The 101,032-nt window shown below is 50.2% G+C and carries 87 protein-coding genes and 1 tRNA gene; 48 read left to right on the top strand and 40 right to left on the bottom strand.

Annotated elements, in window-relative coordinates:
* Positions 1–25: 25 nt before the first annotated feature.
* Together dkgA and yqhD are read right to left on the bottom strand one after the other, a co-directional pair.
* Positions 26–853, bottom strand: coding sequence for a 2,5-didehydrogluconate reductase DkgA (dkgA, locus tag GBAG_RS02655; protein ID WP_034493288.1), 828 nt, complete (start codon positions 851–853; stop codon positions 26–28).
* 106 nt (positions 854–959) lie between these two features.
* A complete protein-coding gene (yqhD, locus tag GBAG_RS02660) occupies positions 960–2,123 on the bottom strand; it encodes an alcohol dehydrogenase (protein ID WP_034493290.1) in 1,164 nt (387 codons plus the stop codon).
* A gap of 192 nt (positions 2,124–2,315) precedes the next feature.
* Between yqhD and GBAG_RS02665 the strand changes: the two genes are divergently transcribed.
* On the top strand, positions 2,316–3,206 hold the full coding sequence (locus tag GBAG_RS02665; RefSeq protein ID WP_034493291.1) for an AraC family transcriptional regulator: 891 nt from the start codon (positions 2,316–2,318) through the stop codon (positions 3,204–3,206).
* Between the two features lie 38 nt (positions 3,207–3,244).
* Here the strand turns inward: GBAG_RS02665 and GBAG_RS02670 are convergent, their stop codons facing one another.
* The 3 genes from GBAG_RS02670 to metC form a co-directional block, all read right to left on the bottom strand.
* A complete protein-coding gene (locus GBAG_RS02670; protein WP_034493294.1) occupies positions 3,245–5,848 on the bottom strand; it encodes a hypothetical protein in 2,604 nt (867 codons plus the stop codon).
* Positions 5,849–6,083: 235 nt separating this feature from the next.
* On the bottom strand, positions 6,084–6,743 hold the full coding sequence (locus tag GBAG_RS02675) for a DedA family protein (RefSeq protein ID WP_034493296.1): 660 nt from the start codon (positions 6,741–6,743) through the stop codon (positions 6,084–6,086).
* Positions 6,744–6,953: 210 nt separating this feature from the next.
* Positions 6,954–8,168, bottom strand: coding sequence for a cystathionine beta-lyase (metC, locus tag GBAG_RS02680; protein ID WP_081908369.1), 1,215 nt, complete (start codon positions 8,166–8,168; stop codon positions 6,954–6,956).
* Between the two features lie 164 nt (positions 8,169–8,332).
* Here metC and exbB point away from each other — a divergent pair, with 164 nt between their 5' ends.
* Both exbB and exbD read left to right on the top strand, forming a co-directional pair.
* A complete protein-coding gene (gene exbB, locus GBAG_RS02685) occupies positions 8,333–9,067 on the top strand; it encodes a tol-pal system-associated acyl-CoA thioesterase (RefSeq protein WP_034493297.1) in 735 nt (244 codons plus the stop codon).
* Positions 9,068–9,071: 4 nt separating this feature from the next.
* Positions 9,072–9,503 (top strand): TonB system transport protein ExbD, encoded by a 432-nt coding sequence (gene exbD, locus GBAG_RS02690; RefSeq protein ID WP_034493298.1) that lies wholly within the window; start codon positions 9,072–9,074, stop codon positions 9,501–9,503.
* A gap of 112 nt (positions 9,504–9,615) precedes the next feature.
* On the opposite strand, the gene fucA is transcribed toward exbD, so the two are convergent.
* The 5 genes from fucA to GBAG_RS02715 all read right to left on the bottom strand — a co-directional run bounded on the left by fucA (position 9,616) and on the right by GBAG_RS02715 (position 14,929).
* Complete coding sequence (fucA, locus tag GBAG_RS02695) at positions 9,616–10,263, bottom strand: L-fuculose-phosphate aldolase (protein ID WP_034493300.1); 648 nt, start codon at positions 10,261–10,263, stop codon at positions 9,616–9,618.
* 38 nt (positions 10,264–10,301) lie between these two features.
* A complete protein-coding gene (locus GBAG_RS02700; protein ID WP_034493301.1) occupies positions 10,302–11,300 on the bottom strand; it encodes a LacI family DNA-binding transcriptional regulator in 999 nt (332 codons plus the stop codon).
* A 127-nt stretch (positions 11,301–11,427) separates the two neighbouring features.
* The gene (locus GBAG_RS02705) at positions 11,428–12,378 is read right to left on the bottom strand and encodes an ABC transporter substrate-binding protein (RefSeq protein ID WP_034493302.1); all 951 of its coding nucleotides are present in this window, start codon (positions 12,376–12,378) and stop codon (positions 11,428–11,430) included.
* A 64-nt stretch (positions 12,379–12,442) separates the two neighbouring features.
* Positions 12,443–13,426 (bottom strand): ABC transporter permease, encoded by a 984-nt coding sequence (locus GBAG_RS02710; protein ID WP_034493304.1) that lies wholly within the window; start codon positions 13,424–13,426, stop codon positions 12,443–12,445.
* A gap of 3 nt (positions 13,427–13,429) precedes the next feature.
* Positions 13,430–14,929, bottom strand: a complete 1,500-nt coding sequence (locus GBAG_RS02715; protein WP_034493305.1) for a sugar ABC transporter ATP-binding protein — start codon at positions 14,927–14,929, stop codon at positions 13,430–13,432.
* A 498-nt stretch (positions 14,930–15,427) separates the two neighbouring features.
* Here GBAG_RS02715 and fucI point away from each other — a divergent pair, with 498 nt between their 5' ends.
* Genes fucI through fucR form a run of 4 tightly spaced genes read left to right on the top strand, consistent with a single transcriptional unit; the run spans position 15,428 to position 19,884 of the window.
* Entirely contained in the window at positions 15,428–17,206 is a 1,779-nt protein-coding gene (gene fucI, locus GBAG_RS02720; protein WP_034493307.1) for an L-fucose isomerase, read from the top strand.
* A gap of 54 nt (positions 17,207–17,260) precedes the next feature.
* Complete coding sequence (gene fucK, locus GBAG_RS02725; RefSeq protein WP_034493308.1) at positions 17,261–18,706, top strand: L-fuculokinase; 1,446 nt, start codon at positions 17,261–17,263, stop codon at positions 18,704–18,706.
* Between the two features lies 1 nt (position 18,707).
* Positions 18,708–19,130, top strand: a complete 423-nt coding sequence (gene fucU, locus GBAG_RS02730) for an L-fucose mutarotase (RefSeq protein WP_034493309.1) — start codon at positions 18,708–18,710, stop codon at positions 19,128–19,130.
* Positions 19,131–19,158: 28 nt separating this feature from the next.
* The gene (gene fucR, locus GBAG_RS02735; protein ID WP_034493310.1) at positions 19,159–19,884 is read left to right on the top strand and encodes an L-fucose operon activator; all 726 of its coding nucleotides are present in this window, start codon (positions 19,159–19,161) and stop codon (positions 19,882–19,884) included.
* 20 nt (positions 19,885–19,904) lie between these two features.
* Here fucR and GBAG_RS02740 read toward each other — a convergent pair whose 3' ends face one another.
* On the bottom strand, positions 19,905–20,291 hold the full coding sequence (locus GBAG_RS02740; RefSeq protein ID WP_051873622.1) for a hypothetical protein: 387 nt from the start codon (positions 20,289–20,291) through the stop codon (positions 19,905–19,907).
* 5 nt (positions 20,292–20,296) lie between these two features.
* On the bottom strand, positions 20,297–20,698 hold the full coding sequence (locus GBAG_RS02745) for a hypothetical protein (RefSeq protein WP_034493312.1): 402 nt from the start codon (positions 20,696–20,698) through the stop codon (positions 20,297–20,299).
* 102 nt (positions 20,699–20,800) lie between these two features.
* Between GBAG_RS02745 and GBAG_RS02750 the strand changes: the two genes are divergently transcribed.
* The 4 genes from GBAG_RS02750 to GBAG_RS02765 all read left to right on the top strand — a co-directional run bounded on the left by GBAG_RS02750 (position 20,801) and on the right by GBAG_RS02765 (position 24,341).
* Complete coding sequence (locus GBAG_RS02750) at positions 20,801–21,304, top strand: ESA_00282 family adhesion-associated protein (RefSeq protein WP_034493313.1); 504 nt, start codon at positions 20,801–20,803, stop codon at positions 21,302–21,304.
* Positions 21,305–21,504: 200 nt separating this feature from the next.
* The gene (locus GBAG_RS02755; protein WP_034493315.1) at positions 21,505–22,083 is read left to right on the top strand and encodes an NlpC/P60 family protein; all 579 of its coding nucleotides are present in this window, start codon (positions 21,505–21,507) and stop codon (positions 22,081–22,083) included.
* Between the two features lie 158 nt (positions 22,084–22,241).
* Entirely contained in the window at positions 22,242–22,787 is a 546-nt protein-coding gene (locus GBAG_RS02760; protein WP_156104848.1) for an OmpH family outer membrane protein, read from the top strand.
* Between the two features lie 195 nt (positions 22,788–22,982).
* Positions 22,983–24,341, top strand: a complete 1,359-nt coding sequence (locus tag GBAG_RS02765) for an 8-oxoguanine deaminase (protein ID WP_034493319.1) — start codon at positions 22,983–22,985, stop codon at positions 24,339–24,341.
* Position 24,342: 1 nt separating this feature from the next.
* Here the strand turns inward: GBAG_RS02765 and GBAG_RS02770 are convergent, their stop codons facing one another.
* Complete coding sequence (locus GBAG_RS02770) at positions 24,343–25,698, bottom strand: HdeD family acid-resistance protein (protein WP_034493320.1); 1,356 nt, start codon at positions 25,696–25,698, stop codon at positions 24,343–24,345.
* A gap of 207 nt (positions 25,699–25,905) precedes the next feature.
* Positions 25,906–25,981, bottom strand: a tRNA-Phe gene (locus GBAG_RS02775).
* A 436-nt stretch (positions 25,982–26,417) separates the two neighbouring features.
* Between GBAG_RS02775 and GBAG_RS02780 the strand changes: the two genes are divergently transcribed.
* On the top strand, positions 26,418–28,556 hold the full coding sequence (locus GBAG_RS02780) for an ornithine decarboxylase (RefSeq protein WP_034493321.1): 2,139 nt from the start codon (positions 26,418–26,420) through the stop codon (positions 28,554–28,556).
* Positions 28,557–28,600: 44 nt separating this feature from the next.
* On the opposite strand, the gene GBAG_RS02785 is transcribed toward GBAG_RS02780, so the two are convergent.
* The 4 genes from GBAG_RS02785 to mutY all read right to left on the bottom strand — a co-directional run bounded on the left by GBAG_RS02785 (position 28,601) and on the right by mutY (position 32,599).
* On the bottom strand, positions 28,601–29,854 hold the full coding sequence (locus GBAG_RS02785; protein WP_034493323.1) for a nucleoside permease: 1,254 nt from the start codon (positions 29,852–29,854) through the stop codon (positions 28,601–28,603).
* A gap of 253 nt (positions 29,855–30,107) precedes the next feature.
* On the bottom strand, positions 30,108–31,184 hold the full coding sequence (mltC, locus tag GBAG_RS02790; RefSeq protein ID WP_034493325.1) for a membrane-bound lytic murein transglycosylase MltC: 1,077 nt from the start codon (positions 31,182–31,184) through the stop codon (positions 30,108–30,110).
* 54 nt (positions 31,185–31,238) lie between these two features.
* The gene (locus GBAG_RS02795) at positions 31,239–31,511 is read right to left on the bottom strand and encodes an oxidative damage protection protein (RefSeq protein ID WP_034493327.1); all 273 of its coding nucleotides are present in this window, start codon (positions 31,509–31,511) and stop codon (positions 31,239–31,241) included.
* A gap of 2 nt (positions 31,512–31,513) precedes the next feature.
* Entirely contained in the window at positions 31,514–32,599 is a 1,086-nt protein-coding gene (mutY, locus tag GBAG_RS02800) for an A/G-specific adenine glycosylase (protein ID WP_034493329.1), read from the bottom strand.
* A 152-nt stretch (positions 32,600–32,751) separates the two neighbouring features.
* Between mutY and trmB the strand changes: the two genes are divergently transcribed.
* Genes trmB through GBAG_RS02815 form a run of 3 tightly spaced genes read left to right on the top strand, consistent with a single transcriptional unit; the run spans position 32,752 to position 34,568 of the window.
* On the top strand, positions 32,752–33,471 hold the full coding sequence (trmB, locus tag GBAG_RS02805; protein WP_034493331.1) for a tRNA (guanosine(46)-N7)-methyltransferase TrmB: 720 nt from the start codon (positions 32,752–32,754) through the stop codon (positions 33,469–33,471).
* On the top strand, positions 33,471–33,797 hold the full coding sequence (locus GBAG_RS02810; RefSeq protein WP_034493333.1) for a YggL family protein: 327 nt from the start codon (positions 33,471–33,473) through the stop codon (positions 33,795–33,797). Before trmB ends, GBAG_RS02810 begins: the two co-directional genes overlap by 1 nt.
* A gap of 54 nt (positions 33,798–33,851) precedes the next feature.
* Positions 33,852–34,568, top strand: coding sequence for a YggN family protein (locus tag GBAG_RS02815; RefSeq protein WP_034493335.1), 717 nt, complete (start codon positions 33,852–33,854; stop codon positions 34,566–34,568).
* 139 nt (positions 34,569–34,707) lie between these two features.
* Here GBAG_RS02815 and leuD read toward each other — a convergent pair whose 3' ends face one another.
* From leuD to leuA, 4 genes are read right to left on the bottom strand one after another with little or no spacing between them, the layout of a single operon-like run.
* Positions 34,708–35,313 carry a 3-isopropylmalate dehydratase small subunit gene (leuD, locus tag GBAG_RS02820; protein ID WP_034493337.1) on the bottom strand — a complete coding sequence of 202 codons (606 nt, stop codon included), beginning with the start codon at positions 35,311–35,313 and terminating at the stop codon, positions 34,708–34,710.
* 11 nt (positions 35,314–35,324) lie between these two features.
* Entirely contained in the window at positions 35,325–36,725 is a 1,401-nt protein-coding gene (gene leuC / locus GBAG_RS02825) for a 3-isopropylmalate dehydratase large subunit (protein ID WP_034493339.1), read from the bottom strand.
* A gap of 2 nt (positions 36,726–36,727) precedes the next feature.
* Entirely contained in the window at positions 36,728–37,819 is a 1,092-nt protein-coding gene (gene leuB / locus GBAG_RS02830) for a 3-isopropylmalate dehydrogenase (RefSeq protein ID WP_034493341.1), read from the bottom strand.
* Between the two features lies 1 nt (position 37,820).
* Positions 37,821–39,392, bottom strand: a complete 1,572-nt coding sequence (gene leuA, locus GBAG_RS02835; protein WP_034460961.1) for a 2-isopropylmalate synthase — start codon at positions 39,390–39,392, stop codon at positions 37,821–37,823.
* An 845-nt stretch (positions 39,393–40,237) separates the two neighbouring features.
* On the opposite strand from leuA, the gene leuO reads away from it, so the two are divergent.
* The 20 genes from leuO (at position 40,238) to lpxC (ending at position 63,407) form a co-directional block, all read left to right on the top strand.
* On the top strand, positions 40,238–41,182 hold the full coding sequence (leuO, locus tag GBAG_RS02840; protein WP_034493343.1) for a transcriptional regulator LeuO: 945 nt from the start codon (positions 40,238–40,240) through the stop codon (positions 41,180–41,182).
* Between the two features lie 403 nt (positions 41,183–41,585).
* Entirely contained in the window at positions 41,586–43,310 is a 1,725-nt protein-coding gene (gene ilvI, locus GBAG_RS02845; protein WP_034493344.1) for an acetolactate synthase 3 large subunit, read from the top strand.
* Between the two features lie 2 nt (positions 43,311–43,312).
* On the top strand, positions 43,313–43,804 hold the full coding sequence (ilvN, locus tag GBAG_RS02850) for an acetolactate synthase small subunit (RefSeq protein ID WP_034460956.1): 492 nt from the start codon (positions 43,313–43,315) through the stop codon (positions 43,802–43,804).
* Positions 43,805–43,975: 171 nt separating this feature from the next.
* Positions 43,976–44,980 (top strand): catabolite repressor/activator, encoded by a 1,005-nt coding sequence (gene cra, locus GBAG_RS02855; RefSeq protein WP_034493346.1) that lies wholly within the window; start codon positions 43,976–43,978, stop codon positions 44,978–44,980.
* A 565-nt stretch (positions 44,981–45,545) separates the two neighbouring features.
* Positions 45,546–46,004: a division/cell wall cluster transcriptional repressor MraZ gene (gene mraZ / locus GBAG_RS02860; RefSeq protein ID WP_034493348.1), complete on the top strand. Its 459-nt coding sequence runs from the start codon at positions 45,546–45,548 to the stop codon at positions 46,002–46,004.
* A 3-nt stretch (positions 46,005–46,007) separates the two neighbouring features.
* Positions 46,008–46,949 (top strand): 16S rRNA (cytosine(1402)-N(4))-methyltransferase RsmH, encoded by a 942-nt coding sequence (rsmH, locus tag GBAG_RS02865; protein WP_034493350.1) that lies wholly within the window; start codon positions 46,008–46,010, stop codon positions 46,947–46,949.
* On the top strand, positions 46,946–47,311 hold the full coding sequence (gene ftsL / locus GBAG_RS02870) for a cell division protein FtsL (RefSeq protein WP_034493352.1): 366 nt from the start codon (positions 46,946–46,948) through the stop codon (positions 47,309–47,311). Before rsmH ends, ftsL begins: the two co-directional genes overlap by 4 nt.
* Positions 47,312–47,326: 15 nt before the next feature.
* The gene (locus GBAG_RS02875) at positions 47,327–49,093 is read left to right on the top strand and encodes a peptidoglycan glycosyltransferase FtsI (RefSeq protein WP_034493354.1); all 1,767 of its coding nucleotides are present in this window, start codon (positions 47,327–47,329) and stop codon (positions 49,091–49,093) included.
* Positions 49,080–50,567, top strand: coding sequence for a UDP-N-acetylmuramoyl-L-alanyl-D-glutamate--2,6-diaminopimelate ligase (murE, locus tag GBAG_RS02880; RefSeq protein ID WP_034493356.1), 1,488 nt, complete (start codon positions 49,080–49,082; stop codon positions 50,565–50,567). The genes GBAG_RS02875 and murE overlap by 14 nt, the downstream gene beginning before the upstream one ends.
* Positions 50,564–51,922, top strand: a complete 1,359-nt coding sequence (gene murF / locus GBAG_RS02885) for a UDP-N-acetylmuramoyl-tripeptide--D-alanyl-D-alanine ligase (RefSeq protein WP_034493357.1) — start codon at positions 50,564–50,566, stop codon at positions 51,920–51,922. The genes murE and murF overlap by 4 nt, the downstream gene beginning before the upstream one ends.
* Complete coding sequence (gene mraY / locus GBAG_RS02890) at positions 51,916–52,998, top strand: phospho-N-acetylmuramoyl-pentapeptide-transferase (protein ID WP_034493359.1); 1,083 nt, start codon at positions 51,916–51,918, stop codon at positions 52,996–52,998. The genes murF and mraY overlap by 7 nt, the downstream gene beginning before the upstream one ends.
* 2 nt (positions 52,999–53,000) lie before the next feature.
* A complete protein-coding gene (gene murD, locus GBAG_RS02895; protein ID WP_034493361.1) occupies positions 53,001–54,317 on the top strand; it encodes a UDP-N-acetylmuramoyl-L-alanine--D-glutamate ligase in 1,317 nt (438 codons plus the stop codon).
* Entirely contained in the window at positions 54,317–55,561 is a 1,245-nt protein-coding gene (gene ftsW, locus GBAG_RS02900; protein ID WP_034493362.1) for a cell division protein FtsW, read from the top strand. Before murD ends, ftsW begins: the two co-directional genes overlap by 1 nt.
* The gene (murG, locus tag GBAG_RS02905) at positions 55,558–56,625 is read left to right on the top strand and encodes an undecaprenyldiphospho-muramoylpentapeptide beta-N-acetylglucosaminyltransferase (RefSeq protein ID WP_034493364.1); all 1,068 of its coding nucleotides are present in this window, start codon (positions 55,558–55,560) and stop codon (positions 56,623–56,625) included. The genes ftsW and murG overlap by 4 nt, the downstream gene beginning before the upstream one ends.
* A 66-nt stretch (positions 56,626–56,691) precedes the next feature.
* Positions 56,692–58,167 carry a UDP-N-acetylmuramate--L-alanine ligase gene (murC, locus tag GBAG_RS02910; RefSeq protein ID WP_034493366.1) on the top strand — a complete coding sequence of 492 codons (1,476 nt, stop codon included), beginning with the start codon at positions 56,692–56,694 and terminating at the stop codon, positions 58,165–58,167.
* Complete coding sequence (locus tag GBAG_RS02915; protein WP_034493368.1) at positions 58,160–59,080, top strand: D-alanine--D-alanine ligase; 921 nt, start codon at positions 58,160–58,162, stop codon at positions 59,078–59,080. Before murC ends, GBAG_RS02915 begins: the two co-directional genes overlap by 8 nt.
* A 1-nt stretch (position 59,081) precedes the next feature.
* Positions 59,082–59,915 (top strand): cell division protein FtsQ, encoded by an 834-nt coding sequence (gene ftsQ / locus GBAG_RS02920; RefSeq protein WP_034493369.1) that lies wholly within the window; start codon positions 59,082–59,084, stop codon positions 59,913–59,915.
* Between the two features lie 2 nt (positions 59,916–59,917).
* The gene (gene ftsA, locus GBAG_RS02925) at positions 59,918–61,174 is read left to right on the top strand and encodes a cell division protein FtsA (RefSeq protein ID WP_034493371.1); all 1,257 of its coding nucleotides are present in this window, start codon (positions 59,918–59,920) and stop codon (positions 61,172–61,174) included.
* A 63-nt stretch (positions 61,175–61,237) separates the two neighbouring features.
* Entirely contained in the window at positions 61,238–62,389 is a 1,152-nt protein-coding gene (gene ftsZ / locus GBAG_RS02930; protein WP_034460939.1) for a cell division protein FtsZ, read from the top strand.
* A gap of 100 nt (positions 62,390–62,489) precedes the next feature.
* Positions 62,490–63,407, top strand: coding sequence for a UDP-3-O-acyl-N-acetylglucosamine deacetylase (gene lpxC / locus GBAG_RS02935; RefSeq protein ID WP_034493373.1), 918 nt, complete (start codon positions 62,490–62,492; stop codon positions 63,405–63,407).
* Between the two features lie 8 nt (positions 63,408–63,415).
* On the opposite strand, the gene GBAG_RS02940 is transcribed toward lpxC, so the two are convergent.
* Positions 63,416–63,934, bottom strand: coding sequence for a DUF721 domain-containing protein (locus GBAG_RS02940; protein ID WP_034493375.1), 519 nt, complete (start codon positions 63,932–63,934; stop codon positions 63,416–63,418).
* A gap of 22 nt (positions 63,935–63,956) precedes the next feature.
* Between GBAG_RS02940 and secM the strand changes: the two genes are divergently transcribed.
* From secM to mutT, 3 genes are all read left to right on the top strand, one after another.
* Positions 63,957–64,463 (top strand): secA translation cis-regulator SecM, encoded by a 507-nt coding sequence (gene secM / locus GBAG_RS02945; protein ID WP_034493376.1) that lies wholly within the window; start codon positions 63,957–63,959, stop codon positions 64,461–64,463.
* Positions 64,464–64,529: 66 nt separating this feature from the next.
* The gene (secA, locus tag GBAG_RS02950) at positions 64,530–67,235 is read left to right on the top strand and encodes a preprotein translocase subunit SecA (protein ID WP_034493378.1); all 2,706 of its coding nucleotides are present in this window, start codon (positions 64,530–64,532) and stop codon (positions 67,233–67,235) included.
* A 64-nt stretch (positions 67,236–67,299) separates the two neighbouring features.
* A complete protein-coding gene (gene mutT / locus GBAG_RS02955) occupies positions 67,300–67,704 on the top strand; it encodes an 8-oxo-dGTP diphosphatase MutT (RefSeq protein WP_034493380.1) in 405 nt (134 codons plus the stop codon).
* Here mutT and yacG read toward each other — a convergent pair.
* Genes yacG through coaE form a run of 3 tightly spaced genes read right to left on the bottom strand, consistent with a single transcriptional unit; the run spans position 67,701 to position 69,271 of the window.
* Complete coding sequence (gene yacG / locus GBAG_RS02960) at positions 67,701–67,898, bottom strand: DNA gyrase inhibitor YacG (RefSeq protein ID WP_034493382.1); 198 nt, start codon at positions 67,896–67,898, stop codon at positions 67,701–67,703. The genes mutT and yacG overlap by 4 nt on opposite strands.
* Before the next feature lie 9 nt (positions 67,899–67,907).
* Positions 67,908–68,651: a cell division protein ZapD gene (gene zapD, locus GBAG_RS02965; RefSeq protein ID WP_034493384.1), complete on the bottom strand. Its 744-nt coding sequence runs from the start codon at positions 68,649–68,651 to the stop codon at positions 67,908–67,910.
* Positions 68,651–69,271, bottom strand: a complete 621-nt coding sequence (gene coaE / locus GBAG_RS02970) for a dephospho-CoA kinase (RefSeq protein ID WP_034493386.1) — start codon at positions 69,269–69,271, stop codon at positions 68,651–68,653. Before coaE ends, zapD begins: the two co-directional genes overlap by 1 nt.
* 185 nt (positions 69,272–69,456) lie before the next feature.
* Between coaE and GBAG_RS02975 the strand changes: the two genes are divergently transcribed.
* Complete coding sequence (locus GBAG_RS02975) at positions 69,457–70,500, top strand: GMP reductase (RefSeq protein WP_034493388.1); 1,044 nt, start codon at positions 69,457–69,459, stop codon at positions 70,498–70,500.
* Positions 70,501–70,537: 37 nt separating this feature from the next.
* Here the strand turns inward: GBAG_RS02975 and hofC are convergent, their stop codons facing one another.
* From hofC to nadC, 4 genes are all read right to left on the bottom strand, one after another.
* On the bottom strand, positions 70,538–71,740 hold the full coding sequence (hofC, locus tag GBAG_RS02980; protein WP_034493389.1) for a protein transport protein HofC: 1,203 nt from the start codon (positions 71,738–71,740) through the stop codon (positions 70,538–70,540).
* Entirely contained in the window at positions 71,733–73,112 is a 1,380-nt protein-coding gene (gene gspE / locus GBAG_RS02985) for a type II secretion system protein GspE (RefSeq protein ID WP_034493391.1), read from the bottom strand. Before gspE ends, hofC begins: the two co-directional genes overlap by 8 nt.
* A 3-nt stretch (positions 73,113–73,115) precedes the next feature.
* A complete protein-coding gene (ppdD, locus tag GBAG_RS02990) occupies positions 73,116–73,565 on the bottom strand; it encodes a prepilin peptidase-dependent pilin (RefSeq protein WP_034493393.1) in 450 nt (149 codons plus the stop codon).
* Positions 73,566–73,755: 190 nt separating this feature from the next.
* Entirely contained in the window at positions 73,756–74,646 is an 891-nt protein-coding gene (gene nadC / locus GBAG_RS02995) for a carboxylating nicotinate-nucleotide diphosphorylase (RefSeq protein WP_034493395.1), read from the bottom strand.
* 82 nt (positions 74,647–74,728) lie between these two features.
* Between nadC and ampD the strand changes: the two genes are divergently transcribed.
* Together ampD and ampE are read left to right on the top strand one after the other, a co-directional pair.
* A complete protein-coding gene (gene ampD, locus GBAG_RS03000; RefSeq protein ID WP_034493397.1) occupies positions 74,729–75,292 on the top strand; it encodes a 1,6-anhydro-N-acetylmuramyl-L-alanine amidase AmpD in 564 nt (187 codons plus the stop codon).
* Positions 75,289–76,143 carry a beta-lactamase regulator AmpE gene (ampE, locus tag GBAG_RS03005; RefSeq protein WP_034493399.1) on the top strand — a complete coding sequence of 285 codons (855 nt, stop codon included), beginning with the start codon at positions 75,289–75,291 and terminating at the stop codon, positions 76,141–76,143. Before ampD ends, ampE begins: the two co-directional genes overlap by 4 nt.
* Before the next feature lie 55 nt (positions 76,144–76,198).
* Here the strand turns inward: ampE and GBAG_RS03010 are convergent, their stop codons facing one another.
* From GBAG_RS03010 to aroP, 5 genes are all read right to left on the bottom strand, one after another.
* Positions 76,199–77,746 carry a glycoside hydrolase family 43 protein gene (locus tag GBAG_RS03010; protein WP_034493401.1) on the bottom strand — a complete coding sequence of 516 codons (1,548 nt, stop codon included), beginning with the start codon at positions 77,744–77,746 and terminating at the stop codon, positions 76,199–76,201.
* Entirely contained in the window at positions 77,739–79,172 is a 1,434-nt protein-coding gene (locus tag GBAG_RS03015) for a glycoside-pentoside-hexuronide (GPH):cation symporter (protein WP_051873624.1), read from the bottom strand. The genes GBAG_RS03010 and GBAG_RS03015 overlap by 8 nt, the downstream gene beginning before the upstream one ends.
* 211 nt (positions 79,173–79,383) lie before the next feature.
* Positions 79,384–80,340, bottom strand: a complete 957-nt coding sequence (locus GBAG_RS03020) for a glycoside hydrolase family 43 protein (protein WP_034493402.1) — start codon at positions 80,338–80,340, stop codon at positions 79,384–79,386.
* A gap of 9 nt (positions 80,341–80,349) precedes the next feature.
* Positions 80,350–81,750: a glycoside-pentoside-hexuronide (GPH):cation symporter gene (locus GBAG_RS03025; protein ID WP_034493404.1), complete on the bottom strand. Its 1,401-nt coding sequence runs from the start codon at positions 81,748–81,750 to the stop codon at positions 80,350–80,352.
* A 177-nt stretch (positions 81,751–81,927) separates the two neighbouring features.
* Entirely contained in the window at positions 81,928–83,286 is a 1,359-nt protein-coding gene (gene aroP / locus GBAG_RS03030) for an aromatic amino acid transporter AroP (RefSeq protein ID WP_034493406.1), read from the bottom strand.
* A gap of 582 nt (positions 83,287–83,868) precedes the next feature.
* On the opposite strand from aroP, the gene pdhR reads away from it, so the two are divergent.
* The 4 genes from pdhR to lpdA all read left to right on the top strand — a co-directional run bounded on the left by pdhR (position 83,869) and on the right by lpdA (position 90,629).
* Entirely contained in the window at positions 83,869–84,633 is a 765-nt protein-coding gene (gene pdhR / locus GBAG_RS03035) for a pyruvate dehydrogenase complex transcriptional repressor PdhR (protein ID WP_034493407.1), read from the top strand.
* Between the two features lie 149 nt (positions 84,634–84,782).
* Positions 84,783–87,446, top strand: a complete 2,664-nt coding sequence (gene aceE / locus GBAG_RS03040; protein ID WP_034493408.1) for a pyruvate dehydrogenase (acetyl-transferring), homodimeric type — start codon at positions 84,783–84,785, stop codon at positions 87,444–87,446.
* A gap of 15 nt (positions 87,447–87,461) precedes the next feature.
* Positions 87,462–89,051 (top strand): pyruvate dehydrogenase complex dihydrolipoyllysine-residue acetyltransferase, encoded by a 1,590-nt coding sequence (gene aceF / locus GBAG_RS03045; protein WP_034493409.1) that lies wholly within the window; start codon positions 87,462–87,464, stop codon positions 89,049–89,051.
* Positions 89,052–89,204: 153 nt separating this feature from the next.
* On the top strand, positions 89,205–90,629 hold the full coding sequence (gene lpdA / locus GBAG_RS03050) for a dihydrolipoyl dehydrogenase (protein WP_034493410.1): 1,425 nt from the start codon (positions 89,205–89,207) through the stop codon (positions 90,627–90,629).
* 45 nt (positions 90,630–90,674) lie between these two features.
* Here the strand turns inward: lpdA and GBAG_RS03055 are convergent, their stop codons facing one another.
* Together GBAG_RS03055 and GBAG_RS03060 are read right to left on the bottom strand one after the other, a co-directional pair.
* Positions 90,675–91,523 carry a DUF2950 domain-containing protein gene (locus GBAG_RS03055; protein ID WP_156104850.1) on the bottom strand — a complete coding sequence of 283 codons (849 nt, stop codon included), beginning with the start codon at positions 91,521–91,523 and terminating at the stop codon, positions 90,675–90,677.
* Between the two features lie 11 nt (positions 91,524–91,534).
* Entirely contained in the window at positions 91,535–93,238 is a 1,704-nt protein-coding gene (locus GBAG_RS03060; protein ID WP_034493412.1) for a DUF3300 domain-containing protein, read from the bottom strand.
* A 404-nt stretch (positions 93,239–93,642) separates the two neighbouring features.
* On the opposite strand from GBAG_RS03060, the gene acnB reads away from it, so the two are divergent.
* Together acnB and yacL are read left to right on the top strand one after the other, a co-directional pair.
* Complete coding sequence (gene acnB / locus GBAG_RS03065; RefSeq protein ID WP_156104851.1) at positions 93,643–96,240, top strand: bifunctional aconitate hydratase 2/2-methylisocitrate dehydratase; 2,598 nt, start codon at positions 93,643–93,645, stop codon at positions 96,238–96,240.
* Between the two features lie 152 nt (positions 96,241–96,392).
* Positions 96,393–96,755, top strand: coding sequence for a protein YacL (gene yacL / locus GBAG_RS03070; RefSeq protein WP_034493415.1), 363 nt, complete (start codon positions 96,393–96,395; stop codon positions 96,753–96,755).
* Positions 96,756–96,792: 37 nt separating this feature from the next.
* Here the strand turns inward: yacL and GBAG_RS21810 are convergent, their stop codons facing one another.
* The 3 genes from GBAG_RS21810 to GBAG_RS03085 form a co-directional block, all read right to left on the bottom strand.
* Positions 96,793–98,100, bottom strand: a complete 1,308-nt coding sequence (locus GBAG_RS21810; protein WP_051873625.1) for an FKBP-type peptidyl-prolyl cis-trans isomerase N-terminal domain-containing protein — start codon at positions 98,098–98,100, stop codon at positions 96,793–96,795.
* A complete protein-coding gene (locus tag GBAG_RS03080) occupies positions 98,097–98,546 on the bottom strand; it encodes a hypothetical protein (protein ID WP_246864852.1) in 450 nt (149 codons plus the stop codon). The genes GBAG_RS21810 and GBAG_RS03080 overlap by 4 nt, the downstream gene beginning before the upstream one ends.
* Positions 98,547–98,895: 349 nt before the next feature.
* Positions 98,896–99,243 carry a YacC family pilotin-like protein gene (locus GBAG_RS03085; RefSeq protein ID WP_034493417.1) on the bottom strand — a complete coding sequence of 116 codons (348 nt, stop codon included), beginning with the start codon at positions 99,241–99,243 and terminating at the stop codon, positions 98,896–98,898.
* Positions 99,244–99,399: 156 nt separating this feature from the next.
* Here GBAG_RS03085 and cueO point away from each other — a divergent pair, with 156 nt between their 5' ends.
* Positions 99,400–100,986 (top strand): multicopper oxidase CueO, encoded by a 1,587-nt coding sequence (gene cueO / locus GBAG_RS03090; protein ID WP_034493419.1) that lies wholly within the window; start codon positions 99,400–99,402, stop codon positions 100,984–100,986.
* The last annotated feature ends 46 nt before the right edge of the window (positions 100,987–101,032 follow it).

A 101,032-nucleotide genomic window follows, 5' to 3' on the forward strand; every position in this document is an offset into this window, starting at 1 on the left:
GTCGGGGTGAGGGTTGTTTTAAACCTTAACTACCAAACACATCCGGGTCTGGCCCCAGACGCTTACCTTTATCCAACTTCGCAATTTCGCTCAGTTCGTCTTTATCGAGACGGAAATCAAATACATCAAAGTTCTCAGCGATTCGTGCTGGCGTAACAGACTTCGGAATCACCACCAGGCCGCTATCCAGATGCCAGCGAATGACAATCTGCGCGGGAGTTTTACCATATTTATCCGCAAGATCTCGGATGATTTTCTGGTCAAACACACCTTCGCCACCCTGGGCCAGTGGACTCCAGGATTCAGTCTGAATTTTGTGGGTCGCATTCCAGGAATGAAGCTGGCGTTGTTGCAATAACGGATGCAGCTCAATCTGGTTGATCACGGGTGAAACGCCCGTTTCATCAATCAGACGCTGGAGATGGTTAAGCTGGAAATTACACACGCCAATACTTTTCACCAGTCCCTGTTTTTGCAGCTCAATCATGCCTTTCCAGGCTTCGACATAATGATCTTTGCTGGGAACTGGCCAGTGCATCAGATATAGATCAACGTAATCTAACTGGAGTTTATCGAGGCTATCTTCCAGCGCCTGGCGGGGACGTTGCTGATCGTCATTCCAGAGCTTGGTGGTGATGAACAATTCTTCTCGCGGGACACCGGCATGTTTTAGCGCATTGCCTACACCGTCTTCGTTCTTGTACGCCGCCGCGGTATCAATGGAGCGATAGCCGACTTCCAGCGCTTTTTCGATTGCTATCAGAACCTGATCGTTGCTGGCTTGCCAGACACCGAGGCCCAGTTGCGGCATTACGTTCCCGTCCTGGAGCTTGATTATGGTTGGATTTCCCATGCATTCCTCCTTAATGAATGATTCACTGGGAGGGGGCTCCCAGTGTAACAATTGCGTTTAAGTCTGGACCAAATCCTCAAAAACGAAAACCAAATGGCTAAATTACTTAGCGGGCAGCTTCGTAAATGCGACGGCTGACATCCAGAGTAATGTCCTGGCGCTCGCCCAATTTGGTCATGCCTTTTTCTTCCAGTTTTACAAGCAATGCCGGGATGGTACTGCCGTCCAGACCGTATGCAGACAGGCGGGTTGGAGCACCCATTTGCTCGAAGAAATTGCGTGTTGCGGCAATTGCAGCATCAATACGTTCTTCTTCAGAACCTTCAGTGATATTCCACACGCGCTCAGCGTATTGCAGCAGTTTGCCGCGTTTTTCATTACGCTTTTCATTCAACAGAGAAGGCAGAACCACCGCCAGAGTCTGCGCATGATCCAGACCGTGCATTGCGGTCAGTTCGTGACCCAGCATGTGCGTCGCCCAGTCCTGCGGCACACCAGCACCAATCAAGCCGTTCAGCGCCATGGTCGCCGCCCACATGACATTGGCACGAACGTCATAATTCTCTGGCTCTTTGAGTGCAATTGGGCCGTCTTCAACCAGCGTGAGCAGAATACCTTCGGCAAAACGGTCTTGTACTTTGGCATTCACCGGGTAAGTGATGTATTGCTCAACAGTGTGAACAAACGCATCAACTACCCCATTCGCAACCTGACGCGGTGGCAGGGTGTAGGTGTAAACCGGGTCAAGCACCGCAAACACAGGCTGTACGTGTTCAGACATAAACGCCTGTTTGTCACCGGTTGCGCGGCGGGAAACTACCGCACCTTTGTTTGATTCAGAACCGGTAGCAGGCAGGGTCAGAACAGAACCCATTGGAATCGCGCTTTTCACGTCATTACCGTGCGTCAGCAAAATATTCCACGGGTCGATATCAGCCGGGTAGTTAGCCGCAGCAGCAATGAATTTTGTACCGTCCAGCACAGAACCGCCGCCGACCGCTAACAGGAAAGTGACTTTCTGCTGGCGAACAACCTCGACGGCTTTCATCAGCGTTTCATAAGTTGGGTTTGGCTCAATGCCGCTGAACTCCAGCACATCAAGGCCTTCAAGTGCGGCGTAAACCTGGTCCAGCACGCCGTTTTTCTTCACGCTGCCGCCGCCGTAAGTAATCAGTACGCGAGCATCAGCTGGAATTTGTGCGCGCAGTTCGGAGATAGCGCCTTTACCAAACAGGATGCGGGTTGGAGTATGTAGGTTGAAATTGTTCATTATGGGTTCCTGTGGTGTGGATAACGAGGGACATTGCTTAACTCATTTGATGGTAGCCATTGTCGGCTTCGAGTGGTTATCTCTCAATGCTTATTCCTGCCTTTGTCTTGCCTATTTCTACTGGTAGCTGGAGAAATAGAAAATTTAGTAGCACACTGACAAGGTCACAAAAGCCCTGTTGAGATGAAAAAGATGAAGCGGAAAGCGATTTGCCAGCAATTAGCGAATAAAATTAATTGTTTGATTGAAAAAGAAAATAGTGGCTTGTGTTCAGTGCCAAATGTCACATTGCTCTATGGCACTAAGCCTTATGCCCGCACGCCGGTAATGTATGAGCCGGGGATCATTATTCTCTTTTCAGGCCAAAAAACGGGTTATTTGAACGATCGCGTTTTCCGCTACGACGCCAACGAATATCTGCTGCTGACGGTGCCATTGCCTTTTGAATGTGAAACCTTTGCCACGCCTGAAACACCCTTGGCTGGGGTGCGCATTAACATTGATATTTTGCAGCTTCAGGATTTACTGATGGACATAGGCGAAGATGATTTATCGCATCCGCAAACCAGTTCAACCGGGATTAACTCCGCGGAGCTTTCAGAAGAAATACTTTGTGCCGCCGAACGTTTACTGGACGTGCTGGAACACCCGCTTGATGCGCGTATTTTGGGTAAACAGATAATCCGCGAAATCCTCTACCACATTTTGATCGGGCCGTGCGGCGGCGCGCTACTGGCGCTGGTCAGCCGCCAAACGCATTTCAGCCTGATTAGCCGTGTGCTCAGACGCATCGAAACGCAATACACCGAAAACCTTTCTGTGGACCAACTGGCCGCCGAAGCGAACATGAGTGTGTCAGCGTTCCACCATAACTTTAAGTCGGTCACCAGCACTTCGCCGCTGCAATATCTTAAGAGTTATCGACTGCACAAAGCGCGGATGCTGATTTTGCACGACGGCATGAAAGCCAGCACTGCGGCGATTCGTGTTGGCTATGAAAGTGCCTCGCAGTTTAGCCGCGAGTTTAAGCGCTATTTTGGCGTGACACCGGGGGAAGATGCGGCGCGTATGCGAGTGATATAAAAAAAGTGCCCCTGAATCAGGGGCACCGAGTGAACGTGTTAGCTTTTAAATTTAACCGGATTGTCTCGATACGCTTTGAGTTTTGCACGCATCCATTTACTGCTATCCATGTTTACCGCGCTGACCGCGCCTGTTGTCGCACCGCCGCCTACCTGCACATGGAAAATGCCGCGCGAAGGGAAGTCCAGATACTTCGGCGTCGTCACATCCCACGGGTGGCGGTTGAACAACTCCCTCGGATTACGCCCCATCATTCCGGCATGAACGCTGGGAAACTCAATATTCAGCAGCGTTTCATTTATTGCATCCACCGAGTTGCCGATTTCTGCATGGCCCATCAGATAGCTGCCGCCGGTGCCCCAAAATTCAGTGGCGACATTGTTAACCTGTTCGGATTTTGTCGCCAGGCGGCTGGCCGGGATCTGCCATGGCAGTACCGGCTGGCGCAAATGACGGCTTAACGATGCGCAGTAATCAAAGGTGCGATCCCATTCGTACGGCGAGTAACAGTAGCCGTTCATATAGGCGCGAAGCGTAAAGTCGTCGGCTTCATAGCGGTCGACCGCCATAAAATCGGCACCTTTAGCCACGATGTTTTTGCCTTTCGCATCGGTATAGGCGGTTTCTTCAAACACGCCAACCAGCAGCGCATATTCCGCCGTTAATTTACCCGCAAGCTCCGGACTGATGGTCATTTTCTTTTTCTGACCGTCGACAGGGTCGAACACATCGTCATAGCTGAAATCGTTATAAACCCATTGCGAACCGCCGATGCTCCACAGATTAACCTGCCAGCCGAGCACGACATCCGGGGCGACAACGCGCACCAGCCAGTTTACCCCTTTGATATACCCTTTGAGCGTGTCGGTGATCCCTGCGGGGATCGCCACATTCACACCGTGATGAGCGAGCGCTTCACCCAGCGGTTTGCGTACCGGAATGGCGTAGTCCGGCGTAAAACCATATTTCTGACATTCACCGAGATAATCCGGGTTAACGATAAAACCGGCAGGCACCGGATGGCTGGCGTCTTTGGCTTCCTGCGCCATTTTCAGAGCCTGGATAAAGTTAGCGAAGCTAAATTTATGGCGTACCGGATCGCCGATGATATTCGGCACATCGCCTAACGACAGGTTACAGGTGTAAGAAACCATCACTGGTAATACCGAATCGTTAAGTTTGGCGGAAACGTCGCGGGCCATTTCAATGATTTTGGCCGTCGGTTCTTTGGCCGGATCGAGGAAACCGCCTGCGTCACCCATGCCGTCATCGCCGGAATATTTGAACAGCGACGCCACGCGCGCTTCGGCGAAATCGTTAACGTTGGTCGGCGACATATCTGCACATGCCCCGAAACTGAGGAATTCCGGGAAACCTTTAACGTGCAAGTTTGCCCCTTCGGTGATTGCCACGGACAGTTGCGCTGGGGTGTTGCTTTTTACCGTGAAGGGATTAGGGCCTACGTCGACATAATGCAGCACACCACCATCAATAAAGGTGCTGGATTCAACGGTATAGGTGCCGGGAGCAACCTTAATCGCTTGTTCTAAATTTCCTTGCTGAGCTGGCAGGTTCTCAAAACGATATTCGCGCGGCGGCGTCGCGCCGTCTTTCAAATGCAGGCTGAACGTGGTGCCAGCGGCTTTTGCAGCCGTGACTTTTACCGTCACTTTCGCGGCGTTGGCTGGCGTATCGGCGTTTTGATGAACCTGCCCCTGCCTGAATACCAGGTCGTGATACTGGCCGTTGAGATCGCCTGTGAAGCTGTCGAAGGTGTAATGAATATTGTTCAGTCGGCGTTCGGCAATGCTCAGAATGAATTTGCCGCTGGCGGGCAGCTGATCCAGGCGCTGCTGTTCGCCGGAGCGTAATTCGCCGCTTCCTTCTTCAACACCATTTTCCTGATAAACAAGGTGGAAACTTTCGTTGTGCAGGGCGGGAATGCTATCCACATCGAGAGCAATATCGATGGTGGTGCTGCGTTCTGCCTTGCCGAAAGTGATGTTGAGCGTGGTGGTCTTACCCTGGGCGATCGTCAACTCGGAAGCGCTTAACTGCGCCGGTGCGCGAAGGGTGCCGTCGGCTTTTTTCAGGTCGGCGACTGAAGCCTGATAGTTACCGGCTGCGATATTGTAGGTGGCCGTGCCGAATTTCAGCGTTAAGTGTTCGGTTTTTTCACCGCGAACCAGGTTTAATTCTACTGTTTCATTTTCAAGCCCGGCGGGAGGTGTGGCGCATTTGACCGTCAACTGCCCACTCACGTTCGGATCTTCATCCGCTGCGATAGTAAAAGTATCGCTCAACGTCGACCAGGCGGGGGTGGAATCAGAGGAAGCATTAATGCCCAAATGAATATTATTAATGATATTGCCGATATGGCTTCCATCGGCAGAAGTTATTGTTAGCTTAATATCAAATAATCCACCGCCAATTTCGCTTGCTTCAATTTTGGTATTGAAAGCAAGCCACGGGTCGGAAGAAATATTAATGTCGCCTTCGGTTATTTTGCCTGGGGCAGTAAATGTCACTACGAGTTTTTCTTTAATATCAATGCTGTTTCCGGGTTTGGCTTTGAAGCCACTGATGTCAGCGGTCGGATACCATGTGTCGTCGCTAATATTAAGTGTGAAATCTAATTGCATTATATTTCTCCATTAAGACGAATAGCTAAATAATCAGGTTGGGGTGCCTTTTTATTTATAAGTCATCAGGAAGATCAGTTCTTTCGTCTGAATGGGGAAAAGAGGATTTGTGATTGATTATGAGATTTAACTATATCCATAACATGGATAATTTATGGTGAGGGATAAAGATGAGAGGGTATTCATGAATGGCGTTGGCCGGGAAAACGTCATGTTATCCCGACCGACTCAAAAGTTAAGCAGGATTAAATTTTTTCCTGATAACCACAAACAGTGTCCCCACCAGGCCTGCAACCAGCAGCACCATCGGGAGAATCATCAGGCAAGTCATAACCTGATCTTCATGGCGTTTAACGAAAGGAATCATGCTGAGGGCGTAACCTAGACTGCTCACGCTGCCGACCCATAATAAGCCGCTCAACCAGTTAAACACCTGGAAACGACGATTGCTGAGGCCGGAAATCCCCGCCATGGTGGGTAAAAGCGTGCGTACAAACGCCAAAAAACGTCCGGCTAACAGAGCGAATAAACCGTGTCTGTCAAACATCACCGTTGCCCGCTGGTGATACTGCGGCGGGAGTTGCTTGAGCCAGCTTTTCACGATTTTGGTATTACCGAGCCAGCGACCTTGCGCGTAGCTCAACCAGCAACCGAGGCTTGCTGCCGCGGTCAAAATAATGATTGTCGGGATAAACCCCATCACGCCTTTCGCGACCAGCGCTCCCGCGAGCAATAGCAGACTGTCGCCTGGCAAAAACGAGGCGGGCAGTAATCCATTTTCGAGAAACAGCGTCGCAAACATGACGCAATAAACCACTCCAACAACATGAGGGTCCGCGAGTGCAGCAAAGTCATGTTGCCAAAGCGCCTGAACGATATTGTGTATAACAGCCATGGCAAATCCTGTGGAACTGCTTTAATGAGCACGCGTGAATCTACAGTATGAAGATTAGGCGCACCTTAGTATTTGAGGCCCCGGTTAAAGGGGCCTTAATCTTGTGGTCATAGTGTAACGCTAAAACCCCTTCGACTTCATGATCGCAGACTCAACAAATCATTTCGAAACGGAAAAAACTGTCTTTTATGGCATCCACTTCTGGCAATTTTAGGCAATACGCTGGAAACCTGCGTCGAGATCGGCAATCAGATCGTCAACATTCTCAAGTCCGATATGCACGCGAACTAAGGTTCCGGTGAAGTCAACTCCGCCTGCCGGGCGGATTTCCGCCAGTTCTTCCGGTTGGTTGGCGAGAATAAGCGATTCATAGCCACCCCAGGAATAAGCCATACTAAAATAGTGGAAATTGTCCAGGTAGTGTTGATACTGGTCATTACTCAAGCGCTTTTTAAGCACAAATGAGAATAAACCGCTGCTGCCTGTAAAGTCTCGTTTCCAGAACTCATGCCCTTTGCTGCCGGGCAGTGCAGGGTGATTGACGCGTTCAACCTGCGGATGTTGCGCCAGCCATTCGGCAACTTTTAAACTGCTTTCATGATGTTGGCGCAGGCGCACCGCCAGGGTACGTAGACCACGACTGGTCATATACGCCGTGTCGGCATCCAGCATCTGCCCCATCAAATATGAATTCTCGCGCAACTGGTCCCAGCAACGTGCGTTCGACACCGCCGTACCCACCATCGCATCGGAATGGCCAATCAGATACTTAGTGCCCGCCTGAATCGAAATATCAATGCCGAAATCCAGTGCCTTAAACAGAATGCCCGCAGCCCAGGTGTTATCAATCATAATAATGGCGTCAGGGGCAACGCGACGAATCGCCTTAACAATCGCTGGAACGTCATGTACTTCCATTGTGATAGAGCCTGGCGATTCCAGAAATACGACTTTAGTATTGGGCTGCACCAGTTCGGCAATGCCTTCGCCAATCATCGGGTCGAACCAGGTGGTGGTGACGCCGAGTTTGGCGAGAATTTTGGTGCAAAAATCCTGGCTAGGTTCGTAAGCGCTACCGGTCATCAGCACATTATCGCCTTGCTCGACGAATGCCAGAATCGCATTGGCAACGGCTGCCGCGCCGCAAGGGTAAAGCGCACAACCCACGCCGCCTTCCAGTTCGCACATCGCTTCTTGTAACGAGAAATGAGTGAGGGTGCCGCGGCGGCCATAAAAAAGCTCGCCTTTTGCGCGGTTAGCCGTCGCCTGTTTTTTCGCTTCTACAGTTTCAAAAACCAACGAGGAAGCGCGTTGAATGACGCTGTTAACCGAACCCTGGGTGAATTTTTTATCGCGCCCGGCATTAACCAGCGCCGTTTCGATGTGCTTCTTCGCAGTCATGTTCACTTTACCCTGTTTAACCATCTGGATGTCTAAACTTAACTTATCATCTTTTTGCTGCGTAAGCGCAAGGAATGCATAGACAATTTCAGGCACTCTTTAAATACTAATGAGAACTACTATCAATTCGATACCGTTTTGATATTATTACGACCAGTTTTTGTATTATTTCGTGGTGGAGAGTAAGAGTGACGAATAATTTGATGCAGACAGACCTCTCTGTCTGGGGCATGTATCAGCATGCCGACATCGTGGTAAAAATTGTGATGATCGGCCTGATTCTGGCTTCTGTCGTCACCTGGGCAATCTTCTTTAGCAAAAGTGTTGAGCTGTCTTCGCAGAAGCGCCGTCTTAAGCGCGAGCAGCAGCAACTGGCTAATGCCCGCTCTCTGGATGAAGCCAGTGAAATGGCTGAAACGTTTGATGCGAGAAGCCTTAGCACCATGCTTATCAATGAAGCGCAAAACGAGCTTGAGCTTTCCGCCGGCAGTGAAGATAACGAAGGCATTAAAGAGCGTACCGGTTTCCGTCTTGAGCGCCGTGTTGCGGCGGCAGGTCGTCACATGGGACGCGGTAACGGCTTCCTTGCGACCATCGGTGCAATTTCCCCGTTCGTCGGTCTGTTTGGTACCGTCTGGGGCATCATGAACAGCTTCATTGGTATTGCTCAGTCGCAAACCACCAACCTGGCGGTCGTCGCGCCGGGTATCGCAGAAGCATTGCTGGCAACGGCTATCGGCCTGGTTGCAGCAATCCCAGCGGTTGTTATTTATAACGTGTTTGCCCGTGTGATTGGCGGCTATAAAGCCTCGTTGGGTGATGTTGCCGCTCAGGTTCTGCTGTTGCAAAGTCGTGACCTGGATTTGGCTGCAAGCTCTCAGTCTCGCCCGGTACGTACAGCTCAGAAACTGCGTGTAGGTTGATCCCATGGCAATGAGTTTTAATGAAAACCACGACGATAACGGCGAAATGCATGATATCAACGTGACGCCGTTTATCGATGTCATGTTGGTGTTGCTGATTATCTTCATGGTGGCAGCGCCGCTTGCGACGGTCGATGTGAAGGTTAACCTTCCCGCGTCTTCAAGCCAGCCGCAGCCGCGCCCTGAAAAACCGATCTATCTCTCCGTCAAAGCGGACAAAACTATGTTTATTGGGAACGATGAAGTCACTCAGGAGAACATGGTTAACACGCTGATGGCGGCGACGGAAGGCAAGAAAGACACCACAATCTTCTTCCGCGCAGACAAATCGGTTGATTACGAAACTATGATGAATGTGATGGATACGCTGCATCAGGCAGGGTATTTGAAGATTGGCTTAGTGGGGCAAGAAGTCACTGCTGCAAAAGCCGGTTAAACAGGTTTTGTCGGATGACGCTATCGCTTATCTGACCTACGAAGAACTTTCTAGCGTCATCCACCTTTAGCATAATTTCCAGCGCCGGTTTTTAGGACGCTGGAAATTATAGTTATTCTTCAATCCGCAAGCCGTAGCTTTTGAACTTCTCAAGAACAATGGCAATTTCTTCATCGGGCAGCACCGGCACCGGGTCGACGATGGCAAGCGTGGTGAGATATAACCGCGCCAGCACTTCCACTTCGTGCGCCAGCCACAATGCTTTTTGCAGGTTTTCTTCGCAGGCAATCAGGCCGTGATGTTGCAGCAACGTGGCTTTGCGATCTCTCATCGCCTCATAAACATGTTCTGAGAGTTTTTTAGTGCCAAACGTGGCGTACGGGGCGCAAGGAATCGTGTTCCCGCCACCGACGGCGATCATGTAATGGATTGCAGGAATCGGGCGGTTGAGAATCGACACCGCCGTGCAATGGACGGCATGGTTATGCACTACGGCGTTGGCATCGGGACGGGCCTGATAAACGGCCTGATGAAAACGCCACTCGCTAGAAGGGATTTTGCCCTCTTCAAACTGGCCGTCGGCATCGACAAACACAATATTGGACTCGGTTAAACGCTCGTAGGGTGTGCCCGTCGGGGTGATTAACATGCCACCCTGATAACGCACGCTAATATTCCCAGCGGTTCCCTGATTTAAACCCAGGCGCGTCATTTCAAGGCAGGTGTCTATTATTTCACGTGCCAGTACATCTCTTTCCATTTCTTTTCTCCATATTCTTTGAACGGTGAAAATAATATTCAGTGATTACTCTCACGCTTGATTAGCACCATATTAACCTTTTCTGTTCGCATTGCCGGTTGCCCGTCAATTGCCAGCTGCATTAATTCAAACGCTTTCTCAGCCCAGGTGTCTTCATCCTGGCGCATGGACCAGACATTATTGGATAAAAACCCTAACATTGGGTGTTCATCGAATGTGCCAATATTGATGTGTTGCGGAATAACGCCACAATGTTCGCGAATCGTTTTTATTGCGCCTTCAAGCATTGGCAATGACGACGCAATAAAGGCTTCAGGTACTCCGACGCGCGCGATAAGGTCTTTCATCAGTTGCGCACCGCCTTCCGGCGTATTGTCCTGCGCCTCTGCAACCCAGTGTTCTGCACTTAATTCGTTTTGCCTGAGCGCATCAAGATACCCTTGCAAACGGTCGTGAATACTGGGCAGCGCGGTGTCGCCCACCAAAAACCACAGCGGCTTTTTCCCGGCCTCAAGCATGGACTGAGTGAGCGTTACACCACCGGCAAAGTTATCACTCTCAACCAGCGCGTTATCGGTAAATTTGAAATCACGGTCGAGTAATACCAGTGGTTTTTGTACCTGGCGTAAATGGTGCTGTTGATTCTCAAGCGTCGAAGGGGCAATAAACAGACCGTCGACATTACGCGCAATAAGCGCTTTCACCAGTTTGTTCTCATAATCAACATCGTTATAAGTACAGCTGATCATTAATTGAAAGCCAGATTTACGACAGCGTAATTCTAATTTTTCAGCGAGTGTGGCAAAAAATACGTTGGAGATGCAGGGAATAATTAATCCCAGGGTGTCAGTTTTATTTAACTTCAGACTGCGGGCTGAATGGTTAATAGTGTAACCGTAACGTTCTACATGCTCATTAATGCGGGTCTGGGTTTTCTGACTGATTCGATATTGTTCTGCTTTACCGCTTAATACCAGTCTCACTGTCGTGACCGACAAACTGAGATCCGTTGCGATTTGTTCTACCGTCTTCGGCATGTCCGTTTTCCCCAGTCCGTTATCAAAAAATAGCCGCCATTATAAATCCAAAACTTCAAACACCTACCGCAGTTTGTCATTCTCACCGGACAGCCCCCTTACGTTGGCGCAAAGGGGGGCGTTGGGTTTACTTCTTACCAAACGGATGCAGCAGCTTATCTACTGCCGGATCGTTAATGTTCTTCATGCTGACAAATTTGACCGGGATATCAATCACTTTGGCGACGGCTTTACCATTGATTGCATCATTCAGCGCTTTAATACCCTGATAACCAATCTGATACGCATCCTGCACCACAAAGCCTTGCAGCACGCCCGATTTCAGGAAGCCGATAATCGCTTCGGTGCTGTCGAAGCCAATGACTTTCACTTTGCCTTTAATGCCAAGGCTATCAATGGCGTTGGCAACACCCAGCGTTGAGCCTTCGTTGGTGGCGTAGATCCCTACTAAATCTGGATTTGCCTGAACCATATCGGTGGTTTTATCCATCGCTTTTTGCGGATCGCCATCGCTGTATTGCACCGGCAGCACGGTAATCTGCGGGTACTTCTCTTTCATCTGTTTGGTGAAACCTTCAGAGCGTTCGATGGCGGAGCTGGTTCCGGCAACGTGTGCAATCACCCCCACTTTACCTTTACCGCCTACCTCTGCGGCCAGCGCGTCGGCGGCTTCAGCACCTGCTTTGACGTTGTTAGTGGCAACGAAGCTGGCAGGAATATCTGAATTTACGCCGGAGTCGAAGGTAACGATTTTAATCCCACGGCTGTTGGCGGTTTCAACCAGCGGCGTCAGGGCGTTAGCGTCGAGCGCTGCCAGCAAAATACCATCAGGTTTTTTCGCCATGGTGTTTTCAATAAGCTGAATTTGTTCAGCAATTTGGGTTTCATCTGCCGGGCCAACAAAACTGGTTTCGACGCCTAAATCTTTCGCAGCCGCGACAGTACCCATTTTTACCGTCTGGAAGAATTCATGCTGGTAGCCCTTACTCACCACCGGCAGCGTTAATGTCTTTGCGTAGGCGGTGCTGACCATCAGTGCAGCAAGGGACAGTGCACCTAAAATATGTTTAGTTTTCATCTCACTAGCTCCGTTATGTTCGGGTTTTATGTAGGGTAAAAACGTTCTATTTATAAACAGACTGCTAACGCATTTTCTTGCGTAATGTATCGAGATAAACCGCAGCGATGACCACAATACCCATCGCAACCATCTGCCAGAATTGAGATACCCCCATCAGGTTGAGGCCGTTTTTCAGCACGCTCATAATGAATGCGCCAATAATGGTGCCGCCGATTGTGCCAACGCCGCCCATCAGGCTGGTGCCGCCAATTACCACTGCGGCAATGGCTTCGAGTTCGTAGCCCACGCCCACGGTGGGCTGGCCAGAATTAAGACGTGACGCGAGGATCACCCCGGCGATGCCGGTTAACAGGCCGCAGAAGGCGTAGACAAAGATTTTGACGCGCTGAACCTTAATACCTGAAAGATGTGCCGCCACTTCGTTGCTGCCCACGGCGTAGACATAGCGTCCAATCACCGTTTTTTTCAGGATCCACGCGGCGACCAGCGCAATGATCAGCAGGTAAAAGACCGGGTAGGGCAGCACATCGAACAGGCGGCCCTGAGCCAGCATTTTAAACATCGGGTAATCAGAGAAATAAATTGCGCGCCCGTCGGTCATTACCATGTTGATGCCGCGCACTGACATCATCAGGCCGAGTGTGGCAATGAACGGTGGAATAGTGGCACGCGTGACCAGGAAACCATTAATACAGCCGCATAAGCCGCCCGCGAGCATTCCGGCAACCACACAAACAATCAGCGGCATGCTGTAAGAGGCACACAGCCCGACCACCACGCCGGAAAACGCCACTACGGAACCTAACGACAAGTCGATACCCGAGGTGATAATGACGTAAGTCACGCCTATTGCCATGATGCCAATCACCGACGTTTGCAGCGCAATCGTCATGATATTTTCAGTGTTAAAAAAGAAGGGTGAACTGAAGCTAAAAAATATCACCAGCAAAACCAGGCTGAATAAGGGCGCGAGGCGCATCAGAAGTGCTTTATTCAAACGGCGCGCTTTTACCGGTTGGTTTGTGGGCGTTAATGAATCGGTCATTATTCAGTCCTCTAACGTCGCATATTTCATAATGGATTCCTGAGAGGCGTTGGCTTGGTTTAGCTCACCTGCTATGTGGCCGCTACGCATCACTAATATGCGATCGCACATGCCAAGAATTTCGGGCAATTCAGATGAAATCATGATGATGGATTTCCCTTTAGCGACCAGGCGATTCATCAATTCATAAATTTCCAGCTTTGCTCCTACATCAATACCCCGGGTTGGCTCATCAAAAATTAAAATGTCGGTATCTTTGCAGACCCAGCGGGCGATAATTATTTTCTGTTGATTACCACCGCTAAGATTAAGGGCTGCTTGTTGTAAGTGAGGTGTTTTAATACGTAATGCATTCACTAATTTCTGGCTTGTTTCTTCACACTGTTTCTCTTTTACGATGCCAAACTTATCTGAATACTCAGGGAAGTTTCCTAGCATAATATTGAGTTCGACCGATAATCCTAACGCCAGGCCTTCTTTTTTACGGTCTTCGGTTAAATAGCCAATGCCTTTCTCGATGGCCTGATGTACATCACCTATTTTGGTTAATTCACCATTAAGCCATATTTCGCCACTATCAATCGGGTCCGCACCAAATAATGCGCGCGCAAGCTCAGTTCGCCCGGCCCCCATTAAACCTGAAAGACCTAATACTTCACCCTGATGAAGGCTGAAATTAATATCGTGGAGCACGCCTTTACGCTGAAGGTTTTTAACTTCCAGAACTTTTTTATCCGCGGTAAATGGCGGGCGACGGGGGTAAATATCGCCAAGTTTACGGCCAACCATTTTGGTAATCAGGTCGCTGATTTGCACCGTTTCATAATCCACAGTATCTATGTATTGCCCGTCACGCATCACGGTAGCGCGGTCAGCGATGAGCGCCAGTTCTTCCAGGCGATGCGAGATGTAAACCACGCCAGTGCCTTGTTCTTTGAGCAAACGCGTGACCCGAAACAGGCTATCAATCTCGCTTTCAGTGAGTGCCGCCGTCGGTTCATCCATCACCAGAACTTTGGCATTGACGGAAATGGCCTTGGCGATTTCGACCATCTGTTGCTGTGCAACCGTTAAATCAGAAACGCGTGTTTCGGGTTTAATTTTAAGATTAAGTTTTGCCAGGATTTCCTTTACGGACGCCCGTTGGGCAGGGACATCGAGTCGCCAGCGATTGTTTTTACAAAACTCACGACCAATATAAATATTCTCTTCAACGGTCAGGTCCGGGAATAAATTAAATTCCTGATGAATGATAGTGATACCTAATTTTTGCGCATCAAGAGGGCTATCGAATTTGACCTTATTCCCCTCGAAAATGATTTCACCCTCGTCCGGACGATATACGCCGGAGAGAATTTTCATGAGTGTTGATTTTCCCGCACCATTTTCCCCAAGCAAAGCATGGACTTCGCCACGGCGTAAATTGAAACTGACATTGCTCAGCGCCAGAACCCCGGGAAATCGTTTAGTTATATTATTCATTTGCAAAAAATGGTCTGACATGGCGCTTTCCCTTGAATTGATCAGGTGTTCGCAGTCGGTAATTAACGGGAAAGACAGATACGTGAGAGAGTTATTTTCCCGGGGCTAGGTTATTGTGCATGACCCACACGCCGGTTTCCTCTGTGTATAAAACCCGTTGAATATTCAAATTCGCTAACTCGAGTTAGCATTTCCGTTTTAAAGCTATTCAAACTCGGCGGTTCCGACAAATTATTTGCTATCAAATTGTGACGCAGCTCTGTGTTGATGATGCATCTATATGAAAATAGTAAAGTTATTTATTACTCGAAAAATCCATTATTTTTAACATTTCTCCTGAACGCTAAAACTCGTGAAAAACATCACACTTCAAAGATAATTATATTGTCGATTTTAATCTTCGGTATCTATGCTAATTCGAGTTAGCAATTTTCACTTTTTACACTATTCACATTTTTCGGTGTGTTTAAGTGCCTTTATCTCGTTCACAAAAAACAGATTTTCAACATGAGGTTTCTTATGAACCATATTAATTCCTTACCCAAAATAGGCATCCGCCCGGTTATTGATGGCCGCAGAATGGGCGTGCGCGAATCACTTGAAGAACAAACCATGAATATGGCGAAGGCCACGGCGCAACTGCTTAGTGAGCAATTACGTCATGCCTGCGGCACAACCGTTGAATGTGTGATTGCTGATACCACGATTGCCGGAATGGCAGAGTCCGCCGCCTGCGAAGAAAAATTTAGTTGCCTGAATGTCGGGCTGACCATCACAGTAACGCCATGCTGGTGCTACGGCAGCGAAACCATTGATATGGACCCGATGCGCCCGAAAGCTATTTGGGGATTTAACGGCACCGAGCGTCCTGGCGCGGTTTATCTGGCCGCAGCGCTGGCCGCGCATAATCAAAAAGGGCTGCCCGCGTTTTCAATCTACGGCCATGACGTGCAGGAAGCGGACGACACGTCTATTCCCGCAGATGTGCAGGAAAAACTGTTGCGCTTTGCGCGTGCGGGCCTTGCCGTAGCCAGTATGAAAGGCAAAAGTTATTTGTCGGTGGGTGGCGTTTCGATGGGGATCGCGGGTTCGATTGTTGATCACAACTTCTTTGAATCGTACCTCGGCATGAAAGTACAGGCGGTGGATATGACGGAACTACGCCGTCGCATCGACCATAAAATCTATGATGAACAAGAGCTTGAGTTAGCACTCAGCTGGGCGGATAAAAACTTTAAATACGGCGAAGATAAAAACGCTGAGAAGTACCACCGCACAGAGCAGGAAAACCACGCAATCCTGCGTGAAAGTTTGCTGATGGCGATGTGTATCAGAGACATGATGAAGGGCAACACCAGGCTTGCCGAGAAGGGGCGCGTTGAAGAGTCATTGGGTTACAACGCCATCGCCGCAGGTTTCCAGGGACAGCGCCACTGGACGGATCAATACCCGAATGGCGATACCGCAGAAGCATTGCTCAATAGCTCTTTTGACTGGCATGGCGTTCGCCAGCCGTACGTTGTGGCAACTGAAAACGACAGCCTGAATGGGGCCTCGATGTTGTTCGGCCATTTGCTGACGGGCACCGCGCAGGTGTTTGCCGATGTGCGTACTTTCTGGTCGCCGGAAGTCGTCAAACGTGTGACGGGCAAAGCGCTCACCGGGCGGGCTGAACACGGCATTATCCACCTGATTAACTCAGGTTCGGCGGCGCTCGATGGCACCTGCCGTCAGCAAGATGACGCTGGCAATCCCACCATGAAACCGCACTGGCAAATCAGCCAACAAGAAGCCGATGCTTGCCTGGCTGCAACTGAATGGTGCCCTGCGGTGCATGAGTATTTCCGTGGCGGTGGTTTCTCATCGCGCTTCCTGACCCGTGGCGGCGTGCCGTTTACCATGAGCCGCATCAACCTGATCAAAGGCGTTGGCCCGGTGCTACAAATCGCCGAAGGCTGGAGCGTTGATTTGCCGAAAGATGTCCACGACACGCTCGATAAACGCACCGATTCCTCGTGGCCGACGACCTGGTTTGCGCCACGTTTAACCGGCGCAGGGCCGTTCAAAGATGTCTGGTCTGTGATGTCGAACTGGGGCGCGAATCACGGTGTTCTGACCGTCGGTCATGTGGGCGCGGATTTGATTACGCTCGCTTCGATGCTGCGTATTCCTGTGTGTATGCATAACGTTGAGGACGAGGCGATTTATCGCCCATCTGTGTGGGCGGCGCATGGCATGGACAGCGAAGGTCAGGATTATCGCGCCTGTCAGAACTACGGCCCGCTTTATAAACGTTAAACACGCCAGTGCCGCCGCCTTCAAAGTGGCGGCATTGAAAGAGCAGGAGGCGTGATGAAGAAAGAAGCCGTGTTGGTATTAGATTGTGGGGCAACGAATGTGCGGGCCATGGCCGTTGGCCGCGAGGGGCAAATCGTTGCCAAAGCGTCGGTTGCCAATGAAAGCCGGATTTCGGCCGAGAACCCGCACTGGCATGACTGGTCGCTCGACGATATTCTCCAGCGTTTGCAGCAGTGTTCCCGAGAGGTAATGGAGCAACTAAGCGGCTGGGAAATCCGCGGCATAACCGTCACCACTTTTGGTGTGGATGGCGCGTTAACCGATCAACGCGGTGAATTGCTGTACCCGATTATTAGCTGGAAATGCCCGCGCACCGTGGAACATATGGCGGCAATTAACAGCATGATATCGCCGCAGGATTTACAAACGCTGTCGGGTGTTGGCCAATTCAGCTTTAACACCCTCTACAAATTGTTGTGGCTAAAACAGCATCATCCGGCACTTATCGAGCGCGCCGACGCATGGATGTTTATTTCATCTTTAATTAACCAACGTCTGACGGGTGAGTTGACCACTGACCGCACGATGGCGGGCACCAGCCAATTGCTAGATATCCATAACGCTCGATTCAGCGAAGCTATTTTGCAGGCGGTGGGCTTACCTGAGCGGCTATTCCCACGCCAGGTGATTCCTGGAGAAGTCATCGGCATCTTGCTTCCGGAAATAGCATCACACTTTGGGGTATCCCCTGGCATTCCGGTGATTTCTGCGGGTCACGACACGCAGTTTGCGCTGTTCGGTTCAGGGGCCGGACTCTCTGAGCCGGTGCTTTCCTCTGGGACCTGGGAAATCTTAATGGCGCGCAGCCCGATGGTTAATACCACGCTGTTGCCGGGTTATGTCGGTTCAACATGCGAGTTGGACAGCCTGCCGGGTTTATATAATCCAGGCCTACAGTGGCTGGCTTCCGGCGTGCTGGAATGGGTTCGTCATCTTCACTGGCACGATGTTGAGCCTGGGCTGGTTTATCAGCAGATGATCGCGGCTGCGCAAAAGGTTGAACCAGGTTGTGAAGGTCTGCGGATGGATAGCGGGCTAATGGCCCGCCCGTCACATGCGGGCTGGCAGGGCGCAACACTTTCAACAACGCGTGGGCATTTTTATCGTGCCGCTCTGGAAAGTCTGAGCTGGCAGTTACGCAATAATTTGCAGGTTCTGGAATCTATTGGCGGCTTTAAGGCGCAAGAGTTATTGCTGGTAGGGGGTGGCAGCCGCAATACGCTGTGGAACCAGATAAAAGCGGACGTTCTCGGCTTGCCGATTAAAGTGTTGGACGATGCTGAAACCACGGTACTGGGCGCGGCGATGTTTGCCTGGTCCGGTTGTGGCGCATTTAGTTCACCTGAACAGGCGCGAGCGCAGATTGATTACCAATATCGTTATTTTTATCCGGGCGAACAATGCGAGGTTTATCGCAATATTGCTGAAAATGGAGTGTGACATGCTAAAAAATATCTCACCGGTAATTTCCCCAACGCTTTTAAAAGTGCTTGCTGAGATGGGGCATGGAGATGAAATTATCTTCGCCGATGCACATTTTCCCGCGCACAGCATTGGCCCACAGGTAATACGCGCAGATGGTGTGCTGGTAAGCGATTTGCTGGCGGCGGTGATCCCACTTTTTGAACTCGATAGCTATGCGTCGCCGCTGGTGATGATGGCTCCGGTCAGTGGTGATGAACTGGATAGTCGGGTTGAGCAACGTTATCGCCAGGCCCTTTTCAATGAATCTCACGGGCCTGCGATTGAGCGCATAGATCGTTATGCATTTTATGAACGCGCCCAACACGCCTTTGCGATCGTCATCACAGGCGAGCGGGCGAAGTACGGCAACATCTTGTTAAAGAAGGGCGTCACCCCCTAATATCCGGGCATTGCCGGGAGACGCCACCATGAAAACCGAACGCCATCAGGAACTGGTTCAGCTTGTCGAACACTATGACAATCTCACCACGCAACAACTGGCCCACTTGTTAGAGGTGAGCCAGGAAACCGTGCGGCGCGATCTGCGTTTACTGCAAAAGCAGGGGAAAATTGTTCGTCAGCATGGGCGGGCGAAACGTATTAATCGTGGAGCCGATGAAGGTGGTGATCCTTTTGCCGCGCGTCTGAAAAGCCATCTCAATAGCAAAGCCGATATTGCTCATCGCGCGCTGGCCTGGATTGCCCCCGAAATGGTGATTGCGCTGGACGCCAGTTCCACTTGTTGGTATCTGGCACGTTTGCTGCCTGATATTCCACTGACTGTTTTTACCAACAGCGAGCGGGTTTGCCAGGCTCTGGCTAAGCGTGAGCACATTCAACTGATCAGCACCGGCGGATTGCTCCAGCGTAAATATGCTTGCTATATCAATGCGCCACTCGCGGCGCAGCTCAAATCACTGGATATCGATCTGTTCCTTTTTTCCTGCGAAGGCGTGGATAGCAATGGAACGTTATGGGACACGCGGAGCTGGAATGCGGATTACAAAACCGCGCTGCTCAAGCGTTCGGCGCAGTCACTGTTGTTGATCGATAAGAGCAAATTTGATCGTGTCAGTGAGGTGCGGATCGGCGAGCGGGCTGATGTGACTGAAATTATTACCGAAGGCGAGCCGTGTTCGGACGCTTTGCGCTAAGTTGAGCATGCGCCTTAATTTCACAAGTGCGGTGTTTTGTAGTTGTTTTCCAGCAGCGCACGCGTGCGTGAAAGTGTTTGTGCTTCTTCATTTCTCAACTGCTGATAAACCGCTTCGAGACGCCCAAGAATCTGGGTTTTTAACCCCGGGTGGTTCGCGATAATTTCACTGAGTACGGCACCGTAAATCTCTTCTTTCACACGAAAAGGATAAATTTGATGGCGGTTATGCCATTTTTGCTCAACCAATGCGGAGGTGATATTAATTTTCCCCTGCGCAAGACGAGCGATATTGTCATTTTTAATCTGCACCAGCGCGGTAATATTTTCACTTAAGGTAAATTTCTTCGCTTCACTTTCATCTGGTAATGCTGGCTGGGAGATAATTGGGTCTGATGTCTGTGACATTTATTTTAATTTTCCAGTGAATAAAACAGCGGCCAGGTTTTTTCCTGGGTTAACTGATTGATCCAGATCTGCTGCGAATGCTGACTTATCTGCAATTCTTTATCTTCTATCAGCATCTGGAGATCGGCCGGACACACTTTTTCCTGTTCAATTAATTCATTGAGCACGGTTGTGATTGCTTCAATCTTTACTGCACAAAATAATTGGTCTTTTAAATGGCGATTGTTTTCTTCAAGCAATGAGTTCTTCGCCTGTCCCGCATAATCATTTGCATTGAGAATTGTCTTCTCAAGAAGGGAAAAATCATCATTAATATCAGTGGATAAAGTGATTTCTCCTTCCATGAGTGCATCCTCCTCCCTGGGCGGTATCGGAAGTATCGCGGGCACCAGGTTGTTGGGCAGCATTACATTTTCCTTTTATATCAACGGGGTGTTTATCACAATAACAAAGCGTTACGTTGACAATATTTTGCCTCAAAATTACTATAAAAAAAACAGGAGCGTCGAATGTCGAACGTCATTTTCACTATTATTTTATTCTTACTCCCACTGTGTGCGGTATTGGTTCTGATGCGTTCGGCAATACAGCCAAAAGTAAAAACTGTCACACCATCTTCCCCTAAATTAAATTTATCTGAAACTGATGAACGCGAAGATTACTTTGCAAAGTTAATGTTGAAAATTACACCGGAATATTATTGGCGGGTGAGTCACGAATATGTTGATTTTGCCCATGCCACGATAAAACGCATGAGTGTTGATGAACTGAGCGCGAACCCTGTGCTTTTCAGTGCGCAAAGGCGTTGTAGTGATCTGAACTCGGCCATCTATCGCTATTACGACAACCTTCGTAAACGCTGTGCGGAGGGCGAAAAAGTTCCTTTTGCGGATATCGAAGTGCTGAATTTGCGCCAGTGTTTCGATGAGTTCAGCCATGACGCTTATCCCACGCTGGTGGCGTTAGTGTGGCCGCATTATCAGCGTCCGGAGGTCTGTCTCGCGAACGTATGAGTGCTATTTTCAGTTAAGCGAAGCGGGGTATCAGACTGTTTTTTAAATCAAAAATACAAGTCTAGAATTGGACAAAATTCGCGCTGTTTAAATTGTGTTCATCGGCTATTATTTGCTCACCCAAAAGGAATTGCTTATCCCATTATTGAATAATCGGTAATGGCCTGTTCGCCTGTGTTTGTAGATGAAAGATATTTCCTATGCCTCTTTTTAAAAAATTTATTACTCTGTCATTATTTATTGCTCCTTTAATTGTTAGTGCAAATTCCTTTGCTTTTAATATGCCAAAGGAATTTGCATCATTAGGAACAAGGGTGATTGCAACAAAACACCACACACCTAAAAAAGAAGTGTTATTTGAAAAAACAGATTATGCCACCTCTGCATCCTCTAATAGTTCCACAGAAATAAAAACAGCCATATTAGAGCAATTTTCAAACTGGAAAGGAACGCGCTATCACCTGGGTGGAACGACGCATAAAGGCGTGGATTGCTCGGCATTGATGCAACATATTTTTAATGACTCTTTCCATAAATCATTACCCCGCACCACGACACAGCAAATAAAAAATGGTGAGAAAGTCAATAAAGAACAATTAAAACCGGGTGATTTAGTCTTTTTTAAAACTTCTCCAGGTATGCGTCATGTGGGCGTTTATGTGGGTGATAATCAATTCATTCACGCCTCAAGCAGCCAAGGCGTAACAATGTCTTCCCTGGCGAACCGTTATTGGGTTACACATTATGAGACGGCTCGTCGATTAGAAGTTATGGGATAAACATAATTAAGACTTTGTGTCTGTTCTTCGCTGACTATTTTTTATAGTATGTTTGTCAGCTTGCATGTGTATATATTTCTTATGAATGTAATAAGGACATTATATCGCTCGTGATTATAGGTTAGCCCACTTTTATATTTCAGCAGGTTAAATATCAAATGAAACGAAATTTAATTCGCCATGTGGCAGGGACTGTCATGATCGCACTGGTTGCGGGCGCTTTGCTCGTGGGTTGTGATGCAAAACCAGCAGGAGATGCAGAAATGAAGTTTATTAATGTGGAAAAAGTATTAGTTGAATCAGGCCTGGTACAACAGGAACAAGCACATCTTAAAGCCGTTAACGAAAATCTTCATAAAGGCATGCAACTGGCAGAGAATAGCTATGCCAATTTTCCTGCAGAAAAAGTTGAAGCCGCTCGCCAGGCGGATAAGAACGTCATTGCGCAGCAGTGGGAAGTACAACAAAACGCTGCGCGTATTGTGGTGATGAAAGCACTCAAAACGGCCAGTGACACCTATCGTAGTGAGAAGAAAATTGCTGTCATTATGCCGATGCAGGCTGCGGTTTCAGTCGCACCTGAGCTGGATGTGACTGCCGATCTGACTCAAAAGCTAAAAACTGCAAAAGTGGATTTTGGCAAAGTGCCGGAAATCATTCTTAAAACGGCGGAAAATCCTGCTGGAAAAACGGGTTCGAAGTAATCTTTAAAAAATAACAGGCTTTGCTGACACGTTCTGCAAAGCCTTTTTTTTATTCGAAATACGCCATAAGAAAACGCGATGATGGCGCACCATTTTCCTGGTTAGAATCACAAAATTGCCCCGCGCAATGCCTGGATCAGCAGACAGGTCATAACTGAGCTGGCTTCCCTTTATCTTCATTTTCAGGAGCCAGTGATGTCTGCACAACGTTTATGGATCAAAAATCCCCGCGCAGTTTTTACCGCAAATTCGCACGACGCCGCTGGCGGTGTGGTGGTTGAAGGGGTGGTCATTCGTGAATTAGTCCCCGCAGGATGCGAACCTACCCTTTCCTGTGATGCGGTGTTTGATGCCAGCGAACGAGTTCTTTTACCCGGACTGATTAATACTCACCACCACTTCTACCAGACGCTCACCCGAGCCTGGGCTCCGGTCGTTAACGTGCCGTTGTTCCCGTGGCTAAAGCAACTTTATCCTGTCTGGGCACGCCTTGATGCTGAAGCTCTGGCGCTTGCCAGCAAAGTCGCGATGGCGGAGTTACTGCTTTCTGGCTGCACGACCACCACTGACCATCACTATCTTTTCCCACAGGGTATGGAAGAGGCGATTGATGTGCAGGTAGATGTGGTGGGTGAACTGGGAATGCGTGCTGTGTTAACGCGGGGTTCAATGAGCCTGGGCGAGGATGACGGTGGGTTGCCGCCGCGCCATACCGTGCAGCAAGGCGAGACGATTTTACGCGACAGTGAGCGGCTGATTAAACGCTACCATCAGCGCGGAGAAGGGGCGTGGCTGCAAATTGCACTCGCCCCTTGCTCACCGTTTTCGGTGACGAGCGAAATTATGCGTGACAGTGCGCAGCTCGCGCAGCGTGAAGACGTGCGTTTGCATACCCATCTGGCTGAAACGCTTGATGAAGAAAATTTCTGCCTGCAACGCTTTGGCCTACGAACCGTAGATTATCTGGAAAGCGTCGGCTGGCTTAATGACAGAACCTGGCTTGCGCACGGTATCCATTTTGATGAGAGTGAAATTCAGCGCCTGGGGCGTGCGGGAGTGGGCGTTTGCCATTGCCCGGTTTCCAATATGCGCCTCGCATCTGGGATGTGCCCGACGGTGGATTTGCAGAACGCGGGTGTAGCAATTGGTCTGGGGGTTGATGGCTCGGCGTCGAACGATGCATCAAATATCATGTATGAAGCGCGGCAAGCCTTGTATCTGCAACGTTTGCGATACGGGGCGCAAGCCATAACGCCTCAGCGTGTGCTCGGCTGGGCAACGCAAGGCTCGGCGAAACTGATTGGGCGCAGTGATATCGGCGAAATTGCCGTTGGTAAGCAAGCGGATTTGGCGCTGTTTGCGCAAGATGAACTGCGTTTTAGCGGCAGTCATGATCCCATTTCAGCACTGTTGTTATGCGGTGCGGAAAGGGCGGAACATGTGATGATTGGCGGAAAATGGCGTGTCACCGATGGCAATATTGTTGGGCTGGATGTGCCTGAACTTATTTCTCGCCACCGCAAGGCTGCAAAAAAACTCGTCGCGGATATTTAAGTTAATCTTCAGCCGTTTCTTCTCCGCTTTTACCTTTTTCCCAGGCCACACGGCGCTGGAGCATTTTCTTCAGTGCCCGGCTGGTGGTATTGAACCAGCCGGTAGGGCGCGGATCGGCAAGCATGCTGAGTGCGCGAGCGTAATCGAGAACTAAACCGGGTGTCCAGGCCATGGTTTGCGCGCGTTTGCGTATTTGCAGTGCCACCCAAAGCTCAGGCGTCGACATCAGTTTCCCCATTGCCATCCAGAACCCACGTTTATGCCAAAGCCTGCCGACTGAGCCTTCAAGAGCGGCTTCCAGCGCCCGTGCTACGCTGCTTGAGCAATTCCGATAGGTCAGATTGTAGGACTCATTCTGGCGATAACTTTCCCAAAATGCTTTCAGGCGCTCTTCGCTGTAATTGCGGATGCGCACTTTTCTGGTTGAGGGGCACCACTTTGCCGATTCGGTTGCATAATCAGGCTGGAATCGTCCCGGAACATTGTTTTCCGGTGTGGCACGCAACAGGCGGGCAAATTCGTCGGGTGACTGGTCAATCAATTCCGCAGGGTAGAGGCTGATGTAAATACCGCCGGGCGATTCTAAAGCGGCGTGCCCGGTGGAGATAACACCGTTGCGGTCGACGGCGGCGATATAGCGGCTAATCACCGGGCGGGGAATGGTTTCACTGGGGGCCGATCCTGCGGGCGTCCATACATGCACGGTCAGCGCTTTTTCGTCATCGGCTGGTGGGCCATCCCATTCCACGACGTCAGGAACATCAGCCTCTTCCATATAGACCGCGCCTTTGAGTCCTGGATTTGCAGCGGCGCGTTTAACGCGGTTGGCGAGGATAAACATATTCCAGCCGGCAAACGCCAGGCCGAGGCCGAGACAATAGGGAACCGTTCCTGAATAGTGCGAAGGCCAGGGCTGGAAGAAGAATATTGCCAGCGCAATTTCGATGATCCCACCCCATAACGCCGGGCGCCAACGCCGGTAACGCACCACGACGGCAGAAGCAATTTGGAGAGCGCCATCGAATAAAAACAGCATGCCGAAGATCATCGCCAGCACAAAATCACCGTCATGCTGACCCGCCAGAATCAGTAATGCCGCAGCACTAAAGACACTGCCTTTTACGTAGCGCAAAATACGTTGTCCGCCCATACCGCTATGAGCAACCATCAGCGTTGCAGCACCTTCGAACAACAGCAGACAGGCGAAAGGTTCGATTGGGAAGAACAGTGAACCATCTAGCGCGTCAATGAAGATAACGATGCCAGCAATCAGAGTAATCCAGCCGAAACGTCGCAATCCGCGCCAGTGAGAACGCAGAAAATCAACGCCAAGCAGAATCATGGTGAGTCGCATCATGGGGGTTTTTCCTGAAATCACATCTCCAAATATATAGCCCACAAGAGAGTAACGCGCGCGAATACCTAATGGCGGGTTGGAAGGTCTGGGATTTGGGAAGGTGATGAATACGGCGAAGGGAGGCGACGAGTAATCGAACGTAGTTCGATGGAGAGTCCGGATCGCAGAAAGCAAAAAACCAGCCATTAGGCTGGTTTCTTTAAATAGTGGTGCCCGGACTCGGAATCGAACCAAGGACACGGGGATTTTCAATCCCCTGCTCTACCGACTGAGCTATCCGGGCAACGGGGCGCATTAAACCGTAAAGGCCGTTTGACGTCAACGCTTTTGTGTTAATAAGTCGTGCGTTTGCACGAATAATGTGCTCTGTGTGGCAGCATCGCCTTGAACCACGGGGAAGAAGGTGCCATGATTGCGCGAAATTTTACACATCTGCAACGGGGCGCTTATTGATGTTTAAAGTCAATGTTCACCGGCATCTCTCGATGGCGCTCGTTCACCTTTCTGTCGTATCCCGAAGACCCTCGCTCACCATGCGGTGAGGGCAACGCACGCTCACTGCAGGACAACAGTAAAATCAGGTGATGCCTGGTTTTACTGATGTCTGGCGGTCGGAGTGGGTATCCTCCTTCAGACCATCAAGACACATTCGCCGGGGAAAACTCCCTTTGCCGTGCCACATGGCACTCACTCATCCTTGAACTCTGGGATTTGTGCATATGAAATCTTTGAAAATTGCCGCCAGCCACGATGTGGTTGCTACTTTGTCTACACATCGCGAAATCGTCACGCTTGATAGCACTGATTTCACCGATATTGCCGCTGTCGTACTTTCTGCGGCGGATAGCCGCAGCGGTATTCTGGCGTTACTCAAACGCACGGGCTTTTCGATTCCTGTTTTTTTAGCGGCTGATAATCTCTCAGGCGAGCAAGAAGGCATTACCGGGCTGATAAAAGGTGATGCGCAGGATTATCTGGAGCTGGAAACCGCGGCCGTTGATTATGAAGAAAGTTTGCTCCCGCCTTTCTTCGATACGCTGACGAAATATGTCGCGATGGAAAACAGCACTTTTGCCTGTCCTGGCCATCAACACGGTGAGTTTTTCAAAAAACATCCGGCTGGCCGCCAGTTCTTTGAATTCTTCGGCGAGAATTTGTTCCGTGCCGATATGTGCAATGCGGACGTCAAACTCGGTGACTTGCTGATTCATGAAGGCTCGGCAAAGCATGCGCAGAAGTTCGCGGCCAAAGTGTTTAACGCGGATAAAACCTATTTCGTGCTGAACGGCACGTCGGCGGCGAATAAAGTTGTCACCAATGCGCTATTAACGCGTGGCGATCTGGTGCTGTTTGACCGTAATAACCATAAATCAAACCACCATGGGGCGCTGATCCAGGCGGGGGCAACACCGGTTTATCTCGAGGCGGCTCGCAATCCGTTTGGTTTTATCGGTGGTATTGATGCGCATTGCTTCGATGAGAAATATTTGCGTGAGCTTATCGCGGAGGTGGCTTCAGAGCGTGCGCAGGAAAAACGTCCGTTCCGCCTGGCGGTAATCCAGCTCGGGACTTACGACGGCACGGTTTATAACGCGCGTCAGGTGGTGGATAACATCGGTCATCTTTGCGATTACATTCTGTTTGATTCCGCCTGGGTCGGTTACGAACAATTCATCCCGATGATGGCGGACTGTTCACCGCTTTTGCTGGATCTTAACGAGAACGATCCGGGGATCTTTGTTACGCAATCGGTGCATAAACAGCAGGCGGGCTTCTCGCAGACTTCGCAGATCCATAAGAAAGATAACCATCTGCGCGGCCAGGATCGTTTTTGCCCGCATAAGCGGCTGAACAATGCCTTTATGTTGCATGCCTCAACCAGCCCGTTCTATCCGTTATTTGCTGCACTTGATGTGAATGCGAAGATCCATGAAGGGGAGAGTGGCCGCCGCCTGTGGGCGGAATGTGTGGTGCAGGGCATCGAAGCACGCAAAGCCATTATCGCCAGCTGCAAGATGATCAAACCGTTTATTCCACCCGTGGTGGCGGGCAAGCCGTGGCAGGAACATCCGACTGCAACCATCGCGCAGGAGCGTCGTTTCTTCAGCTTTGAACCGGGTGAAAAATGGCATGGTTTTGAAGGGTATGCGCAAGATGAGTATTTTGTCGATCCTTGCAAACTGCTGCTGACGACGCCGGGTATTGATCCACAAACCGGTCATTACACTGAGTTTGGCGTGCCTGCGGCGATCCTCGCAAATTACCTGCGTGAGAATGGAATTGTTCCTGAGAAATCGGATCTGAATTCGATTTTATTCTTACTGACGCCTGCCGAAAGCACTGAAAAGATGGCGCATCTGGTGGCGATGCTGGCGCAATTTGAACAGCATATTGAAGACGATACGCCGCTGGTGAATGTGCTGCCGACTATCTATCAGAAATATTCACAGCGCTATAAAGGCTACACGCTGCGCCAACTTTGCCAGGAAATGCACGATCTTTATGTCAGCTTTGAAGTGAAGGATCTGCAAAAAGAGATGTTCCGCAAAGCCAGCCTGCCTGCAGTCGCGATGAATCCGCAGGATGCTAATAGCGAGTTTATTCGTGGCAATGTAGAGCTGGTGCGTCTGAGCCAGTCGGAAGGGCGTATCGCGGCTGAGGGTGCGTTGCCGTATCCACCGGGCGTGTTGTGCGTAGTCCCTGGCGAAGTGTGGGGCAGTGCTGCGCTGCGTTACTTCCTGGCTCTTGAAGAGGGTGTGAATATGCTGCCAGGCTTCTCACCGGAATTGCAGGGCGTGTATAGCGAAACGGATGCCGACGGAATTAAGCGCTTGTACGGCTATGTAATTAAGGCGTAATAACAATGTCTCCCGTTTCATTCAGAAGCGGGAGACATTATCAATCAGACTGCTGGCTGGATGGCCGCTGGCGTTCTAACATGTTTATATTTGAACAGTGCGACGAAGGCGAAGGCCAGCACCAGCGAGTAACCGGCGAAAATCAGCCATACGGTTTGCCAGTCAGTGATACCTTGCAGTGTGTAATGCTCAACTACTTTACCGCTGACAATCCCGCCCAGAATGCAACCAAAGCCGTTTGTCATCATCAGGAACATGCCCTGTGCGCTGGCACGGATTTCTGGTCTGACTTCTTTTTCAACAAACACGGAACCGGAAATGTTGAAGAAGTCGAAGGCGCAACCGTAGACGATCATCAACAGCACCAGCAGCATGGTGCCCATCGGCGTTGGGTCGCCAAAGGCAAATAGGCCGAAGCGCAACATCCACGCGACGATACTGATAAGCATCACATTCTTGATACCGTAGCGAATCAGGAAGAATGGAATCGTCAGGATAAATACGGTCTCAGAAATCTGCGAAATAGACATCAGCACAGACGCGTGTTCGACAATAAAGCTACTGGCAAACAGCGGGTTCTGGTCAAAGCTGTGCAGGAAGGTATTACCGAACATATTGGTAATTTGCAGTTCGGCACCCAACAGCATTGAGAAGATGAAGAAGATAGCCATGCGCTTGTTTTTGAACAACGCGAAGGCATCCAGCCCTAACATTGAGCTCCAGCTTTGGTTTTTCTGTGCATTAGCAACCGGAATATGCGGCAGTGTCAGAGTGAACAGGGCGAGGACAACTGACAATATTGCGCCGATATAAAGCTGCATGTGGCTGAGTTCAAAGCCTGAGAAGCTCACGCCCCACATCGCGAAGATAAAGCCAATGGTTCCCCAGATACGAATAGGCGGGAAGTCACTGACGATATCCATTCCCGCCGATTGCAAGCGATAGTAAGAAATCGTGTTCACCAGCCCTAACGTTGGCATGTAAGCCAGTGAGTTGAGCAGAATCACGATAAACATCGCACTCGGTGAAGTCACCTGAGCTGCAAAATACAACGTAATGGCACCTACCACATGACAACCCGCATAGAGCCAGCGCGCACTAATCCATTTGTCCGCAATAATACCGAGTAGCGTCGGCATAAATACCGCAGCAATACCCAATGAACTGTATACAGCGCCGATGGCTGCACCATCAAACTTGAGGGTGACAAACATGTATGAGCCGAGCGTCGTCAGCCAACTTCCCCACAAGCAGAACTGCAGAAACGAAAGTACTTTAAGCTGCAGCTTAAGGTTCATGTAAATATCCTCACAGAGGTTAACAGCGGATGTGATTTTTTTAACATATAAGGAGATATATGTTGTGATCGTAACATTAGCAGTGCTGTGGTGAGATTTTTGGTACATTCAGCAAATAAATGAAAACATCTTTTGGTTACATTCGAGAATAGTGACGCTGGTTACATTTTTTGCGGTTTAAGGCGGGAAAAGCGGGGGAGTGTTGTATCTCCTGCCGCTAAACCGACGGCAAGAGATACAACAAACGGATGAATTACCGGCGGCGGTAACTCTTCTGCGCGGTATTCACTTTGTACAGATAATGGCGTGATTCCGCAGACGGGTGGCGTGTGGTCAGCGTCTGATACACGTCGCCCGGCGTCATGCTGTTGATAATGCTGTACGCGCGATTTTTATCACTGTTGAACACGCGCAACACGCTGCCCGCGCCGCCGTTATACGCTGTAATCATCGCGTAACGGCGCGAGGTTGGGTTATCAATTCCGCTCAGATAACTGTTCTGAAGAATCGCCAGATAAGCCGTACCGGTATCAATATTGCTTTCTGGATCAAACAAGAAGCTGCGGCTTGGTTTGCCCCATTTCCCCTGAGATTTGAAGACATCAACGCCCGCGCTGTGCTGCACAACCTGCATCAGGCCGAGGGCATCGGCATGGCTGACGGCATAGGGGTTAAAGCTCGATTCCGTTTGCATAATTGCCAGAATCAGCGATTCATCTACGCCGTATTTCTTCGACGCTTTGCGCACCATGCCGAGATATTTGTGCGCACGTTTATCCAGGTGGTTTGGCACCAGGTTGATCGTCACGCTGTAGATGATCTTCAGCCCGGTGCTGCGGCTTTTCAGGCGCGTTTGCAGCAGGTAATCAGCAAATTTAGACGCACGACCTTCCCAGCGAATCGGCTGCCCGGTGTTATCCACAACCTGGCCATACAGGAACGGCTCTTTGGAGATCTGCACGTCGTTAACATCGGAATAAAGATCGATGGAACCCGGATCGTCACCCATCAGCAAAGTGGATACGATCGCCTGGCGCAAATGGGCGGCGGGATCGGTGCCAGCAATGGTTTCGATGGTAATCGTACCGTCGTCAAAGTTGATGTGGCTACGGGTCAGATATTGGTCGGTATATTTTACGTAGTCTTTTGGACCCGCAATCAACACTTCCTTTATGCCCCAGATATTTTCGATGTTATGGGCAAACTGCCCCATCAAAATATCAAAACCATTCGTGTCCTTAACAAACGCCTCGTTATAGGAATCTTCTTTTTTGCTCGAACATGAGATGAGCAACGGGACAACCAGAGCTAGCGCGAGAAATTTTTTCATCGTTCCGTGTATGCGTTGGGCTTGATGTTCATAAGGGCCAGCGGCCCCTGTATTTTATTTTTCTGGTGGCGTGTAGCCTTCGATGTGAACTTCTTTGCCTTCAAACAGGAAGTTGACCATTTCTGCTTCCAGTTCTTTGCGATGTTCCGGGTTCATCATGCTCATTTTGCGTTCGTTAATCAGCATGGTTTGTTTTGTCTGCCATAAAGCCCAAGCTTCTTTTGAGATTTCGTTATAAATACGTTTGCCAAGTTCACCTGGATACAACTGGAAATCCTGGCCTTCTGCGTCACGTTGCAGGTAAGTACAAAAAATAGTTCTGCTCATGGTTATTCCTCTTCAACGGCTCGGGCGGGTTTAAGTACCACCGGCTCGGCGTGTAATTGCTGTAATAAACGCTCTACAGGGGCGGCCAGTCCTACGGACGGTGGCTGCGCTAAGTTATACCAGAGAGCGGTTCCTTCATCCATGCACCCGCTAAACGAAAGCACTGGCAACCACATTGGCACGATATCCAGATGGAAGTGGCTGAATGTATGGCGGAAGGCGTTTAATTGCGTGAGATTATCGGCGGGAATCTGACGTTGCGCCAGCCAGTCGCGAAGTTCTTCTTCGGTTGTGAATTGCGGGAAGCAGTACAAACCACCCCACAGGCCAACAGCCGGACGCTGAGATAGCAAAATACTTTGCTGATGCTGCATCATCAGGAAATAGCCGGTGCGCTCGGGAATTGTCACCTTCGGCTTCTTACCAGGATAGCTCGCCCAACTATTATTGGCGTAGGCTACACAGAGATTATTCACCGGACAAAGCTCACATTTTGGCTTCGAGCGGGTGCAAACCATTGCGCCAAGATCCATCATCGCCTGGTTAAACTGGCTCACACCATTGGCTGGGGTGACTTGCTCGCTGATGTCCCAGAGTTTTTTCTCGACATCTTTTTTACCCGGCCAACCGGACACGGCATAACAACGGGCCAGCACGCGTTTGACGTTGCCATCCAGAATCGGGAAATGCTTACCAAGCGACAAAGAAAGAATAGCGCCCGCGGTCGAACGCCCCACACCCGGTAGGGCGGCGACTTCTTCAAAAGTTTCGGGGAACACGCCATTGTGCTGATTAGCGACCATTTGCGCAGCTTTATGCAGATTACGCGCGCGGGCGTAATAACCCAGACCCGTCCAAAGATGGAGAACTTCATCGAGTGGCGCGTTGGCAAGATCGGTGACGGTCGGGAAGCGCGACATAAAGCGTTCAAAGTAAGGAATGACGGTGGCAACCTGCGTTTGTTGCAACATCACCTCAGACAGCCATACTTTGTAAGGCGTTTTTTCGAGTTGCCATGGCAGTGTTTTGCGGCCGTATTTTTGATACCAGTCGAGAACCTGGTGGGAGAATTGCGGCGCTTGTGTCATTGTTGCCAGGCCATCCGATAAATGTGTGAATTAGGGAGCTGATTCCAGCACAGACGACTCTGTGCTGTAAACCGGAACTTTCTGGTGCTTGCTTCTCACCATTAACTTTGGATAATGCCCGTTTCCCGAACACTAACTAAAGCCTGAACACCATGAAAAATGACGTCATCTCACCGGAATTTAATGAAGAAGGCCGCGCAATGCGCCGGATTCGTAGTTTTGTGCGCCGCCAGGGCCGCCTGACTAAGGGCCAGGAGTTCGCACTGGAAAACTATTGGCCGGTGATGGGCGTTGAATATCAAGACGCGCCTGTCGATTTTACCGAGCTGTTTGGCCGCGAAGCGCCAGTTACCCTGGAAATCGGTTTTGGCATGGGTACGTCGCTGGTGGCAATGGCAAAGGCTAATCCACAGCAGAACTTTTTAGGCATTGAAGTGCACTCGCCGGGCGTGGGCGCATGCCTTGCAACCGCTCATGAAGAGGGCGTTGAGAACCTGCGCGTGATGTGTCACGACGCAGTGGAAGTGCTGCAAAAAATGGTTCCTGACAATTCTTTATCCATGGTTCAGCTCTTTTTCCCTGATCCGTGGCACAAAGCGCGTCATAATAAGCGCCGTATCGTTCAGGTGCCGTTTGCCGAGTTCGTGAAAAGTAAACTGAAACTGGGCGGTGTGTTCCATATGGCAACCGACTGGGAACCTTATGCAGAACACATGCTCGAAGTGATGTCCTCTATTGATGGTTATCAAAACCAGTCTGAGAGTAACGACTACGTACCGCGACCGGATTCGCGTCCGGTGACCAAATTTGAACAACGTGGCCATCGTCTTGGTCACGGCGTATGGGACTTAATGTTCGAGAGGGTAAAGTAATGGCAATTAATCGTAGCCGTCGTTTGCGTAAAAAAATGCACATCGACGAATTCCAGGAAGTGGGGTTCTCTGTTGCATGGCGTTTCCCGGAAGGCACCTCCGAAGAACAAATTGATAAAATCGTTGATGAATTCATTGATGAAGTTATCGATAAAAATGGTCTGGCTTTTGATGGCGGCGGCCACCTTTCCTGGGAAGGCTTAATTTGCCTACAGGAAATCGGCAAATGCACCGAGGAGCATCAAGCTCTGGTGCGCAAATGGCTTGAAGAGCACAAGGCTGAAGACGTTCGCACCAGCGATCTGTTTGATGTCTGGTGGGATTGATTGAAATAGTACAAATGGGCTGGTGAAAACCGGCCCTTTTTTTCAGGAGTAACTATGATTCGTAAGGCTTTGATGGGCGTTCTGCTGCTAACCGCGATGCAGGCGCAGGCCGACTATAAATGCAGCGTCACGCCTCGCGATGACGTGGTTATTAATCCGCAGTCCGTTCAGGTTGTGGGTGAAAATGGCAATCTGGTTATTGCCCCGGATGGCAGCCTGCAATTTAACGGCAAGCCACACACATTAAACGCAACGCAGCGCCAGTTGGCACTGGATTACCAGAAAGCGTTGCGCACCGATCTTCCTTGGATCAACAACGGCGCGTTGGCTCGGGTTGAGAAAGGGCGTGTTGCGCTGGATAAGATCATCGCTAAAGAAGTGGGTGAAAGCAGCAATATGCGCGGTCGCCTGACGAAACTAGACGCGCAACTTAAGCAACAGATGAACCGAATTATCGAGACTCGCCCGGATGGTTTGACCTTCCATTATAAAGCCATTGATCAAGTGCGATCCGAAGGGCAACAGTTGGTGAATCAGGCGATGGGCGGCATCTTGCAAGACAGCATCAATGAGATGGGTGCGAAAGCCGTTTTGAAAGGTGGCGGCAATCCGCTGCAAGGCGTGCTGGGTAGCCTCGGTGGTTTACAGACTTCGATTCAAAACGAGTGGAAGAACCAGGAAAAAGATTTCGAGCAGTTTGGCCGTGATGTTTGTAGCAAAGTGGTGACGCTAGAAGGGCAGCGCAAAGGGCTGGTCGAAACGCTGAAGTAATACTCTTCATACTTCAAGCTGCCTCTTTGTTGGCTGCATGTTCTCGCCCAGGTCACTTACTCATGTAAGCTCCCTGGGCCTCGAACACTTGCCGCCGCGATGCAGCTAGAATTATCTTGGGTATAAGATTTGCAGTTTATTAACGCATAAACGCCGGTTGTTTCTGCTCGTAAGCAGAAATAGAACTTTCGTGTTGCAGCGTCAGACCGATGCTATCCAGCCCTTCTAACATGCAGTGGCGACGGAAAGTATCGATGTTAAACGAATAGCTTTTCTCACCCGCAATCACGGTTTGTGCTTCCAGGTCGACCACGAATTTAATCCCCGGATTTGCCGCGACCAGCTTAAACAGCTCATCGACTTCTGCTTCGCTCAATGTTACCGGCAGCAGCTGGTTATTGAATGAGTTGCCGTAGAAGATATCCGCAAAACTTGGCGCGATAACCACTTTGAAACCGTAATCAGTTAAGGCCCACGGTGCGTGTTCACGTGAAGAACCGCAGCCGAAGTTTTCACGCGCCAGTAAAATTGAAGCGCCTTTAAACTCCGGGAAGTTCAGCACGAATTCCGGGTTTGGCTGTTGGCCAGCATCATCCAGAAAACGCCAGTCGTTAAACAGATGAGCGCCAAAACCCGTGCGCGTCACCTTCTGCAAAAACTGCTTAGGAATGATTGCGTCAGTATCAACGTTTGCGGCATCCAGCGGAACGACCAGGCCGGTGTGTTGTACAAATTTCTCTGCCATGGTGTTTTCCCTTATTTCAACGTGCGGATGTCAGCAAAATGACCAGAAACAGCGGCTGCAGCTGCCATTGCCGGGCTAACCAGGTGCGTGCGACCGCCACGGCCCTGACGACCTTCGAAGTTACGGTTGCTGGTGGAAGCGCAACGCTCGCCCGGTTCCAGGCGGTCGTTGTTCATCGCCAGGCACATCGAGCAACCCGGCAAACGCCATTCAAAGCCCGCTTCAATAAAAATCTTATCCAGACCTTCTGCTTCGGCCTGCGCTTTTACCGGGCCGGAACCTGGGACCACTAACGCCTGCACGCCTGGCGCCACTTTACGGCCTTTAGCAATTTCCGCCGCAGCACGTAAATCTTCAATGCGCGAGTTGGTGCATGAACCGATAAACACTTTATCGATCGCGACTTCAGTTAATGGAACACCTGGTTTCAGGCCCATGTAGGCCAATGCTTTTTCAGCAGAAGCACGCTCTACTGGGTCCGCGAAAGATTCTGGATTCGGAATGTTTTCCGTGACGGAAATCACCTGGCCTGGGTTGGTGCCCCAGGTGACTTGCGGGGCGATTTCTGCGGCGTCCAGCGTCACAATCGTATCGAATTTGGCGCCTTCGTCAGTGCTGAAGGTCTTCCAGTAGGCAACGGCTTCGTCCCAGTCGGCGGCTTTCGGCGCGTGTAGACGGCCTTTCACGTAGTTAAAGGTGGTTTCGTCTGGCGCAACGATGCCCGCTTTAGCGCCCATTTCGATTGCCATGTTGCACAGCGTCATGCGGCCTTCCATCGACAGCGCCTGAATTGCGCTCCCGCAGAATTCCACTACATGCCCGGTGCCGCCCGCGCTGCCGGTTTTACCGATAATCGCCAGCACAATATCTTTGGCTGTGATACCTGGTGCGGCGGTGCCGGCCACTTCAATCTTCATGGTTTTCGCGCGGCCCTGTTTCAGGGTTTGCGTTGCCAGTACGTGTTCAACTTCAGAAGTCCCGATCCCGAACGCCAGCGCGCCAAATGCGCCGTGGGTCGCGGTGTGGGAGTCGCCGCAAACAATGGTCATGCCAGGCAATGTAATGCCTTGCTCAGGGCCCATTACGTGGACAATACCCTGGAATGGGTGATTCAGGTCATACAGTTCAACGCCGAATTCTTTGCAGTTCTTCATCAACTCTTGCATCTGAATGCGAGCCATTTCGCCGGAGGCGTTGATGTCTTTAGTCTGCGTAGAAACGTTGTGGTCCATGGTGGCAAACGTTTTGCCAGGCTGGCGCACCGGGCGCTTGTGCGCACGCAGGCCATCAAACGCTTGTGGAGATGTCACTTCGTGAACCAGATGACGGTCGATGTACAGCAGCGGCGTTTCATCCACTGCTTCGTAAACGACGTGGGCATCGTACAACTTCTGATATAACGTTTTCGCCATGATTATTTCCCCTCTGCCACGAAGCGAGCAATGGTATCGCCCATTTCGTCGGTGCTGATTGCATTGCCATCACGAGCCAAATCGCCGGTACGGAAACCTTCTTCCAGCGCGAGGTTGATAGCGTTTTCGATGGCCTGAGCGGCCTCTTCAGCATCCAGGCTGTAGCGCAGTAACAAAGCCAAAGACAGGATCTGCGCAATTGGGTTAGCAATATTTTTACCTGCGATATCAGGCGCGGAACCGCCCGCAGGTTCGTACAGGCCGAAACCTTGCTCGTTCAAACTTGCGGAAGGCAACATGCCCATGGAACCGGTGATCATCGCGCATTCGTCAGACAGAATGTCGCCAAACAGGTTGGAGCACAGCAACACGTCAAACTGGGACGGGTCTTTAATCAGCTGCATGGTGGCGTTGTCGATGTACATGTGTGACAGCTCAACGTCCGGGTATTCTTTAGCGATTTCGCCAACAATTTCACGCCACATTACCGACGATTGCAGCACGTTAGCTTTATCAATCGAGGTGACTTTGCTGCGACGTTTGCGGGCAGATTCAAAACCGATGCGTGCAATGCGCTCGATCTCAAAGCGGTAATACACTTCGGTATCAAAGGCTTTCTCATGCATGCCGGAACCTTCGCGGCCTTTCGGCTGGCCGAAGTAGATACCGCCGGTTAATTCACGTACGCACAGGATGTCGAAACCGTTAGCGGCGATATCAGCACGCAGCGGGCAAAACTCTTCCAGCCCTTGATACAGGCGAGCAGGGCGCAAATTACTGAACAGTTTAAAGTGTTTACGCAGCGGCAATAATGCCCCACGCTCAGGTTGTTGAGCCGGAGGCAGATGCTCCCATTTCGGGCCACCGACGGAGCCGAACAGAATCGCATCTGCCTGCTCGCAGCCTTCAACAGTAACCGGCGGCAATGGATTGCCGTGACGGTCGATTGCAATGCCACCCACGTCATATTGACTGGTAGTAATGCGCATATCGAAGCGCGTACGAACTGCATCCAGCACTTTCAGCGCCTGAGCCATAACTTCTGGGCCAATGCCGTCACCCGGCAATACTGCTATATGATGAGTTTTTGACATGTCACACGGTTTCCTGATTATTTTCTTTATTATGAGCTTTGCGTTGCAATTCTTTTTCGACGATGCCCGCACGCCAGATGTTATTCAGCACGTTTATCATCGCTTTCGCAGAAGATTCAACAATATCGGTCGCCAGACCGACACCGTGGAAACGGCGGCCTTTATGGGTCACAACGATATCTACCTGACCCAATGCATCTTTACCCTGACCTTTCGCAGACAACTGGTATTTCACTAATTCAACATCGTAATTGGTGATGCGGTTAATCGCCTGGTAAACCGCATCGACCGGGCCGTTGCCCGTTGCTGCTTCAGATTGTGTTTCTTCGCCACACTGCAATTGGACAGAAGCGGTAGAAATCACACTTGAGCCAGACTGCACGTTGAAGTATTCCATGCGGAAATGTTCAGGTTCTTCTTGTTGTTTACCGATGAACGCCAGCGCTTCCAGGTCGTAATCAAAGACCTGGCCTTTTTTATCGGCCAGTTTCAGGAAGGCGTCGTACAAAGAGTCCAGGTTGTAATCGTCTTCTTTATAGCCCATCTCTTCCATGCGGTGTTTTACAGCTGCGCGACCAGAGCGGGAGGTCAGGTTCAACTGCACCTGATTCAGACCGATAGTTTCCGGTGTCATGATTTCGTAGTTTTCGCGGTTTTTCAGCACGCCATCCTGGTGAATACCGGAGGAGTGCGCGAAGGCGTTCGAGCCGACAATCGCTTTGTTGGCAGGGATTGGCATGTTGCACAGCTGGCTGACTATCTGGCTGGTGCGGTAGATTTCATGGTGGTTGATATTGGTATGCACGTCCAACATTTGGCCGCGGACTTTAATGGCCATGATGACTTCTTCCAGCGCAGTGTTACCGGCACGTTCGCCGATACCGTTCAGCGTGCCTTCAACCTGGCGCGCACCCGCCTGAATCGCTGCAATTGAGTTGCCGGTTGCCATGCCTAAATCGTCGTGGCAGTGGACCGAAATAATCGCTTTATCAATGTTTGGTACGCGGTTGTACAGCGTCTGAATAATGCCGCCGAACTGTACCGGTGTGGTGTAACCCACAGTGTCTGGAATATTGATAGTTGTCGCGCCTGCGCCAATGGCTGCTTCTACGATACGGCACAGGTTGTCGATTGGTGTGCGGCCTGCATCCTCACACGAGAATTCTACGTCGTCGGTATAGTTGCGGGCGCGTTTGACGGAATTGACTGCGCGAGCCAGGACATCATCGAAAGTGCTGCGTAATTTGGTTTCGATGTGCATGGTCGAAGTGGCCAGGAACACATGAATACGGAAGGCTTCGGCAATTTTCAACGCTTCTGCAGCAACATCAATATCTTTATCAACACAACGAGCGAGGCCACACACACGGCTATTTTTGATGTTGCGAGCGATGGTTTGCACGGATTCGAAGTCGCCTGGAGAAGAGACCGGGAAGCCGACTTCCATCACGTCAACACCCATACGTTCCAGCGCCATCGCAATCTGCAGCTTCTCTTTTACACTCAGACTTGCCTGTAATGCCTGCTCACCATCACGCAAAGTAGTATCGAAAATAATGACTTGTTGGCTCATGTTGTGGTCCTTTCTCGTCTTAGGGGCCCTTGCTACGAGCATAAAAAAACCCGCGCAGTGGCGCGGGTTTTTTCTGTCTGATGGCTTGAATCAACGCTTGATTTCGCCCACCAGCCTACCGCGCAATGAAGTTGCGTTTAGTAGTAGACCTAGTAGGCGGTTGCTGCGAATCATGTTTCAAGCCCCAAGTGAATTTCGTTATGCATTTATTGGTACTTGATCTGCTTTGCAGTGTCAACACTCGATTGCTTTATGCGTACATTTTGGAAGCGAAAGATTAGAGGGGGTCTTAGCGATCTGTGCTAAGGAAATCATGTTTCATAATATATATAAGAAGTATGAAAAAAGACTTCTTACTGGATCAGGTAAAATTGAAATCCTCAGAAACAATTAAAAATAATATATTTAATAAGCGTTGTATTCATCATGGTTATGATTTGAGGGGGTTAATCATCATTTTGGTTCTATTTTAGGAATTTATCATCTTTTCTTATTGTTTGATTATGGGTAGAACGTTTGTTTCTGAAATGATGATGTTATCCATACTTAATATATTATTCACTAGGCCAATCATTGTGTGCGAAGTCATTTTGTGATTTGATTAGCATGCTTCTGGAATCAACTGATTACGAATAAATCATATAACACCTTATATTTTCGCTTGCCTGATAGACGCTGGTGGCGTGTCGGTGCGTCAGAGCAAATGAGTTCCATAAATTTATATTTGAACAATATAAATTACGTTTTTATTCCATTATTCAACATGCTTGAATAACGAATAATAATAAAGATCACTTGCAGCGCTTATCTGCAAAAACGGAATCGACAACTTAGTGGAGTCAGTCATGTCTGATAATTATGTACAACAACCGGCAGTTCATGATGGGTTTAAACCTCAACTACGTTCTGTGGATTTAAACTTGCTCACTGTATTTGATGCCGTTATGCAGGTGCAGAATATTACCCGCGCAGCTCAATCGTTGGGAATGTCCCAGCCTGCGGTGAGTAATGCGGTCGCTCGTTTGAAAATTATGTTCAATGATGAACTGTTTGTACGCTATGGCCGTGGCATTCAACCTACAGCGCGCGCTTTCCAGTTGTTTGGTTCGATACGCCAGGCATTGCAATTAGTCCAGAACGAACTCCCTGGTGCAGGTTTTGAACCCGGCAGCAGCGAACGAATATTTAACATCTGCGTCAGCAGTCCGTTAGACAATTTGCTGACATCCGTCATCTTTAATAATATGAAGCGCTTTGCGCCAGGTATTCAATTACTCTTTAAGTCGGCATTAAATAAAGATATTGAGCATCAATTACGCTATCAGGAAACGGAGTTTGTTATTAGCTATACTGAATTCCGTCGTCCAGAATTTACTTGTGTACCTTTGTTTGAAGATGAAATGGTGTTGGTTGCCAGTAAAAAACATCCACGCTTAATTAAACCGCTTACAGAAGAAGATATTTATAACGAAAAGCATGCGGTAGTGTCACTTGAGCGTTTTGCATCCTTTAGTGCTCCCTGGTATCTCACCGCAGAGAAGCAAGCCTGCATTTCGTATCAAGGAATGGCGATGACTAGCGTGTTAAATGTGGTTTCGCAGACTCAGTTGGTCGCTATCGCGCCGCGCTGGCTGGTAGAAGAGTTTGCAGACTCTCTGCAGTTGCAAATATTCCCGTTACCCCTGAAAGATAACGTTTCAACTTGCTATTTATCCTGGCATGAAGCAGCCGGACGCGATAAAGGGCATCAGTGGATGGAGAAGCTGCTTACAACGGTATGCAGTAAATAGATTCAGTCTGGTAATCAATTTAAGCCGGGTAGTGAAATCTATCCGGTTATTCTTTATTTTTTGTCTTTTGTGGTTTTTTACGCTGTTGTTGATTTCGAGTTTCCCGCCCCGCTTGTTCAATAAATCCTGTGTTAATTAGATTTAACCTACAAAGCTATCATTCAGAACATTTTCAATCATAATTTTTGCTTATGCTCAGAGCTTAACTCCGCCAGGAAAGTGTTTTGCAGTATTCACAGGCAAACTCTCTTGCTGCGCCTGAAGATTGGCAATTGATTGCCTGATTTTCAACGGTTATGTTAGTTGGATTATTAAAATTAAATGCAGGGCGCAACAACCTGCCTCAACGACTCGCAGAAATGACTTTTGCAGTCGGTCAAACACGTAAGCCTGGAGGCAAACCATGGAGATGTTGTCAGGAGCCGAGATGGTCGTCCGGTCATTAATTGATCAGGGCGTTAAGTATGTATTCGGCTATCCCGGAGGCGCTGTACTCGATATTTACGATGCGCTTCATACTATTGGCGGCATTGATCATGTGCTGGTACGCCATGAACAAGCAGCCGTGCATATGGCTGATGGCCTGGCGCGTGCGACGGGTGAAGTTGGTGTTGTGCTGGTCACATCTGGCCCTGGAGCCACTAATGCAATCACCGGCATTGCCACCGCGTATATGGACTCTATTCCGATGGTCGTGCTATCTGGCCAGGTCGCGACTTCGCTGATTGGTTATGATGCATTCCAGGAATGCGACATGGTGGGGATTTCGCGCCCGATCGTGAAACACAGTTTCTTAGTCAAACAAGCTGAAGATATTCCCGGCATTATCAAAAAGGCCTTCTGGCTTGCGGCAAGCGGCCGGCCAGGCCCGGTAGTGGTCGATTTGCCGAAAGACATCATGAGTCCGGCAAACAAACTGCCATATAGTTACCCTGAAACTGTCAGCATGCGTTCTTACAACCCAACAACTCAGGGGCACAAAGGGCAAATTAAGCGTGCATTACAAACGCTGTTGGCAGCTAAAAAGCGAGTTATGTACGTGGGCGGTGGGGCCATTACCTCTTCCTGTCATGATGAATTGCTCGAGCTTGCTCAGAAACTCAATATTCCCGTTGTCTCCTCTTTAATGGGCCTGGGGGCATTCCCCGGCACACATCGCCAGGCGCTTGGCATGTTAGGGATGCACGGAACCTACGAAGCCAACATGGTGATGCACAACTCCGACGTGATTTTCGGCGTGGGTGTGCGTTTCGATGACCGTACGACTAACAATCTGGCGAAGTACTGCCCGAATGCCACCGTGCTGCATATCGACATTGATCCGACGTCGATTTCCAAAACAGTGGGGGCCGACATTCCGATTGTGGGCGATGCCCGACAAGTTCTACAGCAAATGCTGGATCTGCTGGCGCAAGAAGAGCTGCAGCAGGGCTGTGATGAAATTCGTGACTGGTGGCAGCAGATTGATCAATGGCGTGCGCGTCAGTGCCTCGAGTTTGACAGAACCAGCGACAAAATTAAGCCACAGGCGGTCATTGAAACGATCTATCGCCTGACCAACGGCGAGGCTTATGTCACGTCTGACGTTGGGCAGCACCAGATGTTTGCCGCACTCTATTACACCTTTGATAAACCTCGCCGTTGGATTAACTCGGGTGGCCTCGGCACGATGGGGTTCGGCCTTCCTGCGGCATTAGGGGTGAAAATGGCATTGCCGGAAGAAACCGTGGTTTGTGTGACGGGCGATGGCAGTATTCAGATGAATATCCAGGAGCTTTCTACCGCGCTGCAATACGGCTTGCCAGTGCTGGTGCTCAATCTCAATAACCGCTATCTCGGTATGGTGAAGCAGTGGCAGGATATGATTTATTCTGGCCGCCATTCCCAGTCCTATATGGAATCTTTACCTGATTTCGTACGTATAGCTGAAGCATACGGGCATGTCGGGATCCGTATCAGCGAACCGCAAGAACTGGAAAGCAAACTAATTGAAGCACTAGAAGCGGTGCGTAATCAGCGTCTGGTCTTTGTTGACGTCACTGTTGATGGCACTGAGCATGTCTACCCAATGCAAATCCGTGGCGGTGGTATGGATGAGATGTGGTTAAGCAAAACGGAGAGAACCTGATTATGCGCCGGATATTGTCTGTATTACTCGAAAATGAGTCCGGGGCGCTATCCCGGGTTATTGGCTTATTTGCTCAGCGCGGTTACAACATAGAGAGTTTGACTGTTGCACCGACTGACGATCCCACACTTTCGCGCATGACTATTCAAACCGTTGGCGACGCAAAAGTGCTGGAACAGATTGAAAAACAACTTCACAAGCTGGTGGATGTTCTGCGCGTCAGCGAACTGGTGCAGGGCGCTCATGTTGAACGTGAAATCATGCTAGTGAAAGTGCAGGCCAGTGGCTACGGGCGTGAAGAAGTGAAGCGCAATGCGGAAATCTTCCGTGGGCAAATCATTGATGTCACGCCGACGCTTTATACCGTTCAGTTAGCGGGGACCAGCGACAAACTGGATGCTTTCTTGAATACCATCCGTGAAGTGGCCAAAATTGTCGAAGTGGCACGCTCAGGTATTGTCGGCGTATCCCGCGGCGATAAGATCATGCGCTAGCCTGTGAAAGGCATCTAAAAACTAACCCGGTAACCTGAACCGGGTTTTTTTTGCAATTTGCGCGGCAACTGCCAGCAAAAGCGGTTGCCCGAGGTATTATTCTGCGCTTAGATGATAAAAATGAAACCATGACCAGGGTATGGTTATGGAAATCCTAAATAAGGGGCTACTGTGAAATTGGATGAAATCGCGCGCCTGGCTGGAGTTTCGCGCACCACGGCGAGCTACGTCATCAACGGTAAGGCAAAGCAGTATCGCGTTAGCGATAAGACCGTTGAGAAAGTCATGGCGGTTGTACGCGAACATAACTACCACCCGAATGCGGTGGCCGCAGGACTACGTGCCGGGCGCACGCGTTCTATCGGATTAGTGATTCCAGATCTTGAGAACACCAGTTATACCCGTATCGCTAACTATCTGGAGCGTCAGGCTCGCCAGCGTGGCTACCAACTGCTGATAGCCTGTTCTGAAGATCAGCCTGATAATGAAATGCGTTGCATTGAGCATCTTTTGCAGCGACAGGTTGATGCGATCATCGTTTCTACCTCATTGCCACCTGAACACCCTTTTTATCAACGTTGGGCAAACGATCCTTTCCCCATTATTGCGCTCGACAGAGCCTTAGACCGTGAAAACTTCATAAGTGTCGTGGGCGCCGACCAGGAAGATGCAGAAATGCTGGCCAGCGAGCTGCGTACTTTCCCTGCGGAAACCGTACTTTATCTCGGCGCGCTGCCTGAGCTTTCTGTCAGTTACCTGCGTGAACAAGGTTTCCGTACCGCGTGGAAAGACGACCCGCGTGAAGTGCATTTCTTATACGCTAATAGTTACGAACGTGAAGCCGCAGCACAACTATTTGATAAATGGCTGGAAACACACCCCATGCCGCAGGCGTTGTACACCACTTCATTTGCATTATTACAAGGTGTGATGGATGTTACATTGCGTCGTGAAGGGCAACTGCCATCTGAACTGGCGATAGCGACCTTTGGCGATAATGAACTGCTCGATTTCCTACAATGCCCTGTACTGGCTGTCGCACAGCGTCACCGTGATGTCGCAGAGCGCGTGCTTGAACTGGTTTTGGCAAGTCTGGATGAGCCTCGTAAACCGAAGGCCGGGTTGACGCGTATTCGCCGTAATCTTTATCGCCGTGGTAGTTTGAGCCGCCGCTAACAAGTGATGGCAGTTACCGGCTGCCATTCTTAATTAAGATTATTCCCGTGTTAATTCCCTTATTTAAACAGGTAATTATTTTTCATTAGTAATTGAAGAACTCTTATTACGGAATCGATATAATTTCGCTCCCTTGAATTATTTTGTTACACAGCAAAGTGTAAAAATGCCGGATAATTAAACAATAGATAACCATCCCCAATCAAACTAACCCGCCAGCCCACGTTTCGCCTGCATCTGGCGCTGTTAACCTTCCGCGAAATACCTTAAAATGCCGACCGCGTCGCAAACTGAACACTTCATATTTTACCTGTCAGGTTTTCAGTCGATTTAACGATATTTATGCTTATTGATCTTTTTTCTTTCAAATATTCATAACGTTAATTTTGCATCGTGGATGTAGCGCCTTTTCACGCCAGTCATTTATCAATCGCTTAGGAGATGGAAATTATTTCTATTAGCGTTGTAGCTTGCTTGACAAGGTTTTCCTCCGCTCCGTAAACTCCTTTAGGTGGGATTTTGTGGGTCAAAGTGGTGGAAAGGGGAATTTAAGGGTGAGGCTGGCATGTTCCGTGGGGCAACATTAGTCAATCTCGACAGCAAAGGGCGGCTTGCCGTACCTACCCGTTACCGGGAAAAGCTTGTCGAAACCTCTGAAGGTCAGATGGTTTGTACCATCGACATCCATCACCCATGCCTGCTGCTTTATACCCTTCCCGAGTGGGAAATTATTGAACAAAAGCTAGCTCGTCTGTCGAGCATGAACCCGGTAGAGCGTCGCGTGCAGCGACTGTTACTTGGGCATGCCAGTGAATGTCAGATGGATAGCGCCGGGCGATTGTTGCTGGCACCCGTTTTGCGCCAACACGCCGGGCTAACCAAAGAAGTGATGCTGGTTGGGCAGTTCAATAAGTTTGAACTGTGGGATGAAACGACCTGGCATCAACAGGTCAAGGAAGACATCGACGCTGAGCAGGCCACGACGACTACGTTGTCGGATAGGCTGCAGGACTTGTCACTATAAATAATGATGGAAAATTTTAAACATACTTCGGTGCTGCTTGATGAGGCCGTGAATGGTCTCAACATTCGTCAGGATGGCATCTACATTGATGGCACATTTGGTCGTGGCGGCCATTCTCGCTTGATTCTTACCCAACTGGGGCCAGAAGGACGCTTGCTGGCTATCGACCGCGATCCGCAAGCTATTGCAGCGGCACAAGCCATCGATGACCCGCGCTTCTCTATCATTCACGGGCCTTTCTCTGAATTAGCCGAATACGCCAGTGAACGCGATCTGTTGGGAAAAATTGACGGCATTTTGCTGGATCTTGGCGTTTCTTCTCCGCAGCTTGACGATGCCGAACGCGGTTTCTCGTTTATGCGTGACGGCCCGCTGGACATGCGTATGGACCCAACTCGTGGTCAATCTGCCGCGCAATGGTTGCTCAGCGCTGACGAAGCTGACATCGCCTGGGTTATCAAAACCTATGGTGAAGAGAAATTCGGCAAGCGTATCGCGCGCGCCATTATTGAGCGCAACCGCGAACAACCCATGACTCGTACCAAAGAGCTGGCGACGGTTGTGGCAGCGGCAATGCCGGTGAAAGACAAGTTCAAACACCCGGCAACGCGCACGTTCCAGGCTATCCGTATTTGGATCAACAGCGAACTTGAAGAGATTGAGAAGGCGCTGAAAGGCTCGATTCCCACTCTGTCTCCAGGCGGTCGCCTGTCGATAATCAGTTTCCACTCTTTGGAAGACCGAATTGTTAAACGCTTTATGCGTGAAAACACCCGTGGGCCACAGGTTCCGGCCGGTTTGCCAATGACTGAAGCTCAGTTGAATAAGCTTGGCGGCAGATATTTAAAATCTATTGGCAAAATGATGCCAGGTGATGAAGAAGTGGCGGAAAACCCGCGCGCACGCAGTTCGGTACTGCGTATCGCTGAAAGGACGAACGCATGATTAACAAAGTGGCAGAAACCCTAAGCAAAGTTACTGGTCAATTGAGCAGTGGCGAACGCCATGCATTACCTGCGGTGATTGGTGGTGATTTATTGCGTCATGGGAAAATGCCACTGATTTTGTTCACCGCCATTATCGTTACCGCCATTTTTGTCGTCACCACCGCGCACCATACCCGCTTGCTTACTGCGCAACGTGAGCAAATGGTGGTTGAGCGTGACGCGCTGGATATTGAATGGCGCAACCTGATTCTGGAAGAAAACGCACTCGGCGATCATAGCCGGGTGGAGCGGGTCGCAACGGAAAAGCTGCAATTGCAGCATGTTGACCCATCGCAGGAAAACATTGTAGTTCAGCAATAAGGAATCGCGTGGCAGATGAGAGCAGCGGCAAAAACGCTTAAACCGAAACGCCAGGAAGAACAGGCCAACTTTGTAAGTTGGCGTTTTGCGTTGCTTTGCGGTTGCATTTTGCTGGCGCTGGTTTTCCTGTTGGGGCGCGTTGCCTGGCTGCAAATCATCGCGCCAGACATGCTGGTACGCCAGGGCGATATGCGTTCCTTGCGTGTGCAGGAAGTCTCAACTTCCCGTGGCATGATTAGCGACCGTGCAGGCCGCCCGTTGGCCGTCAGTGTGCCAGTTAAGGCGATTTGGGCTGACCCGAAAGAGTTGCACGACGCAGGCGGCATTACGCTGGATAACCGCTGGAAAGCGTTGGCGGATGCCCTGAAAATCCCTCTCGATCAGCTCGCTTCCCGCGTTAACAGCAACCCGAAAGGTCGCTTTATTTATCTGGCACGTCAGGTAAACCCGGACATTGGCGATTACATCAAAAAACTCAAACTTCCGGGGATTCATCTCCGTGAGGAATCTCGTCGCTACTACCCTTCAGGCGAAGTAACTGCTCACCTCATTGGCTTCACCAACGTTGATAGTCAGGGGATTGAAGGCGTTGAGAAGAGCTTTGATAAATGGCTAACCGGGCAACCGGGTGAGCGTATTGTGCGTAAAGACCGCTTTGGTCGCGTGATTGAAGACATCTCTTCAACCGACAGCCAGGCTGCTCACAACCTTGCGTTGAGCATTGATGAACGCTTACAGGCCTTGGTTTACCGCGAGCTAAACAACGCCGTAGCCTTTAACAAAGCCGAGTCGGGCAGTGCGGTGCTGGTGGATGTGAATACCGGTGAAGTTCTGGCGATGGCAAACAGCCCGTCTTACAACCCAAATAATCTGAGCGGCACGCCAAAAGATGTGATGCGTAACCGTACCATCACGGACGTTTTCGAGCCGGGTTCGACAGTCAAACCGATGGTTGTCATGACCGCGCTGCAACGTGGCGTCGTGCGTGAAAATACCGTTCTGAATACCGTGCCGTACCGCATCAATGGTCATGAGATCAAAGATGTGGCGCGCTACAGCGAATTGACCCTTACCGGGGTGCTACAGAAGTCGAGTAACGTCGGGGTTTCAAAACTGGCGTTAGCGATGCCCTCCTCAGCGTTAGTAGATACTTACTCACGTTTTGGATTGGGAAAAGCGACCAACTTGGGGCTGGTCGGAGAACGCAGTGGCTTATATCCGCAAAAACAACGGTGGTCTGACATAGAGAGGGCCACCTTCTCTTTCGGCTACGGGCTAATGGTAACCCCGTTACAGTTAGCGCGAGTCTACGCAACGATTGGCAGCTACGGCGTTTATCGCCCACTGTCGATTACGAAGGTTGATCCGCCGGTTCCTGGTGAACGTATTTTCCCGGAACCGCTGGTGCGTACCGTCGTCCATATGATGGAAAGTGTGGCATTACCCGGTGGTGGTGGCGTGAAAGCAGCCATCAAGGGATACCGCATCGCCATTAAAACCGGTACGGCGAAAAAAGTCGGTCCGGATGGAAAATACGTTAACAAATACATTGCTTACACCGCAGGCGTTGCGCCAGCGAGTAACCCTCGATTTGCATTGGTTGTGGTGATCAACGACCCACAAGCAGGGAAATATTACGGTGGTGCCGTCTCTGCACCTGTGTTCGGTGCCATCATGGGCGGCGTTCTGCGCACCATGAATATCGAACCGGATGCTCTGGCGACAGGTGAAAAAAGTGAATTTGTAATTAATCAAAATGAGGGATCAGGTGGCAGATCGTAATTTGCGCGACCTTCTCGCTCCGTGGGTGCCAGAGTTGCCTTCGAGAGTACTGCGAGAAATGACACTCGATAGCCGCGTGGCGGCTTCGGGCGACCTTTTTGTGGCTATAGTCGGTCATCAGGCGGACGGGCGTCGATATATCCCGCAGGCAATAGCGCAAGGTGTGGCCGCTGTTGTTGCTGAAGCTGAAGGCGAGGCAACTGACGGCGAAATCCGTGAAATGCACGGTGTGCCCGTGATTTATCTGAGCCAACTGCATCAACGTCTTTCTGCTCTGGCTGGGCGTTTTTACCACCAGCCCTCGAGCGCGTTGCGCCTGGTTGGCGTAACTGGCACTAACGGCAAAACCACTACGGCTCAATTGCTGGCGCAGTGGAGCCAGTTATTAGGCGAAACCAGTGCGGTGATGGGTACCGTGGGCAATGGCCTGCTGGGTCAAGTCAAACCTACCGAAAATACCACTGGCTCTGCCGTCGATGTACAGCAAGTGCTTGCTAACCTGGCTGAACAGGGGGCGAGCTTTGCCGCAATGGAAGTTTCTTCCCATGGCCTGGTTCAGCACCGGGTTGCTGCACTGAAATTTGCCGCTAGCGTGTTCACTAACCTGAGCCGCGATCACCTTGATTACCATGGCGATATGGCGGGCTATGAAGCGGCTAAATGGCTGCTGTTTTCAGAACACGATTACGGCCATGCCGTTATTAATGCTGATGATGAAGTCGGACGCAAATGGCTGGCGCGTTTGCCTGATGCCGTTGCGGTTACGATGGAAAACAATTTACAGCCTGACTGTCGTGGCCGCTGGTTGAAAGCAACCAATGTGCATTATCACGACGGCGGGGCGACCGTTCAGTTCAGTTCCTCCTGGGGTGACGGGGAAATTGAAAGCCGCCTGATGGGGGCTTTTAACGTCAGCAATCTGTTATTGGCGCTCGCGACTTTGCTGGTTCTTGAGTACCCAATCGACGAACTGCTGAAAACGGCACCAAGCCTGCAGCCTGTTTGCGGTCGCATGGAAGTATTCAGTGCTCCGGGTAAACCGACAGTGGTGGTGGATTATGCCCACACGCCGGATGCCCTTGAAAAAGCATTACAAGCCGCTCGTTTACATTGCAGCGGCAAGCTGTGGTGTGTGTTCGGATGCGGCGGTGACCGCGATAAAGGCAAGCGCCCAATTATGGGTGGCATAGCCGAGCAATATGCGGATGTAGTGGTCGTTACCGATGACAACCCGCGTACTGAAGAGCCGAAAGCCATTGTTGCCGATATCCTAGTTGGCATGCTGGATGCGGGCCGTGCTCATGTGGTTTCCGGGCGCGCCGAAGCGGTAACAAACGCCATTATGCAGGCGAAAGAGAATGATGTGGTTCTGGTGGCAGGCAAAGGTCACGAGGATTATCAGATTGTTGGAACGCAGCGCCTGGATTACTCCGACCGCATTACCGCCGCTCGCTTGTTGGGGGTTTTGGCATGATTCGCGTTTCCTTGAGCCAACTTGCCACTGTCCTGAATGGAGAGTTGCATGGTGCAGATGCTGACATTATTGATGTCACCACGGACACGCGCAAACTCACGCCAGGGTGTCTGTTCGTTGCACTGAAAGGTGAACGTTTTGATGCTCACGATTTTGCGCAAGATGCAGTGAACGGCAGGGCAGGGGCGTTGTTGGTTAGCCGTAAGTTGGATGTGAATGTTCCACAGCTTGTGGTTGCTGATACGCACCAGGCATTCGGCGAATTGGCCGCATGGGTTCGCCAGCAAGTGCCAACGCGTATTGTTGCGCTGACCGGCTCTTCCGGCAAAACCTCCGTTAAAGAGATGACCGCCGCAATTTTGCGCCAGTGTGGCAACACGCTGTATACCGCAGGCAACCTCAATAACGATATCGGCGTGCCAATGACGCTGTTACGCCTGACGCCAGAATATGAATTTGCGGTTATTGAGCTGGGTGCCAACCACCAGGGCGAAATTGCCTGGACGGTGAATCTTACCCGCCCGGAAGCAGCTTTGGTCAATAACCTCGCTGCGGCACACCTGGAAGGATTTGGTTCACTTGCCGGTGTTGCGAAAGCAAAAGGTGAGATTTTCGCAGGGCTGCCGGATAACGGTATCGCGATTCTCAATGCAGACAATAACGACTGGCTGAACTGGCAAGAAGTGATTGGCGAACGCAAAACCTGGCGCTTCTCGCCAAATGCCACGGGCAGTGATTTTACTGCGACTAACGTGCATATCACTGTGCATGGCACTGAGTTCACCATCAAAACGCCGGTTGGCGATATAGACGTGACTTTACCGCTACCGGGTCGTCATAACATCGCCAACGCACTGGCGGCGACCTCGCTTGCAATGGCTGTAGGTGCAACGCTCGAAGCGGTCAAAATTGGCCTTGCCGATCTTAAAGCCGTTCCTGGTCGTCTGTTCCCGATACAACTTTCTGAAAACCAACTTCTGCTTGATGACAGCTACAACGCCAACGTGGGATCGATGACTGCCGCCGCACAGGTGCTGTCTGAAATGCCGGGTTTTCGCGTGATGGTTGTCGGCGATATGGCTGAATTAGGTGAAGAATCTGTTGAGTGCCATCGCCAGGTCGGTGAGGCCGCAAAAGCATCAGGCATTGATTGTGTTTTAAGTGTAGGCGCACTGAGTGAAATTATCAGTCAAGCCTCTGAAGTTGGCGAACATTTTACCGATAAGCCTTCTTTAATCGTACGTCTGAAGGCGCTCATCGCCGAGCATTCAATGATAACTATTTTAGTGAAAGGTTCACGTAGTGCCGCTATGGAGCAGGTAGTACGCGCATTACAGGAGAATGGAACATGTTAGTTTGGCTGGCCGAACATTTGGTCAAATATTATTCCGGCTTTAACGTCTTTTCGTATCTGACGTTTCGCGCCATTGTCAGCCTGCTGACTGCTCTGTTCATCTCGTTATGGATGGGGCCGCGCATGATTGCTCGTTTGCAGCAACTTTCTTTCGGCCAGGTTGTGCGTAACGACGGTCCTGAATCCCATTTCAGCAAACGCGGAACGCCAACCATGGGCGGGATTATGATCCTGACCTCCATTGTTATCTCCGTATTGATGTGGGCTTATCCGTCAAACCCGTACGTCTGGTGCGTGTTGTTTGTCCTGGTCGGCTACGGTGCGATTGGGTTTGTTGATGACTATCGCAAAGTCGTACGTAAAGACACCAAAGGTTTGATTGCTCGCTGGAAGTATTTCTGGATGTCCGTTATCGCGTTGGCGGTAGCTTTCACGATGTACAGCGCAGGAAAAGGAACGCCAGCCACCGAGCTGGTTGTGCCGTTCTTTAAAGATGTGATGCCGCAACTTGGCCTGTTCTATGTGCTGCTGGCGTACTTCGTCATCGTTGGCACCGGGAATGCGGTTAACCTGACCGATGGCCTTGATGGCCTGGCGATTATGCCTACCGTGTTGGTGGCTGCGGGCTTTGCGCTGGTCGCCTGGGCTACGGGTAACATTAAGTTCGCCGGATATTTGCATATTCCTTATCTGCGACATGCTGGGGAGCTGGTTATCGTCTGTACGGCGATTGTTGGCGCAGGGCTGGGTTTCTTGTGGTTCAACACCTATCCGGCGCAAGTTTTCATGGGGGATGTTGGCTCTCTGGCTCTGGGCGGCGCGCTCGGAACCATCGCGGTACTGCTGCGTCAGGAATTCCTGTTAGTGATCATGGGCGGCGTGTTTGTGGTTGAAACGCTGTCGGTGATTTTGCAGGTCGGTTCCTTCAAATTGCGCGGACAGCGCATTTTCCGTATGGCCCCAATTCATCATCATTATGAATTGAAAGGTTGGCCGGAGCCGCGAGTCATTGTGCGCTTCTGGATTATTTCGCTGATGCTTGTTCTGATCGGCCTGGCTACCCTGAAGGTGCGTTAACTATGACTGATTACCAGGGTAAAAAAGTCGTCATTATTGGATTGGGCCTCACCGGCCTGTCCTGTGTTGACTATTTCCTCGCACGTGGTGTGACACCGTGTGTGATGGACACCCGCATCTCGCCACCGGGTCTGGATAAATTGCCAGAATCGGTCGAGCGACATACTGGCTCACTCAACGAAGACTGGTTGTTAGCGGCTGACTTGATTGTTGCCAGCCCTGGTATTGCTATCGCCCATCCAGCCCTTAGCCGTGCGGCAGACGCTGGCGTTGAAATCGTGGGTGATATCGAACTGTTTTGTCGTGAAGCACAAGCGCCGATTGTGGCCATTACCGGTTCCAACGGTAAAAGTACCGTCACGACTTTAGTCGGTGAAATGGCTAAAGCGGCTGGCGTGAATGTGGGCGTAGGTGGAAACATCGGCTTACCTGCACTGATGCTGCTTGATCCAAACCGCGAGCTTTATGTACTCGAATTATCCAGCTTCCAGCTAGAAACCACCTCAAGCCTGAAAGCGGCTGCGGCGACCATTCTTAACGTCACCGAAGATCATATGGATAGATATCCTTTCGGGCTGCAACAGTATCGAGCCGCTAAATTGCGCGTTTACGAAAACGCCGCAGTTTGCGTGGTGAATGCCGATGATGCACTGACGATGCCTGTACGTGGTGCAGATGTACGTTGCATTAGCTTTGGTGTGGATGTCGGCGATTACCACCTGAATCATCAGCAAGGCGATACCTGGCTGCGTGTGAAGGGCGAAAAAGTGCTGAACACCAAAGAAATGAAAATCGTGGGCCGACACAACTATACCAACGCACTTGCAGCGCTGGCACTGGCTGATGCCGTGAAACTCCCACGCTCCAGCAGTCTAAAAGCATTAACCACCTTTACAGGCCTGGCGCACCGCTTCCAGCTTGCATGGGAACGTAACGGCGTGCGTTGGATTAACGACTCGAAAGCAACCAACGTCGGTAGCACAGAGGCGGCGCTGAACGGCTTGAAAGTGGAAGGTACATTGCACCTGTTATTGGGTGGCGATGGTAAATCTGCGGATTTCTCGTCCCTCAGCCAGTATCTGCAAGGCTCCGCAATTCGACTCTATTGTTTTGGCCGCGATGGAGCTGAACTTGCGGCACTGCGCCCTGATGTTGCCGAGCAAACTGAAACCATGGCTGAGGCGATGAAATTGATTGCCGCCCGTGTTCAACCGGGTGACATGGTTCTGTTATCACCAGCATGCGCCAGCCTCGACCAGTTCAAAAACTTTGAACAGCGTGGTGACCAATTTACTCAACTTGCGAAGGAGCTTGGCTGATGCGCTTATCTCTCCCTCGCCTGCGAATGCCACGAGTGCCAGGATTTGCCATCCTGAGCTGGCTGGCGTCGGCAGTTAAAGGCTGGGTGATGGGCACCAAAGAAGCCGACTCAAATAACATCGTAATGTATGACCGCACGATGCTATGGCTGACTTTCGGGCTGGCGGCAGTCGGTTTCATTATGGTGACTTCTGCCTCCATGCCTGTAGGGCAGCGTCTGGCGAATGATCCGTTCCTGTTTGCCAAACGTGACGGTTTGTACATCATCCTGGCGTTTGCATTAGCGATGGTCACACTGCGTTTGCCGATGGATTTCTGGCAGCGCCACAGTACTGCAATGCTGCTGTTATCCATTGCGATGTTATTGATTGTACTGGTGGTCGGTAGCTCGGTTAACGGTGCGTCGCGTTGGATTGCATTCGGCCCATTACGTATTCAGCCTGCAGAATTCACGAAGTTGTCGCTGTTCTGTTATCTCGCCAACTACCTGGTTCGTAAGGTAGATGAAGTGCGTAATAACCTACGCGGCTTCCTCAAACCGATGGGTGTGATCCTGGTATTAGCGGTGCTGCTTCTGGCGCAGCCTGACTTAGGTACGGTTGTTGTGTTGTTTGTGACGACACTGGCAATGCTGTTCCTGGCAGGGGCAAAACTTTGGCAGTTCCTGGCCATCATCGGCATGGGGATTTCTGCCGTCGTGCTGCTGATCCTCGCCGAACCGTATCGTATCCGCCGCGTAACGTCCTTCTGGAATCCGTGGGATGACCCGTTTGGCAGTGGATACCAGTTGACACAATCTCTGATGGCATTCGGTCGCGGGGAATTGTGGGGGCAGGGATTAGGTAATTCGGTTCAAAAACTCGAATATTTGCCGGAAGCACATACCGACTTCATCTTCTCTATCATCGGAGAGGAGCTCGGATATATCGGTGTGGTGCTGGCTTTATTGATGGTATTCTTCGTCGCTTTTCGTGCGATGTCCATCGGTAAACGTGCGTTAGAAATGGACCAGCGTTTTGCGGGCTTTTTGGGCTGCTCAATCGGGGTTTGGTTTAGTTTCCAGGCGCTGGTAAACGTTGGTGCGGCAGCAGGTATGTTGCCAACCAAAGGCCTGACTTTGCCGCTTATCAGTTACGGTGGTTCGAGCCTGTTAATAATGTCTACAGCAATCATGATGTTGCTGCGAATTGATTATGAAACACGTCTGGCTAAAGCTCAGGCGTTTACGAAGGGTGTGCGATGAATAATCAAACCCGGCGGTTAATGGTGATGGCGGGCGGGACTGGCGGGCATGTGTTCCCGGGTCTTGCTGTCGCGCATCACTTAATGGCTCAGGGCTGGCAAGTGCGCTGGCTCGGAACCGTCGATCGTATGGAAGCAGATTTAGTTCCGAAGCATGGAATCGAGATCGACTTTATTCGTATTTCAGGTTTGCGTGGTAAAGGCCTGAAGGCAATGTTGCTGGCTCCGGTGCGTATTTTCAACGCCTGGCGTCAGGCGCGGGCCATCATGAAAGCCTATCGCCCGGATGTGGTACTCGGAATGGGGGGTTATGTTTCAGGCCCTGGCGGCCTTGCGGCATGGTCACTCGGTATTCCGGTGGTATTGCATGAGCAAAATGGCATTGCTGGTTTAACCAATAAATGGTTGTCAAAAATTGCCAAAAAGGTCATGCAGGCGTTCCCTGGCGCCTTTCCGAATGCGGACGTAGTGGGTAATCCGGTGCGTACCGATGTATTAGCGCTGCCATTACCACAAGAACGTTTTGCGGGTCGTGAAGGCCCAGTCCGAGTTTTAGTGGTGGGTGGTTCGCAGGGCGCTCGGGTACTGAACCAGACGATGCCGCAAGTGGCGGGTCGTTTGGGCGATGCCATTACTATCTGGCACCAGTCAGGTAAAGGTGGCGAAGAGTTTGTTAAGAAAGGCTATGCAGAAGCCGGGCAGCCTCAGCACAAAGTGACCGAATTTATTGATGATATGGCTGGCGCATATGCGTGGGCTGATGTCGTGGTGTGTCGCTCCGGTGCATTAACCGTCAGCGAAGTCGCGGCCGCAGGTTTACCTGCATTGTTTGTTCCCTTCCAGCACAAAGATCGGCAGCAATACTGGAATGCGCTGCCGTTGGAAAAGGCTGGAGCGGCAAAAATACTGGAGCAACCGCAGTTTACCGTGGATGCCGTTACCCAAACTCTCGCCGGGTGGGACAGAGCGACGTTATTGGCAATGGCCGAGCGTGCGCGTGCTGCATCCATTCCTGATGCCACAGAGCGGGTAGCAAAAGAAGTGAGCGCCGCAGCACTGGCGTAATCATTGTGGGCGGACTGTTGCCCATGAATATTTGAAGTAATGGCGTTTGACGCTGCAGGTTAGAGAATGAATACACAACAACTGGCGAAACTGCGTTCTATCGTGCCCGAGATGCGTCGCGTCCGGCATATTCACTTTGTTGGCATCGGCGGCGCCGGTATGGGCGGTATTGCTGAAGTTTTAGCTAACGAAGGTTATCAAATCAGCGGGTCTGATTTGGCACCGAACCCGGTCACGCAGCAGTTGTCGGCGCTGGGCGCCACGATTTATTTCAACCATCGCCCTGAAAATGTGTTGGATGCGAGCGTTGTGGTGGTATCCACCGCAATCTCAATGGATAACCCGGAAATTGTTGCCGCTCATGAAGCGCGTATCCCGGTTATTCGTCGTGCTGAAATGCTGGCCGAGTTGATGCGTTTTCGTCACGGCATCGCTATTGCGGGTACGCACGGCAAAACAACCACTACGGCGATGGTTTCCAGTATTTATGCAGAAGCAGGGCTTGATCCTACTTTTGTGAACGGTGGCCTGGTTAAAGCCGCGGGAACCCATGCTCGCCTGGGTCACAGCCGTTATCTGATTGCTGAAGCAGATGAAAGTGATGCGTCATTCCTTCATCTGCAACCGATGGTTTCAGTGGTAACGAATATCGAAGCTGACCACATGGATACCTACCAGGGCGACTTCGAGAATTTAAAGCAGACGTTTATTAACTTCCTGCACAACCTGCCGTTTTATGGTCTGGCTGTGATGTGTGTAGACGATCCAGTTATTCGTGAATTGCTGCCACGTGTGGGTCGCAAGATCACCACTTACGGTTTCAGCGAAGATGCAGATGTTCGCATTGAAAACTACCAGCAGAAAGGGCCGCAAGGGCATTTCACGATTGTGCGTCAGGATAAACCTGCTCTGCATGTGACGCTGAATGCGCCGGGCCGCCACAACGCATTAAACGCGGCGGCAGCGGTCTCTGTTGCGACAGAAGAAGGCATTGATGACGAGGACATTCTGCGCGCGCTGGAGAGCTTCCAGGGAACCGGGCGTCGCTTTGATTTCCTCGGTGAATATCCGTTAGCGCCAGTAAATGGTAAAGAAGGCAGTGCCATGCTGGTGGATGACTACGGTCACCATCCGACAGAAGTGGATGCCACAATTAAAGCGGCTCGTGCAGGTTGGCCGGATAAAAATCTGGTGATGATCTTCCAGCCGCACCGTTATACGCGTACCCGTGATTTGTACGACGACTTTGCTAACGTATTGTCGCAAGTGGATTCCTTGTTGATGCTGGACGTTTATGCTGCGGGTGAAGCGGCTATTCCTGGCGCTGACAGCCGTTCATTGTGCCGTACTATCCGTGGACGCGGAAAAGTTGATCCCATTCTGGTGCCGGATGCGAACCAGATCGCTGATATGTTGTCTCCGATCTTGTCGGGAAATGATTTGATCCTGGTGCAAGGTGCAGGAAATGTCGGGAAAGTTGCCAGAAACCTGGCTGAATGCAAATTGCAGTCCCACACTAAGGAGGGAGACCAACATGGCTGAGAAAATCGCTGTCCTGCTGGGCGGGACTTCCGCTGAGCGTGAGGTGTCATTGCAATCAGGTGCTGCGGTACTCGCAGGCCTGCGTGAAGCTGGAATTGATGCGCACGAAGTTGACCCGAAAGACACACCAGTCACTGAGCTGAAAGCGCAGGGTTTCGACAAAGTCTTCATTGCCTTACACGGCCGTGGTGGAGAAGACGGCACCCTGCAAGGGTTGCTGGAATTTCTGAAATTGCCTTATACCGGCAGCGGCGTGATGGCTTCATCTATCTCCATGGATAAGCTGCGTACCAAATTGCTGTGGAAAGGTGCTGATTTACCTGTCGCTCCGTGGGTTGCACTCACGCGCCGTGATGTCGAAGCCGGTATTTCTGCAACCACAGTAGAACAGATTGCAGGCTTAGGGATGCCAGTCATCGTTAAGCCAAGCCGTGAAGGCTCAAGCGTGGGTATGTCTAAGGTTGATAATGTTTCAGCCCTGCCTGCAGCGCTTGAATTGGCCTTTGAACACGACGAAGAAATTCTGATCGAGAAGTGGCTCAGTGGCCCTGAGTACACGGTTGCGATTGTTGGCGAAGAAATATTACCGTCAATTCGTATCCAACCCGCTGGAATTTTCTATGATTATGAGGCGAAGTATCTCTCTGATGAGACACAATATTTCTGCCCGGGTGGTTTAATCGAACAACGCGAGCAAGAATTACAGGCTTTAGTGCTGCAAGCCTGGCAAGTTTTGGGGTGCAGCGGTTGGGGACGCGTAGACGTCATGCTGGATAGTGACGGCCAGTTTTACTTACTGGAAGTGAACACTTCTCCGGGCATGACCAGCCACAGTCTGGTGCCAATGGCGGCACGTCAGGCTGGGATGACATTCTCGCAACTGGTAGTGCGGATTCTGGAGTTGGCAGACTGATATGTCGCAAGCAGCTCTGAATGCGCGTAATCGCCAGGAAGAAGAAGAAACCAGTTCTCGTCGCAGTAACGGTGGGCGACTGGCCGGGATTATTTTCCTGAGCGCAGTACTGTTTACGGTATTTATCGGCGGCTGGATTGTGGTCGGCTGGATGGAAGATGCACAGCGGTTGCCATTGTCTAAGTTAGTGGTTACTGGTGAACGGCATTACACCCGTAACGATGATATTCGCCAGTCAATTCTGGCACTGGGGCCACCGGGCACCTTTATGACCCAGGATGTGAATATCATCCAGCAGCAAATTGAACGTTTGCCATGGATCAAGCAGGCGAGCGTGAGAAAGCAATGGCCAGACGAATTGAAGATTCATCTGGTTGAATATGTGCCTATAGCGCGCTGGAATGATCAACATATGATTGATGCGCAAGGAAATGCGTTCAGTGTTCCAGCAGAAAGAGCCACAAAGCAGACTTTACCTATGTTATCCGGGCCAGAAGGCAGTGAAGGTGAAGTCTTGCAAGGTTACCGCGCAATGGGCGACGTGCTGGCAAAGGATAAATTTACGTTGAAAGAAGCGGCAATGACCGCTCGGCGCTCCTGGCAATTGACGCTAAATAATGGCATCAAACTTAATTTAGGTCGGGGCGAAACAATGAAACGCCTGAGTCGTTTTGTAGAACTTTACCCGGTTCTGCAGCAGCAAGAGCAAGCCGACAATAAAAGGATTAGTTATGTCGACCTGCGTTATGACTCCGGCGCGGCAGTAGGTTGGCAGCCCGCTCCCGTAGAGGAATCTAATCCTAATCAGCAACAGAATCAGGCACAGGCAGAATAACAATGATCAAGGCGACGGACAGAAAACTGGTAGTAGGACTGGAGATCGGTACCGCAAAGGTTGCCGCTTTAGTAGGGGAAGTTCTGCCTGACGGTATGGTCAATATTATTGGCGTGGGTAGTTGCCCATCGCGTGGTATGGACAAAGGTGGCGTAAACGATCTCGAATCAGTCGTAAAATGCGTTCAGCGCGCGATTGATCAGGCCGAATTAATGGCGGATTGCCAGATATCTTCGGTCTACCTTGCGCTGTCAGGTAAACATATTAGCTGTCAAAACGAGATTGGCATGGTGCCAATTTCCGAAGAAGAAGTGACGCAGGAAGATGTAGAGAACGTTGTTCACACCGCGAAATCAGTACGCGTACGTGACGAACATCGTGTTTTGCACGTAATCCCGCAAGAATATGCAATTGACTACCAGGAAGGCATCAAAAATCCTGTAGGTTTATCTGGTGTGCGCATGCAGGCTAAAGTGCACTTGATTACCTGCCATAACGACATGGCTAAAAACATCGTCAAAGCTGTTGAACGATGTGGTCTGAAAGTTGACCAACTGATCTTTGCAGGACTTGCAGCAAGCTATGCAGTTTTGACTGAAGATGAGCGTGAATTAGGGGTCTGCGTAGTCGATGTCGGTGGTGGTACAATGGATATCGCGGTCTACACTGGCGGCGCGTTGCGCCACACCAAAGTTATTCCTTATGCAGGGAACGTGGTGACCAGTGATATCGCTTATGCCTTCGGCACACCACCGAGTGATGCAGAAGCCATTAAAGTGCGTCATGGCTGCGCTCTGGGTTCGATTGTCGGTAAAGATGAAAACGTGGAAGTGCCAAGCGTAGGCGGGCGTCCGCCACGTAGCCTGCAACGCCAGACGCTCGCAGAAGTTATCGAGCCACGTTATACCGAACTTCTGAATCTGGTAAACGAAGAGATTTTGCAATTACAAGAACAACTTCGCCAGCAAGGTGTGAAGCACCACCTGGCGGCGGGGATTGTACTAACGGGCGGCGCGGCGCAAATTGAAGGGCTGGCAGCCTGTGCGCAACGTGTGTTCCATACACAAGTTCGTATTGGACAACCGTTAAATATTACAGGCCTGACTGATTATGCCCAGGAGTCTTATTACTCCACAGCAGTCGGCTTGCTGCACTACGGGAAAGAAACACATCTCAGTGGTGAAGCAGAAGTGGAAAAACGCTCCTCTGTCGGCTCATGGATTAAGCGAATCAACAGCTGGCTGAGAAAAGAGTTTTAATTTTTATAAGAGACCAGACAAAATTAGTGGTCTCAGGCGACAGGCACAAAACGGAGAGAAACTATGTTTGAACCTATGGAACTGACCAACGACGCGGTGATTAAAGTCATCGGCGTCGGTGGTGGCGGCGGCAATGCCGTTGAACACATGGTGCGTGAGCGCATCGAGGGTGTTGAATTCTTTGCAGTGAATACCGACGCTCAGGCGTTACGCAAAACTGCTGTAGGCCAGACAATCCAGATTGGTAATGGAATTACCAAAGGTCTGGGTGCTGGAGCGAACCCTGAAGTGGGTCGTACCGCTGCGGAAGAAGACCGTGACGCGTTACGTGCAGCCCTTGAAGGCGCAGACATGGTATTTATCGCCGCAGGTATGGGTGGCGGTACTGGTACAGGTGCAGCACCTGTCGTGGCTGAAGTTGCTAAAGACTTAGGCATTCTGACCGTTGCCGTCGTGACCAAGCCTTTCAACTTTGAAGGCAAGAAGCGCATGGCTTTCGCGGAGCAGGGTATTGCCGAGCTGTCTAAGCATGTTGACTCCTTGATCACCATTCCTAACGACAAATTACTGAAAGTACTGGGTCGCGGTATCTCTTTGCTTGACGCTTTTGGCGCAGCAAACGATGTACTGAAAGGCGCAGTGCAGGGTATCGCAGAGTTGATTACCCGTCCGGGTCTGATGAACGTCGACTTCGCAGACGTGCGCACCGTAATGTCCGAAATGGGTTATGCCATGATGGGCTCTGGTGTTGCAAGTGGTGAAGACCGTGCAGAAGAAGCTGCTGAAATGGCAATTTCCAGCCCGCTGTTGGAAGATATCGATCTTTCTGGCGCACGTGGTGTTCTGGTCAACATTACTGCTGGCTTCGACCTGCGTCTGGACGAATTTGAAACAGTCGGGAACACCATTCGTGCATTCGCATCTGATAACGCGACTGTGGTTATCGGTACTTCTCTGGACCCAGAGATGAACGACGAACTGCGTGTTACTGTTGTTGCAACCGGTATTGGTATGGACAAACGTCCAGAAATCACCCTGGTGACCAACAAACAAACTCAGCAACCTGTCATGGATCGCTACCAGCAGCACGGTATGGCTCCGCTTCAGCAAGAGCAAAAACCTGCTGCCAAAGTAGTTAACGACAACACGCCACAAACGACGAAAGAGCCTGATTATCTGGATATTCCAGCGTTTTTGCGCAAGCAAGCTGATTAAGAATAAACCGGAAGTTGGGGATCTCCGCTCTTTGTGCTAAACTGGTCCACCGATTGTGATATACACTTCGGTTGGATAGGTAATTTGGCGAGATTATACGATGATCAAACAAAGGACATTAAAACGTATCGTTCAGGCGACTGGCGTCGGTTTACATACCGGCAAGAAAGTCACACTGACGTTGCGCCCTGCGCCGGCAAATACCGGGGTCATCTATCGTCGCACCGACTTGAATCCTCCGGTAGATTTTCCGGCAGATGCCAAATCTGTGCGTGATACCATGCTCTGTACTTGCTTGGTGAACGAGCACGATGTGCGGATTTCTACCGTTGAGCACCTGAACGCCGCCCTGGCTGGGTTAGGTATTGATAACATCATTATTGAAGTCAATGCCCCAGAAATCCCAATTATGGACGGTAGTGCAGCGCCATTCGTCTACCTGCTGCTTGATGCCGGGATTGACGAATTAAACTGTGCGAAGAAATTTGTACGCGTCAAAGAAACGGTTCGCGTTGAAGACGGCGACAAATGGGCTGAATTCAAGCCGTACAATGGTTTCTCGTTGGATTTCACCATCGACTTTAACCACCCGGCGATTGATGCCAGTACTCAACGTTACAGCATGAACTTTTCTGCCGACGCATTTATGCGCCAGATCAGTCGTGCTCGTACTTTCGGTTTCATGCGTGATATCGAATATCTGCAGTCCCGTGGTTTGTGCCTGGGCGGCAGCTTCGATTGTGCCATCGTTGTTGACGATTATCGCGTACTGAACGAAGACGGTTTGCGTTTTGAAGACGAATTCGTTCGTCACAAAATGCTCGATGCGATTGGTGACTTGTTCATGTGCGGCCATAACATTATCGGCGCGTTTACCGCCTATAAGTCAGGTCATGCACTGAATAACAAATTGCTTCAGGCGGTTCTGGCGAAGCAGGAAGCCTGGGAATGGGCAACCTTCGAAGACGATGCCGAACTTCCGTTAGCGTTCAAAGCACCAAAAATGGTTCTGGCATAACACCAGAATTATTTATTGCGACTGGTTTCATTGGTACTCTCTCCGGCCAATGATGCCAGTCGTTCTATTATTGCCTTCAATTTCTCAGGGCTACGTTCAGCCACCATTCTTAATGCCTCAGCACTTTGCTGGCTCAACACTCTGTTAACTCCTTCAGTTTTACCTTTCGCTGTCTGAATGCTGTTTTCTTGTACTGATTCTTGCCCAATTGCAGCCAGTGATGGATTAATCCTGATGTCGATTGATGTCAATGATGGTAATATTTGCGCACGTAATGCACTTAATAGTGTGGCTTGTTCATAGCGTAAGCGCATCAGCCAGCTAGCATTTGCAGTTTCAAGTACGAGAATGCCTTGTCGAAAATTTGCGACCCGGCACCAGGGATGTAGTTGAGCGGGTAATATTCCTTTCACCGCCCTGTTGAGCCGAAGTAGCGCAGTGGCACGTTGTTGCACGTTTTGCAGCACGCTTTCGGCACCAGCATCATCGAACAAATGATCTAAAGATTGTGGGCGACTATCACGCATACATAATGCTCCGGCGGAAAAAGTGATTGGTATTCTAAATCGTTGGCGACAGTTTGGCAGACGTTATTTCTGGCCGCATCTCTTATTGGGGATGGTCGCGGCGAGTTTTGGCATGCCTGCGCTCAGCCAAAATACCGAACCTACAGCCCCGGCAGAAACCTCTACCAGCAGTCACGACTACCTGAACAAAGTCAGCTTTAATAGTCTGGCATTATTGCAGGAAAGTACCCGACGACCATCATTTAGTGTCGATTACTGGCATCAACATGCGATTCGTACAGTAATACGCCACCTTTCTTTTGCTATGGTGCCTCAAACACTACCGGTCGCGGAAGAGAGCTTGCCACTTCAGGCACATAAACTCGCTTTACTGGATACGCTCACCGCGTTACTCACCCAGGAAAGCAAACCGCCCGTAATTGTGCGCCACATTGCGCTTTGGCAACCGCCAGCTGTCGAGACTTTTAGTCCTGCCATCTGGATTAGCCAGGTTCACGGTATTCGCGCCGGTCCACTACGCCTCAGCTAAAACCATTCCCTTTAATTATAACGTTATTTTAGCTCTACCCTGACGGTAGGCGTTTGAGAATTTATTATGCTAATCAAATTATTAACTAAAGTTTTCGGTAGCCGTAACGACCGTACACTACGTCGTATGCGTAAAGTTGTAACTCTTATCAACAGCATGGAACCGGAAATTGAAAAGCTTTCCGATGACGAATTAAAAGCAAAAACCGGTGAATTCCGTGCGCGCCTAGAAAAAGGCGAAGTGCTGGAAAACCTGATCCCAGAAGCTTTTGCTGTGGTTCGGGAAGCAAGTAAGCGTGTGTTCGGTATGCGTCACTTCGACGTACAGCTTCTTGGCGGTATGGTACTGAATGATCGTTGTATCGCGGAAATGCGTACAGGTGAAGGTAAAACCCTGACTGCAACTCTACCTGCATACCTGAACGCATTAAGCGGTCGTGGTGTTCACGTTGTTACCGTGAACGACTATCTGGCCCAGCGTGATGCGGAAAACAACCGTCCGTTGTTTGAGTACCTTGGCCTGAGTGTCGGCATCAACTTGCCTGGCATGCCTGCACCGGCAAAACGCGAAGCGTATGCGGCAGACATTACTTACGGTACTAACAACGAATACGGTTTTGACTACCTGCGTGACAACATGGCGTTCAGCCCTGAAGAACGCGTACAGCGCAAACTGCACTATGCGTTGGTGGATGAGGTTGACTCAATCCTTATCGATGAAGCGCGTACTCCACTGATCATCTCCGGCCCGGCTGAAGATAGCTCTGAGATGTACCGCAAAGTAAACGAAATCATCCCAAGCCTGATCCGTCAGGAAAAAGAAGATTCAGATACTTTCCAGGGTGAAGGTCACTTCTCCGTTGACGAAAAATCTCGTCAGGTAAACATTACTGAACGCGGTCTGGTACTGGTTGAAGAGTTACTGGTACGCGAAGGTATCATGGAAGAAGGCGAGTCATTGTACTCCCCAACTAACATTATGCTGATGCACCACGTGACTGCCGCGCTGCGCGCACACGTATTGTTCACCCGTGACGTTGACTACATCGTAAAAGATGGCGAAGTCATCATCGTTGATGAGCACACAGGCCGTACCATGCAAGGTCGTCGTTGGTCTGATGGCCTGCACCAGGCTGTTGAAGCCAAAGAAGGTGTGGATATCCAGAACGAAAACCAGACTCTGGCCTCTATTACCTTCCAGAACTACTTCCGCCTGTATGAAAAACTGGCAGGTATGACGGGTACTGCGGACACCGAAGCCTTCGAATTCAGCTCTATCTACAAACTCGATACCATCGTTGTGCCAACTAACCGCCCAATGATTCGTAAAGACATGCCAGATTTGGTCTACATGACTGAAATGGATAAAATTGCGGCGATTATCGAAGATATTAAAGAACGTACCACTAATGGCCAGCCAGTGCTGGTGGGTACGATTTCTATCGAGAAATCGGAAGTCGTTTCTGCTGAACTGACCAAAGCGGGTATCAAGCACAACGTTCTGAACGCCAAATTCCACGCCAACGAAGCAGGCATTGTTGCTCAGGCCGGCTATCCGGCAGCCGTGACAATTGCAACTAACATGGCGGGTCGTGGTACGGATATCGTGTTGGGTGGCAGCTGGCAGTCAGAAGTGGCTGAGCTTGAGAACCCAACTCCAGAGCAAATTGCACAAATTAAAGCTGACTGGCAGATTCGTCATGACGCAGTTCTGGCATCTGGCGGTCTGCATATTATCGGTACTGAACGTCACGAATCTCGTCGTATCGATAACCAGTTGCGTGGCCGTTCTGGTCGCCAGGGGGATGCGGGTTCATCTCGTTTCTATCTGTCGATGGAAGATTCACTGATGCGTATTTTCGCATCGGATCGTGTCTCCGGCATGATGCGCAAACTGGGTATGAAACCGGGTGAAGCGATTGAACACCCATGGGTTACTAAAGCGATTGCTAACGCACAGCGTAAAGTTGAAAGCCGTAACTTTGATATCCGTAAACAACTTCTTGAATATGATGATGTGGCGAACGATCAGCGTCGTGCCATTTACACCCAGCGTAACGAATTACTGGATGTGAGCGACGTAAGCGAAACCATCAACAGCATTCGCGAAGATGTGTTCAAAGTGACTATTGATGCGCATATTCCACCACAATCCCTGGAAGAAATGTGGGATGTTGAAGGTCTGGAAGAGCGTCTGAAAAACGATTTCGATCTTGAACTGCCAATTAAAGAGTGGCTGGATAAAGAGCCTGAGCTGCACGAAGAAACACTGCGCGAGCGTATTTTGGAAAACGCTATCGAAGTGTATAAGCGTAAAGAAGAAGTGGTTGGCATTGAAATGATGCGTCACTTCGAAAAAGGCGTCATGCTGCAAACTCTTGATTCGCTTTGGAAAGAGCATTTGGCGGCCATGGATTATCTGCGTCAGGGTATTCACTTACGTGGCTACGCGCAAAAAGATCCTAAGCAAGAATACAAGCGTGAATCTTTCGCCATGTTTGCATCTATGCTCGAAGCTCTGAAATATGAAGTGATCAGTACACTGAGCAAAGTACAGGTTCGTATGCCTGAAGAAGTAGAAGCGATGGAGCAACAACGCCGAGAAGAAGCTGAGCGTTTAGCGCAGATGCAGCAACTGAGTCACCAGGATGACGAGACGATCGCCGCACAAGAGTTGGCTTCAGAAACGGGTGAACGCAAAGTGGGCCGTAACGATCCATGCCCATGTGGTTCCGGTAAAAAATACAAACAGTGTCATGGCCGTTTAAGCTAAGCACTTAATTGTCGATAAAGGCGCAGCTTGCTGCGCCTTTTTTATATGGAGCACCTGCACAAAAATGAAACAACTAGAAATCGCCGTGGGCATTATCCGTAACCCTAAGAGCGAAATTTTTATTACCCAGCGAGCCGCTGATGCTCATATGGCGAACAAGCTTGAATTTCCCGGTGGGAAAATCGAAGCGGGTGAAACGCCAGAGCAGGCGTTAGTCCGTGAACTTCAGGAAGAAACAGGTATTACAGCGACTGAATTTACGCTGTTTGAGAAACTAGCCTATCAGTTCCCGGACAGGCATATCACGTTGTGGTTTTTCCTGGTGGAAAGTTGGGAAGGCGAGCCGTGGGGTAAAGAAGGACAACCGGGTCAATGGATTGCGCAAAATGCGCTGGTGGCTGCAGATTTTCCACCAGCCAATGAACCGGTTATTACCAAACTAGTCATTGACGAACGACAGCAACGTTAACGCAGGTCTTCTTCACTCCAGCCGTCGCTGTCTGACAAATCGCCGCTGCTCGGAATTCGTTTTTCCTCGGCGGCCCATTCACCTAAATCAATCAGCTGGCAGCGTTTGCTACAAAATGGTCGGTACGGGCTAGTTTCATTCCAGATAACTGTTTTACCGCAGCCAGGGCAATTTACACTAATGGATTCAGACACGTTAGCTCCTCAGCAGCATGCAAGTTCGAAATCAAGACGTTCGGGGATGACCCCATTTTCGCTATCAAGTGGTAAGAAACGGATCGCAAAACGGCTTTTATGACCAGATACCTGCGGGTACAACTGACAAGACAAATCCAGCTTTAACCGCAACAAATCGGCGTCATCGCCGTTATCCTGATAAAAACCATTCAAGCTTGTTTGCTTACGGAATGGAGCAGAATTACGAATAATATCCAACACCAGATTCAAAGATTGTTTTAACGGCTGCAGACTCGCCAACCACTGATTAATCTGTGCATCACGCTGTGCTTGCGGGGAATACAGCCAGATATGCAATGTCGGTAAATCAAAGCTACAGCATCCGCCAGGAATGCTAAGACGCTGACGAACCAGGGCAATCAGACGATCTTCGCGCAAAGCCTGTCCTAAACGTGGCGCCGCCATTAACAGGCTGCCATGTTCTTTAAGTTGGCTACGCAGTGAGTCGATTCGCTGCATATCTACACCCGGAACTTCCGCCCAACTCAGTAATTTGCGCTGCTGGCGCTCAAGCTCTTTAAGAATATCGGTACGAATTTCACCGCGCTCAAAGACATCCAGCAGATCGCCGACGTTGCGGAAGAAGTGTAGCGCTTTGGAAGTGTTCTCTACCGGTAATGAACTTTCGAGTTGTTGAATTAAGAACTCGATACGCAGCCAGGTACGCATTTTTTCATTCAATGGGTGCTCAAAAAGAATCTGGGTGCTCATTATTCATTTTCCTGCTGTGCGGCCTGCGACGCCAATTCCAGGTACTGGCGGTGCAGACGGTCAACATGTGCGGCCACCTTTTCGGGGGCACCATCATTATTAATTACATCATCGGCAGCGTTCAAACGTGCCTCGCGTGTCGCTTGTGCAGCGATAATTTGTTGTGCATGTTCACGACTGACTTTATCGCGCGCAATAGTACGTGCGATTTGCACTTCTGGCGACACATCAACGACCAAAACGCGATCGGCTTTTTGTTGCAGATTATTTTCGACTAATAACGGAACAACCCATAGTACATAAGGAGATAGTGCCTGGTTGATTTCAGTTTGGGTTCGCTGATGAATAAGCGGGTGCAGTAAAGCATTAAGCCACTGCTTTTCCGCTGGAGAAGAAAAGATTCTTTCACGAAGAACCCGGCGATTCAGAGTGCCATCCTGAAAGAGGATCTCTGGACCGAAATGTTCAGAAATAATGTTAAGGGCAGACTGTCCTGGCTCAACGACCTGGCGCGCAATGATATCCGCGTCGACAACGGTAATACCTAATCGGGAAAAGTTATCAGCGACAGTGCTTTTTCCGCTGCCAATCCCACCCGTTAATGCCACCGTATAAACCATAAAAACCAGACCCTAAAGCGATTACACATTTCTTAGGTAAATTTTAACGATTGTAGCGTAAAAAAGACTGTTTTCGCAGTCTTGCAGCGGTATTAATAGTGCGTATGATAGCGTCACTGGAATTGGTGTCTAAATCACCAATTGCGTTCACGCGTCCTTCGCCATTCGACCCAGGAATCTGCAACATGCGTATTGAAGAAGATTTGAAGTTAGGTTTTAAAGACGTTCTTATTCGTCCAAAACGTTCCACTCTGAAAAGCCGCTCTGATGTAGAGCTTGAGCGCCAGTTCACTTTCAAACACTCCGGTATTGCATGGTCAGGTGTTCCGATCATTGCTGCTAACATGGACACCGTTGGTACATTCGGCATGGCCAAGGCACTGGCTTCGTTTGATATCCTCACCGCCGTTCATAAGCACTACTCTTTTGAAGAGTGGAGCGACTTCGTGAAATCCACGCCAGAAAACATCCTGAAATTTGTCATGGTTTCAACTGGTACATCAGACGCTGATTTCGAGAAAACCAAACAAATTCTGAACCTTAACCCAGCGCTGCAATTTATCTGCATCGATGTGGCAAATGGTTATTCTGAGCACTTCACTCAGTTCGTTTCCAAAGCGCGTGATGCGTGGCCAAATAAAGTTATCTGTGCAGGTAACGTTGTGACGGGTGAAATGTGCGAAGAGCTGGTTCTTTCCGGCGCGGACATCGTCAAAGTCGGTATCGGTCCGGGTTCCGTTTGTACCACTCGTGTCAAAACTGGTGTTGGCTACCCGCAGCTTTCCGCTGTTATTGAATGTGCTGATGCAGCGCATGGCCTTGGTGGCCAGATTGTTAGCGACGGCGGTTGTACTATGCCTGGCGATGTGGCTAAAGCCTTCGGTGGCGGCGCAGATTTCGTGATGCTGGGCGGTATGTTGGCAGGTCATGACGAAAGCGGCGGCACAATCGTTGAAGAAAACGGTGAGAAATTCATGCTGTTCTACGGCATGAGCTCCGAGTCTGCAATGACTCGCCACGTGGGTGGTGTTGCAAAATACCGTGCTGCTGAAGGCAAAACCGTTAAGCTGCCATTGCGTGGCCCTGTAGAAAACACCGCTCGCGACATTTTGGGCGGCCTGCGTTCTGCCTGTACTTATGTTGGTGCTTCTCGTTTGAAAGAGCTGACCAAACGCACCACCTTCATTCGTGTGAATGAGCAGGAAAACCGAGTTTTCAATAGCCTCTAAGCTATTGACGATAGTCGGCGTGGCTTCGTCCACGCCGTCATCCTGCACTCATCGCATCTCCTAACTGGAAAATCGGCAAATACATCGCGATGACCAGCGTTCCAATGATCACTCCCACAACTAACATCATTATTGGCTCAAGAGCAGCGGCAAGGTTATCTGCCAGTTCTTCGGTATGGCTATGATGCCAGGTTGCGAGTTTTTCCAGCATCAAATCTAAAGCTCCTGATTCCTCCCCGATACGCACAAGCTGGCAGCACAAAGATGTAAAGCATCCACTCTGTGAGAGCGCATGCCAAAGCGGAATACCCTCAGTCACTTTGACGCTTATCTGCGAGATAATCTTTTTCCACATCAATTGCGTTAGGGTGTTTTCAACCGCTTCGAGGCCTTGTAATAGCGGGATCCCTGCCTGTTGAGCCAATGATAATGTGGTGTAGATTTGACTTAGAATTTGCCCTCGCCAAAGGGGGGCAACAAGAGGAATACGCAGCAATAGTTTCTGTTCATATTCTTGCCAGTGTGGTTTTTTCTTTCGCAAAAAATAACCACTTGATACGAGTACACTACCTGCCAGGAACCACCATACCCCTTGCGTCGTTACCCAATGCGAAACAGCCATTACAGCTAGCGTAATTGCCGGTAATGGAGCATTGAAAGAGCGGTAGATATTGGCAAACTCAGGCAGTACAAAACCCATCATTCCGACAGTCACTACCAGCGCGACTACCATAATAAACAGTGGGTATCGCAGTGCTTTCATCACTTTTTTGCGCAGTCGGTAGAGCTTTTCTTGCTGGTCAGCCAGCCGTTTACAGCATTCATCCAGCTTCCCTGTTAACTCGCCAATATGAATCAGAGCGATAAATAGCGCGGGAAAAACTCCCGGCCATTGCTGTAATGCCGAGGAAAAGGGGATACCGTTAGATACGCGTTGTTCCAGGTCTTTCAGCAGCATCCATTCATCGAATGGATGCTGCTGGGCTATGAGTAACAGCCCGTCAGATAATGATATTCCCGCCTGAAGCAGCGTAGCGAGTTGGCGAAAAACCTGGATTTTTTGCTGAATATGCCAGCAACCGCTGCGAACACTGGATGTTTTTCGCAGTTGCAAAAGTTGAAGATTGGCATTAAGCAATTGCTCACTAACTGAGGCAACATCATCAGCCAGCAAAGCGCCTTGTTGCATCTGGCCATGCTGATCGACGGCTTTCCAGCGCCAGAGAACAAACTTAGCCATGGGGAACACCAAGTACCCGGTATAGCTCCTCTATTGTCGTGAGTCCTTGTTCTACAGCCTCGCAGCCACGTTCGAAAAGGGTTTTCATACCGAGTTTGCGTGCCAGGGTCTCGATCTCGGTTGCAGAAATGCCCCGAGCGATCGCTGATTGTAGAGAAGGGTCGACAAGGAGTATTTCAAACAAAGCGCTTCGACCGTAGAAACCGCAATAACACCTTTTGCAGCCAACCGCCCGCCAATGGGGCAGAGCATTTCCCCAAAGTGTTGAGGGAAGCATGATGTCGTCAGGGAGTTGCTGCTTGCAGTGGGGACAGAGTTTACGTACTAATCGTTGTGCCACCACGATGTTTAACGCAGAAGCCAGCATCCAGCGCTCGACGCCCATTTGTTCAAGTCGCACGACTGTTTCAGCCGTGGAATTGGTATGCAACGTTGAAAGCACCAGATGCCCGGTTTGCGCGGCTTTGATAGCTATCTCTGCGGTATCTCCATCCCGGATTTCACCCACCATGATGATATCCGGGTCCTGGCGCAGTAATGCGCGTAACACGCTCTGAAAACTCAGCCCCGCTTTACTGTTAATTTGCGTTTGATTAAGCCCATGCATCGGGATTTCTATCGGGTCTTCAACGCTACACACATTGCTCGATATCTGGTTGAGGATTTTCAAAGCGCTGTAAAGCGTGATGGTTTTTCCACTTCCTGTGGGGCCAGTGACCAGAATCATGCCTTGTGGATTGGCAAGCGCACGCTGAAATCGGGTGCAGTCGTCAGACGACATGCCCAACTGCGTTAACTCAAAAGTTTGTTCTGTCTGTGACATTAAACGTAAGACAACTTTTTCGCCGTGATAGACCGGCAAGGTTGCGATGCGAAATGAACATTTATGTTGCTCAATTTCTATCGCCATTTGCCCGTCCTGCGGAAGTCGACGCTCCGCGATATCAAGATTACCTAGAACTTTTAGCCGTGCGGTTAGTGGTGCCGCCAGATGCGTGGGCAGCAGGGGCTGCAATTGCAACACACCATCGACGCGAAAACGAATCTGATACCCTTGCTCCATGGGCTCAAAGTGAATATCTGATGCTCTCAGTTGTATCGCTTTTAGCAGCGTTTCCTCGAGCAGTTGTACAACTGGCGCTGTGTTTTCTTGCGGTTCATCCGGGCTGGTGGGTAGTCGTGAATGCCGGGCTTTTTCGAGTTGCTCAGTCGGCCAGTATTCGACGTTGACCGGTTTATCGCAGATGAAACGTAAAGCTTCAAAGAACTGAGCCGGTGGGTTAGGGGCAATAGCGATATGTAGCGCTGGATCTTCTGCAAGCAATAACGCCTGATACTGGTTACAGAGTGCGAGGATCTGCTGATTGATCATGGTTTAATTTACCGCCTGATTGTTATCAAAGCGGAACACTTCTTCGCATGCTTGTTGGAGGGAACCACCGTTGGTTGCTGCACAAGTTCGTGACCAACCTTCCACACCTTCCGCATCACTCCAGCGAGGAGTTAGCGAAACGGTGAGCCCGTTCAGACTTTCTTGTCCTGTAAGTGTGATAACGCCTTGTTCAATGCTCATACCGCTCACGTAGCGCGTGGTTTTCGGCGAGGGAATACCATTGCTGCCGGCATCGCACTCACTGATTCCCCCTCGTTCAATCGCACAAAGCTCTACCGCAGTGCGATAAGGGACAAAGGTTTGCAACATGTCGGTGAGCGCAGCTTTGCGTAAGTAACCCTGATACGCAGGAATACCAATGGCGCTAAGAATCGCAATAATGCCGATGACGACCATCAGCTCAATAAGTGTGAATCCTTGTTGTTTGTTCATGTGCCGCTCCTGATTGAGATGGCGGCACTTTGCTCCGTTTAAATCACTCAGGCGAGGGCGATTTCAGGTATCAGGAAGCAGGGTTCCAGGGGTTTTAATAGGTTTGCAGGAAGTCACAAAGAAAATGCGAGCAGTGACGAAAGAAGAAGAAAAAGGCAGAGTTTTTTTTACGTCCTCTGCCTGTCAGGAATTAGCGGAAACGCATGGAGAGATCGAGTGCGCGGATATGCTTGGTCAGTGCGCCAACCGAGATAAAATCGACGCCAGTTTCGGCAAATTTACGGATAGTTTCTTTGGTGACGTTACCGGAAACTTCCAGCTGCGCTTTACCTTGAGTGATTGCAACAGCCTGGCGCATATCCTGAACGGTGAAGTTATCGAGCATGATAATGTCCGCTCCGGCGTGCAGCGCTTGTTCCAGCTCCTCCAGCGATTCAACCTCGACTTCCACAGGAACATCCGGATGGAACCAGAAAGCCTTTTCTACTGCCTGACGGATAGAGCCGGAAGAGATGATGTGGTTTTCTTTAATCAGGAATGCATCCGATAGCCCGAGACGGTGGTTGCTTCCGCCACCGCACAATACGGCGTATTTCAGTGCAGTTCGCAGCCCTGGCAGGGTTTTTCGGGTATCAAGCAATTGCGTTTGGGTTCCTGCCAGCAAGTCGACATAAGTTCGTACTTCGCTGGCAACGCCCGAGAGTGTTTGCACAAAATTCAACGCAGTACGCTCGCCGGTTAACAGCACGCGTGACGGACCGGTCAATTCAAAAAGTGGCTGATCGGCAGTTACTGTCTGGCCATCTTCCACGTGCCAGACCACTTTTACGTCGCCTCCTAACTGAGTAAAGACCTCTTCGACCCAGCGCTTACCACAGAAAACGCCATCTTCACGGGTGATTACAACGGCATGAGAACGATGTTCAGCATCCAGCAATTGCGCGGTTATATCGTTATTGGGGTCAACATCACCACCGAGATCTTCGCGCAGAGCCTGGGAAACGGCTTCTGGAATATCAAGGTTAATACGTTCGAGAAGCTCGTCACGTCGGCGGTCAGGGTTGTAACGGCGAGGTGGCATGATAAAACTCCGAAATGGCTTAGTTAATGTCGAAACATGCTACATTGATGCGACCTCAAGTACCACTCTAAGGAGACCGCGAATGCAGCTAAAAAACGGCTGGCTGGTGGGTGTAAAGCACGTTCCTTCCCCACATTTCGATTGCCGACCGGAGGATGAAACACCTTCGCTGCTGGTGGTGCATAACATCAGTCTGCCGCCAGGTGAATTTGGTGGGCCATGGATTGATGCGTTGTTTACTGGAAAGCTGGACGCTGAAGCTCATCCGTACTTCGCGGGTATCGCGCATCTGCGAGTTTCAGCGCATTGTCTTATTCGCCGTGATGGTGAAATCGTGCAGTATGTTCCTTTTGATAAGCGAGCCTGGCATGCTGGTGTTTCTTTGTATCAGGGGCGCGAGCGCTGCAACGATTTTTCCATTGGTATTGAGCTGGAGGGCACCGATACGCTGCCCTATACTGATAAGCAATATCAACAGCTTACTGCGATTACTGATACCCTGGTTCGCGCGTGGCCGGCAATTGCTGATCATATGACGGGACATTGTGATATTGCACCGGAACGTAAAACTGACCCTGGTCCTGCATTTGACTGGGCGCGTTTTCGCCATTCGGTCGAGGTAACGTCAAATAAGGAGATGAAATGACGCTGTTTACATTACTGCTGGTGATGATTTGGGAGCGGCTGTTCAAGCTTGGCGAACACTGGCAGTTAGATCACCGTCTGGAAGCGCTTTTTCGGCGGGTAAAACACTTTTCGTTGATGCGCACAATCCTGATGACCGCTGTATGTATGCTGGTGGTTTTCCTGTGTATCCGCGCGCTTCAAGGCCTGTTCTTTAATGTCCCGCTATTAGTTTTCTGGATTGCGCTTGGCGTGTTGTGCATTGGCGCAGGCCAGGTACGTCTGCATTACCATGCTTATTTGCAGGCAGCGAGTCATGACGACAGCCACGCGCGCGACGCGATGGCGAGCGAACTGACGCTTATTCACGGGATCCCACCAGATTGCGACGAACGTGAATATCTGAAGGAACTGCAAAACGCGCTGCTGTGGATTAACTTCCGTTTTTATCTGGCTCCGCTTTTCTGGTTTATTGTCGGCGGTGTGTGGGGGCCGGTCACGCTTACGGGCTATGCTTTCTTACGTGCGTGGCAAACCTGGCTTGCTCGCCACCATTCCCCGCAAGAACGTTTGCACTCAGGGATTGATGCCATTTTGCATATTCTGGACTGGATCCCGGTACGCCTGTTTGGCGTTGCGTATGCGTTACTTGGCCACGGCGAAAGAGCGTTGCCCGCGTGGTTTGCTTCACTGGCGGACAGGCATACCTCGCAATATCAGGTATTAACGCAACTGGCTCAGTATTCACTCGCACGCGAACCGCATCTCGATAAAATCAAAACGCCGAAAGCCGCAGTTTCGATGGCGAAGAAAACGTCATTGGTGATTTTGGTGGTGGTGGCCTTGCTGACGATTTACGGCACTCTGGTTTAATGCTCTTTATTTAAAGGGATTCCCGGCAAGCGTTACGCCACCGGGTATCTCAAACTTAAACCTCGATAGTAAAGTGCGAATAAAAACCCACGCCAGGTTGTGCAACCGCCTGGCGTGAAGCGGCGAAAATCCCCACTTTTGCGCCAACCCATTTACCTTTTCCGGCAGCAAAACAAGGCGTGACGCTTTGCCAGTCAGTACCATTTTCGCTAAAACAGAAATGACAAATTCCGCCAGGTTTCGCATCCACCTTTAGCCAAAGTGGCGTGTTTTGCGGCCAGTCGGCAATATCACGTTGTTGTTGATGAAGTACCCCGGTATCGCTCATCCAGGCGGAGATAAAAGTAATTTTGCGTTTTCCTTCACACTGCTCAAGCGCCAGCGCCGCGTAGCGTTCGCCGTAAATTATCAGGCCACAGAGTTCACCTGGTTGAACGAAAGCTGCCTCTAGTCTGGTGGTTGCGCTGAACTCACGTGCAGGGAATTTTTGCAGTAGCAGATTTGGCTGAGCGTACAACGCCTGCACGCCCTGGTATTCCGGCATGGTCTGGCAGGTTAGTGCCAGCATATTTGTGGCGGATTGTAGCCATTTTTGCTGAGGATGAGCCTGCCATTGCCACTGTAGTCCTGGAATTCCATCAGTAAAATCATCACTGGTTTGTGGCTGTTCAGCGCCTTGTTGCTTTGTTGCAATCGACGGGAGTGGATGTTCGATGACGGGCTGCCAGGTTCCATGCAGCGTTTGTTTTTCACCGATAGTTGGCCACCCGTCATTCTGCCAGCGCATGGGTTGTAAATGTACAATGCGTCCGTAGAGGTCAGCATCCTGAAAATGGACAAACCAACATTCTCCGTTTTCAAGTTCAACAAAGCCGCCCTGATGCGGGCCATTAACATGAGTTTCTCCCTGTTGTAATACTATTTGCGTTTCCCAAGGGCCTTGTAGGTTTCGCGCGCGTAGTACGCATTGCCAACCCGTTTCTACGCCACCTGCGGGAGCAAAAATGTAATACCAGCCGTTGCGTTTATAGAACTTTGGCCCCTCAAGCGTGGGCAGATCCAGTGCACCATCATAGATAATTTGCTCGTCGCTTATCAGTGAACGGCCATCTGGTGACATCTCAATAAGTTGCATTTGATGTTTTTTCCCGGAGCGACTGTGGGCAAAAGCATGAACCAGCCAGGCTCGCCCGTCTTCGTCCCAAAGCGGGCAGGGATCAATCCAACCTTTCGCGGCTTTCACGCAGTGTGGGGCGCTCCATTCTCCATGGGGATCTTCCGTACACGACATGAAAATGCCTTCATCTGGTGTGCTGAAAAATACCCAGAACTTACCATCGTGATAGCGAACCGACGGTGCCCAGACGCCTTTTCCCGGTTGCACGGTGTCGTAAGTATTGTTCTCAAAGCGAGAAAATACGTGGTTGATAATTTTCCAGTTTACTAAGTCTTTCGAATGCAGAATGGGAAGCGCGGGAAAATGGTTAAAGCTCGATGAAACCATATAAAAATCATCGCCTGCGCGTACAATATCTGGATCTGAATAATCTGCATGGAGAATTGGGTTTTTGTAATATCCAGGGCGAGTTGTGATTTTAACCATGATTATTAGCACCTGTGGAAATTAAAGCGGGTGTAACTTCTGGGGTGTTTATTTCTTCGGCTTGTTCACGATGAGCGAGATCACGCTGAATTTGACTCATCATTTTATCATCGAGAGTATAGAAGCGGCTTAGCCAGTAAAGAATGAAATAGGAAATAGACGGGCCGATGGTTAATAAACCAATAATACCATTGGTAGCAAGCATTGTTTGCGTTGGATTACCCGCCTGATATCCAAACCATCCGAGGGAGAAACCGACAAATGCCCCAGCAACAGCCATGCCCATTTTTAATGCAAATAGGTTTCCGGAGAACGATAACCCTGTAATTCGTCGACCAAACTTCCATTCGCCGTAATCTGCCGCATTAGCCATCATGTTCCATTTGAAAGGTTGATACATCTGATGGAAGAATCCCACCAGGAAATAAAGTGGGAAAACGACGGCAAGCCAGGTTGGTGGAACAAAGAACATCACCACACCGATAACAACCAGCAATAAGTTAATATTTTTAAATAACGATACAGCACGATAGCGTTGTGCCAAATAACCTGCGGCGATGCTGCCGATAATAGTGCCAACCACACTTGTGGAAACAAATGCGGATTTCATCGCGGTTCCAGCAGCACTTTCGATACCGCCGAGCATCAGGTAAGTGGCGTAGTACAATGTTGCTGCACTGCGCATTACGCCTGCCATACTTGAGAAAAAGGTGATCACTGCCACGATACGCCACTGGTCATTCGCCAGCAAAATTCGCAGGTCATCCATCATACTACTGTTGGTTTCAACTTTTGGGCGAACACGTTCAGAGGTGCTAAAGAAGCAGAAAAATAGCATGATGACGGCGAGTGTTCCCATAATCGCCATGGTTGCCTGAAAGCCGAATTGTTTATTTTCTTTACCCAACCAGTCGACTAAAAATAATGTTGCGACAGAAACAACTAATCCGGCGAGTGATGAAATAGTGAAGCGATAAGATTGGGCTGATAAACGGTCTTTTTCATCGGTGGTAATCACGCCACCCAGTGCACAATACGGAATGTTAATAAAGGTGTAGCAAAGCATTAATAACGTATAGGTAATATAAGCATAAAGCAGCTTTCCTGATTCACCAAAATCCGGTGTGGTGAAGGTTAATACCGCCAGCACCGCATAAGGAATTGCAAACCAAATTAGCCATGGTCGGAAATGCCCCCAGCGTGTTCTCACCCGGTCAGCAACTAATCCGGTAAGTGGGTCGGTAATTGCATCAAGCACGCGGGTAACCAGGAACATTATTCCCACTGCAGCAGCGGATAGCCCGTAAATATCAGTATAGAAATACGTTAAAAACATGGTGACTGAGGAATAAACTATTCCGCATGCGGCATCGCCCATACCGAAGCCAATTTTTTCGGCAACGGAGAGTTTCCTTGCTGTACTCATTTTATTTCTCCAGCATTGAGTGTGTTATTTATTCACTCTATGGACTGGTGGTTTATTACGCTATTGTGATATTTGCTCTGGGAGTTATGTTTTTTACTGATTGAGAAAGTTGTCACATAACAAGAATAAATTGGTCTAACAGAAATCACTCCAATTTTGGTTACTTCAAACCAAAAAAATCCCTTCCGTTTGGAAGGGACTGATAAAGATTTTAGCGGTTGTCTGCAGGCGGTATGCCAAATACCGGCATACCATTTTCATCCCACTCGATTGTTTTCATGCGTGTATGCCGATTCGGGTCATAGAGGGGATCGCCTTCAATTTCGGTGTAATTCCGGGCGTGATACACCAGCACATCTTTCCCATCTTTGTTTTTGGTAAAGCTGTTATGGCCTGGGCCAAATTGCTTGTTTTCATAACTGGTAGTAAAGACAGGTTGTGATGATTTATGCCAGTTTGCTGGGTCGGTTGGGTCAGCATTCAGGTTTATCCACAGCAATCCAATACAGTAATTTTCGTCGGTGGCGCTGGCTGAATAGCTGACGAAAAGTTTATCGCCGTGAACCACCACTGCTGGACCTTCGTTAACCAGAAAGCCTCTGCATTCCCAGTCTAGCTCGGGCTTACTCAACATCACAGGCGTGCCTTTGATAGCCCACGGCGTTTCCAGTTCGGCCAGATAGATATTCGAGTTACCGGCAATGTCAGGGTCTTTCTGCGCCCATAAATACCACTGCTTGCCTTGATGATTGAAGGTGGTGGCATCAAGACAGAAGCTGTCGAACTGCGTTTTCACCTGACCTTTTTCACCCCATTTCCCGGTGAGCGGGTCTGCATCCGCACACTCCAGCGCAAACATGCGGTGCTGGAACATATTTAACTTATCCAGCTCTTGCGTATGGGTCGCGGCAAAATAGATGTACCACTTGCCGTTGATATGATGCAGTTCCGGCGCCCAAATCAGTTTACTCATGGGGCCGCTTTCGGGCTTGCGCCACACCACGGAGGGCTGCGCATTGGGCAACTCATTCAATGTTGGCGCGTAACGAATCTCAAGCCTGTCATACTCCGGCACTGACGCAATAAAGTAGTAACCATCTCCATGCTGCAAAATAAACGGGTCAGCACGCTGTTCAATAAAGGGATTAGGCCATTGCTCCTGGTTCATAACGCTTCCTTAAAGTTTGGCTTCAACAGGTTTGCTGTCGTGATATTCATTCAATTCGCGGTAGTTGGTGCGACGCTTTTCAAGATCTGCCTGAATACGTTGCATCATTTCACGGTCAACTTTTAACAGACGCACCACGCCTGCGGTAATCAGGTATCCAACGCCTGGGATGATGGTAAACAACATCACAATACCGTTAATTGATTCAGGACTTTGCTGTTTAGCTCCGGCATCGTAGCCGTACCATGAAAGCAGGAAGCCAACCATTGCGCCAGCAATCGCTAGCCCTAATTTCAGGAAGAATAAGTTACCGGAGAAGCTGATGCCGGTGATGCGTTTACCGGTTTTCCACTCGCCATAGTCATCAACGTCAGCCATCAGCGACCAGTGCAGCGGCGATGGGATTTGGTGCAGGATGTTGAGCAGGAAGTACATCACCACAATCAGCGTGGTGGCATGCGGGTCGAGGAAGTAGAACCCGCTGGAGAAAATCGCCAGGACGATGTTGGTCCAGAAGAACACTTTCAGTTTGCAGATGCGGTCGGTCAGCACTTTCGCCAGCATACTGCCGCCCATCATGCCGACTACGCCGAGGCTGATAAACAAGGTGGCGAAGCTGGTGCTTTGGCCCATGACCCAGGTGACGTAGTACATGGTTGCCGCCATACGGATAAAACCAGGGCAGACGTTGCACAGCGTCAGAAGCAGGATGCGCACCCACTGATCGTTTTTCCACACATCTTTCAGATCAGCTTTCAGATCGTCATTGCTTGGTACTGCCGGACGAACACGCTCTCTGACGGTGGAGAAGCAGAACAGGAACATACACATGCCCAGTACCGCCAGAACGCCCATTGCCATCTGATAACCTTTGGCTTTGTCGCCGCCGCCAAACCAATCAACCATCGGCAACAGGGAAAGCGAAAGAATCAGCGTCGCAATGCCAACCATCACAAAGCGATACGACTGGCAGGCCACGCGTTCTTTTGGATCGTTGGTAATCACGCTTCCCAGCGAGCAATAGGGAATGTTGATTGCGGTATAGGTTAATGAGAGCAGGAAGTAAGTGACGAAGGCATAGATAACTTTGCTGCTGTAAGCCCAGTCAGGTGTGGTAAACATCAGGTAACTGAAGAAGGCAAAGGGTGCCGCCATCCATAAAATCCATGGACGAAAACGCCCCCATCGGGTCTGAGTTCTGTCCGCAATGGCGCCCATAATAGGGTCGGTTATCGCATCAATCACCCTGATGGAAAGTAGCATAACCCCCACTAACGCTGGGGCGAGTCCAAAAATATCGGTATAAAAATAGTTAACAAACAACATAATGGCGCCAAAGATAATGTTGCACCCGGCATCACCCATCCCGTAACCAATCTTTTCTTTAATTGATAATTTGCCGCTTTCCATTGGAAATGCTCCTGACCAGTATATGGACAAGAGTATTGGCAGAATAAGTCGGAATTGCACAGCAGAGAACCGTCACAGAGATGGACGATCCTGCCGTCGAGGGTGAAATGTGAGGCAGATAACAAAGCGCCCCGATGAGCGAAGGCTCGATCGGGGCGCTTTTAGCAGAAGAGAGAATTACGCTTTTACGCTTTTCAGGTTCTTCTGTTTGATGAAGTAACCAATGCCGAGGATCACAACCCAAACCGGAATCAGCCATACGGAGATGGCCATGCCAGGGGTGATTGCCATGATAACCAGCACTGCTGCCATAAACAGCAGGCAGAGGTAGTTACCCATCGGGTAGAACAGCGCTGGGAAGCGAGTCTTCACGCCTTGTTGCTGTTTTGCACGACGGAACTTGATGTGCGCAAGGCTAATCATCGCCCAGTTGATCACCAGGGCAGAGACTACCAGAGCCATCAGCAGGCCAAAGGCTTCTGCTGGTGCCAGGTAGTTGATCAATACACACAACGCGGTGAACAGCGCAGAAACCAGGATGGTGTTAACTGGAACGCCACGCTTATCGACTTTCTGGAATGCTTTCGGCGCATTGCCTTGCTGAGCCAGGCCAAACAGCATACGGCTGTTGCAGTAAACACAGCTGTTATAAACGGACAGTGCGGCGGTCAGCACGACCACGTTGAGCGCGTTTGCGACAAAAGTATCACCCAGTTCATGGAAGATAAGTACGAATGGGCTGGTATCAGCGGTAACGCGAGTCCACGGCATCAGAGACAGCAGAACGGCCAGGGAGCCCACATAGAAAATCAGAATACGGTAGATAACCTGATTGGTCGCTTTAGGAATACTGACCTGCGGGTTATCGGCTTCGGCAGCAGTAATGCCCACCAGTTCCAGTCCACCGAAGGAGAACATGATAATGGCCATCATCATTACCAGCCCGGTCCAGCCATGTGGCAAGAACCCGCCTTGTTCCCAAAGGTTACGCACGGTCGCTTGTGGGCCAGCATGGCCGCCAAACAGCAACCAGGCACCAAACACAATCATGGCAACAACAGCGATGACTTTAATGATGGCAAACCAAAACTCCATCTCACCAAACACTTTTACGTTAGTCAGGTTAATGGCGTTGATCACGACAAAGAAGACAGCAGCAGAAGCCCAGGTTGGGATTTCCGGATACCAGAATTGAATGTATTTACCGACGGCGGTCAATTCTGCCATGGCAACTAATACATACAGCACCCAGTAGTTCCAGCCAGAAGCGAAACCGGCGAAACCACCCCAATATTTGTAAGCAAAGTGGCTAAATGAACCTGCCACAGGCTCTTCAACGACCATTTCGCCTAACTGGCGCATGATCAAGAAGGCAATAAAGCCTGCAATCGCATAACCAAGAATAATCCCTGGTCCGGCGGACTGGATAACAGACGCACTGCCAAGAAACAGGCCTGTCCCAATTGCTCCACCCAGCGCGATGAGCTGTATATGGCGGTTTTTAAGGCCGCGTTTAAGCGTGTCGCCTTGTTCCATCGTTTAACCTCATGTGGTCATATTCAGGGCGCTGAACGCGCCTCTGTAAGTTTGTGATTCCGTAATGTGTAGTCTTTATTTTACGGTTTTTAATTCCAGTATTTTGCAAACCAGACTTCCGCAGCGCAAAGAATAGTGGTAAGCGCCAGTGTTTGCACCTGCTTTCTATTCTTGTCGTGACGAGTTGAATAAAAAGAAATCAATCGTCAGATCGATCACGTTATTTATTTCGCATGTTATTTCTTCAATTTAAGCGAGATCGTTGAATTAATATTCATATTTTAAACTGATGAATCGGTTCAATTTGCAAGAAAAGGCACTTTTTGCTGTTTCGTAAAAGTTAAATGCGTCTGCATGTGAGTAAATGTGACATTTGTGCAAGGTTACAACTTTGAAACGTCATTTCTGTAATGTTGTTAAAATGTGCCGGGTTTAATGATTTCAATCAAAACCAATATGGACAGAAGGTGAATACTTTGTTACTTTAGCGTCAAGAATGTGAAATTGGTCATACCAATTGACTTTGCCCGAATAATTTCAAGTTTGAAGGGCATAAGCGCTAATGGCAGAAACAGGGAACACATGGCCTACAGCAAAATCCGCCAACCAAAATTATCCGATGTGATTGAGCAGCAGTTGGAGTTTCTCATCCTCGAGGGAACCTTGCGTCCCGGCGAAAAACTCCCACCAGAACGCGAATTGGCGAAACAATTCGACGTTTCTCGTCCTTCACTGCGCGAGGCCATTCAGCGTCTCGAAGCGAAAGGACTCCTGCTTCGTCGTCAGGGCGGCGGTACTTTTGTCCAGAACAGTCTTTGGCAAAGTTTAAGCGACCCGCTGGTCGAACTGCTGTCTGACCATCCTGAATCCCAGTTTGATCTGCTCGAAACCCGCCACGCACTTGAAGGTATCGCGGCGTATTACGCGGCATTGCGTGGTACGGACGAAGATCTCAAACGTATTGGCGACTGCCATTTTGCTATTCAACAAGCGCAAGAATCTGGTGACCTGGACGCTGAGTCCGATGCGGTTATGCAGTATCAAATCGCCGTGACGGAAGCCGCCCACAACGTTGTGCTACTACACTTGTTGCGCTGCATGTCACCGATGCTCGAACAAAACGTTCGTCAGAATTTTGAATTGCTCTATGCGCGCCGTGAAATGCTGGCGCAAGTGAGCAGCCATCGCGCCAGCATTTTTGCGGCGATTATGGCTCGCCAGCCGGAGCAGGCGCGCGAAGCGTCGCACCGTCACCTGGCATTTATCGAAGAAATATTGCTGGATCGCAGCCGCGAACAGAGTCGTCGAGAACGTTCTCTGCGGCGCTTACAGCAACGTAAGGAATAAGAGTCTGAAATTTCAGGTTCTCAAAAGCGCCAATTTTTAGAGCGCGGCAACTAAACGCAGAACCTGTCTTATTGTGTTTTTCCAAGGAAAGCACAATGGGACAGGTTCCAGATAATCAACGTATTAGACACAGATAAGGAATACCACCCATGTCAGAACGTTTCCCAAATGACGTGGATCCGATCGAAACTCGCGACTGGCAACAGGCGATCGAATCGGTCATCCGTGAAGAAGGTGTTGAGCGCGCACAGTACCTGATTGATCAGTTACTGAGCGAAGCCCGTAAAGGTGGAGTTAAAGTCGCAGCAGGTTCTGCAGCCCGCCAGTACGTAAACTCCATCGCCGTTGAAGATGAACCGGAATACCCGGGGAATCTGGAGCTGGAACGCCGTATTCGTTCTGCTATCCGTTGGAACGCCATCATGACCGTCCTGCGTGCGTCTAAAAAAGACCTCGATCTGGGCGGCCATATGTCCTCTTTCCAGTCTTCTGCAACCGTGTATGACGTGTGTTTCAACCACTTCTTCCGCGCACGCAATGCGAAAGATGGCGGCGATCTGGTGTACTTCCAGGGCCACATCTCCCCAGGCGTTTACGCACGTGCTTTCCTTGAAGGCCGCCTGACCGAAGACCAGATGAACAATTTCCGTCAGGAAGTTCACGGTAATGGTCTGTCCTCTTATCCGCACCCGAAATTGATGCCTGAATTCTGGCAGTTCCCGACCGTATCTATGGGTCTGGGTCCAATCGGTGCAATCTATCAGGCTAAATTCCAGAAATACCTGGAACACCGTGGCCTGAAAGACACCTCCGCACAACGCGTTTATGCGTTCCTGGGCGACGGTGAAATGGATGAGCCAGAATCTAAAGGTGCGATCACCATCGCTACCCGTGAAAAACTGGACAACCTGTGCTTCATCATCAACTGTAACTTGCAGCGTCTTGATGGCCCAGTAACCGGTAACGGCAAAATCATTAACGAACTGGAAGGTATCTTTGCGGGTGCTGGCTGGAACGTGATTAAAGTGATTTGGGGCTCTCGTTGGGACGAACTGCTGCGTAAAGATACCAGCGGCAAACTGTTGCAACTGATGGGCGAAACCGTTGACGGTGACTACCAGACCTTCAAATCCAAAAACGGTGCATACGTTCGCGAGCACTTCTTCGGTCGTTATCCAGAAACTGCTGCACTGGTTAAAGATATGTCCGACGATGAGATTTGGGCACTGAACCGTGGCGGCCACGATCCGAAGAAAATCTACGCTGCACTGCGAAATGCACAAGAAACCAAAGGCAAAGCAACTGTCATCCTTGCTCATACCGTTAAAGGTTATGGCATGGGTGAAACTGCCGAAGGTAAAAACATCGCGCACCAGGTTAAGAAAATGAACATGGACGGCGTGCGTTATGTCCGCGACCGTTTCAATGTGCCTGTTGCTGATGCTGATATCGAAAAACTGCCATACATTAAGTTCGAAGAAGGCAGCGAAGAGTACAAATATCTGCATGGTCAGCGCGAAAAACTGAACGGCTACCTGCCGACTCGTCTGCCTAAATTCACCGAGAAACTGGAACTGCCAACACTTGCAGACTTCAGCTCTCTGTTAGATGAGCAGAACAAAGAAATCTCCACCACTATCGCTTTCGTTCGTGCCCTGAACGTAATGCTGAAGAACCCGTCTATCAAAGACCGTTTGGTTCCAATCATTGCCGATGAAGCGCGTACTTTCGGTATGGAAGGTCTGTTCCGTCAGATTGGTATTTACAGCCCGAACGGCCAGCAGTACACCCCGCAGGACCGTGAGCAGGTTGCTTACTATAAAGAAGACGAGAAAGGCCAGATCCTGCAAGAAGGTATCAACGAGCTGGGCGCAGGTTCTTCCTGGCTGGCTGCTGCGACCTCTTACAGCACCAACGATCTGCCAATGATCCCGTTCTACATCTACTACTCCATGTTCGGTTTCCAGCGTATCGGCGACCTGTGCTGGGCAGCGGGTGACCAACAGGCGCGTGGCTTCCTGGTCGGCGGGACTTCCGGTCGTACGACTCTGAACGGTGAAGGTCTGCAGCATGAAGATGGCCACAGCCATATTCAGTCTCTGACTATCCCTAACTGTATCTCTTACGATCCAGCTTACGCTTACGAAGTTGCAGTCATCATGCATGACGGCCTGGTGCGTATGTATGGTGAAGCGCAAGAGAACATTTACTACTACATCACTACGCTGAACGAAAACTACCACATGCCAGCCATGCCAGAAGGCGCGGAAGAAGGCATCCGTAAAGGTATCTACAAACTGGAAACAGTTGAAGGTAGCAAAGGTAAAGTTCAGCTGATGGGCTCCGGTTCTATCCTGCGTCACGTACGTGAAGCAGCACAGATCCTGGCTAAAGATTACGGCGTTGGCTCTGATGTGTTCAGCGTAACTTCCTTCACTGAACTGGCGCGTGATGGCCAGGACTGTGAGCGCTGGAACATGTTGCACCCAACTGCAGAACCACGTGTACCGTACGTTGCTCAGATTCTGAGTGATGCACCAGCAGTGGCATCTACTGACTATATGAAACTGTTCGCTGAGCAGATCCGTAACTTCATCCCGGCAAGCGATTACCGCGTACTGGGTACTGATGGCTTCGGTCGTTCAGACAGCCGCGAAAACCTGCGTCACCACTTTGAAGTGGACGCATCTTATGTGGTTGTTGCGGCACTTGGCGAACTGGCTAAACGTGGCGAAATCGATAAGAAAGTGGTGGCAGACGCTATCACCAAATTCAACATCGATGCAGATAAAGTCAACCCGCGTCTGGCATAAGAGGTAAAGAATAAAATGGCTATCGAAATCAAGGTACCGGACATCGGTGCAGACGAAGTTGAAGTGACCGAAATCATGGTGAAAGTGGGCGACAAGGTTGAAGTTGACCAGTCCATCATCTCCGTGGAAGGTGACAAGGCTTCAATGGAAGTCCCTTCTCCGCAAGCAGGCGTGGTCAAAGAGATCAAAGTTGCGGTTGGTGACAAAGTTGAAACCGGCAAACTGGTTATGATTTTCGAATCCGCCGAAGGTGCAGCGCAAGCTGCACCAGCTCCGGCTGAAGAGAAGAAAGAAGCAGCGCCAGCGGCCGCTCCGGCAGCAGCTGCGGCTAAAGAAGTGAACGTGCCAGACATCGGCGGTGACGAAGTAGAAGTTACCGAGATTATGGTTAAAGTTGGCGACAAAGTAGAAGCAGAGCAATCTCTTATCACCGTTGAAGGTGACAAAGCTTCTATGGAAGTCCCGGCACCGTTCGCAGGCGTTGTAAAAGAAATCAAAATCAACACTGGCGACAAAGTGTCTACCGGTTCTTTGATTATGGTCTTTGAAGTGGAAGGCGCTGCACCAGCAGCTCCTGCTGCTAAGCAAGAAGCAGCAACTCCGGCTCCTGTGGCAGCAGCTCAGAAACCAACTGCGGCACCTGCGCAGGCCTCCGGCAAAACTGAATTCGCTGAAAACGACGCGTACGTTCACGCCACCCCACTGATTCGCCGTCTGGCGCGTGAGTTCGGTGTGAACCTGGCGAAAGTGAAAGGGACTGGCCGTAAAGGTCGTATCCTGCGCGAAGACGTTCAGACTTACGTGAAAGATGCTGTTAAGCGTGCAGAAACTGCACCGGCTGCGGCAACGGGCGGCGGTCTGCCTGGCATGCTGCCATGGCCGAAAGTTGACTTCAGCAAGTTTGGTGAAATCGAAGAAGTTGAACTGGGCCGTATCCAGAAAATCTCTGGTGCGAACCTGAGCCGTAACTGGGTGATGATCCCGCACGTTACGCACTTCGACAAAACGGATATCACCGATCTGGAAGCGTTCCGTAAACAGCAGAATGACGAAGCTGCCAAGCGCAAGCTGGACGTGAAGTTCACGCCTGTCGTGTTCATCATGAAAGCGGTAGCTGCTGCTCTTGAGCAAATGCCTCGCTTCAACAGCTCCCTGTCAGAAGACGGCCAGAAGCTGACGCTGAAGAAATACATCAACATCGGTGTGGCGGTTGATACGCCAAACGGTCTGGTTGTTCCGGTCTTCAAAGATGTGAACAAGAAGAGCATCTCTGAGCTGTCCCGCGAACTGATGGCTATTTCTAAGAAAGCTCGCGATGGCAAGCTGACTGCTGGCGAAATGCAGGGCGGTTGCTTCACTATCTCTAGCCTGGGCGGTATCGGGACGACTCACTTCGCGCCAATCGTTAATGCGCCGGAAGTGGCCATCCTGGGTGTCTCCAAGTCTGCTATCGAGCCGGTCTGGAATGGTAAAGAGTTCACTCCGCGTCTGATGATGCCGATGTCTCTTTCCTTCGACCACCGCGTGATTGACGGTGCTGATGGTGCGCGCTTTATCACCATCATCAACAACACGCTGGCCGACATTCGCCGCCTGGTGATGTAAGCCAAAAAGCCGGCCTTGCGGTCGGCTTTTTTCTGGTAATCTCGTGATGCAGTTCGAGATTATCTGATGCAAAGGACAATTCGCTTGCCGTTTTTGTTTCAAAATTGTTAACAATTTTGTAGACTGCAGGCGGAGAATAATAAAGAGGTCATGATGAGTACTGAAATCAAAACTCAGGTCGTCGTACTTGGGGCAGGCCCGGCAGGTTACTCTGCTGCTTTCCGTTGCGCTGATTTAGGTCTGGAGACCGTCATTGTAGAACGTTACAGCACCCTCGGCGGTGTTTGTCTGAACGTTGGCTGTATCCCTTCTAAAGCCCTGCTGCACGTTGCTAAAGTTATCGAAGAAGCAAAAGCTTTGGCTGAGCACGGCATTGTTTTCGGCGAACCGAAAACTGACATCGACAAAATCCGTACCTGGAAAGAAAAGGTTATCAACCAGTTGACTGGTGGCCTGTCTGGTATGGCGAAAGGTCGTAAAGTTAAAGTGGTGAATGGCCTGGGTAAATTTACCGGCGCTAACACCCTGGTTGTTGAAGGTGAAAATGGTCCAACGACTATCACTTTCGACAACGCAATTATCGCGGCGGGTTCTCGTCCGATTCAGCTGCCATTTATTCCGCATGAAGATCCACGCGTATGGGATTCTACCGACGCACTGGAACTGAAAGCCGTACCAAAACGCATGCTGGTTATGGGTGGCGGTATCATCGGTCTGGAAATGGGTACTGTGTACCATGCGCTGGGTTCAGAGATTGACGTGGTTGAAATGTTCGACCAGGTTATCCCGGCTGCCGACAAAGACGTGGTGAAAGTCTTCACTAAACGTATCAGCAAGCAATTCAACCTGATGCTGGAAACCAAAGTGACTGCCGTTGAAGCCAAAGAAGATGGCATCTACGTCACAATGGAAGGCAAAAAAGCTCCAGCTGAACCACAGTGTTACGACGCGGTTCTGGTTGCAATCGGTCGCGTACCTAACGGTAAGCTGCTGGATGCGGGTGCTGCTGGCGTTGAAGTTGACGACCGTGGTTTCATCCGTACTGACAAGCAAATGCGCACTAACGTGCCGCACATCTACGCTATCGGCGATATCGTCGGCCAGCCAATGCTTGCTCATAAAGGTGTTCACGAAGGCCACGTTGCCGCTGAAGTTATCGCGGGCATGAAGCACTACTTCGACCCGAAAGTGATTCCTTCAATCGCGTACACTGAGCCAGAAGTTGCATGGGTTGGTTTGACCGAGAAAGAAGCGAAAGAAAAAGGCATCAGCTACGAAACCGCCACCTTCCCGTGGGCTGCTTCTGGCCGTGCTATCGCTTCCGATTGCGCAGACGGTATGACCAAACTGATTTTCGACAAAGAAACTCACCGTGTTATCGGTGGTGCGATTGTCGGGACTAACGGCGGCGAGCTGTTGGGCGAAATCGGTCTGGCTATCGAAATGGGTTGTGACGCTGAAGACATCGCGCTCACCATCCACGCGCACCCGACTCTGCACGAGTCTGTAGGTCTGGCTGCTGAGATCTTTGAAGGTAGCATCACCGACCTGCCAAACCCGAAAGCGAAAAAGAAGTAATCGCCTGATGGTAAAAAAACCCGCCGAGGCGGGTTTTTTATTGGGTTACTGTTGCTCTTCCTGCCAGCTTTTATCCGGATTGAATTCTTTTATTTCCTGCACTTTCTCAGCCGTCTCTTCCCCTAAATCTTTTTGATAAACCACGCCCTGGTTATTCACCATAAAGGTTGCGACGCCAGTTTCCCCATATTCAACAGGCCAGGCGATTAACGCAAAACCTTCCGTCATTTTTCCGTCGCTAATATAGTTCTTAGCACCACCCGGAGCGTCAGCCCCCTGAGCCGTCAGGATCCGGAAATGGTAGCCGTGATAGCCCATGCCAGGTTGTACAGGGCTGAAGCTTGGGCCGAGAGGGCTGGGCGCTTCACCTGGCACTGCGGGCCAGTACAATCCATCTTTCTTGCCTTCGGTGCTGACAAACTTCTGCGCGTACTGCTGGTCTAGCTGATAATAATCCTGCTGCGCCGCAACGTAGGCTTGTACGGCCTGAATGGCAGAAAGTTCGTTCAGACCGATAGTGCGGGTAAGAATTTCATCTGCCGCTCGCTGCATGTCGAAATGCCAGCCCGCCTGTGTTTTCACCATCGGAATCGGCAACTGCCAGTTTTCTTGTCCGACATTCAAATGCGCGGTTTCACCTTGTTCCTCAATGTTGTGGCTGACTTTCCAGTCACGAACAAAACGGGCGACGGCTTCAGGATCGGCTTTTTCATCGGGCAGATATTGCCGCCAGTTATCACCCAGCACTTCCGTCAGCGCCGCTTCATCCTGGCTTATCACAGCCGTGGCAAATGATTGGGCCGCTAACTCAGGTGTGTTGAATAACTGCTGTGCCTGAACGAAAGCAGGCAGCATAAGCATTACTAACGCACTTAACTTCATACGATTTTTCATGATGCCTCCTTTTAGCGGCGATTAAATTCACGATGACCGGAACTGTGTTCTCTTGACGGGCTACGTTGCTCACGATGAGCCGATGAGCGATTCAGACTTTGCTGCCCACGCTGGTTTTGCGCCTGCCAGGAAGGAGAGCGGCTGTCATTCCCACTAAACGCATTCGGACGCGATACCGCACGTTGTGTCTGGCCGAGATTGTTACTGCTGCGGTGTTGCTGAGCCGTTTCGCGACGCTGTTGTTGCTGCGGTGAAGTCTGACGATGTTCTTGCGATTTCACATTATCGCGACGCTGTTGTTGTTGTGCTGTCGGGTTGTGCAACTGAGTTTTAGCCGTGTCCCGGCGTTGCTGCTGATTCGCGGATTGGTTGAACTGTTGCTTCGCAGTATTGCGGCGTGAATCCGCATTTTGCGAATCATATCCACGGTAATTATTGCGCTGGGCAATTTGATTCAATTGTTGCGATGAAGCCTTACGTTGGGCATCACGAGAAGCTAATTGCGGCGCTGCCGCATCAATTCTCCCCTTGTTTTGCTGCAACTGTGTGGCTGCTGCTTGTCGTTGGGCATCACGGTTAACGGGCGCTCTTTGAGTGGAACTCAAACCGCCTGCGACGTTGGTCTGATGGTAGCGCTGGGCAACATTGCTGTTGTTATATGGCACACCATTTCGATAAGCCGGGTTATGTTGCCAGGCAATATTATTGCGATCCTGAATATTTTGCCCGGAGATACGGTTGAAGTTATTAACGTTGTTAATATTGATGTTATTGCCGTTACCGCCACCATGGTAATCATCATGATGGTGATAATCGTCATCATCCCAGTCGATATTGCTGAATATCGCATAGGTGGTTGCAATACCCAAGCTGAACCCGAGGCCATTCACAAAGCTGTTGCTGAATTGTTCCCCCGGAGGTGGTGGGAGATACGTCGGCGGATAAGCGGTATTAGGCCAGGTGCCATATACCGTGGATGGATTGTAGGTCGGGACATACACCACTTGCGGGTCAGTCGGCTCGATTTTAATCACCGTCTGCGCTGGAGCTGCTGCGACGGTTTTTGATGAAGACGAAGAGGAGCCGGAACTCGCAGGTGCTGCGACCGTCGTATTCTGATTTACTGTGACAGGTGTACTCGTGACCGTTTGTTGTGGCGTAGTTTTTAAAGCGCCGGTTTGCTGCGCCAGCAAACGCAACTTCTGCACTGAATCCATCAAATCTTGCGGCTGGGCTAAAAATGCATCCCCCAGATTTTGTACCCATTCCGGATTTTCACCCATCAAGGCCATTAACTGTGGGAAGGCGACAAGAGATTTTACGCTCGGATCCCATGGTTGATTTGCCACGGCCTGAATCGCGGCATCCCCCTCAAGTTTTGGGTTATCACGTGACCATTGCACCGCCTGAACCACGTTCGCAGGGTAAGTTGAGGCCATTAATACCTGAGACAAAAGTGGGTCAGGGTAAAGCGCTACAGGTGCAACCCATTGGTCGAGTTGAGCCGTGCTGTAGGCCGGTTGCGCGACTGCCGCTGCGGTTGGTGCAGGCGTTGTAGCTGGAGCCGTTGGTGCCGCTGGAGCCGGTTGTGTGGTCTGTGCCGCGGGTGTTGTTACAGGCGATGTCTGGCTTTTCACATACACAACGCCAGATGCCGCTAAAATTCCGACACTGCAAATGAGAGCAAGAATATGGGGCTTAAAGGGCAACTTCATTTAACTTCTCCTGGTATTCAGAAGTAGAGAGCTATGCCGTAAGGCGGCTGTGTCTGGCGAGTATAGGGAGCTGATAGTTTAATTTTTGACTTAAACGGTGATTCTTGCCGTAAATGTTGTCCGAAACCGTGAAATATTATTTCTGGCTATACAAATTCTGTACAAAACCCCGTGTCTGAACGTCGTTTTTTTGCGTCATTAGGTCATATCGAAAAGTAATGTTTTGTCCTTAACGATTCAGCAAGTATTTAATGTTGCTTTTTTGTAAACACATTCACCCCCCCTGAAAATCCTGCTATGCTGCCCGTCGCGGTACCGGGCATTTACCCTACAAACTGCTGTCTCACAGGAGCGTGAAGAGAATAGCCGGAACCGAAATGACAATGAGAGCGAGGAGAACCGTCGTGCTAGAAGAATACCGTAAGCACGTAGCCGAACGTGCTGCAGATGGGATTGTTCCAAAACCTTTAGAAGCATCCCAAATGGCCGCACTGGTCGAGCTGCTGAAATCCCCGCCAGCGGGTGAAGAAGAATTCCTTTTAGATCTTATTACCAATCGTGTTCCGCCAGGCGTTGATGAAGCCGCCTATGTTAAAGCCGGTTTCCTGGCTGCCCTTACCAAAGGCGAGGCGACCTCCCCGTTAATCTCCCCAGAGAAAGCTGTAGAACTGCTTGGCACTATGCAAGGTGGCTACAACATTCATCCGCTGATTGATGCGCTGGATAACGAAAAGCTGGCACCGATTGCCGCTAAAGCACTGTCCCACACGCTGCTGATGTTCGATAACTTCTACGATGTGGAAGAAAAAGCAAAAGCAGGTAATGCCCACGCGCAACAAGTGCTGAAATCCTGGGCTGACGCCGAATGGTTCCTGTCTCGTCCAAAACTGGCTGAGAAAATCACTGTTACCGTATTTAAAGTCACCGGCGAAACGAATACCGATGACTTGTCTCCAGCGCCTGATGCCTGGTCACGTCCGGACATTCCTCTGCACGCATTAGCGATGCTGAAAAATGCCCGTGAAGGTATCGAACCGGATCAGCCTGGAAGCGTTGGCCCGATCAAACAGATCGAAGCGTTAAACAAAAAAGGTTTCCCGCTGGCTTATGTGGGCGACGTAGTGGGTACCGGTTCTTCGCGTAAATCTGCGACTAACTCCGTGCTGTGGTTCATGGGCGATGACATCCCGAACGTGCCGAACAAGCGCGGCGGCGGTGTGGTGCTCGGCGGCAAAATTGCGCCAATCTTCTTTAACACCATGGAAGATGCGGGTGCGCTGCCAATCGAAGTTGACGTAAACGACCTGAACATGGGCGATGTCATTGATATCTATCCATACAAAGGCGAAGTGCGTAACCACGAAACCAACGACGTTATCGCAAACTTCGAGTTGAAAACTGACGTGTTGCTGGACGAAGTTCGTGCCGGTGGCCGTATTCCGCTGATCATCGGTCGCGGTCTGACGACTAAAGCACGTGAAGCGTTGGATCTGCCACGCAGCGAAGTCTTCGTGCAGGCGAAAGATGTTGTCGCCAGTACTCGCGGCTTCTCTCTGGCGCAGAAAATGGTTGGCCGCGCCTGTGGCGTGGACGGCATTCGCCCGAACCAGTACTGCGAACCAAAAATGACGTCTGTCGGTTCTCAGGACACCACCGGTCCAATGACCCGTGATGAGCTGAAAGACCTCGCGTGCCTGGGCTTCTCGGCTGACCTGGTGATGCAGTCCTTCTGCCACACTGCCGCTTATCCTAAGCCTGTGGATGTGAATACTCACCACACACTGCCTGACTTCATCATGAACCGTGGCGGCGTCTCGCTGCGTCCGGGCGATGGTGTTATCCACTCCTGGCTGAACCGTATGCTGCTGCCGGATACCGTCGGTACGGGCGGTGACTCCCACACCCGTTTCCCAATTGGTATTTCCTTCCCGGCGGGCTCTGGTCTGGTTGCGTTTGCTGCGGCAACTGGCGTGATGCCACTGGATATGCCTGAATCTGTGCTGGTGCGCTTCAAAGGCAAAATGCAGCCGGGGATTACTCTGCGCGACCTGGTTCACGCGATCCCGCTGTATGCCATTAAACAAGGTCTGCTGACCGTTGAGAAGAAAGGTAAGAAAAACATCTTCTCTGGTCGCATCCTGGAAATCGAAGGCCTGCCAACGCTGAAAGTCGAGCAGGCGTTTGAGCTGACCGATGCTTCCGCTGAACGTTCTGCTGCCGGCTGTACCATTAAGTTGGATCGCGAGCCGATCGAAGAATACCTGAGCTCTAACATTGTGCTGCTGAAGTGGATGATCGCAGAAGGTTACGGCGATCGTCGTACGCTTGAGCGCCGTATTCAGGGCATGGAAAAATGGTTGGCCGATCCTCAGTTGCTGGAAGCCGATGCTGATGCGGAATACGCAGAGATCATCGAAATTGATCTGAACGATATCAAAGAGCCAATTCTGTGTGCGCCAAACGATCCTGACGATGCACGTCTGCTGTCTGATGTTCAGGGCGAGAAAATCGACGAAGTGTTTATCGGTTCTTGCATGACTAACATCGGCCACTTCCGTGCGGCAGGTAAACTGCTCGATAGCCACAAAGGCCAGCTGCCGACTCGTCTGTGGGTTGCGCCACCAACGCGTATGGATGCCGCTCAGTTGACTGAGGAAGGCTACTACAGCGTGTTTGGTAAGAGCGGTGCGCGTATCGAAATCCCTGGCTGTTCACTGTGCATGGGTAACCAGGCGCGTGTGGCAGATGGTTCAACCGTGGTTTCAACGTCTACGCGTAATTTCCCTAACCGTTTAGGTACTGGCGCTAACGTCTACCTGGCATCCGCAGAGCTGGCCGCAGTGGCTTCACTGCTGGGCAAACTGCCAACGCCTGACGAATACCAGACCTTTATGGCGCAGGTTGATAAGACGGCTGTTGATACTTACCGTTACCTGAACTTTGACAAACTTTCTCAGTACACCGAGAAAGCAGACGGCGTGATTTTCCAGACTGCGGTATAACATTTACCCAATCTGCGACAAGGGAGGCTTAGGCCTCCCTTTTTATTTGCCACCCATGGACCTGAACGCTGTTTTTCGCCGACTTTGCTGCGATACTTACTCTATACGCTAAGGGGGACTGCATTTCCCCAGGCAAGGTAGAGGAAAACACCATGGAATATGAATTTTTGCGTGATGTCACCGGGTTGGTGAAAGTGCGTATGTCGATGGGGCACGAAGTGGTGGGCCATTGGTTTAATGAAGAAGTAAAAGACAATCTCGGGCTGCTCGACGAAGTCGAAGAGGCGGTAAATTCAGTCAAAGGTAGCGAACGCCAGTGGCAACGTGTCGGGCATGAATACACAGTGTTGCTCGATGGTGAAGAAGTGATGATTCGTGCCAATCAACTGGAAATTTCAGGTGATGAAATGGAAGAGGGGATGAACTACTACGATGAAGAAAGCTTGTCCTTCTGCGGCGTTGAAGATTTTATGCAAGTCATAGTGGCCTATCGCGAGTTTTTGAGCCAGCGATAAAAAAGCAGGCCCTTGCGGGCCTGAATGCTGAACAGTATTACTTGGTTTTTTTAATCACATCAACGACCCGGATGCTGTAAGTCATGGTGGCACCCGGTGGGATTTTCGGCGGTAATCCTTTACTGCCATAGGCAAGATCCGGTGGGACGACAACGGTAATACTACCGTGGTTGCCCAGACGCTTAAGTGGGCCGCTAAAAATTGGCGGGTAAGCGCTCAATGGCTGTGACCAGACTTTGCCTGCCGCATCCATATCGGTAATGACCGTACCGTCTGTTAGCGTCTCTTTCATTACGATAACCACGGTATCTTCTGGTTCAATCGCTTCCTGGCCTGCGTAATCAATCTTGCTGTAGACGCCTTCTTTGAACTCAACGCCTTTTTGTTTAGCAAATTTCTGCTGGTACAGTTTCCCTTCTTTAATCGACTGGCTCTCTGCTTTAGACAGGTTTTCGTACAAAGCCTGAGAGGCCGCGGCGAGAGATTTATTCCGCGTGCTTTCATCAAGTGCCAGCGTGCCTTTAAACACATCGCTTATACCCAATAGGGCGGCATCCCGATCAACCTTCACACCCTGTGCTTCACGGGTATTTAGCTCCTGTAGAACATCATTCCCAAGCGAGACACCAATAGAGTAAGCCTGTTGTTGAGGCACGAGCTTTAAATCCACCACAGCGGATTTTTTTGCGGCTTCATCTTTGAACTGACTAAAATCGCTGGTGATTTTTGCCAGTTCGGCTTCCTTCGCTTTCACCGCCAGGCTTTCTTGATTCAACTGCTCTTGCAGGGTGCTAACTTGCGTTGAATGCTGTTGCTGATTGTCGTTGAGTTTTTGGGTCAGGGTTTCAAGCTGAGTGCCTTTTTCTTTGAGTTGCGCCTCGAGTAATGCTGATTGTTTCTGCACATCTGCAAGTTCAGTATTTTGCAGCTTTTGGGCGCCAAGCTGCGTTTGTAAGGCTTTAATCTGTGTCGTCAGCTCTTCTTCTTTTTGTGAGAACGTTTCCTCTTGCGCATTTTTATCCGCAAGTTGCATCTGAAGTTGACGAATGGTGGCATCTTTTTGCGTTAGCCAACCTTGTTGCTGGGAATATTTGGTATCAAGCGAACTTTTCTTATCGCTTGCCTGGACCCGTTTCTGGGTTTTCGGAGCAACCTGGACAGATCCAGAAGAGGGTTTGCCCTGTTCTTGCTGAGCATAATTCAGAATGGCCGGGACAGAATTATCGAAATTAGAACTCGCCGTAATAACAGCTAACGGATCTTCTTCCGCATTGGCGGGGTGACTTAACCCGTACAGGAAAGTAATTGCCAACGGTACATGAAATATTAAAGAATGACGTTTCATCGGATAGCACTCTCACCGCGTTGCACTAAGCTGTCCATTAATTCCTTATCAATATCGGCACACAATTTCACACTCTTAAAGTGATACATAGAGTCAATGGCCTGGCGTGTGGTATCACCAACTTGCCCGCGCACTGCATTATATTGTGAGGCGGCGCTTACAAGGGAATTAAAGTCATTACTTAATTTACGCGCACGGTTTGGATTCACTTTCTGTAATGAATCAAGTGCCATGCGACAAAAGGTGATTTGTTCTTGTTGAGGTGTTTTCACCGTAGGCTGAGTGATGCTTTCAATATTCGGCGCGGGCTGAATAGTCTGTATTGCTTGTGTTTTTGCAATGGGCTTTGCTTGCTGTGAGGGCGAGGCACTACAACCGCTGACCAACATGAGAACCATAGTTGCAATCGCCGGGCAAAAAACGTTGATGGCGTTTTTAATTGTCATGGTCACGTCTATCCATCCTTAGGTATTATTATAAAAATTATGCAGATTCCCATAGCAGTTAATAAACTCTGGCGATGAGTTTAAATGACATGGTTTTTTATATGAATAAATAGCCTGGTGTAGGTTAGGAATGTCTTCACCTAATTAATAATTAAAAAGCACTCTGTAATATTACTCTTATTAAAATTGTCTTCAATTAACTACTTGCAAGAACAAGGATAACTCTTTTTTATTTTTACGCAATTGGCTGCATGTTTTTTAGGAAATTGTTATATATCGACGTACGGAATTGACAAAAATAGCCGCTTTAGAGCGGCTATAATTTCCTGATGCGTTTTAAAAAGACGGGTTACTTCACGTAGGCGAGCAAACTTAACGAGTCACGGGCAAGGGATTTACATTTGTTCGCGGTAGGGATGGCAATACCACTTAAGTCACGATAACTATCTTCACCGAGCGCCTTCATATTAAAGGTGTCGTAATTGCTCAAATCCCACTGGTTTTGCTGGGCAAAAAAGACCAGTGCACGACGAATTTGTCCGTTCGGCAGATTTTGGTAGCCACAATCGTTTTTCAGGAACACAAACACAGCAGTAAGATCGGCCATATCTTCTGCTTCAGACTCGCTAAGTGCCTGACTGCTGGTGGAAAAAGCCATCAACAAGCCCAGGATTAATGCCCTAACTCCCATCTTCATCACATCTACCACTTTTTATCAGATACGAAACGTTAACACAGTTAAATATGGTGCGACGAGATTTATTATCTGCCCTGCAACCCGTATAAAACTTGACCTTCCCCTAAGGGCAGAGTTTATGCTCACTATCACGCCTGCTAATGAAAGGAACTGAATATGCAACGCCGTGATTTTCTAAAATATTCTGCTGCTATTGGCGCTTTTAGCGCGCTGCCGCTCTGGAGTAAAGCGGCACTGGCTGCCGACAGACCCGCATTACCGATCCCCGGAATTCTCGCCCCTGATGCAAAGAATAGCATCCGTTTAGCCGTGCAAGCGGGCAAAAGCACTTTTAATGGCAAGACGGCCACCACGTGGGGCTATAACGGCAATTTACTTGGGCCGGCTTTGCAACTGACGCAGGGCGAAGAAGTCACGGTCGAGATTAATAACCAACTTGCTGAAGAAACTACGGTTCACTGGCATGGATTGGAAGTTCCTGGTGATGTCGATGGTGGTCCACAAGGCGTGATCGCCGCTGGTGGCAAACGCACCGTGAAATTCACTCCGCAGCAGCGTGCCGCCACTTGCTGGTTCCACCCGCATCAACATGGCAAAACCGGCCATCAGGTGGCTATGGGGCTGGCGGGGCTGGTGCTGATTGACGATCCTGAAAGCCGTGCGCTGCGTTTGCCAAAACAGTGGGGCATTGACGATGTGCCATTAATTATTCAGGACAAACGTTTTGCGGCTGACGGCCAAATTGACTACCAACTGGACGTAATGAGTGCGGCGGTCGGTTGGTTTGGCGATACGTTGCTATGCAACGGCGCGGTGTATCCGCAACATGCTAACCCGCGCGGCTGGCTGCGTTTACGTCTGCTCAATGGCTGTAATGCCCGTTCTCTGAATATTGCCGCCAGCGACAATCGCCCACTGTATGTGATTGGCAGCGACGGTGGCTTACTGGCGGAGCCGGTAAAAGTGACCGAACTGCCAATGCTGATGGGCGAGCGTTTCGAAGTGCTGGTCGATACCCGCGACGGCAAAGCGTTCGATATCGTCACACTCCCGGTTAAACAAATGGGTATGACGGTTGCGCCGTTCGACAAACCGCAGCCTGTGGTGCGTATTCAACCGCTGATTATTGCCGCATCCGGCGATATGCCTGACAAGCTGGCTAACGTTCCCGCAATTCCTGCTACGGATGGTATTACCGAGCGTTGGTTACAGCTGATGATGGACCCGATGCTGGACATGATGGGGATGCAAGCGCTGATGGACAAATATGGCCAGCAGGCGATGGCGGGCATGAACATGGCAGGGCATGGCAGCATGATGGGCAATATGGACCACGGAAAGATGGACCATGGCAAAATGAATCATGGTGGTATGAATCACGGCCAGCAGGGCTTTGACTTCCATAATGCCAATAAGATTAACGGCAAAGCATTTGATATGAACACGCCTGCGTTTGCGGTCGAGAAAGGCAAGTACGAGAAATGGACGATTTCCGGTGAAGGCGACATGATGCTGCACCCGTTCCATATTCACGGCACGCAGTTCCGCATTCTGAGCGAAAATGGTAAGTCGGTTGAGGCTCACCGTCAGGGCTGGAAAGACACGGTTCGTGTGGAAGGCGGGCGTAGTGAAGTGTTAGTGCGCTTTGAACATGCGGCTGCGAAAGAGCAGGCGTATATGGCGCATTGCCATCTGCTGGAACATGAAGATACCGGCATGATGCTTGGATTTACAGTGGCGTAGCGATTACGCCCTCACCCTAACCCTCTCCCACAGGAGAGGGAATTGG

Origin of the sequence: Buttiauxella agrestis ATCC 33320 (assembly GCF_000735355.1) — a bacterium.
GTDB lineage: Bacteria > Pseudomonadota > Gammaproteobacteria > Enterobacterales > Enterobacteriaceae > Buttiauxella > Buttiauxella agrestis.

Excerpts from the sequence above, each read along its gene's own strand:
- dkgA (WP_034493288.1), bottom strand. The coding sequence starts at position 853 with ATGGGAAATCCAACCATAATCAAGCTCCAGGACGGGAACGTAATGCCG.
- yqhD (WP_034493290.1), bottom strand. The coding sequence starts at position 2,123 with ATGAACAATTTCAACCTACATACTCCAACCCGCATCCTGTTTGGTAAA.
- GBAG_RS02665 (WP_034493291.1), top strand. The coding sequence starts at position 2,316 with ATGAAGCGGAAAGCGATTTGCCAGCAATTAGCGAATAAAATTAATTGT.
- GBAG_RS02670 (WP_034493294.1), bottom strand. The coding sequence starts at position 5,848 with ATGCAATTAGATTTCACACTTAATATTAGCGACGACACATGGTATCCG.
- GBAG_RS02675 (WP_034493296.1), bottom strand. The coding sequence starts at position 6,743 with ATGGCTGTTATACACAATATCGTTCAGGCGCTTTGGCAACATGACTTT.
- metC (WP_081908369.1), bottom strand. The coding sequence starts at position 8,168 with ATGGTTAAACAGGGTAAAGTGAACATGACTGCGAAGAAGCACATCGAA.
- exbD (WP_034493298.1), top strand. The coding sequence starts at position 9,072 with ATGGCAATGAGTTTTAATGAAAACCACGACGATAACGGCGAAATGCAT.
- fucA (WP_034493300.1), bottom strand. The coding sequence starts at position 10,263 with ATGGAAAGAGATGTACTGGCACGTGAAATAATAGACACCTGCCTTGAA.
- GBAG_RS02700 (WP_034493301.1), bottom strand. The coding sequence starts at position 11,300 with ATGCCGAAGACGGTAGAACAAATCGCAACGGATCTCAGTTTGTCGGTC.
- GBAG_RS02705 (WP_034493302.1), bottom strand. The coding sequence starts at position 12,378 with ATGAAAACTAAACATATTTTAGGTGCACTGTCCCTTGCTGCACTGATG.
- GBAG_RS02710 (WP_034493304.1), bottom strand. The coding sequence starts at position 13,426 with ATGACCGATTCATTAACGCCCACAAACCAACCGGTAAAAGCGCGCCGT.
- GBAG_RS02715 (WP_034493305.1), bottom strand. The coding sequence starts at position 14,929 with ATGTCAGACCATTTTTTGCAAATGAATAATATAACTAAACGATTTCCC.
- fucI (WP_034493307.1), top strand. The coding sequence starts at position 15,428 with ATGAACCATATTAATTCCTTACCCAAAATAGGCATCCGCCCGGTTATT.
- fucK (WP_034493308.1), top strand. The coding sequence starts at position 17,261 with ATGAAGAAAGAAGCCGTGTTGGTATTAGATTGTGGGGCAACGAATGTG.
- fucU (WP_034493309.1), top strand. The coding sequence starts at position 18,708 with ATGCTAAAAAATATCTCACCGGTAATTTCCCCAACGCTTTTAAAAGTG.
- fucR (WP_034493310.1), top strand. The coding sequence starts at position 19,159 with ATGAAAACCGAACGCCATCAGGAACTGGTTCAGCTTGTCGAACACTAT.
- GBAG_RS02740 (WP_051873622.1), bottom strand. The coding sequence starts at position 20,291 with ATGTCACAGACATCAGACCCAATTATCTCCCAGCCAGCATTACCAGAT.
- GBAG_RS02745 (WP_034493312.1), bottom strand. The coding sequence starts at position 20,698 with ATGCTGCCCAACAACCTGGTGCCCGCGATACTTCCGATACCGCCCAGG.
- GBAG_RS02750 (WP_034493313.1), top strand. The coding sequence starts at position 20,801 with ATGTCGAACGTCATTTTCACTATTATTTTATTCTTACTCCCACTGTGT.
- GBAG_RS02755 (WP_034493315.1), top strand. The coding sequence starts at position 21,505 with ATGCCTCTTTTTAAAAAATTTATTACTCTGTCATTATTTATTGCTCCT.
- GBAG_RS02760 (WP_156104848.1), top strand. The coding sequence starts at position 22,242 with ATGAAACGAAATTTAATTCGCCATGTGGCAGGGACTGTCATGATCGCA.
- GBAG_RS02765 (WP_034493319.1), top strand. The coding sequence starts at position 22,983 with ATGTCTGCACAACGTTTATGGATCAAAAATCCCCGCGCAGTTTTTACC.
- GBAG_RS02770 (WP_034493320.1), bottom strand. The coding sequence starts at position 25,698 with ATGATGCGACTCACCATGATTCTGCTTGGCGTTGATTTTCTGCGTTCT.
- GBAG_RS02780 (WP_034493321.1), top strand. The coding sequence starts at position 26,418 with ATGAAATCTTTGAAAATTGCCGCCAGCCACGATGTGGTTGCTACTTTG.
- GBAG_RS02785 (WP_034493323.1), bottom strand. The coding sequence starts at position 29,854 with ATGAACCTTAAGCTGCAGCTTAAAGTACTTTCGTTTCTGCAGTTCTGC.
- mltC (WP_034493325.1), bottom strand. The coding sequence starts at position 31,184 with ATGAAAAAATTTCTCGCGCTAGCTCTGGTTGTCCCGTTGCTCATCTCA.
- GBAG_RS02795 (WP_034493327.1), bottom strand. The coding sequence starts at position 31,511 with ATGAGCAGAACTATTTTTTGTACTTACCTGCAACGTGACGCAGAAGGC.
- mutY (WP_034493329.1), bottom strand. The coding sequence starts at position 32,599 with ATGACACAAGCGCCGCAATTCTCCCACCAGGTTCTCGACTGGTATCAA.
- trmB (WP_034493331.1), top strand. The coding sequence starts at position 32,752 with ATGAAAAATGACGTCATCTCACCGGAATTTAATGAAGAAGGCCGCGCA.
- GBAG_RS02810 (WP_034493333.1), top strand. The coding sequence starts at position 33,471 with ATGGCAATTAATCGTAGCCGTCGTTTGCGTAAAAAAATGCACATCGAC.
- GBAG_RS02815 (WP_034493335.1), top strand. The coding sequence starts at position 33,852 with ATGATTCGTAAGGCTTTGATGGGCGTTCTGCTGCTAACCGCGATGCAG.
- leuD (WP_034493337.1), bottom strand. The coding sequence starts at position 35,313 with ATGGCAGAGAAATTTGTACAACACACCGGCCTGGTCGTTCCGCTGGAT.
- leuC (WP_034493339.1), bottom strand. The coding sequence starts at position 36,725 with ATGGCGAAAACGTTATATCAGAAGTTGTACGATGCCCACGTCGTTTAC.
- leuB (WP_034493341.1), bottom strand. The coding sequence starts at position 37,819 with ATGTCAAAAACTCATCATATAGCAGTATTGCCGGGTGACGGCATTGGC.
- leuA (WP_034460961.1), bottom strand. The coding sequence starts at position 39,392 with ATGAGCCAACAAGTCATTATTTTCGATACTACTTTGCGTGATGGTGAG.
- leuO (WP_034493343.1), top strand. The coding sequence starts at position 40,238 with ATGTCTGATAATTATGTACAACAACCGGCAGTTCATGATGGGTTTAAA.
- ilvI (WP_034493344.1), top strand. The coding sequence starts at position 41,586 with ATGGAGATGTTGTCAGGAGCCGAGATGGTCGTCCGGTCATTAATTGAT.
- ilvN (WP_034460956.1), top strand. The coding sequence starts at position 43,313 with ATGCGCCGGATATTGTCTGTATTACTCGAAAATGAGTCCGGGGCGCTA.
- mraZ (WP_034493348.1), top strand. The coding sequence starts at position 45,546 with ATGTTCCGTGGGGCAACATTAGTCAATCTCGACAGCAAAGGGCGGCTT.
- rsmH (WP_034493350.1), top strand. The coding sequence starts at position 46,008 with ATGATGGAAAATTTTAAACATACTTCGGTGCTGCTTGATGAGGCCGTG.
- ftsL (WP_034493352.1), top strand. The coding sequence starts at position 46,946 with ATGATTAACAAAGTGGCAGAAACCCTAAGCAAAGTTACTGGTCAATTG.
- GBAG_RS02875 (WP_034493354.1), top strand. The coding sequence starts at position 47,327 with ATGAGAGCAGCGGCAAAAACGCTTAAACCGAAACGCCAGGAAGAACAG.
- murF (WP_034493357.1), top strand. The coding sequence starts at position 50,564 with ATGATTCGCGTTTCCTTGAGCCAACTTGCCACTGTCCTGAATGGAGAG.
- mraY (WP_034493359.1), top strand. The coding sequence starts at position 51,916 with ATGTTAGTTTGGCTGGCCGAACATTTGGTCAAATATTATTCCGGCTTT.
- murD (WP_034493361.1), top strand. The coding sequence starts at position 53,001 with ATGACTGATTACCAGGGTAAAAAAGTCGTCATTATTGGATTGGGCCTC.
- ftsW (WP_034493362.1), top strand. The coding sequence starts at position 54,317 with ATGCGCTTATCTCTCCCTCGCCTGCGAATGCCACGAGTGCCAGGATTT.
- murG (WP_034493364.1), top strand. The coding sequence starts at position 55,558 with ATGAATAATCAAACCCGGCGGTTAATGGTGATGGCGGGCGGGACTGGC.
- murC (WP_034493366.1), top strand. The coding sequence starts at position 56,692 with ATGAATACACAACAACTGGCGAAACTGCGTTCTATCGTGCCCGAGATG.
- GBAG_RS02915 (WP_034493368.1), top strand. The coding sequence starts at position 58,160 with ATGGCTGAGAAAATCGCTGTCCTGCTGGGCGGGACTTCCGCTGAGCGT.
- ftsQ (WP_034493369.1), top strand. The coding sequence starts at position 59,082 with ATGTCGCAAGCAGCTCTGAATGCGCGTAATCGCCAGGAAGAAGAAGAA.
- ftsA (WP_034493371.1), top strand. The coding sequence starts at position 59,918 with ATGATCAAGGCGACGGACAGAAAACTGGTAGTAGGACTGGAGATCGGT.
- ftsZ (WP_034460939.1), top strand. The coding sequence starts at position 61,238 with ATGTTTGAACCTATGGAACTGACCAACGACGCGGTGATTAAAGTCATC.
- lpxC (WP_034493373.1), top strand. The coding sequence starts at position 62,490 with ATGATCAAACAAAGGACATTAAAACGTATCGTTCAGGCGACTGGCGTC.
- GBAG_RS02940 (WP_034493375.1), bottom strand. The coding sequence starts at position 63,934 with ATGCGTGATAGTCGCCCACAATCTTTAGATCATTTGTTCGATGATGCT.
- secA (WP_034493378.1), top strand. The coding sequence starts at position 64,530 with ATGCTAATCAAATTATTAACTAAAGTTTTCGGTAGCCGTAACGACCGT.
- mutT (WP_034493380.1), top strand. The coding sequence starts at position 67,300 with ATGAAACAACTAGAAATCGCCGTGGGCATTATCCGTAACCCTAAGAGC.
- zapD (WP_034493384.1), bottom strand. The coding sequence starts at position 68,651 with ATGAGCACCCAGATTCTTTTTGAGCACCCATTGAATGAAAAAATGCGT.
- coaE (WP_034493386.1), bottom strand. The coding sequence starts at position 69,271 with ATGGTTTATACGGTGGCATTAACGGGTGGGATTGGCAGCGGAAAAAGC.
- GBAG_RS02975 (WP_034493388.1), top strand. The coding sequence starts at position 69,457 with ATGCGTATTGAAGAAGATTTGAAGTTAGGTTTTAAAGACGTTCTTATT.
- hofC (WP_034493389.1), bottom strand. The coding sequence starts at position 71,740 with ATGGCTAAGTTTGTTCTCTGGCGCTGGAAAGCCGTCGATCAGCATGGC.
- gspE (WP_034493391.1), bottom strand. The coding sequence starts at position 73,112 with ATGATCAATCAGCAGATCCTCGCACTCTGTAACCAGTATCAGGCGTTA.
- ppdD (WP_034493393.1), bottom strand. The coding sequence starts at position 73,565 with ATGAACAAACAACAAGGATTCACACTTATTGAGCTGATGGTCGTCATC.
- nadC (WP_034493395.1), bottom strand. The coding sequence starts at position 74,646 with ATGCCACCTCGCCGTTACAACCCTGACCGCCGACGTGACGAGCTTCTC.
- ampD (WP_034493397.1), top strand. The coding sequence starts at position 74,729 with ATGCAGCTAAAAAACGGCTGGCTGGTGGGTGTAAAGCACGTTCCTTCC.
- ampE (WP_034493399.1), top strand. The coding sequence starts at position 75,289 with ATGACGCTGTTTACATTACTGCTGGTGATGATTTGGGAGCGGCTGTTC.
- GBAG_RS03010 (WP_034493401.1), bottom strand. The coding sequence starts at position 77,746 with ATGGTTAAAATCACAACTCGCCCTGGATATTACAAAAACCCAATTCTC.
- GBAG_RS03015 (WP_051873624.1), bottom strand. The coding sequence starts at position 79,172 with ATGAGTACAGCAAGGAAACTCTCCGTTGCCGAAAAAATTGGCTTCGGT.
- GBAG_RS03020 (WP_034493402.1), bottom strand. The coding sequence starts at position 80,340 with ATGAACCAGGAGCAATGGCCTAATCCCTTTATTGAACAGCGTGCTGAC.
- GBAG_RS03025 (WP_034493404.1), bottom strand. The coding sequence starts at position 81,750 with ATGGAAAGCGGCAAATTATCAATTAAAGAAAAGATTGGTTACGGGATG.
- aroP (WP_034493406.1), bottom strand. The coding sequence starts at position 83,286 with ATGGAACAAGGCGACACGCTTAAACGCGGCCTTAAAAACCGCCATATA.
- pdhR (WP_034493407.1), top strand. The coding sequence starts at position 83,869 with ATGGCCTACAGCAAAATCCGCCAACCAAAATTATCCGATGTGATTGAG.
- aceE (WP_034493408.1), top strand. The coding sequence starts at position 84,783 with ATGTCAGAACGTTTCCCAAATGACGTGGATCCGATCGAAACTCGCGAC.
- aceF (WP_034493409.1), top strand. The coding sequence starts at position 87,462 with ATGGCTATCGAAATCAAGGTACCGGACATCGGTGCAGACGAAGTTGAA.
- lpdA (WP_034493410.1), top strand. The coding sequence starts at position 89,205 with ATGAGTACTGAAATCAAAACTCAGGTCGTCGTACTTGGGGCAGGCCCG.
- GBAG_RS03055 (WP_156104850.1), bottom strand. The coding sequence starts at position 91,523 with ATGAAAAATCGTATGAAGTTAAGTGCGTTAGTAATGCTTATGCTGCCT.
- GBAG_RS03060 (WP_034493412.1), bottom strand. The coding sequence starts at position 93,238 with ATGAAGTTGCCCTTTAAGCCCCATATTCTTGCTCTCATTTGCAGTGTC.
- yacL (WP_034493415.1), top strand. The coding sequence starts at position 96,393 with ATGGAATATGAATTTTTGCGTGATGTCACCGGGTTGGTGAAAGTGCGT.
- GBAG_RS21810 (WP_051873625.1), bottom strand. The coding sequence starts at position 98,100 with ATGAAACGTCATTCTTTAATATTTCATGTACCGTTGGCAATTACTTTC.
- GBAG_RS03080 (WP_246864852.1), bottom strand. The coding sequence starts at position 98,546 with ATGACAATTAAAAACGCCATCAACGTTTTTTGCCCGGCGATTGCAACT.
- GBAG_RS03085 (WP_034493417.1), bottom strand. The coding sequence starts at position 99,243 with ATGAAGATGGGAGTTAGGGCATTAATCCTGGGCTTGTTGATGGCTTTT.
- cueO (WP_034493419.1), top strand. The coding sequence starts at position 99,400 with ATGCAACGCCGTGATTTTCTAAAATATTCTGCTGCTATTGGCGCTTTT.